The sequence below is a fragment of the Mesorhizobium sp. L103C131B0 genome (assembly GCF_000502275.1).
GTDB lineage: Bacteria > Pseudomonadota > Alphaproteobacteria > Rhizobiales > Rhizobiaceae > Mesorhizobium.
This window is the reverse complement of sequence record NZ_AYXC01000003.1, coordinates 460,777-576,119: the sequence shown is the minus strand read 5'-3', so window position 1 is coordinate 576,119 and position 115,343 is coordinate 460,777. Positions and strand designations below refer to the sequence as shown.

The following is a 115,343-nucleotide window of genomic DNA, read 5'->3' as shown; positions in this document are numbered from 1 at the left end:
CGCGATCGTATCGAGCCCGGCGGTGACCAGCGGATGGATGCCGTTGCCGGGTCGGAGCGGCAGCACCAGCGTCAGCGGCCCCGGCCAGAACGCCTCGGCCAGCCGCTTCGAAAGCGGGTCGAAGATCGCAATGCGCTCGGCCATCGCCAGATCGGCGACATGGGCGATCAGCGGGTTGAAGCGCGGCCGGCCCTTGGCTTCGAAAATGCGGGCGACGCCGACGCCATTGGTCGCGTCGCTGGCCAGTCCATAGACGGTCTCCGTCGGGATGGCGACGACGTCGCCGCCCTCAAGCAGCGCCAACGCCTGCTCCATCGCTTCGCCGACGGATAGTATCTCAGCCACTCGCTTCACCTCACAGGCACCGGACCTAAAGCGCGTCGCGCTGAACCGGATTCATGCGACGCGCTTTAGGTCTTTGTTTTGATGCATGTCGTTCTCTCAAAACCGGGGCCACTTTTGAGCGACATGCATTAGAGCGGTTCAGCGGTTCGCTGAAACGCTCTAAGTATTTGTTTTTGCGCAATTCCGGACGGAAAACCGCTACTCACTTTTCCTGGAATTGCTCTAATACGGCAGTGGTTTTCGGGCAAGCCGGCGTTGGCGAATTATCAATGCCTAAAATGCTACGTTTCCCTGCAAGCCGGCATCAATCCACTGGGGTTAAGGCTATTTGCGGTTAGGGCTGGCGGCTTGTCGGGCAAGGGGACGGTTTCGATGTCGATGCGTGTGCTTGGAGCGCTTGGTTTCACCCTGGCGGCGATGACCGGTGGGGCGCACGCCTCGTCGATCGTCTTTCTCGGCGTCTCGACCTCGACGCCATCGGTCATCAAGGTTGGCGGATCCGAACCGGTCAGGATCGCCTCGTCGCCATCGATCGTCGCACTCGGCGATGCCCAGCCCGATGTGACTTATGAAAAGGTCGCGGCGATCCCCGAAAAGCCTAGGCACGGCCAGGACCCGATGATCATTCGCGGCGGCATCGTCGGCGGCGCCTTCGCCGCGCCGGCTCCGGCCAGGGCGAGCGCCGCGGCGCCGGCGACTGAGCCGACGGCAGAGACCGCACCAGCCGGAACTGCAACGGCATCGAACGGCAAGCCCGAGTCGCAACCGGCAGCGCCGCAGCCGGCAGCAACACCGCAGCAGCCGATCGAGGGCGTCGGCAAAGCCGAGTAGGCCATTCAGCCAAAACAGTCGGCCAAGACAGTCGGCCGATCCATGCCGCTTGACGCCGATCGACGCCCCGGCGCAGGATCGGCTTGGCGGCGGCGGCCCCAATTTCGCCAATCGGGTTTGGCATGAGCGCGCCGGGTTCTAGGAGAGCGAGGGGTTATCATGAACATGACGAAATCTTTGACTATTACCGGCCTGTTGCTGGCGTCACCTATAGGTGTCGGCGGCGCGCAGGCCGGTGACGAGCTAGGGTCCTACGTCGCGCGCATTTCCGATCGCGACCACCATGCCAGCGACGGCTATGAGCTGAGCAGCGCAGCACAGATGGTGCGGCAGGACCGTGCCAACTGGCACAAGTTCCACCGGCGCGATGCCGACGACCAGGGCGATGACTGGTTCCGCAGCAACGATGATCGCGCGTATCTGGAACGCATGCTGAAGCGCGGTGGCGCGATGAGCTCCTCGACACGGAACGCCATCGTCAATGGCGAGCCGCTGATCCAGGTCGACGTCTATTCAGACAGCGTGCATGTCAGCATTTTGGAGGACTGACGGAGTCAGCCTCGGGAGGACTGAAAACAAGACGGGCGGCGTGTGAACGCCGCCCGTGTTCGGGCTTGTCCGTCCCTTAGCCAGCTATTCTGGAAAAATCCGCGACCTGATCGGTGGCCGTGCGGATGCGAGCCAGCAGCGCCAGGCGGTTGGCGCGCACGGCCTGGTCCTCATCATTCACGAGAACGCGTTCAAAGAATGAATCAACCGGTTCACGCAACAAGCTAAGCGCCAGCATGGCGGCGGAAAAGTCTTCGTTTTGAATCGCTTCGCCGGCTTCTCTCTCCGCCTGATTCACCGCCGCAAACAGCGATTTCTCGGCCTCCTCGCGAAACAGCGCCGGCTCAACAGTCGCGGCGACGCGCGTTTTCTTCTTCTCCTCGGCAGCCAGAATGTTGGCCGCGCGCTTGGCGCCGGCGAGCAGGTTCTTGCCGTCCTCGGTGTCGAGGAAGGACCCTAGCGCCTCGACGCGGCGCACGATCTGCAGGAGGTCATCCGAGTGCGATTGGCCGATCTCCCCCCTTGTGGGGGAGATGCCCGGCAGGGCAGAGGGGGGCGCGCCAGAATGAGAGGTCGGCGGGACAGCGCCCCCCTTTGTCGGCTTCGCCGCCCCCAAAAGGGGGGAGATTGGCGCGCTTCCACCACCTGCCAGCACGGCGTCAATGAGATCATGCCGAGCGCCCTGGTCGCGGAGATAGACTTTCAGGCGGTCGTGGAAGAAGGCGAGGAGGTCGGGCCCAAATGCCCGTCCAGCCTTGGACGCGAGATAACTCGCCGTTTGATAGGCACTATCGAAGAGCGATGTCAGCGGCAGTGAGATCCCATTCTCGATCAGGATTCTCACCACGCCAAGCGCGGCCCTTCTCAGCGCGTAAGGGTCCTTAGACCCCGTCGGCTTTTCATCAATGGCCCAGAAACCGACCAGCGTATCGATTTTGTCGGCCAGCGCGACGGCAATCGACACCGGATTGGTCGGCACGCTATCCGACGGACCTTGCGGTTTGTAGTGCTCCTCGATCGCCGCGGCCACGGACGGATGCTCGCCCTGCAGCAGCGCGTATTTGCGGCCCATTGCGCCTTGCAGTTCCGGAAACTCGCCCACTGCTTCTGTCGTGAGATCAGCCTTGGCCAGCACGGCGGCGCGAGCGGCGAGCGCGGTAATCTCCCCCCTTGAGGGGGAGATGTCGCCGAAGGCGACAGAGGGGGTCGTCTCGCGTGGAGTGCCAACTCCCTCTTTCTTCGAGAGACCGGACGGCGTCGCGGCAGCCGAAGCGACCCCCTCTGGCCTGCCGGCCATCTCCCCCTCAAGGGGGGAGATCGACTGCGCCACTGTTGGCGCCAGCTCCTGCGCCAGCCGCTTGATCCGCTCCACCCGATCGCCTTGCGTACCGAGCTCGGCGTGAAAGGTGACATTGAGATGGTCGAGGCGGGCCATGCGCTGGTCGAGCGGCTTTTTCAGATCGAGCCCGAATTTCTTCGCCGACGCCTCGAGCTGCTCCAGATCCGGCAGATCGCCCTGGTCGGTCTTCCAGAAATACAGCGCGTCCGACAGGCGGGCACGCACCACCTTGCCGTTGCCGTGCGCGATCTCCTTGCCGCCATCCTTCGCCTCGATGTTGGCAGTGAGGATGAAGCGGTTGGAAAGGTTTTCGCCGTCGCCTTGCGGACGGGTGACAAAGCATTTCTGATTGGCGCGAATGGTCAGCCGCACCACCTCGGGCGGAATGGCAAGAAAGGCCTGCTCGAATTCGCCCATCAGCACCACCGGCCATTCGACCAGGCCCGACACTTCCTCCAGCAGCCCTTCGTCCTCGACCAGATCGAGCCCGTTGGCGAAGGCGAGGTTGCGGGCGTCGGCAAGGATGATCTCCTTGCGCCGGTCGCCGTCGAGCACGACCTTGGCTGCTTCCAGCTTGGTCACGTAATCCTCGAAGCGACGCACGGTGATTTCACCCGGCGCCATGAAACGATGGCCGTAGGTGATATTGCCCGAGCGGATGCCATCGATCTCGAAATCGACCACCACCGGCTCCTCGGTCTCCGGCCCGAAGGTGCACAGAATCGTCTGCAGCGGCCGCACCCAGCGCAGCGAACCGGGCTTCGCCGAAGCCGGCCCCCATCGCATCGATGTCGGCCAGGGGAAGCCGCGAATGATGGCCGGCACCAGTTCGGCGATGATTTCTTCCGCCGCCCTGCCCGGCTTCGAAATATGGGCGACGTAGAAGTCGCCCTTCTTCGGATCGGAATGGACATGCGCCTCGGCAGCCGAGGCAAGACCTGCCTTGCGCAGAAAGCCCTGCACCGCCTGTTCCGGCGCCGTCGTCGACGGCCCCTTGATCTCCTCGTGGATATCCTTCGAGCGCGCGGTCAGGCCCCTGACATCGAGCGCCAGGCGCCGCGGCGTCCAGTATTCGCGCGCGGCGTCATAGGTCAGACCCGCCTCGACCAGACCGTCGGTCAGCATCTTCCTGAGATCGCCCGCCGCCTTGCGCTGCATACGGGCGGGGATTTCCTCGGAGCGAAGTTCCAGCAACAAATCCGGCATCAGAGTTTCTCCACCCGCATGCCTTCTCCCTGATTGCGCGTCCTCGCGCCTCCGGCGCTGCGGTTGCGCGGCCGGGCGGGGATTTCCTCGGAGCGAAGTTCTAGCAAAAGATCAGGCATCAGAGTTTCTCCACCCGCATGCCTTCTCCCTGATTGCGCGTCCTCGCGCCTCCGGCGCTGCGGTTGCGCGGTCGGGCGGGGATTTCCTCGGAGCGAAGTTCTAGCAAAAGATCAGGCATCAGAGTTTCTCCACCCGCATGCCTTCTCCCTGATTGCGCGTCCTCGCGCCTCCGGCGCTGCGGTTGCGCGNGGGATTTCCTCGGAGCGAAGTTCTAGCAAAAGATCAGGCATCAGAGTTTCTCCACCCGCATGCCTTCTTCCTGATTGCGCGTCCTCGCGCCTCCGGCGCTGCGGACGCGCGGCTGGGCGGGGATTTCCTCGGAGCGAAGTTCTAAGAGCAGGTCTGGCATGGTTAAGCTCCCACTCTCCCCTTGATGGGGAGGGTCGGCGCGTAGCGCCGGGGTGGGGTGGCGACCTCTCAGCCGCCGATACCTTCGGCACCATCGCGCAAACGCAGGTGTGATTTTCGTTCTTCCACCGCCGCATAGATCGTATCAAGCACGGAATCCAGTTCGTTTTTGATTTCATGGTTCCAGAAGCGAATGACGCGGTAGCCTTGGCTCTCGAACCATTTCGTTCGACGCTCGTCATGGCGCAGCTGGTCATCGAAGCTGTGATGGGCACCGTCCACCTCAATGATCAGCTTCAGCCGGTGGGAGATGAAATCAGGGAAGTAAACGCCTACCGACGCCTGCCTGCGAAAATGAGTGCCTTCTACTGGAATGCGCCACAGATGCCGCCACAGGATGCGTTCCTCGTCGGTCATCGCCGCGCGAAGCCTTTGCGCAGACTGCAGCTTGAATCGATCGAGTTTTGGCATGGAACGTCGCGCTGTCACCCCCACCCGCCGCTTCGCGGCGACCTCCCCCATCTAGGGGGAGGTAAGAGGGCATGGCAACTCGGCTGACCGCTGTTTCCAGGAATTTTGACCCCCCCTGTCGGGCCGCAACCAGCCCGCCCGTCCTTTGATCAAAGATTTCCATGAACCAAACGCAGCGCTGAAGCGACCAACGCTCAGGCAGGGACCTATTGGCTGAACGACCATGAAAACGGCATCGAGACTTCTCCAGATCATCGCGCTCAGCGCCTGTTTCGCCGCGCAGGTGCATGGCGCCTTCTCGATGCCGGGCGTACGGCAGGCTATGCGGACCATGGCGGGGTCGACTGGCCCGATGTTGGCCCCAATCAACATTTCCCTCGAAATGATGAAGTGAGCCTCAGGCGGCGAGCCCGCCGGCCTGGGTCTGCAAAAATGCCTCGCCGCAGGCCTTCGCCAGATTGCGCACCCGCAGGATGTAGCTCTGCCGCTCGGTCACCGAAATCACGCCGCGCGCGTCGAGCAGGTTGAAGACGTGGCTGGCCTTGATGCACTGATCATAGGCCGGGAAGACCATGCGGTGCATCGGCAGATTGTCGTTCGAAGCCGGGGCGCCGGCCGCGAGCAGCGCCTTGCATTCGGCTTCGGCGTCCTCGAAATGCCTGAGCAGCATGGCGGTGTTGGCATATTCGAAATTGTGCCTGGAATATTCCTGCTCGGCCTGCAGGAAGACATCGCCATAGGTGACTTTTTCGGCGCCTTCTCGGCCATTGAAGTTGAGGTCGTAGACATTGTCGACGCCCTGCACATACATGGCCAGCCGCTCCAGGCCGTAGGTCAGTTCTCCCGCCACCGGCGCGCATTCGATGCCGCAGACCTGCTGGAAATAAGTGAACTGCGACACTTCCATGCCGTCGCACCAGCACTCCCAGCCGAGCCCCCAGGCGCCAAGCGTCGGGCTTGCCCAGTCGTCCTCGACGAAGCGAATGTCGTGCAGCAACGGATCGACGCCGATCGCCTTGAGCGAGCCGAGATAGAGTTCCTGCAGGTTCGGCGGGTTGGGCTTCAGGATCACCTGGTACTGGTAATAATGCTGCAGCCGGTTGGGGTTTTCGCCGTAGCGGCCGTCCTTGGGCCGGCGCGAGGGCTGGACATAGGCGGCGTTCCAGCCCTTGGGCCCGAGCGCGCGCAGCGTGGTGGCCGGATGGAAGGTGCCGGCGCCGACTTCCATGTCGTAAGGCTGCAGGATGACGCAGCCATAGGCGGCCCAGTAATTGTGCAGGGTCAGGATCAGCCCCTGGAACGAGCGGCTGGGATGCATATGGGCTGGACTGTCTGACGTCACGGCGGCCTCGGAAAGCGCTGAAATGATGCCATTCCCTAGTTGCCGGGCCGGTAGGCGTCAAGGCAGCGCCTATCGCCGCCTTGATGAGAGGTTGAACGCTTTGCTTCGGACTGGCCCATTGCCGGACGGTGCCGGTGGCCGTTTGCTCGCCCAGCTTCAACGACAAAGGTTCAGCCATGCAAGGCCAGCTCACCGTACGCCCCGTCACCCGAGAGGATTACGAGCAATGGCTGCCGCTGTGGGACGGCTACAATGCGTTTTACGGCCGCTCGGGCGAGACCGCCTTGCCCGGTGACATCACTGCAATGACATGGTCGCGCTTCTTCGATGCCTATGAGCCGACGCATGCGCTGGTCGCCGAGAGCGAAGGCAAGCTTCTCGGCCTTGTCCACTATCTCTACCACCGCACCACGACGGCGATTTCGCCGAACTGCTATCTGCAGGATCTCTTCACCAATGAGGCGTCGCGCGGCAAGGGCGTCGGCCGGGCACTGATCGAAGACGTCTATACCAGGGCGCAAACCGCAGGCTCCAGCCGCGTCTACTGGCTGACACACGAAACCAACCACACGGCGATGAAGCTCTACGACAAGATCGGCGATCTCTCGGGGTTCGTCGTCTACCGAAAGCTGTTCTAGAATGAGCGCCAACGCTGGGTCTGCGCCGCGTCGCTTCGCTCCTTGCTCCGCCATAGAATGACGATCGCGATAGGGCGTCTCTATCTCTTTGTTTCTGTCGCAATTCCGAACGGAAAACCGCGCACACTTTCCTGGAATTGCTCTAAGACGCCAAGCCGAAAAAACGGGGCTCAGCGAGCCCCGTTTCATCAGAAGTATGGCCCGATCACCCCTTCGGCGCTGGCGGGGTGGCCGGCTTGACCTTCGGGGTTTCCTGCGCCGTGTTGGATTCGATCGGCGGCAGGCCCTTCATCAGCTTCTGCTGCAAAATGGCAAGCACATCGGGATCCGGCTTCAGGTCGCGCGCCTGATTCCACTGGAAAGTGGCTTCGAGCTTGCGGCCGACGCGCCAATAGGCATCGCCGAGATGGTCGTTGAGCACCGGATCTTCCGGCTTGAGCGACACGGCGCGCTCCATTTCGCGCACGGCGTCGTCGAACCGGCCCATGCGGAAATAGGCCCAGCCCAGCGAATCGACGATGTAGCCGTCGCTCGGCCTGAGGTCGACGGCCTTCTGGATCATCGCCAGGCCTTCCTTGAGGTTCATGTTCATGTCGACCCAGGAATAGCCGAGATAGTTCAGCACCTGCGGCTGGTCGGGGAACAGTTCCAGCGCCTTGAGGAAGTTCGGTTCGGCCTTGGGCCATTCCTTCAGCCGCTCATAGGCGATGCCGCGCTGATAGTAGATGTTCCAGTTGGCATTGGTCGGCGTCTTCAGCACCGCGACCGCCTTGTCGTAGAGAGTGGCGGCGGAGCGGAAATCCTCTTTCGAGGCATAGACCCCGCCCAGCGCCAGATAGGCGCGCATGTCATCGGGGTGAGCTTCGACGAATGCTTTGAGATGGGCGATCGCCTCGTCGTGACGGTTGAGATCGGCAAGGTTGAGGCCGAGCTGCAGGTCGGAAAGCTCCTTCAGCGGCGAGGAGGCTGGAATGCGGCTATAGAGCGCAATGGCGCCTTCGCCGTCCTTCAGCTGCTCCGCAACGGCCGCAAGCTGCACCAAAGCGGCGTCGCTGTCGGGCTTGAGCGCGAGCGCATATTGCAGATAAAGGCGCACGAACGGCTCGCCGCCGCCGCGATTGAGCGCGATGGCGAGGTCGAGCAGGATTTCAGCGGCGCCTTCGGAGGGACTGGCGACGAAGGGCTCGATCTTGTCGCCCTTGCTGATCCTGTCGCGAAGCGCCTGGATGTCGAGCTTGCCGGGCGCGAACGCCTCGGCCTTGTCGAGCACGTAGAGCGCCTTGTTCTTGTTTCCCTTGCGCGCCAGGAAAGACGCGTAGGCCTGGGCGTTGCGCATCCATGTCTCGGGCGCGGCACCGCCGGCCGTGACGTCGGTCAGGGTCGCGTCATAAAGCGCGTCGGCCTTGTCCGATAGGCCTGCGGCATCGGCGATCAGCGCGCGGTGGAAGGACTTGAACAGGCCGAACCAGTCAGGCCCCTGCAGTTTGTCGATCGAGGCCATCGCCCCGGTGGGGTCGCCGGCGCCCTCTTGTGCCCAGCCGGACATGACGCCGGAAATCAGCCGGTCGAGATCGGATTCGAGCGACAGCTTGAGCCAGTACTGCGCCTTGGTGAAATCCTTCTTGTGGAAGGAATCGACCGCCAGAGCCAGACGCGAGAAGCGCTCGACGTCGGGAACTGCCTTGAGCTTGTCGGCATAGACCAGCGATTCCTCGAAGCGGCCTTGCGCGATCAGCGACAGCATCAGGCTTTGCTGCAGCGAGGTGTCGCCGGGATTGAAGGCGAGCGCCTGCTTGTAATAAGCGATGGCATTGTCGAGGTCGTTGTCGCCTTCGGCGATGCGGGCGGCGAGATAGGCGCCCGAGAAGGAGGTGATCTTGACCGGGTCGGTCGATTCCTTGGCGTAGGCAGGCAGCGGAGAAATCGCCATCCCTGCCACAATTGCCAGCCCCGCGAGCCAGCGCGCACGTCCTTGCCGCATCGTATCCCTTTCAGCCAAGCGCCATCCCGCGTCGGCGCGGAGAAGCCATAGACTCGATGTTTCCTGACAAAGCATGGCCTTTTTGGGGTCAGGCTTCAATCCGGGCCGAATTCACAATCGGGTCACCCGATTAACAAACCATGGCGACGCAGACACTGTCGGTTCCGACAATAGCAGATCGGGGTTGGGAGCTACAGCCTGACATCGCGATATCCGCCTGCCGCTATCGTGCTGCACAGGCCGGCCCACTCGCAACCCTGGCAGGCCTCACGCGTCACGCCGGCTGAAAAGGCCGCGCGCAAGGCGGCAAGCGTTGCCGCGTCGAGGCTGAAGCGGACGCCGGCCCGGATCGGCCGGGTCAGCAGCTTGCCGACATCGCGTGCTGCCAGCTCGTCCCGGCCTGCGGCGCTTTCGCGCAAGCAGTGGGGCTCGGCCTCGCCGAGCAGCGGCCGACAGATGTCGTCGGGGCCGGAGACGATCAGAATATCCTCGCCCCGGCCCAGACGTTTCGCGATCACGTCATAGTTGGCGACGAAGGCTGCGCTGTACCCTTCGCCGATATAGGTCAGCAGGCAAAGCAGATGGTGGGAGCGCAGCCGGACGGTCATCGGTCAGGACGCGCCAGCGGAGCCTGTTCCATCCCGATGGTATCGGGATGGGGCTCCATTTTTTTGTTTGAGCATGATCTCTTCCGAAAACCGGACTCTACTTTCGGGATCATGCTCCTGCCGGGTCCGCCTTGTTGCTCCAAAACAGCTTGAGCGTCGCGGCGCCGAGCGCCGATTTCAGCAGGCCGCCGACGAGGAACGGCAGGAAACCGAAGGCGATGGCCTGTTCGAGGCCGATCATGACGGCGAGCCAGGCCGTTCCGAGAACCAGGCAGGCGAGGTTGCCGAGGACCATGCCGGCGAAGGCGAGCAGCACGCGGTTGCCGTTCCAGCCGCGTTCGGCCAGCCAGCCGACAAGCGCGCCGACGAGCGGGAAGGCGAAGAGATAACCGCCCGTTGCCCCGACGAAATACGACGCGCCCGCTGCCCCTCCGGACAGGACAGGAAAGCCCACGGCGCCCTCGGCGAGCCAGGCGATGATGGTCATGGCGCCAAGCCGCCAGCCATAAAGTGCGCCGACCAGCGTCACGGCGAAGGTCTGCATGGTGACCGGCACCGGCACCATCGGCACCTCGATCTGGGACAACAGCGCCAGAAACAGCGTACCGAGGACGACGGCCGCGGCCTGCCAGCTATGCGAGCGGGTTTGCAGGCGCAACGGGCTGAAGGACGGCTTGGACGGCGAAAAGGCGATGTCGGTCATGGCGGCTTCCCTGGCTGGTTTGAATTTATAGATAATTTTGTTGTTCGATCTATTATCGAATCCATATTTGCGCGGGAATGGCAACCCTCACCCCTAAAAAGGCTTGGGCTTGCGTGTCGAATAAAGGACATTTGGAAAGGCTGGCGGGACAGCACCCCCCTCTGGCCTGCCGGCCATCTCCCCCGCAAGTGGGGAGATCGGATGTCGCCTTTGCTTTCGCCAATGGCCGACGTTGCAGGACTAACGCAACGGCAAAGCTGTTGATCTCCCCCCTTGCGGGGGAGATGTCCGGCAGGACAGAGGGGGGTGTGAAGGATCGCTACGCGCGGAATCCGACGACTTGTCCCTTCGTCCCTACCCGACGATGGCAAACGCTTCGCGCATCTTGCCCGACGCGGTCTTGACCGGTTTCTGGCCGATCCACTGAACGTGCCGGCCAAGCGTGGCGGCGGCCGATTCGGTGTTGCCTTGCCGCAGCGCGCTCAGGATCGCGCGATGATCCTGGTCGGTGCGGATTTCCCATTCCGAGCGCCAGGCGGCGAACAGGAAGCGGGCGCTTGCGGCGTGCAAATCGTCGATGGTGGCGATGAGCCGCGGCATGCCGCAGGGCGCCAGGATCAGCCGGTGGAAGGTGCGGTTGGCCTCCTCCCAAGAGCGGACATCGCGGGATTTGTCGCCGGCCTTTGTGGCTTCTTCGGCAAGGTTGAGAATGGAAGCCGTCAGATGCGGCGCGGCATGGCGCAGCGCCAGCACTTCGAGGGCTGCCCGCATTTCGGCGACTTCCCTTACCTCGCCGAGATCGAAAGCGGCGACGCGCACGCCCCGCCTGGGCTCACTGACCGCCAGCCCTTGCGCCTCCAGGCGCCGGAAGGCTTCGCGCACCGGGACATGGCTGGTCTGGAATTCCTCGGCGATGTGATCCTGCCGCAGCCGGGCGCCGGGTTCGATCGCGCCCGATATGATGCGATCCGCCAGCACCTTGCTGATGCGCACGGCGATGGTGTCGTCTGCGGTCTTTGCCATGTTTTATAGATAATTTGCACTGCTGCCGATTGTCGAGCGGTGATTGCCCGATTTTGCGTGCAAACTTGCTTTGGCGCCAGGCGCGGGTCAGTTCACCCGGCTGATGCAGAAGTCGATGACGTCGATGAGCGCCGATTTCTGCGGCGTCGCCTCCAGCGGTGCCAGCGCATCGCGGGCGATCTCGCCGAAATGGCGGGCCCGTCCGATGGTGTCGGCAATGGCGCCATGGCGGGTCATCAGGCCGATCGCCTTTTCCAGGCCGGCATCGTCGGTGACATTGTCCTCGATGGCGCGCTTCCAGAAGGTGCGCTCGGCCTTGGTGCCGCGCCGGTAGGCGAGGATGACCGGCAGTGTAACCTTGCCTTCGCGGAAATCGTCGCCGACATTCTTGCCCAGCTCCTGGCTGGAGCCGCCATAATCCAGCGCATCGTCGATGAGCTGGAAGGCAAGGCCGAGATTCATGCCGTAGGAGCGCAAGGCGGCGCGATCGTTGCGCGTCGCCGATGCGATGACCGGGCCGACCTCGGCGGCAGCCGAGAACAGCGCCGCGGTCTTGGCCTTGATGACGGCGAAATGCTCGTCCTCGGTGGTATCCAGGTTCTTGGCTGCCGCCAGCTGCATCACCTCGCCCTCGGCGATGATCGAGGCGGCGCTGGACAGGATGTCGAGCGCTTCCAGCGAACCGACATCGACCATCATGCGAAAAGCCTGGCCGAGCAGGAAATCGCCGACCAGCACGCTCGCCTGGTTGCCCCAGATCATGCGGGCGGTCTTCTTGCCGCGCCGCATGCCGCTCTCGTCGACGACATCGTCATGGAGCAGCGTGGCGGTGTGCATGAACTCGACCGCGGTGGCGAGCTTGACGTGGCCCTCGCCGGAATAGCCGAACATCTGGGCCGCCGCGAGCGTCAGCATGGGACGCAGCCTTTTGCCGCCCGACGAGATCAGATGATTGGCGACCTCCGGGATCATCTCGACGTCGGAGCCGGCCTTGGACAGGATCAGTTTGTTGACGCGCCCCATATCGGCTGCTGTCAGGTCGATGAGATCCTTGATGGAGGCGGGTTCCCGCTTCCCGTTTTCGATGTTGAGAACGACACCCACCAACAAACACTCCCGTCTTTGATCACGCGTGCGACGGCACCCTGGTCCCGCCTGGGACTCTAGGGCGGCACATACGGGCACGGCAAGAGGCGAATTGGCGCGGCTGCGGTGACGGCGTGTCAACCTTAGCGACCGCATGCCGTTGCCCGAAAACCGCTCCACACTTTTCGGCGCCATGCTCCAGCGTTTACATCAACGCTGCAACCTGCGAACTTCGTCCGATGATAGAACTCGTGCGCACCAACGATGCCGTGATCATCTCCTTCGTCGAATCGCTGATGCGCGATGCCGGGATTGCCTGCTTCGTCGCCGACCAGAACATGAGCATTCTCGAAGGGTCGATCGGTCTTTTGCAGAAGCGCGTCATGGTCGATGCCGACCAGGCCGATCAGGCGCGGCGCATCTTGAAAGACGCCGGCATCGAGAACGAAATCCGCCAGACATAATGGCTGAAGCGAGCGCGCTTACCAGCGATACGCCGGCCCATACGGTCGATGCCTTCCATCGCGGCCGCTTCTGGCTGGTCCAGCCCAGGACAGGGCATCGCGCCGGGATGGATGCCATGATGCTGGCGGCAGCAGTTCCATCCGGCTTTGCTGGACGCCTCGCCGATTTCGGCGCCGGCGCCGGTGCGGCGGGTCTTGCCGTGCTGTCGCGCTGCCCAGAGGCGCAGGTCGTGCTCGTCGAACGGTCGACCGAGATGGCAGGCTTCGCCACAACCACGCTCGCCCATCCCGGCAATGCGCATCTCGGCAATCGCGCCTCGGTGCTGACCGCCGACGTCACGCTGTCGGGCCGGGCGCGGACGCAAGCCGGCCTTGCCGACAATTCCTTCGATTTCGTCATCATGAACCCGCCCTTCAACGCGGCGCAGGACCGCGCCACGCCAGATCCGCTGCGGCGGCAAGCGCATGTCATGGACGACGGGCTGTTCGAGAGCTGGATCCGAAGTGCGGCTGCCGTCGCCAAGCCGCGCGGGGGCCTGGCCGTCATTGCGCGGCCGGAACAGCTTGGCGACCTCCTCCATGCGCTGTCGGGCCGCTTCGGCGACGCCGAGATGCTGGCCGTGCATCCGCGCCCGGAAGCAGCCGCAATCCGCATTGTCGTCAGGGCAGCGCTCGGCGCGCGCGGCAAGCTGTCGATCCGCCAGCCTTTGATGCTGCATGGGCAAACGGGCGACGGCCCGTCGGAACGAACCGAGATGATCAACAACGGACTGGCGTCGCTGTTTGGCGATTGATTTAGGCCCGTCAGTGTCGTTGCCGCAAAACCGGCACACAGTTGGCTGAGATGGATTGCAGCATTGCCGTTGACCGGCAAATCCCTACATGCGTTGAAGCCATTTGGAGACAGCCACCTCGTGAAACGCCTTTTCAACCGCCTGCTGCCGAAATCCTGGCGATCCAGCGTCGTCACCATTCCCGTCATCAGGCTGCATGGCACCATCATGGCCGGCGGCGGCCCGTTCCGGCCGAGCCTGTCCTTGGCGTCCACCGCCGCCCTCATCGAAAAGGCGTTCCTGTTCGATGCGCCCGCCGTCGCCATTTCGATCAATTCGCCTGGCGGCTCGCCGGTGCAGTCGCGGCTGATCTTCAAGCGCATCCGTGACCTCGCGGTCGAGAAGAACAAGAAGGTGCTGGTCTTCGTCGAGGATGTGGCGGCCTCGGGCGGCTACATGATCGCGGTCGCCGGCGACGAGATCTTTGCCGATCCGTCCTCCATCGTCGGTTCGATCGGCGTCGTCTCGGCCTCGTTCGGCTTTCCCGAACTGATGAAGAAGATCGGTGTCGAGCGTCGCGTCCACACCGCCGGCCAGAACAAGGCGGTGCTCGACCCGTTCAAGCCGGAGAAGAGGGAAGACGTCGAGCGCCTGAAGGCGCTGCAGCTGGAAGTGCACGAGACCTTCATCGACCTGGTCAGGGAACGCCGTGGCACCAAGCTGAAGGACGATCCGGACCTGTTCACCGGCCTGTTCTGGACCGGCAAGAAAGGGCTGGAGCTTGGCCTCGTCGATGCGTTGAGCGACATGCGCACGGTACTGAAAACCCGCTTCGGCGCGAAAACCCAGCTCAGGCTGGTCACCGCGCCGCGTGGCCTGTTTGGCCGCATCGGCCTGTTCGGCTCGAACTTTTCAGCGCCCGATATTGCCGCCGCCGCCGCAAGCGGCGTGATCGATGCGGCGGAAGAGCGCGCATTGTGGGCGCGCTTCGGGCTTTGAAAAAGCAGGGAAAGCGTCTAGCATGAGGGCTTGACAGTCTGCCTTGCCGCCTTGCGAGGGAGGAGCTTTGAAATGCCACAGATCATTTTCTTCGCAGTTGTCGGCGCAGCCGCTTATTTCGGCTACCGCACCTTCGTCCGCGAGGCCGAACGTGTGACCGCCAAGGTGCGGCGCACCGAAAAGCAGGCAGCCAACGGCACCAACGGCACGCTGGTCCAGGATCCCAAGACCGGCGAATACCGCCTGGCCAAGGACTGAGCATCATCCCGTCAGCAGCCGCCAGTTTGGATGCCGCAGCCCGGACGTGGCTTGCGCCCGCCAAGATAAATCTGGCCCTGCACGTCACCGGCAGGCGCGCCGACGGTTATCATCTGCTTGAGAGCCTGGTCGTTTTCACCCGCTTCGGCGACAGGGTCGAGATCGAGCCTGCCGACGCCGACCGGTTCTCCGTATCGGGCCGTTACGCGACTTCCGTGCCGATCGACGACAGCAATCTGGTGGTGAAGGCGCGCGAGGCGCTGCGCAGGCAGGCCGGCCAGCAGCGCACGCCGCCGGTTGCCATCCGACTTGAAAAGAACCTGCCGGTCGCCTCCGGCGTCGGCGGCGGCTCGAGCGACGCGGCGGCGGTATTGCAGGGTCTTGTCCGGACCTGGGGGCTCGACATCGGTGAGGCCGAACTGAGCCGGATCGGTCTCACGCTCGGCGCCGACGTGCCGATGTGTCTTGCGGCAAAACCGCTGGTTGCGCGTGGCGTCGGCGACGAGCTGTCGCTGGTGCCGGATTTTCCGGCGCTCGCTTTGGTGCTGGTCAATCCCGGCGTCGCCGTCTCGACGCCTGATGTGTTCAACGCACTTGAGAAACGCGACAATGAGGGATTGCCGCCGCTGCCGCGTGCATTTGACTTCCACAGTGTCCGCAACTGGCTGGAGATCACCCGCAACGATCTCGAACCGGCGGCGCAGGCGATCCAGCCGCCCATCGGCCGAGCGCTTTCCCTGCTGAACAGGGCCGGATCTGGATTCTCGCGCATGTCGGGATCCGGCGCGACATGCTTCGGGCTGTTCGAGACCGGCAATGTCGCCAAGCGCGCCGCCGCCGAGATTCGCAGCCGCGAACCGGAGTGGTTTGTCGCCGCGACACGAAGCATCGCTTCGGAGGGGGCCGATGGCCAAAATTGACGAGAGCCGGCCGTTCATTCCGGTGCGCATCGCGGTGCTGACGGTGTCCGATACGCGCAGCCTTGCCGACGACAAATCCGGCCAGACGCTGGCTGATCGCATCGCCGAGGCCGGCCATGTCCTGGCCGCGCGCGACATCGTCACCGACGACCGGGAGAAAATCCGCGACAAGGTGCTGGGCTGGTCGCGCGACGAAGACATCGATGTCGTCATCACCACCGGCGGCACCGGTTTTACCGGCCGCGACGTGACGCCGGAGGCGCTGGAGCCGATCTTCGAGAAGCGCATGGATGGCTTTTCCGAAGTGTTCCACCGCATTTCCTACGACAAGATCGGCACCTCGACAGTGCAGAGTCGGGCGACGGGCGGCGTCGTCAACGCCACCTTCGTCTTCGTGCTGCCGGGCTCGCCCGGCGCCTGCAGGGACGCCTGGGACGGCATACTGAAACCGCAGCTCGACTACCGCCACATGCCCTGCAACTTCGTCGAGATCATGCCGCGCCTGGACGAGCATTTGCGGCGCGGCAAGGCCGCCTCGTAAACCAAGGCAAAGCCGGCCAAGTGCTGCCTTTGTCAGGCAGAATGGCGGCTGCGCCTTCGAGAGGTCATTTCCTCCGGGTCGTCGGGCGGATAGTCTGTCGCCAAGTCAAGACGGAAGAGATCCAATGAGCGCGCACCGCGGCGGCTGCCATTGCGGCAACATCCACCTGACGTTCGAAACGGGAATCGAGCCGGCCGAGGTGGAGATCCGCGCCTGCCAGTGCGCGTTCTGTGTCCGGCATGGTTCGCGCGCCGCCGCCGATCCGCAGGGCCGATTGATCGTCTCGGTCGAGGACGAGGCGCGGCTGCACCGATACCGGTTCGGATTGCGCACCGCCGATTATCTCATCTGCCGGGACTGCGGCGTCTATGTCGCTGCTGTGACCACCGACGGCGAACCGAGAGCGATCGTCATCGTCAATGCGCTGGATGACCGGCCGCGGTTCAACCGCGAGCCGGTCCCAATGGACTATGATGCCGAGAACAAAGAGGGTCGCATTGCCCGGCGGCAAGCGCGCTGGATGCCGGTCGAGATCCGCTCCGGCCTCAGCGGATGACCGGTTCGCCGTGGAAACGGCGGCGCGAGGGCGGCGAGACGCCGAAGCCGACCTCCATCATCAGCCGTGGCGTGGTGGACGGCACGGTGCCCATGTGGAAGCCGAACGGGTCCTCGACGAAGCCGAGGCCGGCCTCGCCGGTCAGCGTGACTGGGCTGTCGTCGCCATAGACCTTGAGCACGTCTTGCGCCGGATGGCCGACCAGCAGCGTCAACTGGTGCTTGAGGCTGCGCCTGTTGTGGCTGGCTTTGACATAGACATGCGGGCCGGTGCCGGCATCGCAGGGCTTGAGATAGAAGAAGAATTTCAGCATCCGCCAGTCGTCGAGATCGAAATGATATTTGCCGAGCGAGGCAAGGTTCTTGTCGGCGTCGGAAGCCTCGCCGGTCGGAAAGCTCCACCAGACACGCGTGGTGATCAGCTTTGCCTGCCCGCCCAGATAGTGCTGGGCGATGTCGAGCAGCAGCGGGTCGTTCTGGATGGCGAGTGCCGCCTTGCAGCCGAGGATGCGCTCGAAATAGTGTCCGCTGAGCAAAGAGCGGCCGAACCGCTTCTCGGCTTCTGCGTGTTCTCCGGGCATGAATTCGAGCCGGCGGTCGAAATTGCCGAAGCACGGCGTGCTCTGAGCAAAGCTGGCGATCTCTTCGTGGATTGCCTGCGGCAGGACCAGTCCGGAGAACAGGCCATCGGCGCGCAGCGCCGCGACGATCGACTTGAGGTCGACGCCCCTGAACATCGTCGCTCCGGCACTCTGCGCGGGGCGCGCGGCTTTGGCGCCAAGCCAGTGCAGCTTGCGCGCCGGCATGGTGCGGGCAAGCACGAACATCGGCAGCCATGCGGGATTTTCGCGCAGGTCGGACAGATAGGTCGGGATACGCACCGCAATGCGGCGGAGCAGGCTGCCGTTGCGGGCAATGGCTTCCAGACTGGGGGCGCCGGATTTGTCAGGGGACGAAAGGTTCATCGGGGTCCTCAGATATGAACGGCAGCAACGACGACGCGGCGCTTGCTTACCGCTCCGGCACTACCCAAACCCCGATATCCCGCATCAACGGAATGCTAATCCCGCGTCAGCTTTTGTGCAATGCACAATAGCTTTTTGCGGCGAAAAAGAGGGATGGTGCTGCGACCGTGCCAATGCGGATGAGACGCCGACGCTGCCCCTCATTCGCCCTTCGGGCACCCTTCTCCCTGGAACGGGAAAAGGGAGAAACATCACTTCTTCGGCGCCAGCCAGATTTCGGCGTCGAGCCGCCTGGTGGCGAGACCGCGCGCAAGGGCTTCGGCGCTGTGCGCGTTCTTCGACAGGGCAGCGGCCTGGCGCTTGCTGATGACCAGCCCTTCGGCCAGCGCCCGGTTGCCCGAAAACACCCGTGACAGGAACGGCGTGCGGCTGCCGCGCGCACGGGAAAAGCGCGCCGGCATGGTTTGCCGCGCCGTGTGAGCGACAACGTCGTCGATCCAGCCCTCCGCCAGCCTTGCGCCGGGTTCCAGAAACAGCAGCCAGTCACTCTTCGCCTGCCTGATTCCCGCGGCAATGCCGCCGGCGACGAAGTGGCAGCCGGCATGATCGGCAACCCGATGCGTCTGGTCGGTCGAGCCGGTGTCGCAGACGATGACATCGCGTACCACGCCCTCGACCGCGCCGCCGATCAACGAGGCGAGCGTGCGGGCAAGGCCTTCTTCGTCATCCCGGGTTTCGATGAGAACGCTGAGCATTTTTAGCCGAATAGCGGAAAGCCCGGCGCAGCGCCAGTTTTGCATGGCCCAACGAAAAAGTTCTTGCTTTGTTCTCATCAGCGAAATAGGATTATTTTCATGAACAGAGCGATTCGACAGCCAGCCGACAGTCCTTGGGAAAGGGCCAAAATGGAACATATCGTGCGTGCGGACATTGCTGCTTTCGGAGCAGGGCGAGCCGAGATGGCCAATGCGATGATCGAACAGAGCGGCATGCGCGTCCGTCCGGATCGCAACCGCGGCCGTTCCGCGGGCATCAACCCGTCCGGCCGGTTCGAGCCGGTCAGCCGGCATGTGTTCGACGACGGCTGGAATTCGCTGGAGGAATTGCCGCCGTTCAAGACCGAAGTGCAGGTCGAGAAGCCGCGCACCATCATCACCCGCAACGAATCGCCCGACATTTCCTTCGACCGCTCGATCAACCCCTATCGCGGCTGCGAGCATGGCTGCGTCTATTGTTTCGCCCGGCCGACGCATTCCTTCATGGGCCTGTCGCCGGGGCTGGATTTCGAAGCGAAGCTGTTTGCCAAGCCGGATGCGGCGCGGCTGCTCGACAAGGAACTGTCGAAGGATGGCTATCAGCCGCGCACCATCGCGATCGGCACCAACACCGATCCCTACCAGCCGATCGAGAAACAATACCGGATTATGCGCGAGATCCTCGAAGTGCTGGAGGCGCGCGGCCATCCGGTCGGCATCGTCACCAAATCCCATCTGGTGACGCGCGACATCGACATCTTGTCGCGCATGGCCGAACGGGGCTTGGCCAAGGTGGCGCTGTCGGTGACAACGATGGACCGCATGCTGGCGCGCACCATGGAGCCACGCGCGTCGACGCCGACCAAGCGGCTTGAGGCGATCCGGCAGCTTTCCGATGCCGGCATTCCGGCCTCTGTCATGGTGGCNGTCGACGCCGACCAAGCGGCTTGAGGCGATCCGGCAGCTTTCCGATGCCGGCATTCCGGCCTCTGTCATGGTGGCGCCGATCATTCCCGGCCTGACCGACCAGGAGATGGAGCGCATCCTCGATTCGGCACGCGCCGCAGGCGCCCGCGAGGCCGGCTATGTCATCCTGCGCCTGCCGCTCGAGGTGGCGCCGATCTTCAAGGACTGGCTGCTGCGCCATTATCCCGACCGCTACCGGCACGTGATGTCGCTGATCCGTTCGATGCGCGACGGCAAGGACTATGATTCGGAATGGGGCAAGCGGATGAAAGGCGCCGGCCCCTATGCCTGGCAGATCGGCCGGCGCTTCGAGATCACGGCCAAGCGGCTCGGCCTCAACGCCGAGCGGCGCACGCTCCGAACCGACCAGTTTGTCGCCGCCGCCAAGGCGACCGAGCAGCTGATGCTGCTCTGAGAGTAGCGCCTGCCCTGCCCTCGTGGCTGTCAGGCGACCCAAGAATCCCGTCCGGCCTGTCCCCCGGCCTGCAGACGGTGCCCTCCCGGTCTTGCCCCCCTCGACCCTGGAGGGACTTGCGGAGAATCGGAGCCGATGCGAACCTCGCCGCAACATGGCTCGCGCGCGTTCCGATTCTCCGCTTCTTTTCGAAATCGTCGAAAAGCCCGACTTCTCCTTCGAGACGAAGGCGATGGCCGAAGGCCTGTGGCCGGTGGCAGGCATGGACGAGGCCGGCCGCGGTCCGCTGGCCGGGCCGGTGGTGGCGGCGGCCGTGATCCTCGATCCCGCCAACATTCCCGACGGGCTCGACGATTCCAAACGGCTCAACCATTTGCAGCGCGAGGCGCTGTTCCTGAAAATCCTGGGGTCAGCGCTCGGCGTGTCGATGGCCTCGGTCAGTGCCGAAGGCATTGACGGCAGCAACATCCTCAAGGCCAGCCTGGAAGCCATGCGCCGCGCCCTTGCCGGCCTGCCGATCCTGGCGAAGCTGGCGCTGGCCGATGGCCGCGATGTGCCGCCGGGCCTCCTCTGCCAAGGCCGCGCGCTGATCAAGGGCGACCAGCGCTCGCAATCGATCGCCGCCGCCTCGATCGTCGCCAAGGTGATGCGCGACCGCATGATGTGCGGCTGCGGCAGCCACCACGAACGCTACGGGTTCGAAGTCCATATGGGCTACGCCACCGTGCGGCACCGCACCGCGATCGAAGAGCATGGGCCGGTGGCACGGCTGCACCGGGCGTCATTCGCGCCGTTCAGGCTGGGTGGGGTTGAGGTGGTTGAGGAAGAAGGGTTTGTCGGGTTGGACAGCTAATCTCCCCCCTTGAGGGGGAGATGGCCGGCAGGCCAGAGGGGGGCGCCGCGCGTCAAGCGCTAGCCCTTCTTGGTCGCAGAAAGAGCGTCGCGCCTGGTCGAACGGACCCCCTCTGTCGCCTTTGGCGACATCTCCCCCTCGAGGGGGCAGATCAGGCGCACCACCGCCTTCGCCAATCTCCGTCGCCGCTCAACAAAAAAGCCGCCAGGTTGCCCGGGCGGCTTGATGTCAGCGAGTTAACCCCGCTCAGTTCAGCCTGGCCTTCACGTCCTGCAGCGCGGACTTGAACAGGTCGGCGCCGGCCTTGGCGTCGATCTTGCCGGCAAGCAGCGTGCGGGCCGCCTCGACGGCGATGTCGACGGCGCTGGCGCGCACTTCGGCGACGGCTTCGCGCTCGGCCTGGCCGATCTTCTGCTCGGCAAGCGCGGTGCGGCGGGTGACATAGTCTTCGGTCTTCTTGTGCGCCTCGGCGGCAAGCATGTCGGCCTCGCGCTTGGCGGCAGCGACGATGGCTGCGGCCTCCTGCTCTGCTTCCTTGCGCTTCTTCTGGTATTGGCCGAGCAGTTGCTGGGCCTCTTCGCGCAACCGGCGGGCTTCCGCAAGCTCGTCGCTGATCTTGGTCGCGCGGGCGTCGAGCGACTTGGCGATCAGGCCCGGCACCTTGATGTAAACGGCAACGCCGAGGAAAATGACGAGGGCAACCGTTGCCCAGAGCGTTGCGAGAGATGTGGCGTCCATAATGTGCTCCTCACCGGGCCACGGATTTGACCGCAGCCGAGATCTCGGCCTTGCTGGTCTTGCCGCCGACAAGCGCATCGACGATGGCTGAAGCGGTGTCCTCGGCAATCGTGCCGACTTCCTTCATGGCGTTGGCCTTGATGGAAGCAATGCTGGCCTCCGCCTCGCCGAGCTTCTTGTCGAGGGCGGCCTCGACCTTCTTGCGGGCAGCCTCGGCTTCAGCCTTGGCAGCGTCGTTGGCCTGCTGGCCGATCGCGTTGGCCTTGGCCTTGGCTTCCGCCAGTTCCTGCTCGTAAGCGGCAACGGCGGCGTCGGCCTCGCCCTTCAGCTTGGCGGCCTGGTCGAGGTCCTGCGTGATGCGATCGCTGCGGACGTCGATGATGCCGCCAAGGCGCGGCATCACCACCTTCTTCAGGAACAAATAGAACAGCCCGAACGTGATCGCCAGCCACAGAAGCTGGGACGGAAACGTCGCCGGATCGAATGGCGGGAACGTGCCGTGCGCCTCGGCAGGCACGCCGGTGCCGGAATGCGTGTCGCCTTCCGTACCGGTGTGGGCGCCTTCAGCGGCGGGTGCGGACTCTTGCGCAAACGCAGATGTCACGAACATGGACTATCCCCTCATATCAGGCATGGCCGCAGGAATGCGGCCAGCCAATTCTTCCCAATGCTCGTCCGACCGATAATTGGCCGAACAGGGGCTCAGCCGAACAGGGCGAGAAGCGCGATGAGAAGCGAGAAAATGCCCAGAGCTTCGGTCACGGCGAAGCCGAAAATCAGGCGGCCGAACTGGCCATCGGCGGCCGACGGATTGCGCAGGGCGCCCGCCAGGTAGCTGCCGAAGATGTTGCCGAGGCCAATGCCCGCGCCGCCCATGCCCAGGCAAGCGATACCGGCGCCGATGTACTTTGCTGCTTCTGCGTCCATTTTAAACTCCTTTGGATCTGTAATTCGTTGCAATTCCATCCGGCGAAAGATGCCGGAAATTCTATCTAGTGCGAAGGATGCAGCGCATCATTCAGGTACATGCAGGTGAGCACGGCGAACACATATGCCTGCAAGAGCGCCACGAGCAACTCCAGCGCGGTCAGCGCCACAGCCATCGCCAGCGGCAGGATCGATCCCGCAACGCCGAGCGCGCCGAGCGCACTCAGGCTGACCACAAACCCGGAAAACACCTTCAGGGTAATGTGGCCGGCGAGCATATTGGCGAACAGACGAACCGATAGGCTGACCGGACGCGAGACAAAGGAAATCACCTCGATCGGAACGACAAGCACCATCATCAGGATGGGCACGCCCTTCGGCACGAAAAGCTTGAGGAAGCCCAGACCGTGCTTCATGAAGCCATAGACGATGACGGTTCCGATCACCAGCGCGGCCAGGCCGAAGGTGACAATGATGTGGCTGGTGATGGTGAAGAAATAAGGAAAAAGGCCAAGCAGATTGGCAACAAGCACGAACATGAACAGCGAGAACACTAAGGGAAAGAACTTCATACCTTGGGTTCCGGCTGCATCGCGCAACATGTTCGCGACGAACTCGTAGGCCATTTCCGAAACCGACTGCAGGCGGCCGGGAACAAGGCTGCGGCTTGCGGTCGAGAGGTAAAGAAACGCCGATGCAATGGCCACGGTCGCGACCATGAACAGAGCCGAATTGGTGAAGGACAGGTCATAGCCGCCGATATTGATCGGAATCAGCTTGACGATATGGAACTGGTGGATCGGATCGACCTTGTCAGCAGCCATTTACATCCCCGTCAAAACCGCGAGCGGCCTTAAGTGTCCTTGTGCGCCATTGGCGGCGCGCCATTTCATTCTTTCGGATCGTGCGACTTCTCGCTTTTTCCGAATTCCGCCACAACACCTGACGAACGCAGGACATTGAGCACGCCGGCGCCAAAGCCCAGCAACAAGCCGACGACCAGACCCCATGGCGAGGTTCCCGCCACGCGATCCAGAAACCAGCCAAGGCCCACACCCACCACTATCCCGGCGATGAACTCGCTGGACAGCTTGAGCGCCTGGCCATATCCGGCCGTCGCCTTCGCGCCGTCATTCCCCTCGAGCTGATCCGGCCGTCTTGTCGCAAGCGATGCTCCAAGCTCACGCCGGCGGCGTTCGAGATCTTCGTCGCGGATGTCGGCCTCGTGCTTGCTGCCGCGGCCGGTTTCTCCGGTTCCGTCTGGCCCATTCTTGTCGGCCATCGTAACCCCCCTGCCCGGTCAGACCGTCACCGTCCGTCCGCTTCTAAAGTCGCCGGCAACATAGTTAGAGGGTTTGCGCCCGTCAAGCCACGGGCGGGACTTCAAAGCCATGTATTTTTTCTATTGAAATCAATCACTTGGCGAGGTGCGACATCGTGCCCGGCACTATCGGGTCGGCACATGCCCCGAATCCGTCCGGCGACCGCTGTCCGATTTCGGCTTCCAGGGCCTTTGCGGTTCGTTTGCGACAGGCAAGCCGAAGGGCTCAGCTCCAGCCGCCGCCATAGGTGCGGTAGAAGATATGCAGGCCGATCTTGGTCATCTTCTGCATCGTGCGCGCCCAGCCCGGATGGACGTAGTTGGCGTAGTAGTGGGTCGATGAGCCGACTTCGGGAATGAATATCTTGCCGGCGGTGACCGCCATCGCGACGTCCTGGGCGGTCTTATAGTGGGCGGGGCTCTCGATGCGCTTCTTGCGGCCGTCGCAGGCGAAGGAGAACTGGCAGCGGTTCAGCCAGTTGTCGTTCTGGTAGACGACGCCGCAAATCGAGTTCGGATAGGCCGGATTGCGGACTCGGTTGAGAATGACCTGCGCGACGGCGGCCTGGCCGCGCACGGATTCGCCGCGCGCCTCGAAATAGATGCCGTTGGCGAGGCAGGCCTGCTCCTTCGTGGAGAAGACGCTGGCCGGCAGCGGGTTCTGAATCCACGAGTGGTCACCCTTGGCCATCGGCGGAATGAAGCGCCCGCTGCTCGGCTCCTCGTCCTGCAGCAGCGCCTCGAAGGGTGAGGCCTTGGCGTAATCGGGTTCGGCCTGGGCATAGGCGGTGGCCAGCACGTCCGGTCTGTCATTGTTGACCAACGCGGCAAGCGTGGCCGGCACGCCGGGATCGGGCTTCTTGTCCAGGTTGGTATGGAAGGCCTGGGCGATCTGGATTTCCTTGCCCTTGATGCCGGGCTTGGCGAAGGCGAGCTTCAGGCCGCTGTCCATGCTCGGCCGCAGCAGCGAGGACGTGCGCTGAAAGATTGAGCCGGCATTGAAGTTCTTCGGCGGCGCCACCGGCGAGACCTGGATGATGCGGCCCTTCTTGTCGGCGCGCATCACGCGGTCTTCGTCGGGCGTGACGCCGGCGACATTGCCCTTGCCGCGAAACGAGACCTTGCCGACGCCGGGCAGGCGTACGCCCGAGCCCGAGAGCGAACCGGTGGTGACGGAATCGATGAAAGGCATTTCGGCGGCATGAACCGAGCCGGCGACGGATCGCTCGACATAAGAGTTCCAGCGGGTGCCCGAAGCTTCGAGGCCGGAAATCAGGCTGCCCATGTCCTGATAGGCGACGACGGTCGGAAAGCCGATCCAGATGCCGAGCCCGATGACCAATGGCGATACGAAGGAACGTTTTTTCTCACCGGCGGCGGCGGCCAGCCGCTTCAGGACACGTCGATGCACGGGGAACTCTCCAGAAACGCAACTGAGCCACTGGAGAGCCAAAGTGAAGCATTAACCTTGATGCGGGGTTAACGCGGTCGATCGTGTTGTTCCGAAGCGGCCCGAAATGGGACGCCGTTTGCCGGCCGGCAGCCCGTCAGTTCGGCCGCAGGAAAATTGGCCATGCAATCATGGCGCAGAGCGCGCCCACCAGCCAGACGCCAGGCCACGACCAGATGAGCAGCAAAGCCGGAATGGCGGTCGGCACCACTAAGAAGGCGATGAAGACGAAGCTGTTGGCAAGACCGAGCGCGGTTCCGGCGCGGCTGGCACCGGCAAGCGTGGCGAGTTCGGTGTAGGCCACGCCATGCCAGGCGGAGACCGAAATGCCGGCGACGACCAGCAGCACGGCAATCGCCGGGATCAACGCGGCATGGGCGTCTGGCGTGGCTCCTGCCGCCAGGACCAGCAGGCCGACGGCCGCGAAGCCAAACGCGCTCGTCACGCTGCAGAGCCGCAGGAATGAGCGGCGGTTGCCGTGGCGGTCGGTGTAGCGGCCGCTCCAGACGCGCATCACCATCGCGCCGGTCTGCACCGCGGCAAGGCTGGCGCTGATCGTGAGCGTGGCCATGCCGGCGAAATCGTGCAGGAAGACGGAGGCGAAGGTGAGCACCGCCACTTGCGGAAAGCAGAGCAGGCCGATGGCGGTGGCGATGCGCCAGACCTCGACATTGCGCAGCGGCGCCGGACCGCCCGACTTTGCCATGGCCATGCTGCCGGCATTGTCCAGTTCCGGCGGCTGGTGCAGCCACCGCCAGGCAAACAGCGCAGAGACGGCGTTCATGGCGGCCAGCAGCCCGAAGACCGCCGCGAAACCGTGCACCGATGCCAGCGACGGCAGGACCAGCGCGCCGAGCCCGCCGCCGAGCGGCACCGCGGTCTGCCTGATGCTCATGGCAAAGCCACGTTCGCCTTCGTGGAACCAGGCCATGATGGCGCGGCCGCTGGAACCGTTGACGCTGCCGCCGAGCAGGCCGGTGACCAGAAGGCATGCGGCCAGCATTGCGACGCCAGGCACATAGGTCACTGAGGGCACGATGAACAACGCCATCAGGGCGAGCCACGCCGCGGTCGCACCAAGGCCGGTCAACAGCACGCCGCGATCGCCCCAGCGGTCGGTGAGCAGACCCCAGGGCAGTTCGCTCAAGGCAACGCCCAGTCCGAGAAGACCGAGGACCAGGCCGAGATTGCCATTGCTCAAGTGATAGCCCGACCGCAGAAACACCGCCGCCGCCGGTATGCCGGCGAAGGTGGCGGAGAAACTGGCATTGGCGGCAACGCCGATGCCAAGCACCTTCCAGCGATGATTGGCGCGAAATCGTTCAGCCTTCGACGTGACGGCGGCGGCTCGGCCAACCCGGCCTGGCTCACAATTTGCGTCGGCAATCGACATGGCGGGACTCCTGTTGATGCCCTCTCGGGACCTTGACGCCTCGTCTTTACCGCCATAACTTCATCCCGAATATCGGGAATTTTTTGACAATCGTTCCCGAAAAACAGGATCGTTGAGATGCGCCGCGTAACCTTCGACCTCGATGTCCTCCGAAGCTTCGTCACCGGCATGGAACTCGGCAGCTTCGCCAAGGCCGCCGACCGGCTTGGACGCTCGACCTCGGCGGTGAGCGCGCAACTGAAGAAGCTGGAGGACCAGGCGGCGACGCCGATCTTCCGCAAGTCGGGCCGCGGACTGGCGTTGACCGAAGCCGGCGAAACCATGCTCGGCTATGCCAGGCGGCTGCTCGAGTTGAACGACGAGGCGGCCTCGGCCATCCACGACGTGGAACTGGAAGGCTGGGTCAGGCTCGGCCTGCAGGAGGATTTCGGCGAGGCGGTGCTGCCGGAGGTGCTCGGACGCTTCGCCCGCGCGCACCCCAAGGTCAAGATCGAGGCGCGGATCGGGCGCAGCTATGAACTCGCCGAGCGGATCACATCAGGCAATCTCGACATTGCGCTGGCCTGGGACAGCGGCCAGGCGCTGCCTTACAGCCGACATGTCGGCGACGCGCAATTGCGCTGGATCGGGCCGGCAAAGCTGATCGAGACCAGGCTGCGCGAGGGCGAGGCACTGCCGCTGGTGGCGCTGGAAGCGCCATGCCTGCTGCGCACGGTGACGACGGAAACGCTCGACCGCGCCGGCCTGCCATGGCGGATGGCCTTCTCCAGCCCCAGCCTTGGCGGCATCTGGGCGGCGGTCGCCGCCGGCCTCGGCCTGACGATCCGCACCGATATCGGCCTGCCGGCCAATGTCAGGGCGATGGCGCCGCAAACGCTGGGCTTACCCGCGCTGCCGACCATGGCGCTGGTGCTGCACCAGAAAGACGCCGAACTGGACCCGGTGGCGGCGCGGCTGGCGGATATATTGTGGCACGCGGCGGTGGCGGCGCTGCCGCAGGACGAGCGGTTGAGAGAGGTCGCTTAGACGGAAGCGGCTGTCCAGCGTAGCGTTCCGTCACACCCCCCTCTGTCCTGCCGGACATCTCCCCCGCAAGGGGGGAGATTGGATCTCGCGAATGCTTTCGCCAATTTTCAACGTTGCAAGAGAGGCTCCAAAGACGAAACGACTGATCTTCCCCCTTGCGGGGGAGATGCCCGGCAGGGCAGAGGGGGTGCTGTCCCGCCAATCTTGCGGAGAATTCCGCAACCGTCATCGCTCACTTGCGCTTGTTCGCTCTCCCCGCGAACGGGTTGTCCGAAGTCCGCAGCGCTATCCGGATCGGCACGCCGGGCATGTCGAAGGCTTCGCGCAGGCTGTTGGAGAGGTAGCGCACGTAGGATTGCGGCATCGCGTCGGGCCGCGAGCACTGGACGACGAAACCCGGCGGCCGGGTCTTGGCCTGGGTGACATATTTGACCTTGAGCCGGCGGCCGGCGACGGCGGGTGGCGGGTGATGCGCCAGAATGCTTTCCAGCCAACGGTTGAGCTTGCCGGTGGAAACGCGGCTGTTCCACACCTTGTGCGTCTTGATGACGGCATCCATCAGCTTGTCGAGGCTGCGGCCGGTCTCGGCCGAAACCGTCACCGCCTGGATGCCGCGCACCTGCGGCAAAAGCCGTGTGGTCTTTTCGCGCAGTTCCGTCAGCAGTTCCTGCGGATTGTCGATCAGGTCCCATTTGTTGAAGGCGATGACCGGCGCCCTGCCTTCGCGGATGATCAGGTCGGCGATCTGCAGATCCTGCTTCTCGAACGGGATGGTGGCGTCGAGCACGATGATGACGATCTCGGCAAAGCGGATGGCGCGCAAGCCGTCCTGCACCGACATCACTTCCAGCTTCTCGTGGATCCTGGCCTTGCGGCGCATGCCGGCAGTGTCGAACAGTTTTAGCCGGCGGCCATGCCAGTCCCAGTCGACGGAGATGGAATCGCGGGTGATGCCGGCTTCCGGGCCGGTCAGCAGCCGCTCCTCGCCGATCAACGCGTTGATCAGCGTCGACTTGCCGGCATTGGGCCGGCCGACGACGGCGATGCGCATCGGCTTGGTGTCGTCATAGGCGGGTTCGGCGTCGGGATCGGTGATGTCCTCGCCGATCAGCACCTCGCTGGCGGCGACGTCCTCGGCCTCGTCTTCTTCCTCGCCGAAGGCGCGGTCTTTGCCCAGCGCCTCGATCACCGCGTCGCGCAGATCGGGCATGCCCTGGCCGTGCTCGGCCGAGACCGGGATCGGCTCGCCCAAGCCCAGTTCCCAGGCTTCCAGCATGCCGCCCTGGGCGCCCTTGGCCTCGGCCTTGTTGGCGACCAGCACGACCGGCTTGCCGGACTTGCGCACGATTTCGGCAAAGGTGCGGTCGTCGGGCAAAAGCCCGGACTTGGCGTCGATGGTGAAGAAGATCAGGTCGGCTTCGCGGATCGCGATCTCGGTCTGCGCGCGCATGCGGCCGGGCAACGTCGAGGCGGCGGCGTCTTCGAAACCGGCGGTGTCGATGACATCGAAATGCAGATCGTAGAGTTTGGCCGCGTGGACGCGACGGTCGCGGGTGACGCCCGGCGTGTCGTCGACAAGCGCCAGCTTCCGTCCCACCAATCGGTTGAAAAGCGTCGATTTGCCGACATTGGGCCGGCCGATAATGGCGACTTTGAAGCTCATCCGGCTATCCATATCATCGCCCAAACCGCAGCGCGCCCTTGGGTCAGGCCCGAGGGCAGGCTTTGGGCGATGCGTATCATGACGCGCCCGAGCCGCGGATCAATTCCGACATCAGCGTCGCCCGCTGGCGCGCGTTGCGCGGGGCGCCGTCATCGGCGGCGATCTGGTCGAACAGTTTCAGCGCATCCTGGGTCTTGCCTTCCTTCCAGGCGGCAAGGCCGAGCGCTTCGCGCGCTGTGTGGCGCAGCGTGTTGTTGTCGGCGGTCAGCGCCTCGACGCGGCTGGAGACGTCGGCGAAGGAGCCGTGATCGACGAGCAGCAGGGCGGCCCGCAGGCGCGCCATGTCGCGAATGCCCTGCGGAATGGCGGTGTCGGCGGCGACGCCATCGAAATCCGTAGCGGCGGCGGCAAAGTCGCCCTTGTCGGCCTTGACGGTTGCGGCGCGCATACGGGCGAGCAGTGGATAGGCGCCGTAGCCATCCTTTTCCAGCTGTTCGAGTGCTGTCAGCGACTCGTCGCTCTTGCCGTCATTGGCAAGCTTCAGCGCCTGCGAAAACGCATCGCCCGAGCGGTTGGCGCGGGTCTCGTCCCAATAGCGGTAGCCGACGAAGGCAGCGGTGCCGAGCACCACCAGGACGGCGAGGACAAGGATCGCCGGGCCGAAACGATCCCAAAGCACCTGCGCCTTTTCGCGACGGATCTCGTCGTTGACTTCGCGGATAAAACTGTCGTCGGACATCAATCAAAACCATTGCTGCCCCAACAGGGGCGCTTCTTGAGCCCGCGTTTTAGCGAAATTTCGCGGGCATGGAAGGGGCTCGGCAGGAAAATCGGCTAATCGCCGGGCGCATAGCTCCCGACATTGATCGCACCCACGCCACATTTTGCCGATAGCCGGCTTGGACTGCCTCCAGATCAAGCCCAGATTGCCGATGCCACGTTTGTCCCGCGTTGTTGCGTTTTCCTCAGCCGTGCTTGCCATGGCGGGCACTGCTTTCGCCGACCCGCCGGCGCCGCCTGCCCCGGCAAAGCCGAAGCAAATCGTCATCATCTCGTTCGACAGCGCCCGGGAGATCTCGCAATGGCAGCGCAGCCGGGCACTGGCCAAGCGCACCGGCGCGCATTTCACCTACTTTCTGTCCTGCGTGTTCCTGTTGTCGCAGCAGACGCGCGCCGAATACACCGCGCCGGGCAAGTCCGCGGGCAAATCCAACATCGGTTTTGCCGCCTCGAAACAGGAAGTAGCCGATCGGCTCGACCAGATCGGGCTTGCCGCGGCGGAGGGCCACGACATCGCCAGCCATGGCTGCGGCCACTTCGACGGCAAGGACTGGAGCAAGGCCGACTGGCTGAAGGAATTCGCCTCGTTCGGGCACATTCTGGAGAACGCCTATGCGATCAACGGCATTGCGCCCGAGCCGGCAGGCTGGCGCGCTATCGCCCATGCCGTTGTCGGCTTTCGCGCACCCTACCTCTCGACCGGCAAAGGTCTCTACGAGGCCCTGGCTGAAGCCGACTACCACTATGACGCCAGCGGCGTTTCGAATGGCCCGGTCGAGCCGCCGACCGGCGGCGGCCTGACCCGCTTTTCGCTGCCACAGATCCCGGAAGGCCCGAATTCAAGGCCGGTGATCGCCATGGACTACAATCTCTATGTCCGGCATTCCGGCGGCTTCGAGCGGCCGAGCCAGGCAGCCGAGTTCAGCGATCGGACCTACCAGGCGTTCCGCGCCGCCTTCGACAAGCAATATCAGGGCAAGCGCATCCCGCTGGTGCTGAGCTTCCATTTCACGCTGATGAATGACGGCGCCTACTGGAACGCGCTGGAGCGCTTTGCCGACGAGACGTGCGTGAAAGCCGACGTCGAATGCATCAGTTTTCGCGATTATGTGCAGCGGCAACGTGGTAGCGAGAGGCAGGCGGCGGTGGGCGGCTGAGCCGCCAACCGTCTGTGCAAATAGGATCAAGCCGGGTCGGGTTCCTTTGCCTGTTCCTGACGCTCCATGAAGTGGCGGTCAATGTCGGGCAGCGGCTCGCCGCGAATCGTCGCCTCGAAGGCGCGAAGGCGCTTGTGAACTGACAGAAGCTCGACAATCGTCGACCAAGAATTGACGAGATACTGGAATGAGTTGGTTACCTGACTGAAGGCTGAACTGACCTGGTTGATGAGACCCAGCGTCAGCGTTCCAGCGATCATGGAAGGCACCATCAGGAAGTAGGAGAAGACGTTGTTGGTCTGAAGATAAAGATAGCGGACCACGTTGAAATACACATAGTGGAAATACAGGCGAAAGTAGTTTTGCCGCACACTCGCAAACAGCTCCGCGACGGTCTGCGGCTGCGCCCGGGCCGGATCGTCCTCACCGTAGACGAGTTCCTTGCGATATGCTGCCTCGACGCGCTGGTTACGAAACTGCAAGCCAGGAAGCTTGATGCCTGCGGTCGCAATGATGACTGTACCGAAGACTGCCCAGAAGATCGCAGCCAAAACCAGCGGCTGAGGAACATGACCGATCAATGGCAACTCTGTGACATGCTTAGAATAACTGAGCAGGATCGGCATGAAAGCGATAAGCGTCATGATGGAATCGACGAAGCTAGTGCCAAGGTCTTCCATTATCTTGGAAAACCGCATCGTGTCTTCCTGCACACGCTGTGCAGCGCCCTCAATATGGCGCAGCTTCGGCCAATAGGACATGTAGTAATTGTTCATCGCAGTGCGCCAGCGAAACACCCAGTGGCTGACGAAGAAGTTTGTCAAAACGAACACGGTAACCGCGACAAGAGCGATACCGAGGAAAGTGATTATTTGAGCGTAAAGATCAGCCTCGGTTGCCTTGACCGTTTTGCTAACGATGCCCTGAATGAGGTCCCAGAATGGTCCATACCATGCGTTGATCGCCACGCTTACCTGCACCTGAAAGTAGGTCGTGAACAGGAGCAGCGAACTGCCGAGGATAGACCATTGGTCCCACGGGTGCGGAGAATACCAGTGCCAGAAGCCATAGAATATCAAAACGCCAAGCGCATAGTAGATGTAGAACCAGAGGAACGGAGGCGACCAGAACACCGAGACGCCTATGATGGGCGGCGCGTCGGCAAGAGCCGGAGGCAAGCCGAGAAACGCGCCAAGCTGGTCAGCACCGAGGAACCAGGCTGCCACGAGAACCGCAGTCCAGACGACGGCCGAGATGAAAAACAGCTTCGGCTGCGGGAAGAAGGATACGAACACTGTGGTGAAATCCTCGGTCGGTGCGCAAATCAGCGGGGTTCGGCGGGCATAAAGTCACACATTAGGTGGAAAGCAAATGCCCGTACCCGATGCCCGGCATCGAGCAAGACCACAATCATGGCGATTTTGGCGCGGCCGACCAGGTGATCCCAGCAGATACCAGCAATACGCCAGCAGCGACGATCGAGGCCAGGAAGAAGTTGCCCGAGGCTTGCGCCAGCAGTCCGGCGACGATCGGGCCGACGATCTGGCCGATGCCGAAGGAAGCGGTCATCAGCGCAAAAATCCGGCGCGGCGCCTCCGGCACGAGCTGCCTTGCCGTCTGCAGGCCGAGCGCGGTGATGGCGATGAAGGTGCCGCCGAGCAGGACGCCCGCCAGCAGCGGCCCGGCGGTGCCGCCGATGGCGACGCTGGCGGTGACGCCGACCACCTCGACCAGGCAGCCCACGGCATAGGCGGTATAAAGCCCGATCCGTGCCGCTACCTTCTGCCACAGCCAGACCGAGGGAAAGCCGGCAAGGCCGGTGACCATCCAGACGCTTGCCTCGAAGACGCGGCCGCCGCCGCCCTGGCGCACGATGGCGACCAGGAAGGTCGCCGTCACCACATAGCCGAAGCCGAACAGGCCGTAGGCAACGATGACTTTTGCCAACGACCGGTCCCTCGGCAGTGCCGGTTCGCGGTCGGCCACGCCGCGGCCAGGTGCGGTGCCGCCGGCGAGCAAGGCGACCATCGCAAGGCCGCCGGCGGAAATCGCTGCCGACCACAGCCAGCCCGAAGCCCAGCCGGCATGTTCGGTGACCAGAACCGCCATCAGCGCTGAGGATGCCGCGATGCCGAGGCCGACGCCGCCGAAATGCAGCGCCTGCAGGTCGCTTCTGTTGGCGGCTGCCAGGTGACCGAAGACGATCGAGGCCATGAACACCATGACGAAGGCGCTGGCGAGACCGGCAAGGAAGCGGAGGACGACAAAGGCGGTCATCGTCTCACTCAGCCCCATCAGGGCGGCGAGCGCAGCACTGGCGGCAAGGCCGCCAAACATCAGCAGGCGCTCGCGCCCATGCGCCCAGCCGCCTGCCGCCGCAAGCGCGCCGACGAGGTAGCCGAGATAATTGGCCGACGCGATCCAGCCGGCATCGGCCGGCGACAGATGCAGTTCTTCCATCATTCCGGGCAGGATCGGCGTGTAGACGAAACGGCCAATGCCCATGGCGACGGCCATGGCGATCATGCCAGCGAGAGCAAGGCGCAAGGGTGATGGAGCGGCGTTCATTGCAGCGCACCATAGAATTGGCGACCGATGAAACAATCCGCTTTGTGTTGGGCCAGCGGGCGCGACTAACGCCCCCGCATCTCAGCCGCAGCCGACCGCCCCGGTCTCGTAGGCGGTGCGGCGCGCCGTCAGCCGGAACGGGATATCTCCGAGTTCGCGTTCCGACATGGTGTCCAGCACCGGATGCGACAATGGGTCGGTAACCCAGTCGATGACATCGCCGCCGTGCATCCCATCATAGCGGTCCGGCCGGAGGCCGGCAGCGGCTAAGATCTTGAACAATGATACGATCGTCATCCTCGCCTCCTCGGTCTGACTGTCCCACTAAAATCTGCCTTGTCGGGCTGTCTTTCAATTGAGATTTCAGCCGCGCCGGTTTAGAAAAACTGGAATGGCTATGCTGAACCGCGTCCATCTCAACGGCCTGCGCGCCGTCGAAACCGTCGCCCGCCTCGGCTCGCTGGCGGCCGCTGCCGGCGAGCTCAACGTATCCGTCAGCGCCGTCAGCCAGCAGATCAACCGCACCGAAAAGCAGCTTGGACAGGCGCTGTTCGAACGAACGGCGAGCGGGCTGGTGCTGACCGAGTTCGGCACGGTTTTTTCCGCCCGGCTGGGCGCCGGTTTTCGCGAGCTGGCGCAAGCGGTGGCGCTGGCCGACGAGGCAAGCCAGTGCACGCTGGTGGTTTCGGTGGCGCCGGCCTTCGCTTCGAAATGGCTGCTGCCGCGATTGTCGCGGCATTTCGACCGCCATCCCAACGTGCTGCTGCGCATCGACGCCTCGGTGCGGCTGGCCGATCTCGAGCGCTCCGACATCGACATCGCCATCCGGCTTGGCGACGGCAAATGGCCGAGCGGGCGGGCGGAGCTGCTTCTGGCGCAGGAAGTCTTCCCGGTCTGCGCGCCGGTGATCGCCGAGAAACTGAAATCGATCGAAGACCTCGCGCAGACCTGCGCCATCACCGACGAGCGGGCGATGATCAACTGGGAGAGCTGGTTCAAGGCTGCCGGGGCCGAGCCGGTCAGCTTCCGCAAGGGCGCGCGCTTCACCGACCCGATGCTGTGCCTGGAATCGGCGATCGCCGGCCATGGCGTCATGCTCGGCTGGCAATTGCTGGCCGCCGATGCGCTGGCCGACGGCCGCCTCGTCGCGCCTTTCGGCGTGCGGGCGCAGAGCGGCCTCGGCTACTGGCTGGTGACCTCGGCGACCAAGACCGAAAGCCGCAAGGTGCGCGATTTCAAGATCTGGATCCGCGAGGAAATCGCGGCGACCGTGGCGCAGTTCAGCGCGCTGGAAAGCGCTGCCTAGGGCTGTCCGTCGCGACAGTGCTGGAAAGCACAGCCGCGCCGATCTATGTTGGAAGCTTCACCCCCTAGACCAAGACAGGCAGGATCATGACCACACATTCGCGCGGCGTTTCCGCAACGATCGACCCGGTGAAGCTCGACAGGCTGGCGGAAGTCGCCATCAAGGTCGGGCTGCAATTGCAGCCGGGGCAGGATCTGGTGCTGACCTCGTCGATCGCAGCCCTGCCGCTGACCAGGCGCATCGTCGAGCACGCTTACAAGGCGGGCGCCGGGCTGGTAACGCCGATCTTCAACGATGACGAGATCACGCTGGCGCGCTTCCGCTACGGGGCGGATACCGGCTTCGACCGCGCCGCCGGCTGGATGTATGAAGGCATGGCGAAGGCCTTTTCCAACAATGCGGCGCGGCTTGCCGTGCGCGGCGAGGACCCGTCGCTGTTGTCGGCGCAGGACCCGGCGAAAGTGGCGCGCGCCAACAAGGCGAACTCGATGGCCTACCAACCGGCGCTGGAAAAGATCACCGGCTTCGACATCAACTGGAACATCGTCGCCTACCCGGATCTCGCCTGGGCCAAGCAGGTCTTCCCCGGCGATGCCGACGATGTCGCCGTGGTCAAGCTTGCCGATGCGATCTTTTCGGCATCACGGGTCGATGTGGAAGACCCGATCGCAAACTGGACGGCGCACAATGCAGCGCTGCGCGGCCGCACAAAGTGGCTGAACGAGCACAATTTCCATGATCTGCATTTCAGCGGCCCGGGCACCGACCTCACCGTCGGGCTGGCCGATGGCCATGAATGGATGGGCGGCGCCTCGACTGCCAAGAACGGCGTCACCTGCAATCCGAACATCCCGACCGAGGAGGTCTTCACCACGCCGCATGCACGGCGCGTCTCCGGCCATGTCTCCTCGACCAAGCCGCTGTCCTACCAGGGCACGCTGATCGACGATATCTCGGTGCGCTTCGAGGACGGCAGGATCGTCGAGGCCAAGGCTTCGAAGGGCGAGGACGTGCTGAAGAAAGTGCTCGACACCGACGAGGGTTCGCGCCGGCTCGGCGAGGTGGCGCTGGTGCCGCATTCCTCGCCGATCTCGGCCAGCGGCCTGCTGTTCTTCAACACGCTGTTCGACGAGAACGCCGCCTGCCACATAGCGCTCGGGCAGTGCTATTCAAAATGCTTCGTCGACGGCGCCTCGCTCAGCCAGGACGAAATCGCCCAGCGCGGCGGCAACAAGAGTTTTATCCACATCGACTGGATGATCGGCTCGGACAAGATCGACATAGACGGCGTCCACGAGGATGGCCGCAAGGTGCCGGTGATGCGCAAGGGTGAGTGGGCGTAAAGTTCGCGGAGGGGCGGATGGCCTTCGACTTGACGGTCAAGCGAATTTACGAAGCACCCGCGCCCGATGACGGGCAGCGGGTGCTGGTCGATCGCATCTGGCCGCGCGGCGTCAGCAAGGAGGATGCCGCGCTGACGCTGTGGCTGAAGGACATCGCGCCGAGCGATGAATTGCGGAAGTGGTTCGGACATGAGCCGGCGCGGTGGGCGGAGTTTCAGGTGCGGTATTCGGTCGAACTGGATGGGAATAGCGAAGCGGTGGCGCAACTGCGTGGCTTGCTCGGCAAGGCCAAGGTGACGCTGCTTTATGGCGCACATGACGAGGCGCATAACAATGCGGTGGCGTTGGCGGGGTATTTGCGCGGGACGGGTTGAGAGACAGCGAACCGCTGCATACGCCGCAAGCGAAAGCCTTCACAGTTAGCGATCGCCCCACGCGTTCGTCATCCTCGGGTCTGCGCTGCGTCGCTTCGCTCCTTGCTACGCCATAGGCTGACGAGGCAAGGCTACGCTACTTCACCACCCCTTCATAAGCCTCCGGCTTGAACCCCACCAAAATCTCATCCCCGACCTCGAGCACCGGGCGCTTGATCATCGTCGGGTTGGCCAGCATCAGCTTCCTGGCCTTCTTCTCGTCGAGCCCTTGCTTGTGCTTGTCGGGCAGTTCGCGGAAGGTCGTGCTGCCCTTGTTGAGCAGCTTTTCCCAGCCAACCTTGCCGATCCATCCATCCAGTCTGCCCACCTCTATCCCCTCGGCCCGGTAGTCGTGAAAACGGTAAGGCACATCGTGGCCCTCCAGCCAGGTGCGCGCCTTCCTGATCGTGTCGCAGGTGGTGATGCCGTACATGGTGATCGTCAAAACGCACTTCCTTGGGCTGGTGGTCGAATCCGCCGGACAGCCTAAAACCGTCCTTCCCGCTTTGCCAGCACCCCGGTCACATCAGCCCATTTTTAGGGCTTGCCAATACTAAGGAATTTTCCGAAGTATCTTTCCATACCCGTCGACGGACCTCAGGATCGCCCATGCCAAGCCTCCACGCCCCAACTACAAGTCTCCCGCCGATCGACGGCATCTTCCGCGCGCTGGCTGACCCGACGCGGCGGCGCGTGGTCGAGCGGTTGAACCGCAGTCCCGCCTCGGTCAGCGAGTTGGCGCAGCCTTTCGAGATGGCGCTGCCTTCCTTCATCGAGCATCTGAAAGTGCTGGAAGGCTGCGGACTGGTGCGATCGGAAAAAATCGGCCGCACCAGGACCTATCAGCTGGCGCCCGAACCGCTGCAGCTCGCCGAAAACTGGCTGGCCGAACAGCGCACGCTGTGGGAGCGCCGACTCGATCAATTTGACGCCTATGTGATGAGCCTCAAGGAGCAAGAAAAGTGAGCTATCCCTTCAAGCCCGACCCCAGACTGGACCTTGTGCTGGAGCGCAAGCTCGACGCGCCGCGCGAACTCTTGTGGAGCGCGATGACGGTGCCGGAGCATGTCAAGCAATGGTTCACGCCCAAGCCCTGGCTGATCACCGATTGCGAGATCGACCTTCGTCCGGGCGGACTGTTCCGGACGCGCATGCAATCGCCCGACGGCAAGGAGGTCAACGACCGCCATTGCTGCTATCTCGAGATCGTGCCGAACGAGCGGCTGGTGTGGACCGATGCGCTGCTGCCGGGCTATCGGCCCTCGGGCGAGCCCTTCATCACCGCAGTCATTTCGCTTCAGTCGGATGACAAGGGCACGCGCTACACGGCAACGGCCATCCATCGCGACCAGGCTACCCGCAACAATCATGAAGAGATGGGGTTCTTCGACGGCTGGGGCACGGTGGCCGATCAGTTGGCGCAGTATGTGAAGACCATTTGAGCTTTTCCCACTGCGGCCAGGACTTTGTCCCGGCCGCCTGGTTTTTGGGTCGTGCAGCGAAGTGCGCCGGAACCCTACGGCACCCGGGCTCAGTAGTAGAAGCGCTCTTCGGTGATCTTGCCGTTCTTGACGGTGTACAGGCCAACCTCGTCCATGGTGACCCGTTCGCCGGTGGCCTTGGGCGTTATGTCGAACTTGAAGCGCACCGCGAACTGGTCGCCGTTGACATAGGGGCCTTCGACAGAGCCGCCATGGACTTCGTGGTTCTCTTGCCACCATTCGCCCTTTTGCCTGAGAGCCTCCTTGCCACGGGCGATGGCCATCGGCCCCTCCATGGCTTCGAGGCTGACGATATCATCGGCATTGTACTTTTCACCAGCACCCAGGTGATCCCCCTGCTGGAGCATTTCAGTGAAATCCTTGGCAACATCCGCGATGGTCATGTGTGTTCCTCCTGTTCAGACTGGTTTGAAGTAGGGAAGCGCTTGCCGGCCCGCCACCTTTACCCGCACGACAGCTGACAAGGTGTGTCAGGACGATGATATAGCGCGGCTGTGTGACGACGATTGCGGCGGCGTCGGACAGCGACTTCGGTTGCAGACAAAAGCCAATTCCGCAATGCTGGGTGCATGTGCAACCTCTACAACATCACGACGACGCAAGAGGCGGTCCGCCAATGGACCCGCACATTGCGCGATATCAGCGGCAACCTCGAACCTTCGCTTGATGTCTATCCCAATCAACCTGGGCTTGTCGTTCGCAACAGGACGGATGGGGAGCGTGAACTGGCGAAACTGCTTTGGGGTTTGCCAACGCCGCCCGAGCGCATGAAAGGTAAGGCCGACTACGGCACCACCAACGTTCGCAATCCGCAATATTCGCACTGGCAGCAATATGTGGGCGTCGAGCACAGATGTGTCGTGCCGGTGACCAGCTTTGCCGAGCCCAGCCCTGCGGCGAACGATAAAGACCCGGAAACAGGAATCCAGCGAAATTACTGGTTTGCCCGTGGCGAGAGCCGGCCGCTGTTCTTCTTCGCTGGTTTCTGGACGTCTTGGCAGGGCGTGCGAAAGGTCAAGGACGATCCCGGCGACTTCGAGCTATACGCCTTCATGACCACCAAACCTAATGCTCTCATTGCGCCGATACATGAGAAGGCTATGCCCGTGATCCTCACCACGCCGGAGGAAACCGAGGCTTGGCTGACGGCGCCATGGTCGAAAGCACGGCATTTGCAGCGGACGGCGCCCAACGACGCGTTGGTGATCGTTGAGAAGCCAGCCACACAGATCAAGTTCCCACCACAGGCCCCGGCCCAAGGGTCTCTGTTTTAGCCCGAAATCGGCTCTCCTCAATCGTCGTCTCGCCAGATTACCCGGCGAACCATGCGGATTTCGACAAGACGTCTGACGCGAATTTTAAGGCGTTCAGCAGCGCTTGGCAGAATGATGCCTGCATCGAGCTCACGACCTTTGCAGCGCTCGCACCGCATGTGCCGCTCCACATCCCAAAAGGGGATATCACCAACCAGCTTTGCGAGATCGCCAGGCAGATAGTGTCGAGTGATGTTGCAGTTCCGACATCGAACACGAATTAGCTGCCCGACTTCATGCGCCAAGCAGAGGGTTTGCACATTTCGGCGCGGTCGGGTGCTTAGTTCGGGCATCCCGCAAAGTAGGAATATGTTCCTTTGCGAGTCAATTCACACTTAATTCCACCTTGGCGATCTTCACAGCAGGTTAAATCCAACCGTCGATGAAGGGATTGGGTTGGATCAGCTTGGCAGCATAGGGCAGTTGGCACCACGGCGCAGGCTGATATGCGCCACGTCGCCGACGCTGAATTGAAAGCCCTCGGCCTGGCGCGGCGCATCGATCACCACCGGCAATCCCTGCCCCAGCTCAGCATGCAGCCGCAGCGTGCGGCCGTGGAAGACGATGGAGTTGACGCGCGCCGGCGCGGTGCCGGCGGCGGCATCGGTGGTGGCCAGCAAGTCCTCGGGGCGAACGCCGATGGTGCGCTCAGTGCCTTCGCCGGGTGTGTCGCCGGTTTCAGATGTTGCTTCCAGCGAAAGCCCGCCAGCGGCGAAGCGCAGGCGGTCGCCGTCGCGGCCGATGAAGCGCGATTGCAAGAGGTTCATGGTGCCGATGAAGCTTGCGACGAATTTCGTCGCCGGCCGGTCGTAAAGCGTAGCCGGCGGCGCGATCTGCTCGATGCGGCCCTTGTTCATGACGACGATGCGGTCGGAGATCGACAGCGCTTCGGTCTGGTCGTGGGTGACCATGACGAAGGTGGTGCCGAGCCGCGACTGCAGCCGCTTCAGTTCGACCTGCATCTGTTCGCGCAGATGCGCATCGAGCGCCGACAGCGGTTCATCGAGCAACAGAACGCGCGGCTCGCAGACTATGGCGCGGGCGAGCGCGACGCGCTGGCGCTGGCCACCCGACAGTTCGGAAACGCGGGCGCCGAGCTTGTCGGCGAGGCCGACCATGTCGAGGGCTTCGCGGACGCGCTTTGCCTGCTCGGCGCCGGACAGTTTGCGCAGCGACAGGCCGAAGCCGACATTCTCGGCGACCTTCATATGCGGGAACAGCGCATAATCCTGGAACACGGTGTTGACGGGACGGTCGAACGGCCTGAGCGCGGTGATGTCGCGACCATCGAGCAGCACCTTGCCGCTCGACGGGCTCTCGAAACCGGCAATGACGCGCAGGCTGGTGGTCTTGCCGCAGCCCGAGGGCCCGAGCAGGGTGATGAACTCGCCGCTGATAATGTCGAGATCGACGGCGTCGAGCCCGACAATGCCGCCGGGGAAAACCTTCGAGACCGTGTCCAGGCGTACCAGCGCATCAGGCGCCATCGCGAACCTCGGACGGCTTGGTGGTGTTGACCCAGAGGATCTGGCAAGGCTCGGTGCCGGGATTGCGGAAGGCGTGCAGAAGCGTGCTCTTGAAGGCAAAGGAGTCGCCGCTCTTCAGCACGTATTTTGTCGAGTCCACCACCAGTTCGACCTCGCCCGACAGGACATAGCCGAACTCGTGACCGATATGCGCATAGGCTTCCGCCGTGCCGCCATCGGCTTCCACGGTCACCAAGAGGCCGGTCAGCGCCGCGCCCGGCGGCGACAGCAGCGCCTTGGCGATGCCTTCCGACTTGACCGGGAGCTGCCGCCTTTTGTCGGCGCGCACGCAATAGAGATCGTTGGCGGCTTCGTTGCCGTCGGTGATCAGCGCCAAAGGCTCGATGTCGAGCGCGGCCGCAAGCGGCCAGATCACCTTGATGCGCAGCGAAGACAGGCCGCGCTCGATCTGGCTCAGCGCACCGATGGAGACGCCGGCTTTTGCTGCCAGCTCGGCCAACGACAAATTGCGCTCCAGCCGCAGCGCCCGCACGCGCCGGCCGACGCGAATGTCGGCGTCGGCCTTTGGTTTCGCTTCAAGCATGTCCATCAGTTGGTCCTTGTTGCAGTCTTTGGCGCGGCGGCAAGACCCGCGGGCTTCAGGAGATTAGTCACAATTACCTGCCGTCGGCGCTGCCCCTCATTGTCCTGCCGGACATTTCTCCCCGTATAGTGACGGGGAGAAAGCGGCTGGTCGCAAACTCGGCGCCATTTCTGCAACGTTTGCGATTTGCGAAATCGCTGGTGACAGCGCCCCTCTCCCCGTCACTATACGGGGAGAGGATGCCGGCAGGCAGGTGAGGGGCAGCGCAACCGTCGGCGATGGATCCCTCAGCCGCCCGCCTTCACTTTCTCGAACATCTTCGCCACATCGTCGTTCTGCTTCATCGGGCCGGTGAAGATGGTGGTCTTCAGCATCACCTCCGGGTCCGCCGGCAATTGCAGCTTGTCCAGTTCGTCCTTCGCCACGCCGGCGAAGGCGGTGCTCAGCGAGCTGCCATAGCCGTAGGCCTGGATCAGGTACTTACCCGAGTCGGCGTCGAGCCGGCTGTTGATGAAGTCATAGGCGAGGTCGACGTTTTTGGCGTCCTTGAGCATGACGAAGCCGCAGGCCCAGGTCAGCATGCCCTCCTTCGGCTTCATGAACTCGACCGGCACGCCCTGCTTCTTCAGCGAGGTTGCCGACGCGTTCCAGGTCATGGCGGCGACCAGCTGGCCGCTGGCCAGCGCCTGTTCGACCGAGGTCATGTCGGTGGTGTAGTTGGAGAGCAGCGGACGCTGCTCGCGCAATTTTTCCGCCACCTTGTCCATCTGCTCCGGCGTCATATCGAAGGGGTTTACGCCGGCCAGAAGTGCTGCAACGATCGGCGTGTCATGCACGGCATCGATGGTCGCCATGCGGCCGGCATATTGCTTGTCCCACAGAAGGTTCCAGCTCGCTTCCGGGTTCTTCACCAGATCGGTGCGGTAGAGGATCGAGGTGTTGCCCCAATCCCACGGCACCATCCAGACCTTGCCGTCGCCGGCCTGGATGTCGGGCAGGTTCTTGAACACCGGGAAGATCGAATCCCAGTTCTTGATGCGCTTGGTATCGATCGGCTGCAGCAGGCCTTCCTTGTTCCAGCGCGCCACCTTGTCGTAGCAGGGATGGGCGATATCGGGGCGGAAGCCGGCCTTGACCTTGGTGAAGGCATCGTCGTCGTCGCCGAAGATCGAGGCCTCGACGCCATCGGGATGGGCCGTCAGGAAGCTCTTGTTGAAGTCTGGCAGTTCATAGCCGGACCAGGTGAAATATTGCAGCTTGTCGGCGGCGAAGGCGACAGTCGACGACAGGACGATTGCAAGCGCGGCAAGCCCGGTGCGGGCTGTCTTTGCAGTGATCGATTTCGGGCCAGTGATCGATTTCAGCCCAGTAATTGATTTCGGGTCGAATGCCATTTCGGTTCTCCTCTTTTGTTATGGGTCAGGCTGGACTGGTGGGCGCCGTCCGACGGGCTGTNCGGGCTGTGCTCAGCCCGCGATGGCGCAGGATTTCGGCGATGCCGGCGATGATGACGGACACAGCAAGGATAGCTGTCCCCAGCGCCATCACGGTCGGCAGCGAGCGAGGAAAACGCAGTTGGCTCCAGATGTAGAGCGGCAGCGTCGGCTCGGTGCCGGCGAGGAAGAAGACGACGATGAACTCGTCGAAGGAAATCAGAAAGGCCAGCATGAAGGCCGAGACGATGGCCGGCAGCGAGAGCGGCAACATCACCCGCCGGAAGGTCGTCCAGTCGGAAGCGCCGAGATCGAGTGCGGCCTCGCGAATGGTTTTCGGAATTGCGGCAAACCGGCTGCGCATGATCACCACGGTGGTCGGCAGCGCCACCAGTATGTGGCCGAGAACGATGGCGATGCGCGACGGGCCGAGGCCGATGAGATTGACGAGGATCAGCAACGATATGCCGACGATGACGCCGGGGATCAGGATCGGCAGCCTGGAGATGGCGCTGATGGTGGCGGCGAGCGGCGAACGACCGTAGAGGTCCATATAGGAGACGGTGATGCCGCAGAGCGTGGCGCCGGCGGCGGCCACGACGCCAATGACGAGACTGTTCAAAAGCGCGCCGGACAGCGCCGGATTGCCATAGAGCGTGGCATACCATTCGAGCGTGAAGCCCTGCAGCGGAAACGCGGCCTGGATGGAGTTGTTGAAGGAAAACAGCGGGATCAACAGCACCGGCAGATAGAGGAAGACGAGATAGGCAAGCACATAGACGCCGAGCCAGCCGCGGCCATCATCTCTCCGCGCCGCGCTCATGTGCGGCTGCCGAATTTGCGGTCGGCGCCGCGTGCGACCAGCACCACGCAGAGGATGACCAGCATCACGCAGACTGAAAGTGCCGCCCCGAACGGCCAGTCATTGGCCTTGCCGAACTGCGACTGGATCAATGTGCCGATCATGGTGCTGGCGGGACCGCCGACCATGGCCGGGGTGACATAGTCGCCGACCGTCGGCACAAAGACGACGAGGGCGGCCGCCAGAACGCCCGGCATCGAATTGGGCAAGACGACGCGGCGAAACGCCGTGAACGGTCTGGCGCCGAGATCGGAGGCGGCTTCGAGCAGTGATTTCGGGATGGTGTCCAGCGCCACATAGATCGGCAGGATGGCGAAGGGCGCATAGGCATGCGCCAGCGTGACGACCACCGCCGCCGGCGTGTTGAGGAAGGCCAGCGTCGGCTCCGACCAGATGCCGCTTTCGATCAGCGCCGAGTTCAAGACGCCGTTGTAGGCGAGCACGATCTTCCAGGCGAAGACGCGCAGGAGATAGCTGGTCCAGAACGGCAGGGTCACCAGAAACAAAAGCAGGCTGCGGCGGCGGCCGGCATAGAAAGCGAGATAGTAGGCGACGGGATAGGCGGTGACGACGGTCGCCAGCGTCACCAGGCCGGCGATCACCAGCGAGCGCAGCGTCACCGTCCAGTAGAGCGGATCGGAGACCACGGTGATGAAGTTGCCTGCCGTGAAGCCGGCGCCGAGCAGCGAACCGTCATTGCCGCGAAGTGAGAGGAAGAGCACAAGGCCAAGGGCAAACAGGATCAGGAACAAGGTGACCAGCCCGCCCGGCAGCAACATGGCGAAGCGGAAGCCTCGGGACGACCCTGCCGGCGCTTCTGTTGCAACGATGCTCGACATCGGACTGCTCAACGGAAATATGAAATCGGCTTAGCTTTTTTCATATTTGTGAAACTGTCAAGCTGAATCCACGAGGCCTAGGCGACCGGCACCCAATCAGCGCTCGAAGGCGTCGAGCATCCGGTACCAGGCGATGGTCGCGGCGACGCCGACCTGGCGGAAGGCGTGGAACGGGATCGGCCGGACCGGCGACAGCGGGAACGGCAGTTGATTGACATCGCCGCCCGCGAGGTAGCCCGCCATGCGTTTTCCCAGCGCGGTCATCAGGCCGACGCCCCTGCCCTGGCAACCAACCACGGCGAGCAGGCCCTTTTCCGGCTCATGGATGTGCGGCAGGTGATCCGGTGTCATCGCCACGCGGCCGAACCAGCGCTTCTCGATCGAGATATGGGCCAAGGCCGGATAGAGCCGCACCAGCGCGCGCTGCAGATGCGCCCAGTCGGCCTCGCTCCTCGGCCGCGCCATGCGGCCGCGGCCGCCAAGCACCAGATGGCCGTCGGCTGTTTTGCGGTAGTAGACGAGAATGCGCCTGGAGTCGGACACCGCCTGCCCTTCCGGCAGGATCGTCGCCGCAAGGTTGGACGACAGCGGCGCGGTCGCGACCTGGAAGGAATGCAGCGGCACGATCGTTTCGGCGAGGCCCGGAAGCAGTCCATCGGTATAGGCGTTCGTCGCCAGGACAACCGCTTTCGCCCGCACCTCGGCGCCGTTTTCGGTTGAAACACGCCAAAGGCCGGCTTCCTTGCGGAGTTTCACCACCTTCTGCCGCTCGGCAATGCTGGCGCCGGCGGCGGCAGCGATGCGCGCCAGTTCCACTGTATAGGCGAGCGGATCGATGATGCCGGCGCGGCGGTCGAGCCAGCCGCCGAGATAGCCTTGCGCGCCGGTCATAGCGGCGATCTCGCTTTCATTCAGAAGCCGGACATCGGCGCCACGCGCCCGCCATTGACGATCCCTGTTCGCCGCCGCTTTCAATGCGGTTTCGGTATGCGCGGCCTGGATCCAGCCATTGCGCGTGAACGGCACCGCCAGCTTTTCGTCTTGGATGAGATCGAACACCGTATCCGCCGTCGAGGCGGCGAAATCGACCAGCGCTTGGCCACGCTCGGGGCCGAAATGCTCGAGCAGCCATTCGGGATCATATTTCAGGCCGGGAATGACCTGGCCGCCATTGAGGCCCGAGGCGCCCTGGCCGATCTCGCCAGCCTCCAGCACCTGTACACCGAGACCGAGCCGGGCTGCGTGCAAGGCGGTCGACAGGCCCATGAAGCCGCCGCCGACGATGGCAACGTCGACCGGCGCAGTGACGAACAACTGGAAGGCGGATGCGGTCTGCGGCTTCTGCCAGATCGGAACGGAAAACGGTGCGGGCAAGGCTTCACCTGGAGTATGCGGAAAATGAAAATTCTAGTGCCAGTTTCATTTTTTTGAAAGAGCGGGCCTCATGTCAGAACCGACAATTGCCTGCGCCACGGGATAGACCTTTGGCGTGAATCCGGTGAAAGTGCAGCGGCCCAGCTGCCATCTCGATCATCAAAGGACCGTAAGCCATGACGAACCCAACGCAGCTTCCCGCCGACGGGCTCTTCATCGGCCGAGCCAGGGCAAGCGATGCCTCGCATCCGCTGGTGGTCACCGTGCGCGACGGCATCGTTTTCGACGTCACCTCGACCACCGCACCCACAGTGCGCGACATCTGCGAGATGGCCGATCCGGCCGGACACGTGCGCTCTGCCAAGGGCGAACCGATCGGCTCGCTCGACGCGATCGCCGCCAACAGTTTTCAGGCCACCCGCGATCCGGCAAAACCCTATCTGCTCTCGCCTGTCGACCTGCAGGCGGTGAAGGCGTCGGGCGTGACCTTCGTGGTCAGCCTGCTCGAACGCGTCATCGAGGAGCAGGCGCGCGGCTCGGCGGAAAAGGCCGACGCCATCCGCGCCGACATTGCCGGGCTGATCGGCCACGATCTGTCGAAGCTGAAGCCCGGCTCGCCTGAGGCGATGGAGATCAAGGCCAAGCTCATCCAGCGCGGCGCCTGGTCGCAATATCTGGAAGTCGGCATCGGCCCCGACGCCGAGATCTTCACCAAATGCCAGCCGATGGCGTCCGTCGGCTTCGGCGCCGATGTCGGGCTGCATCCTGTCTCCACCTGGAACAACCCCGAGCCGGAGATCGCCATGATCGCCGCCAGCACCGGCAAGATCGTCGGCGCGACCATCGGCAACGACGTCAATCTGCGCGACGTCGAGGGACGCTCGGCGCTGCTGCTCGGCAAGGCCAAGGACAACAATGCCTCGGCCTCGCTTGGGCCCTTCATCCGGTTGTTCGACGCAAGCTTTTCCATCGACGATGTCAAGCGCGCCACGGTGGGGCTGAAGGTCGAGGGCGAGGACGGGTTTTCGCTGGAGGGCGCGAGCTCGATGGCCGAGATCAGCCGTTCGCCCGAAGAGCTGGTCGCGGCCGCCATGGGGCCGCACCACCAGTATCCCGACGGCTTGGCGCTTTATCTCGGCACCATGTTCGTGCCGTCGAAGGATCGCGGCGAGAAGGGCAAGGGATTCACCCACAAGATCGGCGACATCGTCACCATCTCGTCGGAGAAATTCGGCGCGCTGGTGAACCGCGTGCTTCTGTCGCCCGATTGCCCGCACTGGACCTACGGCGCCAGCCATCTCATGCGGGACCTCGCCAAGGCCGACCTGATCTGATTTCGGAGCAGCGGGACGAACGGATAGCCGATAAACGTTCGCATCCGGTCCCTGTAAGCCGTTTGTTAGCGGAATCCGGGTGACTGTATCGGAAATTCGCTCCAGGATCGGGGCGCGGTCTGTGGGGGCCGAATCGCATGCTCGGTTTGCCGATGATATCGGTGCGCAATCTCGCCAAGCGTTATGGCGGCGTTGTCGCGCTCAGGGATATGAACCTGTCTGTCGGACAGGGCACCATCCATGCTGTCGTCGGTGAAAGCGGCGCCGGAAAGTCGACGCTGGTGAAGGTGCTTGCCGGCGTGCTCCGGCCCAACAGCGGCACCATCCGCGTCGGCGACCAGATCGTCACCGTCGACAGCCCGATCGCTGCACGCAAGCACAGCTTCGGCGTCGTCCACCAGGGGCTCGGCCTGTTTGCCGACCGCTCGGTGCTGGCCAATCTGTTCGTCAATCGCGAGCCGTTGCGCAATGGCTTCGTCTCCAGGCGCGAAATGGAGGCACGCAGCCGCACCTTGCTTCGGCAACTCAAGCTCGACGTCGATGTCCACGCTCCTGTGGGACAACTCGGCATGGGCGAACGGCATTATGTCGAACTCGGCCGCGCAATTCTGGAAGGCCCGAGGCTGCTGATCCTCGATGAACCGAATTCTGCGCTCGACCGGCGCCAGACCGAGCACCTGTTCACCGTACTAAGTGACCTCAAGGCCAAGGGCACGAGCGTGCTCTATGTCTCGCACCGGCTGGAGGACGTGTTTGCGATCGCAGACCAGGTCACCGTGATGCGCAACGGCCGTGACGTGCTGACAAGTGAGCGCTCGGCGTTGAGCGAAGCCGATGTGATCGACGCCATGATCGGCCAGCAGCGCGGCAGCCTGTTCCCGCCTGCACTGCCGGCCAATGCCAGCACGATAAGGCCGCGGATCACGGTGGAGGGTCTGAGCGGCGGCCGGATTTCCGGCGTCAGCTTCACCGCCCGCTCCGGCGAGATCCTCGGCTTGGCCGGGCTTGAGGGGTCGGGCGTTGAAGACCTGTTCGAGATGCTGTTTGGCCTGCGCGAGGCGCAAAGCGGCAGGGTGCGGCTCCCCGACGGCTACGGCTTGCCTGGAAATCCGACCGAAGCGGCGCGGCGCGGCATCGGCCTGGTGCCGGCCAACCGCCTGTGCAACGGCCTGATGCCCGACCGGTCGCTGGCCTTCAACATAGGCAACATCGCTACAGGCGCCCGCAACTGGGGGTCTCGCCGCTACTCGCCCAAGGCCGCGATCGCCGCCGCCGCAAGGCAGATCGATGCGCTGCGCATCAAGGGCCTGCCGGACGCGCCGGTGAATTCGCTGCTGGCCGGCGATCAGCAGAAGATCGTAATCGCCAAATGGCTGGAGACGGCGCCGCAAGTGCTGCTCCTAGACAATCCGGCTGGCGGTATCGAGGCGGCTGCCAAGCGCAAGATCTATGCGCTGATCCGGCAGATGGCGGCCAATGGCTGTATCGTTTTGCTGCGTTCGGTCGAGCCGTCCGAACTGACCAACCTCAGCAACCGCGTCCTTGTCTTCCACCGCGGCCAGGTCGCCGGCGAGCTGTCCGGCGTCGAGATGAAGCGAAGGACAGTGCTGCAACTGACCACCACCGGCGAGATGCCGGAGGCGGAGCGGCCGAAAAAGAAACTCGTGGGAGCCATGGCATGACACGATTGGATCCCATGCTACAGCTTGCCGGTTCGGCTGCCCACCCGAAGCGCAGCCTTCGCCTGCCCCTCGAACTCAGGCCGCTCATCGGGCTCGTTGTCCTGGTGGCGATTACAGGCTTTGCCCGGCCGGATTTCCTCGATGAGGCCAATGTGCTGTCGTTGCTGGAAACCGCTGCGTATCCCGGCATGCTGGCGATCGGCATGGTGTTCGTGCTCGCACTCCGCGAGATCGACCTTTCCGTCGGCTGGATATTCCATCTCGCGGCCCTTCTCACCGCATTCCTTCTGGCCGCCGGCATCGACCCGTGGCTTGCCGCCCTTGCCGGCGTGCTGCTCGGCGCCGGGCTCGGCCTCGTCAACGGCCTGCTGGTGGTGGCGCTGCGACTGCCGGCCATCGTCGTTACGCTGGGCACCTTTGCAATGTTCCGGGGCGTGGCGGCGGTGGCCGTCAAGATGCAAGCGACAGCTCCGGCCAGCCCAGGCGGCGACTTCTTTGAGATCGTTCACGGCAAGCTGTTCGGCCTTGTGCCGACGGCTGTCTTTGTCTTCGTCGCAATGGCGGTGGTGATGCACCTCGTGCTTCACCGCAGCCGCTTCGGCTACCGGATCCAGGCCGTCGGCAGCAATCCGCAGGCGGCGCTCTATGCCGGCATCCCGACAGGTGCTGTGCGGCTGCAGACGCTGGTGCTGATGGGCGTCATCTCGGGGCTGGCGGGCGCGCTGTGGCTTGGCTCTCCCGTTACCGACGTCGACCAAGGCGGCGGTTTCGTGCTGATGGCGATTGCCGCGGCGATCATCGGCGGCACCTCGCTTTCCGGCGGGCGCGGCACCGTCTTCGGTGCGGTGATCGGCATGCTGATCGTCCAGGTCATCTTGAGCGGCGTGACCCTGTTCGGCATCGACGCCGCATGGAGCCCTTTCGTGATCGGCGCGGTGATGGTGCTGGCGCTCGCGCTCGACCGGCTGGCCAAGGTGCTGCGCAACCGCCAGGCCGAGCGCTTTCAGGAAAATCCGCGCGCCTGAGTTTAAGCCCCGCCTGCTTGCCGGGGAATATCTCTATCTCTTGGTTTGACGCAATTCCGGGCGGAAAACCGTTTCACACTTTTCCTGGAATTGCCCTCTAACTGATGCGATCTGATGGGATCGCTGATGGCGCGTTGCATCGCGCCACCATCCATTGGGCGGATAGAGGCTTGCCATCGGCCGCAAAAGAAGATGCTCTGCGCATCCGGGTCGGCGCTGGCAGGAGAGAGGATCAAGGGCATCGCCCGGATCATCGCCGGACGTGGAGGTCGTTTTTCAACATGGGAGGAAAGCAAATGCTGACGAGGCTACGATTACTCGTGCTTGGCTTGATTGTGGCGCTGGCCGTTCCGGCGGCGGCACAGGCCAAGACGTTCTACTGGATTTCGCATGGCGGCCCGGCCGACCCGGTCTGGACCTACTTCCTGGCCGGCGCCAAGCAATGGGCGAAGGACACCGGCAACACCGTCAACACCTCGTTCCACAATGGCGACGTTGCCTCGCAGCAGGAGGCCGTGCGCGCCGCGATCTCGGCAAAGGCCGACGGCATCGTCACCACCAGCCCCGATCCGGGCAGCCTGATCGAAATCGCCAAGGAAGCCAACACGGCCAAGATCCCGATCATCAACTTCAACACGCCCGATCCCAAGGCAAGTTTCGACGCCTATGTCGGCGGCGACAACGTCACCTTCGGCAAGCACTGGGCGCAATATCTGGTCGACAAGGGCCTGGTGAAGAAGGGCGACTTCGTCTGGATGCCGGTCGAAATCCCCGGCGCCACCTACGGCGTCCAGGAAGAGGAAGGCATCAAGAGCGTCTTCGAACCGCTGGGGATCACCTATGAGATCACCGAAGCGACCCTCGACCAGGCCGAAGCCATCAACCGCATGGTCGACTATCTCACCGCCAACAAGGCCAAGGTCAAGGCAATCATCGGCCTCGGCGATCTGGTCACCGGCTCGATCAAGCGGGTGTTCGACCAGGCCGGCATCACGCCGGGCGAAATCCCGGTCGTCGGCTGGGGCAACTCGCTCGACACCACCCAGGAAGTGCTGACCGGCTACGTCAATGCCGGCCAGTGGCAGGACCCGCAGGCGACCAGCTATGTCGCTCTGTCGCTGGCCAACATGGCGGCGTCAGGCATTCCCCCGGGCTTCAACGTCATCACCGGCGCGCTCTATGAAAAGGACACCGCGCAGGTCTACGACGACATCCTGTCCGGTAAATAACCCAGACCTTCAACAGTCGCGGCCGCAGCCGCGGTCGCGACTGTCTTTTCGCCGAGCCCTTCGCGTTGCGCGCTGGGCTCAGCCTTCCCCTTCCTGTCGCAGGTTATCAGTGGAAAACCGTTCGCTCATCCAACGCCTGATCGCGAGGCCGGAATTCGGGCCCTTCGTTCTGCTCATCGTCGAAATCGCGGTGTTCTGGAGCATCAACCACGATTTCCTGTCGCCGCAGAACATCTCCAACACGCTGGCCTTCACCGTCGAGCTCGGGCTGATCGCGCTGGCGATGACGCTGTTGATGACGTCGGGTGAATTCGATCTGTCGGTCGGCTCGCTGTTCGGCTTTTCGCCGGTGCTGATGTGGACGCTGTTCAACAGCGGCCTGACCTCGCTGGAGGTCGGCTTCCTCGCCGCGCTGCTGATCGCGGCCTTCATCGGCCTGGTCAATGGCTGGTTCGTCACGCAGCTGAAAATCCCATCCTTCCTGGTGACGCTCGGCATGCTGCTGGTGGTGCGCGGCACCGCGCTGTTCGTCACCGACGGCTTTCCGCAGCGGACGTGGAGCGCCGAGGGCAGCTGGCTGGCCGAAGCGCTGGTCGGTGATTTCTTCATCGGCCCGTTCCGCATCTACATGTCGCTCTTCTGGTTCATCGCGGCGGCCATCGCACTGGGCTACGTGCTGACGCAAAGCCGGACCGGCAACTGGATCCAGGCAGCCGGCGGCAATCCAGGCGCCGCAAGGGCGCGCGGCGTCAACGTCAGCGGCGTCAAGATCGGCCTGTTCGTGCTGTCGTCGGTGATGGCTTCGCTTGCCGGCGTCATCTCGTCGCTGCGCACGTCGGCCGCCAACCCCAACAGCGGCACCGGCTACGAGCTCGAAGTCATCGCCATGGTGGTGATCGGCGGCACGGCGCTGACCGGTGGGCGCGGCACCATCATCGGCACCGTGCTCGGCATCCTCATCCTGCGCGTCATGCGCAACGGCATCGTGCTGATCGGCGTGCCCGGGCTGGCCTACAACATCTTCATCGGCGCCATCATCCTCGGCATGATGGCGCTGCACTCATGGCTGGAACGCCGGCATCAGGCAGGGACCTAGAACCATGGCTGAACCGCTCATCCGCATGTCCAACATCAAAAAGTCCTACGGGCGCGTGCAGGCGCTCGAAGACGCCAATTTTCATGTCAACGAAAGGGAGATCGTCGGCCTGCTCGGCGACAATGGCGCCGGCAAATCGACGCTGATCAAGGTGTTGTCGGGGGCGGTGCCGCTGACCAGCGGCGACATTTTCATCCGCGGCAAGAAGGTCAATCTGCGCAGCACCAGCGACGCCATCGCGCACGGCATCGAGACGATCTACCAGATTCGGCACTGGTGACGCAGCTGTCGATCGCACGCAACCTGTTCCTCGGCCGCGAGCCGATCAAACCGCCGCGCTTTTTGAACCGCATGGACCAGGAGGCGATGAACAATGTCGCGCGCGACCTGCTGAAACAGGTCGGCATCTCTAAGAACATCCCGCCGACGACGCCGATCGGCTCCCTGTCCGGCGGCGAGCGGCAGGCCGTCGCCATCGCGCGCGCCATGCACTTCGACAGCGACCTGATCATCCTCGACGAGCCGACCAACAATCTCGGCGTCGCCGAGACGCAAGGCGTGCTGAGCTTCGTGCGCAACGCGCGCGATTCCGGGCATTCCTGCATCTTCATCGCCCACAACATCCACCATGTCTTCCAGGTGGTTGACCGCATCGTCGTCATGCGCCGGGGCAAGGTGGTGGCCGACGACATCGACCCGAAGAAGACCAGCGTGGCCGAGGTCGAACGCATCATCACCGGGATGTCGGACAAGGAGATCCGCGACGCCATCATCGAAGGCGGGCCATCGCACGGCTGAACCGTCTTCGCGCCGTCTGGCACGGAAACGCATCCGCTCTAACTCGTTGTAGAGCATGACCTTTTGACAAAACGGTTCCCGTTTGTCCGAGAAAACCGGTTCCCACTTTTCGGGATCATGCTCTATGACTACAGCCATGAAAGCCACCGTTGCCGACATAGCCAGGAGCTGCGGCCTGTCGACCGCGACCGTCGACCGGGTTCTGAACAACCGGGCCGGCGCGAGCGCCGCCAACCGCCAACGGGTGATGGAGGCGGCCAAGCAGCTCGGCTATTTGCCGGTGGTCGATCAGGTGACGCTGCCGTCGCGGCCGGCGCATCTTGAATTCTTCCTGCCGATCGGCGCCAACGGTTTCATGATCGACCTCGCCGGGCACATCGAGGACTATGCGGGGCGCCTGCCGCTGGTCGCCTCGTGCCGGATCCACAATCTCGGCGGCATCTCGCCGGCAGCGCTGCAGGCGGCGGTTGAAAATCTGTCGCTGAAGGCCAATGGCGTCGGCGTCATTGCCGTCGATCATCCGCGAACGCGCAACATATTGCGCGATGTGGTCGAGGCAGGCATCCGCCTTGTCACGCTGGTCTCCGACGTTCCAGCCGCCCCGCGTTCGGCCTATGTCGGCATCGACAACCGGGTTGCCGGACGCACGGCGGCGCTGTTGATGGGGCGCTTCCTCAATGGCCGCCAGGGTCATCTGGCGATGGTCGTCGGCTCGCGTTCCTATCGCGGGCACGAGGAGCGCGAGATGGGCTTTCGGTCGGTGCTGACAGAGGAATTCCCCAATCTCACGGTCTCGAGTGCGGTCGAGATCAATGACGAACCGGAGGGCAGCTACACCGCAACGATGCAGGCGCTGCACAACGAGCCGGAACTGCTCGGCATCTATTGCGTCGGCGCCGGGCGCTCAGGTGTGGCGAGAGCGCTGCTCGAGGCCAAGCCAAAGAAGAAGCCGGTCTTCATCTGCCACGACCTGACCAAGGAAACGCGCGGCTATCTCGTCGACGACCTCGCCGATGTCGTCATCGACCAGAATGCGCGGCTGATCGCGGAGCAATCTGTGATCCGCCTGCTTGGCTCGATCGCATCCGCCGCGCCATACCTGACGAAGAAGTTCATCGAGCCACGGCTGATCTTCAAGGAAAACGTGCCGGTGCAGTGAAGTCGCGCCGTGGCGGTTTGTCCGATTTGTACGACAAGTCGGGGTAGATGCCGCAAATCTGCACAGCAGCCATGCAACTTTCATTGTTGCCGAATCATTGGGCAACTCGTACTCATCTGGGTGTCGGCCATCTACTCCTCCCAGATGCGATGCCGACGCTGAGCGCGGTGCACCTCCTCCCGCATCTCGTTCGAAATCGGCCCGCTGCCACCTCCTCCCGGCAGCGGGCTTTTTTCATTCTCAAATGAATCTAAATTAGAGTTGACGGGCAAGTTCGGAGAATAGCCAAAAGCCCCGCCGGATGATGGGGACTCCTCAACTCCGAAAGCTGGAATTCAGCGCGCCCTGAAAGAGCTGATCAGGCCTTCAGCCATGCGCACGAACTGCGTGCTGGGGCCCTGGCAGCCCATGGTCTGCACGCTGACGCGCGCCCCTTCGAACAGCAGCGACAGCGTATCGGCCAGAAGCTCGGCCTGACCGATGCCCGCATCCCGGCACAGCGCAACGAGGCGATCGCGCTGAGCGCTCTTGAGCTCCTTGATCACGCTCCTGGCGGGATGGTCCGGCTCGGTCAATTCGGCGGCGGCATTGGCCATGTCGCAGCCGCGACCGTCAGCCGCCAGGCAAGCAGCGGCCATGCGAATCCAGGCATGCAACTGGGCGAGCTTGTCGCCGGGATGCTCAGCCTCGAATTGGTCCCACATCGCGGCGCCTTTAGCCGCCGACGCGCGCAGGCACTGGACGATCAGTTCGTCCTTCGACTCAAAATGACGGTAGAGCGTCATCTTGTTGGTGCCGGCGGCTTCCGTGATGGCGTCTACGCCGACGCCCTTGATGCCATGTTTGTGAAACATGTCCTGCGCCGTCTCCAGGATTCGATCCCGGGGACGCACGCGATCCGTAATGCCGTCTGCCATCGCAGTCTCCTTGTCTCCCTAAAAATTCGGTTCACCTCTTGACTAGGGTGTTACCGGTCTGTAACTATCCGAATGTTACTTACTGGTAACACCTATGTAGCCTTCCGTCAATAACAAGGCCGTGAACTGGTCCTGCCAGATCACAAAGGGTGAAAATTGCAGGTCATGCGGCTCCGGCCGGTGAAGAGATGAAAACCGGTTCGCGATCGTCCGATGCGGGCCGCTGGAATGGAGACGCTCCAATGTCGCAGCGCAAGGATTTGACCATCGATGAAGCCATCCGGGATCCGATGATCCGGCTGGTGATGAAAGCGGACCGCGTCAACCCGCGCGCCTTCGAAGCGATGCTGAGGACCGTGGCCGATGAGCAGGGCCTCAGCGGCGCGGCGCCGTCTTCGTATTTTTTGCAGGACCCGGGTTCGGTGCGCGGCAGGCGGCTGTCCCGGTCTGTCCGTTCTTTTAAAGAGGCCGGTTCTTCTAAAGAGGTTTGCGTGTCGTGGTAAATTTTTTCATTCATCGTCCGATCTTCGCCTCGGCGATCGCCATCATCATGGTGCTCGCCGGGACGATTTGTTATTTCCTTTTGCCGGTTTCGCAGTTTCCCGACATCACGCCGCCGCAGGTCGTGGTCAGCGCGCATTATCCGGGCGCCAGCGCGCAAGTGGTCGCCGATACGGTGACGACGCCGCTGGAGCAGCAGATCAACGGCGTCGAAGGCATGACCTACATGTCGTCGTCGAGCTCCAATGACGGCTCCTCGACCATCACCATCACCTTCGATGTCGGCTATTCCTTGAGCACCGCGGCCGTCGACGTCCAGAACCGCGTCTCGCAAGCGGCCTCCTCGCTGCCGGCGATCGTCAACCAGGGCGGCGTGACGATCAAGAAGCAGAACCCGAATTTCGTCCTCATCGTCAACCTGACCTCGCCCGACAGTTCGGTCGATCCGGTGGCGCTGAGCAACCTCGCCTATCTGCAGGTCGTCGATCCGCTGAAGCGGCTGCCTGGCGTCGGCGACGTCCAGATATTCGGCGAGCGCCGCTATTCGATGCGCGTCTGGCTCGACCCGGACAAGCTCGCCAATCTTGGCATCACCGCTGTCGATGTCCAGAACGCCATCTCGGAACAGAACGTCCAGGTGGCGGCCGGCAAGATCGGCCAGTCGCCGGCGCCCGCCGGCACCGCCTTCGAGATGCAGGTCAACGCCGTCGGCCGCCTGAGCGACCCCAAGGAGTTCGGCGACATCGTCGTGCGCGCCAACACCGGCACCGGCTCGCTGGTGCGACTGCGCGACGTCGCCCGCATCGAGCTCGGCGCGCTGCAATATTCGTCGTCGGCCTTCTTCGGCAAGGACCCGACGGTGGTGCTGGCCGTCTACCAGATGCCCGGTTCCAACGCGCTCGATCTGCAGCAGCACGTCAAGGACAAGATGCAGGAACTGTCGGCCCGTTTCCCCAAGGGCGTCAGCTACGCCATGCACTACGACACCACGCGCTTCGTGTCGGCATCGATGCATGACGTCCTGATCACGCTTGGCGAAGCGCTGGTGCTGGTCGTGGCCGTGGTGTTCATCTTCCTGCAGAGCTGGCGCACGACGATCATCCCGACCATCGCCATTCCGGTGTCGCTGGTGGCGACGATGGTGGTCATGGAAATGATGGGCTTCTCGCTCAACATGCTCTCCCTACTCGGCATGGTGCTGGCCATCGGCCTCGTCGTCGACGACGCCATCGTGGTGGTCGAAAATGTCGAGCGACAATTGGAGGCGGGCCTCAAACCGCTGGCGGCGACCAAGGCCGCGATGGCCGAGGTCACCGGACCGATCATCGCCACCACCGCAGTGCTGATGGCCGTCTTCGTGCCCGTTGCCTTCATTCCCGGCGTCTCCGGCAAGCTCTACAATCAGTTCGCGCTGACGGTGGCGATTTCGGTCGGCATATCCGCCTTCAACTCGCTGACGCTCAGCCCGGCGCTGAGCGCCGCCTTCCTGCGCCATCGCGGCGAGACGCAGTTCGCCCCGTTCCGCTGGTTCAACACGGGCTTCGACAGACTGTCGCATGCCTATGCGCACGGCGTGCGTATCCTCATCCGGCTGCGCTGGATCATGCTCGGTCTGTTCGCGGCCGGCCTGGTGGCCACCTACTTCGTCTGGCAGAAGTTGCCCTCGACCTTCCTTCCGGTCGAGGACCAGGGTTACTTCTTCGTCGTCATCCAGCTGCCTGACGGCGCCTCGCTGGAACGCACCGACGCGGTGGCGCAGAAAGCGCGCGACATATTGCAGGCAACACCCGGCGTCGAGATTGTCGGCTCGATCAGCGGCCTGAACTTCCTGACCAGTGCGGCGCAGTCGAACTCGGCTGTCGAGTTCGCCATCCTGAAGCCGTGGGAAGAGCGCGGCCCCGACCAGAGCGCGTCCAAGCTCGTCTCCGATGTGCGCGGCAAGCTGATGCAGATTCCGGAAGCCTTCGCGCTGTCCTTCGATCCGCCTTCGATCCCGGGTATCGGCACCACGGGCGGCTTCGAATTCGTCGTCGAGGACCTCACCGGGCGAGGCAGTTCAGCCCTCAACGACGCGACGCAAGCCGTGATCGCCGAGGCGCGCAAGCAGCCGGAAATCAACCCGCAGCAGCTGTTCTCGCCGTTCTCGACCTCGACGCCGCAGTTCAACTACGACCTCGACCGCAGCAAGGCCAAACTGCTCGGCCTCAACCTGCCCGACGTCTTCAACACGCTGCAGATCTATCTCGGCTCGCTCTACGTCAACGACTTCAACCTGTTCGGCCGCACCTTCCGGGTGACCATCCAGGCCGACAAGGATGCACGTGCCGACGCAGGCGACCTTTCGCGGCTCTATGTGCGCAACGCCTCCGGCGGAATGGTGCCGCTGAGCACACTTGGCAAACTGGTGCCGTTCGTCGGCCCGGAAACCGTGCCGCACTACAACAACAACGCCTCGGCCACGATCAATGGCGGCGCAGCCCCCGGCTTCTCGTCGGGCCAGGCGGTTGCCGCGATGGAACGGGCCGCCGCCACCGCTTTGCCCAGGGATTTCGGTTTCGAATGGACCGGCATCACCTTCCAGGAGCTCAAGGCAGGATCGATAGCGTCGGTCGTCTTCGGCCTCGCCATCGTCTTCGTCTTCCTGATCCTGGCGATGCAGTATGAGAGCTGGGCGATGCCGTTCATGGTGCTGCTGGCGGTGCCACTGGCCCTGTTCGGCGCCTTCGCAGCCCTGTTCCTGCGCGGCATGCAGATCGACGTCTACTCGCAGATCGGCTTCGTCATGCTGATCGGCCTCGCCGCCAAGAACGCGATCCTGATCGTCGAGTTTGCAAGGCGGCGGCGCGAGGAGGGACTGAGCATTGTCGACGCGGCAATGGAAGCCGCGCGGCTGAGGCTGCGGCCGATCCTGATGACGGCCTTCGCCTTCATCCTCGGCGTGCTGCCGCTGATGTTTGCGACGGGTGCGGGTGCGGCAAGCCGGCAGTCGATCGGCACCACCGTGTTTGGCGGCATGGTCGCGGCGACCATCCTGTCGCTGGTGTTCGTGCCAGTCTTCTACGCGGTCATCGAACAGCTGCGCGAAGGCCGCGTGCGCAGCGAACCGAACGCTGCTCATGACCAGGACAATAATGAACCGACTGCCGAACCAGCGCCGATGCGCCTGGCCGAAGCAGCCGAATAGAATTGGAGACCAAAATGCGTAAATGGAAAATAGCTTTGGGAACGGCCGTCGCCCTGGGAGCGATCTCGGTGGCAAGCGTCCACTTCCTCGACATGGGCAATCTCAGCCTCAATGCCGGCACGGCGGCAGCGACGGCAGCACCTGCGGCATTCGTCATGCCGGTGCCGGTGACGAGCGTGGTCAAGAAGACGATCCCGATCTATCTCGACTACGCCGCCCGCATCGAGGCGATCCGCAGCGTCACCTTGCAGGCCCGCGTGCCCGGCTATCTGCAGGAGCAGACGGCTGAGGACGGCGCGGATGTGCGCCAGGGTGATCTGCTCTACAAAATCTCGCCCGACGACTTCAAGACGGCTCTCGACCAGGCCAAGGCCGAAGTGCAGCGCGACCAAGCGAGCCTCGACTATGCACGCTCCAATCTCGGCCGCGGCTCCGAACTCGCCAAGAGCGGTTATCTGGCCAAGGATGGGTTCGACCAGCGCACGAGCACCTTGCGTCAGGCCGAAGCGTCGCTTGCCGTCAACCAGGCGGCGGTGCGGACGGCCGAGCTTAATTTGAGCTACGCCGAAATCCACGCTCCGTTTGCCGGCCGCGTCGGCCGCAACCAGGCTTCGGTCGGCACGCTGGTCAGCGTCGCCGGCACGGTGCTGAACACGCTGGTGCAGCTCGACCCGATCTACGTCACCTTCAATCCGAGCGAGACGGACCTGGCCGAAATCGAACAGGCCCGGGCCGCCGGCCCGATCGAGGTCGAGGTGCTGCTGCCCGGCGAGACCGAAGCCAGCCAGAAGGGCGAACTCACCTTCATCGACAACACGGTCGACCACTCGACCGGCACGATTACGGCGCGCGCCACCATCGGCAATGCGAAGTTCTCGCTGCTGCCGGGCCAGTATGTCCGGGTGCGGCTGCACATCAAGCAGCTGCCCGACGCGCTGATGGTGCCGCAGGTGGCGCTGGGTTCGAGCCAGCTCGGCAAATATGTCTATGTAGTCGGCAAGGGCAACACGGTCGACCAGCGCATCGTCTCGCTCGGCGCGACCAGCGGCGACCTTGTGGCGGTCCTCAGCGGCGTTGCCGAAGGCGACCAGGTGATAACGGGCAATCTGCAGAAAATCGGACCAGGAATGCCGATCTCGCCGTTGCCCCAGGAGAAACCGGCCAGCTGATAACCCCCATCAGCCCCGGTCCTGCGGCGCCTTCGGCTTCCACGCCGAGGGCGCCGTTTTTTTATGGAGCGCCGCACGCCGTTTTTGGAGTAACCGCAAGGCACAAGAATCCGGAACAATCATCTTGTAGGATTGTCGACAATCTGCTTGTCTCGTTTCCGGCTCTCACTGGAATGACGGAATGGCCAAGCTGGACTTCAGTCCGATCGCGGATACGACACGCCGGGCCGAGATCGTCGCGCTGTTGCGGCGCGCGATCCTGACCGGCCAGCTGGAACCCGGCCAAAAGCTCAACGAGCTGAGGATCGCCGAGCAGATGCGGGTCAGCCGTGCGCCGTTGCGCGAGGCGATGCGCGAGCTGGTGCAGGAAGGCATCCTGACCAGCATTCCCTATGCCGGCACCTTCGTCATCGATGTCACCGCCAAAGATATCGACGACGCCTATTCGCTGAACAAGGTGCTCGATGAATTCGCCATCGAGCGGACATGGAAGCTGCGCGACCAGCGCTTCTTCGGCGAACTCGACCGCCGGCACGAGGCAGTGAAGCAGGCGACGCGCGCGCGAGACACCACCCGCCAGATCGAAGCCGCGCTGCAATTGCACGGGCTGATCTATGAATGGGCCGACAATTCGGTGCTGCTGGAAACCTGGCAGCGGCTGACCAGCCGGCTGCAGATGTATTTTGCCCTGCACCAGCGGGCCCGCAACGAGCCGGTGCCGGCCGAAGATCTCCACGAGACCTATGTGCGGCTCTTGAAGGGCGCCGACATGCGCGCCGCCCAGCGCCATGCGCGCGAGCATATCGACCTCGATTTCGAAGAGCTGCTTGCCTATGCGCGTGGCCTCGAACAGCGGACATCGAAGGGCTGACCCTCCTCAACGCCTAGAGACAACGGACAGACAAGTGCAGATCAAAACCATCAAGGCCTATCGCGTCGTGCAGCCCTTCGTGGACGGGCCCTACCGCATGTCAAAGGGGCGGGTTGCAGACTGCTTCGATGCGGTGATCGTCGCCATCACCTCCGACAGCGGCGTGACCGGCTGGGGCGAGATGGCGCCGCTCGGCAATTTCTATTCGGCCGCCTTTCCGGCGGGAACGCGCGCGGGCGTGGTCGAGATTGCGCCGCACCTGATCGGCCAGGACCCGCGTGGCCTCGCCGGCATCGGCCGGCTGATGGATACGGTGTTCAAGGGCCATCCCTACACCAAGTCGGCGCTCGACATGGCCTGCTGGGATCTGGCGGCCCGGGCCGCCGACGTGCCGCTGGTGACCATGCTTGGCGGCCGCGAGAGCGACATGGCGGAGACCTACCGCGTCGTCACCCACGGCACGCTCGACCAGATGGCGGCACTGGCCAAAAGGATCATCGCCCAGGGCTGCCGCCGGCTGCAGGTCAAGGTCGGCGGCAATGTGCATGAAGACATCGACAGGGTGAGCGCAGTCGCTTCGGCCGTGCCGAAAGGCACGGTGATTTTCTGCGACGCCAATGCCGGCTGGACACCCTACCAGGCGCGGCAGTTCGCCGATGCAACGTGCGGCATCGACTACACGTTCGAGCAGCCCTGCACGACGATCGAGGAGAACATGTCGGTGCGCCGCATGCTCGACAAGCCGATGGTGCTGGACGAGAGCGTCATCTCGCTCGAGGCGATGCTGGAAATCCATCGCCTGGGCGCCGCCGACGGGCTGACGCTGAAGATCTCGCGGCTTGGCGGCGTAACCAGGACAAGGCAAATCCGCGACGTCGCCGTCGATCTCGGTTTCATGATCACCGTCGAGGATACGGGCGGCGCCGAGATCGACACGGCGGCGATGGCGCATCTGTCGCTGTCGACGCCGGAAGAACGCCGGCTGCACGCCATCGCCTTCCATGAGTGGGTGACGGTGCGCACGGCCTCCAACGCCCCACCGGTCACCGGCAGCCACATGGGCATTCCCGACGGGCCCGGCCTCGGCATCGATGTCGTGCCCGACCTGCTCGGCAAGCCTTTCCTAGAGATCGGCTGAGATCAAGCGCAGCATGAAGCTGTCACCCCACGAATCCTCCGTGGGAGATTTGGTCCTGCAGCCATTCTCCGATTTGCGGGTTGAAATATTTTTCAAATGGAAATAGGAATGTTCAAAATGATGATTTGACGCTGCGGCGCGTCGTGACTGGAGGAAGCGATATGGCCCATCCGCAATTTGCAGCGGAACTTCTGCAGCGCGCTGAAGCCCAAGGGCCTATCACCATCGGTCTCGCCGGCGCCGGGCAGATGGGCACCGACATCGTCGTCCAGGTGGCGCTGATGCCGGGCATGCGGATCGGTGCCATTTCCGAGGTGCGCCCGCAAGCGGCGATCGATGCCGCACTGCTCGCCGGCCATGACCGCTCCGACATCGTCCAGGCTGCGACCGCCTCTGCCATCGACCGCGCCATCGAGGCCGGCAAGATCGCTGTCACCGAAGATCTGCATGCGCTGGCCGCGGCCGGCCGCATTGATGTCATCATCGACGCGACAGGCAATCCCAACATCGGCACGCTGTTTGCGCTCGAAGTGATGAAGAACGGCAAGCACATCGTTATGCTCAATGTCGAGGCGGACATTACGATCGGCCGCTTCCTCAAGGAGGAAGCGCGCAAGGCCGGCGTGGTCTACACCGGTGCGGCCGGCGACGAACCCGCCTGCACGCTGGAGATCATCGGCTTCGCCAAGAGCCTCGGCTTCAACATCATCGCCGCCGGCAAGGGCAAAAACAACCCGCTCAAGATCGACGCCATGCCCGCCGACTACGAGAAGGAAGCGGCCGAGCGCAACATGAATGCGCGCATGCTGGTCGAGTTCGTCGACGGTTCCAAGACGGCGATCGAGATGGTGGCTATCGCCAACGCCACCGGGCTGGTGCCCGACGTGCCGGGCATGCACGGCCCGACGGCGACGCTGGAGGAACTGGCCAGCGTGCTTTGCCCGCGCGAGGATGGCGGCGTGCTGCACCGCAAGGGCGTGGTGGACTATTCTATCGGCAAGGGCGTGGCGCCCGGCGTGTTCTGCATCATCGAAACGAGGCATCCGCGCGTGCTGGAGCGCATGGTCGACCTCAAGGTCGGCAAGGGCCCCTATTTCACGATCTACCGTCCCTATCACCTGACAAGCCTTGAAGTGCCACTGTCGGCGGCGCGCGCCGTTGTCTACAAACGCGCCGACATGGAGCCCCTCGACCATCCGGTCGCCGAAGCGGTGGCGGTGGCCAAGAGCGATCTCGGCGCGGGCCAATCGCTCGGCATGATCGGCGAGAACGACTATCGCGGCTTCGCCATGACCTGGGAGGACGCCCGCGCCAAGGGCGCGCTGCCGCTCGGGATTGCCGAACGCGCCAAGGTGGTCAAGCCGGTCAAGACCGGCGACTTCCTTACCTATGAAAATTGTGTACCCGACGATTCGATGGTGATAACGCAGATCCGCCGCCGTCTAGACCAGTCGGATGGACAGTTTGTGACCAACGCCGCCTGAACCTTCGGGATCTCCCTGTGATGGACGATGTCGTTATCGGGATCGATGCCTCGACGACGGCGGTGAAGGCGATCGCCTTCACCGGCGACGGCGCGGAGCTGTTCCAGGCGCGCGAGGCCTATCCGCTGGCCAATCCTAAGCCCGGCCATTTCGAGCAGGATGCCGAACATTGGTGGGCAGCCCTTATCAGTGCGCTGAAGCAGGTTGCCGACAAGGTCGGCGCCGCGCGCGTGGCGGCAATTGCCATAGCCCATCAGCGCGAGACCTTCACCCTGATCGATCAGGCCGGCACGCCGCTCATCCCGGCGATCCTGTGGCTTGACGAGCGCGCCCGGCCTCAAGTCGCCAGGCTGTCGGCCGAGCTTGGCCGCGAGACGATCCGCGACTGGAGCGGCAAGCCGCCGGATCCGACGCCGGCGCTCTATGCCATCGCCTGGCTGGCGGAACACCAGCCGCAGGTGCTGGCCAACGCCGCCGCCCTGGTCGATGTTCATGGCTTCTTCGTTCACCGGCTGACCGCACGGCTGGTAACCAGCACGGCAAGTGCCGACCCGCTCGGCTTGCTCGATGTCGCGACAGGCGAATGGCACCCTGAGCTTGTCGCGGCTGCAGGGCTGCAGCCACGGCAGTTGCCGGCGCTGATCGGCCCAGGCGAAATCTGCGGCGGCCTTGCCGAAAGCATTGCCCAGCTGACTGGCCTCAAAGCGGGCACGCCAATTGTCGCCGGCGCCGGCGATGGCCAGGCCATGGGTCTCGGCATGGGCGTCTATGGTGCCGGCAGGAGCTATCTCTCGCTCGGCTCCGGCGTCGTCAGCGGCTGCTATTCCGGCACGGTCACCACTTCGGATGCGTTTCGCACGCTGGTCTCGCCGACCGGCTCCGGCTTCATGCTGGAAACCGTGCTGCGCTCGGGCATGCAACTGGTCGACTGGATCGTGCGCACCACCGGCGCGTCTTCCGCGGCAGAACTGGAGAAGGGTGCGGTCGATGTTGCGGCCGGCGGCGACGGTCTTTTGGTCATGCCCTATTGGGCCGGCGTCATGAGCCCCTATTGGGATGGCGCGGCGCGCGGCGCCGTTGTTGGCCTGTCGCTCGACCATGAGCCCAGGCATCTCTTCCGCGCCACGCTGGAAGGCATCGCTTTGGAGCAGGCCATCGCCAGCGAGGCGATGGAGGCCAAAGCGGCGGCAAGTCGGGAGAGATGATTTCCGCCGGCGGCGGCACCAATTCGGCGCTGCTGATGAAGATCATGGCCAGCGTGCTGGAGCGGCCGCTGTTCGTGTCGCCGGTCAACGAGGCGGCGGCCCTTGGCGCGGCCATGCTGGCTGCTTCGGCGATCGGCTGGTTCGCCTCGGCGGAAGACGCCGCCAAGGCAATGGCGGCGGCGCCGGCCAGGCGTGTCGATCCGGATATGACGCTGGTGCCGGCTTACCGGGCGCGCAAGGCGATCTACCGCGACCTCTATCACGCGACACGCGACATCCACGCGCGGCTCGGTGCGATCTGAGTTCAAGCGCAGCTTGCCTGCGTGAGGCTCCCATGCCCAACCTGCCCAGCTTGCCGATTTTGCGTCCTGCCCGGCCAATGCTAGACTCATCGGGCTCATGAAAGCAGTATTTCACCTTGCCGCCCTGCCCTGGATTGTCGCGCTTGCGGCAGCTCCGATGACGGCGCGTGCGCAGGACGAGCCGCCCTTCGAGGTCACGCTCGACATGGACAATGACGGCAGGATGGATCGGGCCGCGATCGCGGCGGATTCCGACACCGGGCTGGCGGATCTCTCGATCTATCTGGCTGCCGGCGAAGGAAAGCTCGATCCTTCGCGCAAGCCTGACTTTGTCAAAAAGGCGCTGACGCAGGACCGTATTCTCGGGCTCGAAAGCAAGGGCAAGGGATCGCTTGTCGTCACCTCGTGCTTCGGCTGCGGCGCCAACAAATCATGGGATACAACGCTGACCATCGTCTGGCGCGGCGGTAAATTCCTTGTCGCCGGCTACAGTCGCGACTGGGACTGGAATGTTCAGAAAGCCGACGGCTCGGTCGAGACGACGCTGGGCGGTTGCGACATCAATTTTCTCACCGGCAGAGGCGTTGCCTCAAAGGACCTGGACGACGGCAAACCGGTCGCGGGAAAATTCGTGCCGATCGCACTGACCGACTGGTCGGACGACAGTCGTCCGGAGCCCTGCGAATTCTGACCGACGCCGGACAGCGCTCAACGATTGAGCAGGCCTTTGGCCGCATCCTCATCGGTGATCAGCACCGAAATCCTGGTGTTGGCCAGCGCCGCGCGCATCACAGCGACCTTCTCCTGACCACCTGAAACCAGTATGATGCTCGGAATATCGGACAAATCCTGCAGCGGATAGGCGCAGACGCGGCGGTTGACCTCATGGTCGACCGGGTGGCCCTCGGCGTCGATGAAATGGCACAAGAGGTCTCCGACCGCGCCGGCGGCCTGCAGTTCCTCAAGTTCGCTCGGCTTGATGAAGCCGTAATTGGCGATCGGGCTGTCCTTGGAAAACGAGCCGACGCTGAGCACGGCGATGTTGGCGCGGCGCGCGCGGAAGACGACATCCTGGACGCTGCGCTGGCTCATGAAGGCATCGCGCTGTTCCGGCTTGTCGGCATAGACCGGCACCGGCAGCAGGAAACATTCAGCGCCGATCTTTTCGGCGAACTCCCAGGCGCTTTCGGTCGGGTTGAGCGGCTGCGCGTGGGTGAGGCCGCCGAGCATCGAGACGACCGTCGTCCTGGCGATCGGCCGCCTCGGCAATTCGTTGATGGCGAATTTCAGCGTGCGGCCCCAGCCCAGCGCAATGACGTCGCCGGCATTCACATTGTCGGCGAGATAGGCGGCAGCCGCGTGGCCGATCATCAGCGGCGCGTTGCTGCGATCAGCGGCTGATGGCACCACGACCGCCTGGCTGAGCCCGAAACGCTGCTTCAGGCTCTCCTCGAGCTGCACGCATTCGACGACACTGTCGCGAATGCGGAACTGCACGATGCCCTCCTCTCGCGCAGCGGAGAGAATGCGGTGCACCTTGATGCGGCCGACGCCGAGGATCTCGGAAATGCGCTCTTGCGTCAGACCTTCGACATAGTAATGCCAGGCGGCCCGGGCCTTGAGCTCGGCATCGGGGAAGCGCGAGGCCTTCTCGTTTTCGACGGTCGCCATCTTTTGCCCTCCCGCGGCAGATTTCGGAAATCTTTCCGCAAGCGCCGCCCCCTGGCCTTCCCTAGGACAAACCGCCCGGTGGCGCAAACCACCGCCGAATGGCGCAACGGCTCTTGACAATTTTCTAATGAACAGTTTAGCTGAACAAAATTGCATATCAAAGATAAATTGTTCACAGGGAGGTGCCTGGTGAACAAGAGCGGACGGCAGGCCATCGCCGTTTCGCTGACGGAGGAGACGAAGTGGCCGTGAGTAATGATGCAAGCGAGTCGAAGGCTGGCGAGTTGAAAGCCGCGCCCGGCACTCAAGGTGCGACGGCCGCGAAGCTTTCGGCACTGTTTGCCGGAACCATGGGGCCGCTGATCGGGCTGCTGCTGCTTTGCCTGGCGCTGACGTTGACCACCGACACGTTCCTCACCGTGCGCAACATCCTCAACGTGCTCGACCAGATCACGGTGCTCGGCATCATGGCAATCGGCATGACGCTGGTGATCCTGATCGGCGGCATCGATCTCTCGGTCGGCTCGGTGCTGGCGCTGGCCGCCATGGTGATGGGCTTTGTCTCCCATCCCGACTATCTCAATCTCGGCCTTGCGGCCGGCGTCGTTGCAGCACTGGTCGTCGCCGGCCTTTGCGGACTGGTGTCCGGCCTGCTGGTGACCGTCACCCGGCTGCCGCCGTTCATCGCGACGCTGGCGATGATGTCGGTGGCGCGCGGCCTTGCCAACATGATCACCGACGGCTCGCAGATCGTCGGCTTTCCCGACTGGTTCACCAGCCTGTCGATCATCCGCCATTTCGGCTTCCTGTCGGTCACAGTCGGGGTGATGATGGTGCTGGCGATCGTCTTCGCCATCTTCCTCAACTACCGCGCCACCGGCCGCAGCCTTTACGCCATCGGCGGCAGCGCCGAGGTGGCGCGGCTCTCCGGCATTCCGGTGAAGTCGCTGACCAACTGGGTCTATGCCATCTGCGGCGTGCTTGCGGGTCTTGCAGGCATTGTGCTTGCCGCGCGGCTGGATTCGGTGCAGCCGAGTTCCGGCCTCGGCTATGAGCTCGACACCATCGCGGCGGTGGTGATCGGCGGCGCCAGCCTCTCGGGCGGCGTCGGCTCGATCGGCGGCACAGCGGTCGGCGTGCTCATCATCGGCGTGCTGCGCAACGGCCTCAATCTGCTCGGCGTCTCGCCCTTCATCCAGCAGGTGGTGATCGGCGTGGTGATCGCGCTGGCCGTCGCCAGCGACACCTGGCGGCGCAGGGCGCGATAGAGAGCGGGGCACAATTGAGAATTCGCCCGGAACGTCCGGGCGATAGACGGATCGGTCGATCCGAAACTGGGATGTTCCAAGGGGCGCGATGCGCTGGCGGGACAGTTTGACTATCAACGGAGGAAACATATGCTCACCAAACGTTCACTGCTGCTCGCCGCTGCCGCAATCATTCCCCTGCTCGGCCTGACCGACATGGCCTCGGCCAAGGAGGCCAAGAAACTCGGCCTCGCGGTGGCCAATTTGCAGGCCGACTTCTTCAACCAGATCAAGCAGTCGGTCGAAGCCTACGGCAAGGAGAAGGGCATCGAGATCGTCACCGTCGACGCCAAGGGCGATTCGGCAACGCAGGTCAGCCAGGTACAGGATTTGATCACGCAGAACATCGACGCGCTGATCTACATTCCGGCCGGCGCCACAGCCGCCACCGTGCCGACCAAGACCGCCAAGGCCGCCGGCATTCCGGTGGTCAATGTCGACCGCAACGCAGACGGCGCGCCCGGCGACACCTTCATCGCCACCAACAGCGTCGCCTCGGCGCAGGCGGTGTGCGACTACATCGCCAAGCAGGCCGGCGGCAAAGGCGAACTGATCATCATCCACGGCCAGAAGGGCACCACGCCGGAAGTGGATCGCTCGAAGGGCTGCGGCGAAGCGCTCAAGGCCTATCCCGATATCAAGGTGGTCGGCGAATTGTGGAGCGAAGGCTGGCACCAGGACGAAGGCTTCAAGCTGACGCAGGACCTGCTGCAGTCGCATCCCGATGTCTCCATCGTCATCGGCCAGGCCGATGCGCTGGCGCTGGGTGCGGCACAGGCGGTCAAGGTCGCCAATCCCGGCCACAAGGTCTGGGTTGCCGGCTTCGATGGCGACGTGGCCGCACTCAAGGCGCTGAAGGACGGCGTGTTCGACGTCACCGCGACGCAGCAGACGCAAGGCATGGGCCGTCTCGCCGTCGATGCGGCGATCAAGCTGGTGGCCGGCGAAAGCGTTCCGGCCGAGCAGCTGCAGGATGCGACGCTGACCACCAAGGACAATGTCGAGCAGTTCATCGCCAAGCATCCGTAACGAACGGCACCGCTTAAGAGAGCACCACGATGTCTCCTGATCCTCGCCACAGCGAAAGCCCGCACAACGGGCTCTTCGTCAACGGCCTTTGCAAGAGCTACGGACCGGTCCAGGTCCTGGCCGATGCAAGCTTTGAGGTGCGGCCGGGCGAGGTCGTGGCGCTGCTCGGCGAAAACGGCGCCGGCAAGTCGACGGTGTCCAACATCATCGCCGGCTCGACCCGGCCCGACGCGGGCACCATCATCTGGCGGGGGAAGCCCTATTCCCCCGCCTCGCCTGCCGCGGCAATCGATGCCGGCGTCGGCATGATCCACCAGGAACTGAAGCTGCTGCCGGATCTGTCGGTGGCGGAGAACGTCTATGTCGGGCGCCTGCCGATGCGCGGCGGCCGCATCGACCGCGCCGAGATGAACGCCAGGGCCTCGGCGCAGTTGAAGCGGCTTGGCCTCGACGTCTCGCCCGAGCGCAATGTGGGCACGCTGCGCATCGCCGCCCAGCAGCAGGTCGAGATCGCCAAGGCCCTGACGCTGAATGCCGAATTGCTGATCTTCGACGAACCGACCGCAGCGCTCGGCGGCGAGGAAACGGAGCTTTTGTTCCAGCAGATCCGCAAGCTCAAGGCGGAAGGCATGTCCTTCATCTATATCAGCCATCGTCTCGACGAGATCGCGCAGATTGCCGACCGCGTGGTGGTGATGCGCGACGGACGCATCGTCGCCCGCCACGAGCGCGCCGATATTCCCGTGCGCACCGTGGTGGAGCAGATGGTCGGCCGCTCGGTCGAGCGGATGTTCCCGCACTTGACGCCGCCGCGCGAGGAAACACTGCTCGAGGTCGACAACCTGTCTTCGCCGGAGAAGAGTTTCAACAACGTCTCCTTCTCGGTCAAAGCAGGCGAGATCCTCGGCATTGCCGGGCTGATCGGCGCCGGCCGCACCGAACTGGTGCGGGCGATCGCCGGCGCCGATCCGATCTCGTCGGGCTCGGTGCGCGTTGCCGGCAAACCGGTGCATCTCAGCGGGCCGGCGGCAGCCATCAAGGCCGGCGTCGTGCTGGTGCCGGAAGACCGCAAGGCGCAAGGCGTCGTGCTCGACCAGACCATCGGCGAGAATTTGGCGTTCGGCAATTTCGACCATGTCGCGCCGAAAGGCTGGGTGTTTCCGAAAGCGGTGCAGAAATTCGCCGAAGCCGGCATCGCAAGGCTCGGGGTCAAGGGCAAACCTGGCCAGGCGGTCAGCAAGCTTTCCGGCGGCAACCAGCAGAAGGTGATCATCGCCAAATGGGTGTCGCGACCGCCGAAGGTGTTCATCCTCGATGAGCCGACGCGCGGCATCGATGTCGGTGCGCGCGCAGCGATCTACGACGTCATCGCCGACCTCGCCCGCTCCGGTATGGCGGTGGTGGTGGTCAGCTCCGACCTCGAGGAGGTGCTGGGGCTGTCGCACCGGGTGCTGGTGCTGAGCCGCGGCCGCCAGCGCGGCATTCTCGACCGCAGCGAGGCGAGCAATGTCGCGGTGATGGAACTCGCCACGAGCTGAGGACAGGAGTCGGAACAAAGCGCAGCAGGTGGTATCCTCCCAAGGACCGGACCGCGCGGGGCGCCAGCAAAAACTGGCGCCCCTTCATTTCAGGAGGGGGAACAACATGAAACTATTCGATCTCAGCGGCGACGTAGCGCTGGTAACAGGCGCCGGCAGCGGCATTGGCCAGGCCATTGCCATCGGGCTCGCCGAAGCCGGCGCCGACATAGCCTGTTTCGGCCACACCTCCAAGGGCGGGCTGGACGAGACGGCGCACAAGATTTCGGCACTTGGCCGCAAGGCGCTGGTGCTGACCGGAACGGTGACGTCGGAGGCCGATCTCGCGTCAGCGATCGAGCGCACCGAGAACGAACTCGGCGCGTTGACCATCGCCGTCAACAATGCCGGCATCGCCGGGGCCGAGCCGGCCGAGACGCTGCCGCTGGAAAAATGGCAGAATATCTACGACGTGAATGTCAGCGGCGTGTTCCTGTCCTGCCAGGCCGAGGCGCGCGCCATGCTGACGCGGCGCAAGGGCTCGATCATCAACATCGCCTCGATGTCGGGCTCGATCGTCAATCGCGGCCTGACCCAGGCGCATTACAATTCGTCGAAGGCGGCGGTCATCCACATGTCGAAAAGCCTCGCAATGGAATGGGCCGATCGCGGCCTGCGCGTCAATGTGGTGAGCCCAGGCTACACGCTGACGCCGATGAACAAGCGGCCGGAGGTCGCCGAACAGATCAAGATCTTCGAACGCGACACGCCCATGGGGCGCATGGCGACGCCGGAAGAAATGGTCGGCCCGACCGTGTTCCTGGCCAGCCGCGCCGCGAGTTACGTCACCGGCATCGACCTGATCGTCGATGGCGGCTTTGTCTGCTGGTAGGAGAAGAAAAGTGCAGAAGCGTTTTGAAGGCAAGACTGCGGTCATCACCGGCGCGAGCGGCGGCATCGGTGCGGCGATGGCGAAGCGCTTTGCCGAAGAAGGTGCCGCGGTCGTGGTCAGCGCCATCGATACCCGCGTCGAGGACGTCGCCGCCAGCCTGAAAGCCGCGGGCGCCAAGGTCGCGTCGATGCGCATGGACGTTACCAGGAAGGATGAGGTCACCGCGCTGTACGACCTCGCCGAGAAGGAATTCGGCCGCGTCGACATTTCGGTGCAGAATGCCGGCGTCATCACCATCGCCCGCATCGAGGCGATGACCGAGGCCGAGTGGGACAAGGTGATGGCGGTCAACACCAAGGGCGTGTTCCTGTGCTGTCAGGAAGCGATCGCCCGCATCCGCAAGCATGGCGATGGCGGCCGGCTGATCAACACGGCGTCGGGCCAGGCGCGGCAGGGTTTCATCTACACGCCGCACTATGCGGCGTCGAAGTTCGGCGTCGTCGGCATCACCCAGAGCCTGGCCAAGGAAGTAGCCAAGGAAAAGATCACCGTCAACGCGATTTGCCCCGGCATTATCGACACCGACATGTGGGCCTATAATGACGCAGCGTGGGGCAAGCTGATGGGTGACTACAAGCCCGGCGAGCTGATGGCCGAATGGGTGAAGAACATCCCGATGGGACGCGCCGGCAGCGGCGAGGACGTGTCCGGCCTGGTCAGCTTTCTCGCCAGCGACGACGCCACCTACATCACCGGCCAAACCATCAATGTGGATGGCGGCCTGATCATGTCGTGAACGTCAGCTCTGGCGGTTGGCAATCGACCAGTCTGAAATTCCGCAGTGCACAGGGCATCAGCCGTTGCGCCGCATGAACGTTGGTATATATAATTTCATCTCATGAAACGGCCTTGGCGGGGATGGGGCTCGCCGGCCGAGACCATGGGACCTTGATGGCTCGCACGTCTGAGAGCGCCGCTGGAGCGGCGATCGATCTGTTGACGATTGCTCACGCAGCAATCCATCCGATGCCATGACGCGGGCCCGCCCGGCATCACATAAACACCAAGTCGAGCAACCATTTCGCCTGCGCAAGTTGCGGCCGCGGCACTGGCTTGGTGCGAACGAGCTTGCGTAACGACCCGCCTTTCCAACACAATCAAGAAAAGACGCAAGAAGGGAACGATCAAGAAATTTCCACATGGTTTGACAGGAGAACAAGCATGTCATTTCGCAGTGTGATTTCGAACCTATCAATGGGAGCCTTGGCGCTTGCCGCCGCAAGTGCGCTTACATCACCGGTCCACGCAGCAGCACCTGAATCCAACGACCCGATCAAGATCGCGCTGTTCGACTGGACCAGCGTCAACCTCAACGCCAAGATCCTTGGCGGTATCCTCGAAAAGCTCGGCTATACCGTCGAATATCCGACCGCCGACTACCTCTCCAGCCTGACCACCGGTCTCACCAATGGCGACCTCGATGTCGGCCTGGAGTTCTGGGACACGACGGCCGGCGAGGCGATGAAGGCTTCAGACGCCACCGGCCAGACCGAGCGGCTGGGCAAGCTCGGGCCGAAGGCCAAGGAGGAATGGTGGTTTCCCGAATATATGAAGGAGAAATGCCCCGGCCTGCCCAATTGGGAAGCGCTGAAGGACCCGAAATGCGCCGAGGCGTTCTCGACGGCGGAGACGGCGCCGAAGGGCCGCTATCTCGGCGGCCCGGTAACCTGGGAGGGTTTTGACGACGAGCGCGTCGAGGCGCTGAAGCTGCCCTTCACCGTCATCCATGCCGGCACCGACGCGGCGATGTTCGCCGAACTGGACTCGGCCTATCAGCGCAAGGCGCCGATCATGCTGTGGATCTATTCGCCGCACTGGGCGCCGGCCAAGTACAAGGGCGAGTGGGTTGAATTCCCGGAGTATACGCCCGAATGCTACACCGATCCGAAATGGGGCACCAACCCGGGTGCCAAATACGATTGCGGCAAGCCGCATGGCGAGATCTGGAAATACTCCTGGTCCGGCATGAAGGACAAATGGCCGGTCGCCTACAAGGTGGCCAAGGCCTACACGATCGACACCGATGAGCTCAACAAGATGAGCGGCGAGATCGACCTCGGCGGCAAGACGCCGGAAGACGTCGCGGCCGCCTGGATCGCCGCTCATGAAGCCGACTGGAAAGCCTGGGCGCAGTGATCGCCTGACTGGAAGCCAGACCCGGCCCTGGCGGCCGGGTCTTATCTCCATTTTCCAGAAGGACCATTGGATGACGGAAGCGACTGAACCGCAGGCGGCTGGCACGCCGGAGGATGCGCGGCCGATAAAGCTTGCCTGCCGTAATGTCTGGAAACTGTTCGGATCGAACGCGGCCAGCTTCATCCGCGAGCGTAACGGCAAGGCCAGCATCGACGATGTCGCTGCCGCCGGACTGGTGGGTGCGGTGCGCGCCGTCGATCTCGAAATACGCCAGGGCGAGATCTTCATCATCATGGGGCTGTCCGGCTCCGGCAAGTCGACGCTGGTGCGCTGCATGTCGCGGCTGGTCGAGCCGACCCACGGCAAGGTCGAATTCGAAGGCAACGACCTGCTCAAGATTTCCGATGCGGCGCTGATCGAACTGCGGCGTCATCGCATGGGTATGGTGTTCCAGAATTTTGCGCTGCTGCCGCATCTTAACGTGCTCGACAACATTGCCTTTCCCCTGAGCATCCAGGGCCAGGACCGACCGACGCGCGAAACGAGAGCGCGGGAGGTGATCGATCTCGTGGGCTTACGCGGCCGCGAGCATTTCTATCCGCGCGAACTCTCCGGCGGCCAGCAGCAGCGCGTCGGCATTGCCCGCAGCCTCGCGACCAAGCCGGAGATCTGGTTCCTCGACGAGCCGTTCTCGGCGCTCGACCCGCTGATCCGCCGCGAGATGCAGGACGAACTGATGCGGCTGCAGACCATGCTGCACAAGACCATCGTCTTCATCACCCATGATTTCGACGAGGCGATAAGGCTTGCCGACCGCATCGCCATCATGAAGGATGGAGAGGTCATCCAGACCGGCACGCCGGAACAGCTGGTTGTCAACCCGGCGACCGACTATGTCGCCGAATTCACCCGCGATGTCGACCGCGCCAAGGTGATTTCGGCGCGCAGCCTGATGCGTGCCTGCGATGGCGCCGAGCACGGCGGCACGGTTTTGCCCGACGCCAAGATCGCCAGCTTCTCGGCCAGCATTGTCGCGTCGGGTAAGCCCTTCGCCGTGGTCAACGGCAGCGGCAGGCCGATCGGCGAGGTGACGCCGCAATCGGTGATCGAGTTGCTGGCCGGTATCGAGCATACGAGAGCCGGCGCATGACGGTGACGGCAAGCGCCAGCCAAACGAGGCCACCGGTTCAGCGCTGGCTGCTGGTCTGGGCGCTGGCGCTGGCCGCCGTGCTGGTGGTGTTTCTGCTGCAGGACAGACTGCCCTGGGCCGTCAACTATCCGGCCGATGCGGTCGTTCCCGTCGCCGACTGGGTCAGTGCGCTGATGCGCTGGATCAAGCCGAACTTGTCCTGGCTGACCCGCTCGATCACCGCGGTGCTCGGCGTTCCCCTCGATTTCGCGCTCGACCTGCTGGCCAAGAATTTCAAGATTGGTCACGGCGCCGATTCCTATTTCCTGCCGCGCCTGTCCTGGATCGGCGTCTGCGTAGCCGCCTTCATCGCCGGGCACGCCGTGGGCGGTAGAAAACTCGGCATGCTGGTCGGCGGCTGCTTCCTCTACACCGCGCTGTTCGGCCAATGGACCAGCGCCATGCTGACACTGGCACTGATTTCCATCGCGGTGCCGTTCTGCATCGTCACCGGCCTGTTCGCCGGCATCTGGGCGTGGCGCAAGCCATGGGCCGAGCGGCTGATCATCTCACCTGCCCTCGATTTGATGCAGACCATCCCGACCTTCGCCTATCTCATCCCGATGCTGCTCCTGTTCGGCAACAGCCCGGTCTCGGCGATGATCGCCACCGCCATCTTCGCCACGCCGCCGATGGTGCGGGCGACGATGCTCGGCCTGTCGCGGGTGCCGTCAGAGATCGACGATTTCTCAGAGATGGCCGGCTGCACGGCGCGGCAGAAATTGTGGCGCGTGCTGCTGCCGTCGGCGCGGCCGACACTGATGATCGGCGTCAACCAGGTGATCATGCTGGCGCTGAACATGGTGATCATCGCCTCGATGATCGGCGCCGGCGGCCTCGGCTACGACGTGCTGCTGGCGCTGCGTGCGCTGAAGGTCGGCGAAGCGATGGAAGCCGGGCTCGCCATTGTGGCGCTCGCCATCGCGCTCGACCGGCTCAGCCAGGCGATCGCGCATAAGCAGGCAAAAGGCCACGTTCAACGGCAGGCGAACCAGAGCGTTTGGCGGCGCTATCCCAATCTGTCGCAGGCCATCGCCATCCTGGTCGTGACGACGCTGCTCGGCCTGTTCGTACCGGCCTTCGCGGCGGTGCCGAAGGCGATCACCTTCACCACTGCGCCACTGTGGAAGGCGGCGGTGAGCTGGGTGACGATCAACTTCTTCGACGTGATCGAAGCGTTTCGCGTGGCGCTCATCCTCAATGTACTGAACCCGCTGCGCGCCTTCTGCGAAGGCTTTCCGTGGCTCGGCGCGGTGGCCCTGCTCGGCCTCGCCGGCTACCAGTTCGGTGGCCTGCGTCTCGCCGCCTTCGTCGCCGCGCTGACCGCCTTCTGCGCCGTCACCGGCCTGTGGGAAAAGACCATGGCGACGGTTTATCTCTGCGGCATCTCGGCCTTCATCGCTTGCCTGATCGGCATCCCGATTGGCCTGATGGCCGCGCGCAGCGACCGCTTCGAAAAGATCGTCACGCCCATCATCGACACGCTGCAGGTGCTGCCGTCCTTCTGCTTCATCATTCCTGTGGTGATGCTGTTCCGGGTCGGCGACGTCACCGCCATGATCGCCACGGTCGCCTTCGCCGTGGTGCCGGCGATCCGCTACACCAATCACGGCATCCGGCAAGTGCCACCGGCGCTGATCGAGGCGGCGAAGGTTTCCGGCTGCACGCCGCGCCAGACCTTCTTTCGGGTACAATTGCCACTGGCGCTTCCCGAAATCATGCTGGGCGTCAACCAGACGATCCTGATGGCGCTGGCGATGATCATCATCTGCGCCATGGTCGGCACACGCGACCTCGGCCAGGAAGTCTTCATCGCGCTGTCCAAGGCCGATTCCGGACGCGGCATTGTCGCGGGTCTCGCCATCGCTTTCATCGGCATCGTCGCAGACCGGCTGTTCAATGCCTGGACGGCGAAGGCGCGGGCAAGACTAGGATAATTGTTGAATGTCCAATCCCGGCGAACCGCCTTTTGCCGTACTCGTCTTCGACATGGCCAAGACCGGCGAGCCGGACGGGGAGCACGTAGTTTCGGGGTTTGAGACGCTGGAGGCGGCGACGTCCTACGCCATTGCGCGGGTTCGCGCCTCGGTGGAGGAGTTGCGCAAGCCCGGCATCGCCACTGCTGAGCTTCGCCAGCTCTGGCAGCTCTATGGCGAAGACTGTTCGGTGCTGAACGCCGGAGTGCGCGGCAGCGATCTACTCGACGATTTCATTGCGACGCCGGCGACGCCAGCCGAGTGCAACTGGCAGGCGCTGGCGCCCAGGCTGCGCCGCTTCCGCGCCTCGCTGCTGATCTCCAACGGCAACAACGAATCCGTCTGGGCGGGCGGCTTCTTTCGCTCGATCTACAGGCTGACGCGAGACGGCCTCCTCGAGCGCTTTGGCGACGACGCCATTGCCGCCTTCAAAGCCAAGGGGATCGAGCCGGCGGAGCCGACGAAGCTCATGGTCGCCAATTACTTCGAGCTTCCCGACCCGCCCTACCCGCCGCCAGGCTTGACGCTGCGATCCTGGAAGGTCGAGGTCGGTTTTGTCTGCCACGACGTGAAGTTCGGTGGCGACGCCGCCGGAATCTTCGCCTGGCCGCAAGAGCCGACCGACTGGGCGCTCAGAACCATGCAGTTCCTGCTGATGGCCGACATGATGGCCATGCGCGGCGATGGCCCCGACTGGGCCAATGACTGCGAGATACTAACCGCCAAAGTGACCGAGACGGAGGCGCCTCCCGACTATCCGCTGGATTGAAGTGATGATCATCACCTGCCCCGTGGCCGGCACACGCGATCTCGGCCAGGAAGTGTTCATCGCACGGTCCAGGGTCGCGGCATTTTCGGGGGCTGGTAATAGCATGCCATCGACATCATCGCGGTCGGTCTTCGACCCCTGAGCCGCGAAAGCTCAAGCACGGCTCGGATAGAACGGTTTCGCCTCTTCTGGAGTTCGCCTCTTCTGGAAATGGCAGGCCGCGCTCCAGCTCTTGACTTTGACGCATTTTCGCGCGGAAAGCTGCTTCATCCTCGACCAGCCTGAGCTTGCTGCCGAATGCCCGATCAGCGCGAACCGCCTTTTACTGTCGTCGTCTTCGACATGGCCATGACCGGCGAGCATGTGGTTTCGGGGTTTGAGACGTTGGATGCGGCTACGTCCTACGCGATTGCTCGGGTTCGCGCCTCGGTGGAAGAGCTGCGCAAGCCCGGCATCGCAGCAGCCGAGCTCCGGCGGCACTGGCATATCCATGGTGAGGATTGCACGGTGCTGAACGCCAATGTGCGCGGCAGCGATCTGCTTGACGATTTCATCGCGACGCCGGGGACACCGGCCGAATGCGACTGGCGGGCGCTGGCGCCACGACTGCGCCGTTTCTACGCCGCTGTGAACGTCTTCAACAACGATGGCAAATCTATCCGGGTCAGCGGCTTTTTCCGCGCGACCTACCGGTTATGGCACGCTGGCCTGCTCGCACGATTTGGCGACGACGCCATCGCCTCCTTCAAAGCCAAAGGCATCACGCCGGCAGTGCCGACGAGAGTCTCGGTCGACCATCACTTCGAGCAGCCCGATCCGCCGCGCCCGCCGCTCAGCGATATCAGGCCGTTGCTGTCGTGGAAGGTCGAGATCGATTTCGGATGCACCGATGTGAGGTTCGGCGCCAAAACCGACGGCGTCTTCGCCTGGCCCGAGGAGCCGACCGGCCGGGCACTCAACGACATGACACATCTGCTGATGGCTGACAGGCTGTCTATGTACGGCACCGGCCCGGAGGGTGCCTATTATAGCGAATTGGTGTGGGTCAAGGTGACGGAGACCGATGCGGCTCCCGACTACCCTCTGAATTGAAACTGGGCCGGTGCCGGCGCATTGTTTTGCATCACGCCGACCTATTCCGCCGCCACGCCCTTCACCTGGAGATAGCTTTCCATCGAGTCGTCCAGCGCCTGCAGCCAGGGCGTATGGTGCAATGGCGCCATGGTGCCGGTCATCAGCGAGCGGTAGGCGTGGTCGCGAAAGCTCATAATGTCTTCCGCCTTGTGGTGCTCCCATTCCATGAAGGTCTGGTTGACCGCCTCGACGTCGAAGCCGGGATAGTCGGTCTGGTCCATCAGTTCCTTGGTGTAGTCGCCCTGGAACCAGATCATCTGCTCGGCGTCTTCCAGCGTCTCTTCGCGTGCCCGCCACTTGGCGCCGTGCTCGGCCATCGCCTGTCCCGACGGCAGCTTGATGCGGCCCATGATGACGTCACGGGCGAACCAGGCCTGGGCGTCGAACATGTTGAAAGTGTAGAACTGGTCCTGCATGCCGATATAGGACAGTTTCGGGTTCTTCTCCCACACGACGCCCTCATAGAGCCCGTCCGGCCACATGCGGTTGGCGGTCTTCAGCTTCAGCTCTTCCGTGAGGAACGGGAAGGAATGCAGATAGCCGGTGCACAGGATGATGGCGTCGACATCTTTTGTGGTGCCGTCCTTGAAGTGCGCCGTCTTGCCGACGACCTTCTGCAGCAGCGGCACTTCCTTCCAGTTCTCCGGCCATTTGAACCCCATCGGCTTGGAGCGGTAGCTGGAGGTGATCGATCTGGCGCCGTATTTGTAGCATTGCGAGCCGATGTCCTCGGCAGAATAGGAGCGGCCGATGATCAGTATGTCCTTGCCCTTGAACTCCATGGCGTCGCGAAAATCATGGCTGTGCAGGATACGGCCGTTGAAGGTCGAAAAGCCTTCGAAATAGGGAACGTTGGGAACCGAGAAATGCCCGGAAGCGACGACGACATTGTCGAACTCTTCGGAGTAGGTGACGTCGTTGGTGCGGTCATGCGCGGTGACAGTGAATTTCCTGCTCTCGTCCGAGAAGGTGACCATGCGCACCGGGCTGTTGAAGCGCACCCATTTGCGCAGGCCTGATTTCTCGACGCGACCCTTGATGTAATCCCACAAAACGGCGCGCGGCGGGTAGGATCCGATCGGGCGGCCGAAATGCTCCTCGAACGTATAGTCGGCGAATTCCAGGCATTCCTTCGGTCCGTTCGACCAGAGGTAGCGGTACATCGAGCCGTGGACGGGGTCGCCATGCTCGTCGAGGCCGGTGCGCCAGGTGTAGTTCCACAGGCCGCCCCAGTCCGACTGCTTTTCGAAGCAGACGATTTCGGGGATCTCGGCGCCCTTGTCGGCAGCCGACTTGAAGGCCCTGAGCTGGGCCAGACCGGATGGCCCCGCTCCAATGACGGCAACGCGCGTTTTCATGGCAGGCCTCCCGGTGTCATTCGATTTTTGGAATTGCTCTTACGAAACAAATTTCACTCACAGGACAGTAATTGCCTCTTGGATGCTGTCAACAGGCCTTGTGGAGAAACCGCGTTTCGCCCCAGCGGATTTCCGGAAAAACGGATGACGGCGTAAATCCTGTTCGGACACCATTCGACTTAAGGGGCTTGCTGCGCGGTTGCGTTTCTGTATCGGCACCGAATATGTTCACCTGGAGTGAAATAATCATGGGGATTCGGAGGCGAGATGGCGAAGACAAGTTCCGATTCCAAGACTGCTTCGACAAGGGCAAAGCCACCGGCAAAGGCCTCCGTGGACGGAAAAACCATCCGCGCGCCGCTGACGCAGAATCCGCACGCCATTCGCGACACGCGCGAAAAAGTGCTGGAGGTGGCGATCGGGCGCGAGGTGCGCGCCTTCCGCAAGAAGCTCGGCATCACCGTCGCCGATCTCGCCGTCGCCACCGATATTTCGCTGGGCATGCTGTCGAAGATCGAGAACGGCATCACCTCGCCGTCGCTGACCACACTGCAGGCGCTGTCGAGGGCGCTCGGCGTTCCCGTCACCGCCTTCTTCCGCCGATTCGAGGAAGAGCGCAGCGCCGTCTTCGTCAAGGCCGGCGAAGGGCTAGATGTCGAACGCCGCGGCACCCGCGCCGGCCATCAATACAATCTGCTCGGCCATATCGGCTCCAACACCAGCGGCGTCGTCGTCGAGCCCTATCTGATTACGCTGACCGAGGATTCGGATGTGTTCCCGACCTTCCAGCATGAGGGCATGGAATTCCTCTATATGCTGGAGGGCGAGGTGGTGTACCGGCACGGCAGCAACCTCTATCCGATGAAGCCGGGCGACAGCCTGTTCTTCGACGCCGACGCGCCGCACGGGCCGGAGCAACTGACGAAACTTCCGATGCGGTATCTGTCGATTATTTGCTATCCGCAGAGCGCGGGGTAGTCGGACCGCCGCAGCCCGCTCACCCGGATTGCCCCGAGGGGAGAGGAGTCTGGCGTCAGCGCTGGCGATCTCTTCTCCGCTCGGGGAGAAGGTGGCCGCGCAGCGGCCGGATGAGGGGGCCTTTAGTCCGGCCCGAACCCCGGTGACGTCGCACTGCCATCATCCAGCTTCGACAGCCATTCCACCAATGTCGGCCGATACCGCGTCAGGCCCTTGTAGGTGGCCAGCTCTTCCGGCAAATCCCGGATCACCCGGTGCAGTCGCCTTGCCCATTTCGGCTGTGTCACCAGTTCGTCCATCTTGATCAGATAGCAGCGGATCGGGAAGACGATGCCGTTCGAGCGCGGCAGGCGCCAGAAGCTTTGCAGTTCGACGCGCAGATGCACCTTGTCGCCGACATTTTCGGGCGTCACCGTCGCGCGGTCCGGGCCCCATTTGTGGTAATTCTCCGGACTGGTGTCGAGGCGCGGGTTGATGGTCATCGTCCAGTTGAGACGCCGCGCCGGCTTGCCCTGCTGGATGTTGGTGAGGAACTTCAGCGCCCTGACGAAAATCCCCTTCTCATGCGCCAGCGGCACCGGCGCGTGCCATTCGAAGAAATTCATGCCGATGTCGAAATCGAGCGACCAGTCGGCCTGAGTGGTGACCATGCCGGCGTCCATCCAAAGATTGCCGTCGCGCTGATCGAGAATGCAGAAATCACCCTGGCTCTGGCGGGTGATGTACTCCATCGGCCCGTAAGGCAGTGTCGAGGTGTCGCCGAAGGTGAAGGTGTCGTCGATGCCGAGCGGCCGGTTGATCCAGCGCCAGCGGTCGCCGTCGCGGGTCAGGGTGAAATGCTCGGGATAGCCAAGTGCCTGTTGCTCCATCAAAAGTTCGAGCAGGTCCCAGCCGGCCAGCGTCATATGCGGCAGCGACTGGCAGCGCAGCGGATCGTCGGCCAGCACCAGTGCACGGTCCTGCATCTCGGCGACATAGTGCTCGTCGACGTCGATCAGGTTTTCCAGAACGCTGCCCTTGGGGCCAACCACATGCGGCTCGATGTTGACCGCATACATGTAGGCGTCTTCGTGGAACGGGAACGGAAACCGCCTGATGTGTTCCGGGCTGTTCCTGAAGGTGAAATCGTCGCGAAACGTTTCCTTGCGAAAGGTGATGCCCAAGCTGGCCTCCTATCTTTCCAGGACCAGCGACTTGCCTTCGAAGCGCGACACGCACGGCATGATCTTGCAGCCGGAACGATGGTCTTCCTCGCTGAGCCAGTGGTCGTTGTGGATGAACTTGCCGTCATACGAGACGACGTTGGTCTCGCACTGGCCGCAGACACCGCCGCGGCAGAGATAGGGCGGATCGACGCCGGCGGCCTCGATCGCTTCGAGCAGACTCTGCTGCTCGCCGACGCGGATGGTCTTGCCGCTAACGGCAAGTGTGACGTCGAACGGCAGGCCGGGCTGGGGTGCCGCGAAATGCTCGTAGTGCACGGTCTCCGCCGGCCAGCCGAGAGCCGCAGCGCGCTCGCGCACCCAGTTGATCATGCCGGCCGGGCCGCAGACATAGAGATGGGTGCCGAGCGGCTGCGAGGACAAGAGACGGTCGAGTTCGATGCGCTCGTCGCGGTCGTCGTGATAGAGCCGGACGCGACGGCCATAGCGCTCCTGCAGCACATCGGCATAGGTGCCGAGCGAGGCGGTGCGGCAGGTGTAGTGCAGCTCGAAATTGCCGCCGGACCCGGCGAGCTGCGCGGTCTGCGCCATGAACGGCGTGATACCGATGCCGCCGGCAAGCATCAGATGCTTCTTTGCCCTGAGGTCGAGCGAGAACAGATTGACGGGGTAGCTGACCACCATCTCCAGGCCGGGCTTGACGCTCCGGTGCATGAACAACGAGCCGCCGCGGCCGACATCGTCGCGGCGCACCGAGATGGTGTATTCGCGGGTGTGGAGCGGCGATCCCATCAGCGAATAGGGATTGAGCCTTGTGCGGTCGCCATCGCGCATCTCGACCACGACATGGGCGCCGCCGGAAAAGGTCGGCAAAAGCTCACCGTCACGGCGGCGGAAATGGAAGCGCGTCACCAGTTCGTTGACCGGGACGACGTCGCTGACGACGACATCGAGCTTGGTGGTGCCGGTGCTCATGGGAAGACCTCCTCGATGGGAGGAATCTCCGAGCGATCCTCGGCATTTATGCAGACGCCCTGGAATGCTGCCAGCCGTCGCGAATAATGATCGCGCACCAGAAGCAGCAGGCCGCAATGCGCGCAGGTGGCCGGCTGCGTCGTCACATTTTCGGTGATGCCTTTGCAATGCACGCACTGCATGCGCCGCGCCAATGAGCCGCGATGCTCGGTCTGCATGGAGGTATGATCGATGCCGGCTTCGAGCGCCACCTGCATGGCCTGGCCGATCAGCCCTTCGGTGCCGGCGAGATAGAGGCGCAGGCCCATATGCGCGTTGGCAAGCGTCTGCTTCAGCCGGGGCAGCAGGCTGGCGAAGGTTGGCGCGACATGAAATTGCGCGGACTTCAGTGCCTCAAGAGCGGCAACGTGCTTGCCGTCGGCCCCGGGAATGAAGACGATTTCGGCGCCGTCGAAGAAGCCGGGGGGCGCCGTCCTTGCCATATCGACGATCGCCAGCGCGCCTTCCGCATCCGCCACGAAAAGATGATGCTTGCCGGGCTGCGGGGACAGGGTTCCGTAAATGGGCCGGCTGATGATCGTTTTGGCTGCCATTCTCTACTTCGTACCTCGAAACCCCTCGCTGTCGATTGTGCCTCAGCCTTTCGCCGTGCGCTTGGTCTTTTTGGGATCGTCGAAGGGCAGAGGCTGCGCCGTCGCCCTGATCGAACCGCTCTTGTTGCGGATCTCGAGCCTGGTGTCCTTGACCGCGCAGTCGACGTCGAGGCGGGCGATGCCCATCGATTTCTCGACCAGCGGCGAATACATAGCGCAGGTCACCACGCCGACCTGTTTGCCGTCGTGATAGACCGGTGCGCCTTCGTCGGCCGGTTCCTTGCCGTCGAGCAGAACGCCGTAGATCTTGAAGCGCTCCTTGCCCTTGAGGCGGTAATGCTCTTCGGCGCCACGAAAGCCGGTCTTGCCGGGGCTGACGGTGAAGTCGAGGCCGAGCTCCCACAGCGTGTCGCCGGGGCCTTCGTTCTCGAACGGATATTTCTGCGAGTTGTCATAGGGATAGAACAGCAAATAACTCTCGACGCGCAGCATATCGAGCGTGGTGAAGCGGCAGGGAATGATGCCGGCGCTCTTGCCCTCGTCGAGAATCCTGTCCCAGATCGTGCCGGCGTCCTGACCGCGGCAGAATATCTCGTAGCCGCGCTCGCCGGTATAGCCGGTGCGCGAGATCATGACGGGAAAGCCGAACAGCTGCGTCTGCATATGATGGAAATAGTTGAGGTCGCGAATGCCAGGCACATGCTTTGAGAGATAGTCGACCGCGGTCGGCCCCTGCAGCGACAGATCGTGCAGATTGTCGTCGAAGCGCAGCGATACGTCGCGGCCGACGGAAGCGCGCTGCAATTCCTCATGGCCGGTGCCGGAGCCGTGCACCACCATCCAGGCGTTCGGCCCGGTGCGGTAGAGGATGCAGTCGTCGGTGAATTTGCCGGCCTCGTTCAGCATGCAGGCATAGGCCGACTTGCCGGGATAGATCTTCTCCACGTCGCGCGTCGTTGCCAGGTCGATGAGGTGTGAGGCGTGCGGCCCGGTGATGTGAACCTTCTTCAGGCCCGACACATCCATCAGCCCGGCCCTGGTGCGGATGGCGGTGTATTCCTCGTCGGCGTCCTTGTCGTAGGTCCAGGCGGTGCCCATGCCGCTCCAGTCTTCGAGCTTCGAGCCTAACGCGCGATGGCGATCCGCCAGGGTCGAAAATCTCCAGGATGCCGTCATCCGCAAATCCTCCGTTCGAAAATTCTATTGTGTTCCCGGCTCCCTGCGCGAGGCGGGAGCATTTGGTCGAATATTGATCGCAAACGTCCTGATGTCGCAATACCCGGAAGCAAATAATTTCATTGTCAGGCAAAATTCGCGACTGGGGACAAACGGTTAACCCAACGTAAAATCGGCTTGACAATTGCTGGATTCGGCCCGAATTTATGAAAAAAATTTCACTCTGTTGAAAGAGGGCAGCGGGCGGCCAATTCGGGGTCGGGCGCTGGAAAAGGGGAAACCGATGTCAGACCTGCAGCAGCGCATCGAAGCGCTGTACCGTTCCGACCTGCGCGGATCCGCGCTCCTGATCATCTGCCTTTGGGCGACGATCCTCTTCGTGCTTGTCATGACATGGCCCTACATCCCGGACACCGGGATCAAGATCGTCGTCGCTATCGCTGCCGCCGCCGTGCTGATCTTCAATACGGCCGCCATCCTGGCGATGGTCAATCACTACAAGGAAGACAAGGACTTCATCTACGGTCTCGACATCAAGAACGCCGACGCGGCCCGCAACCGCAAGTCCTGAAAACAGAACGTCCTGAGGGGTAGAAGTCATGTCGCGCTACACGCCGCCGGAACAAGGCAAGGCCGGGCAGATTTTCGATATCGTGGTCGTCGTGGTCGCCATTTTCGTGGCGCTGTGGCTGCCATTGAAACTCGGCCTGGCGGGTGCGGCGAAATCCATCGACGCGCTCGATGCCAAAACCTGGGAAGCGTTGGGACAGAACCCGACCATGGCCTCGATCTGGGAAAAGCTCGGCTATACGCCGGAGACCGCGCACGACATCATCCAGAACCGCTTCCACTACATCATCGACTGGCCGACGCTGATCATCATGGCGGCGGTGCTGATCGGCTATTTCGTCTTCCTGTTCCGCGCCTCCGACCGCGAATATCGCGACGTCATCAACGAAAAGTTCGACGACAAGTAACGCCAGAGATTTTGGGGAAGCACGCTCATGTGGGTCGCACTCTCTTACGCATCGTGGGGCATCTCGGTCGTGCTTGCGCTGTGGATGCTCTACGACTGGTTCAAGATCGACACGACCTATTCCGAGGAGGTGCTGACTTCCTCGCGCGAAGGCGAGCTTGAAGCCGCTTCCGAAAAACACCGGATCTGAGTGGGGATTGAACAATGACGATCACGCTTGAACCGGCAATACACGGCGACAGGGTTTCACTGCTACGCGTGCTCGGCCCGGCCCATGTCTGGGCGCTTGGCGTCGGCATCGTGCTGGTCGGCGAATTCACCGGCTGGAATTTCTCGGCCGACAAGGGCGGCGCACTGGCGGCGCTGATCGTCTGCTGGGTGGTCGGGCTCTTGTATACTTCGGTCGCCATGATCGACTCCGAGGTGACATCGACGGTTGCCGCCGCCGGCGGCCAATACGCGCAGGCCAAGCACATTGTCGGGCCGCTGATGGCCTTCAACGTCGCGCTGTTCCTGGTCTTTGCCTACACCATGCTGGAGGTTTCGGACGCCATCCTGCTCGGCGACACCATCGTCGCCAAGGCCGGCGTCGAAGGGCTCACCCACAACTCCTTCATTGCCGCCACCATCGTCGTGCTGGCATGGCTGAACTATCGCGGCGTGCTGATGACGCTCAACGTCAACTTCGTCATCACGGCGATAGCCTATGTCTCGATCGTTATCCTGTTCTTCTCGGTCAGCCCCTGGACGCAGGGTGCTGTGCTGAAGCTCAACGAACTGGTCACCCCCGGCAATGCGCTGCCCTATGGCTGGATCGGCGTCATCGCGGCCTTCCAGTTCGGCATCTGGTACTATCTCGGCATCGAAGGCACCACGCAGGCCGCCGAGGAAGTGCGCTCGCCGGCGCGTTCGCTGCCTTACGGCACCATGGCCGGCATGATCACGCTTTTGATCGCCGCCGCCATGACCTGGTATGTCTGCGCCTCGCTGATGCCCTGGGAGTACCTCGGTATCACCTATTATCCCTTGTGGGACGCCGGCAAGCTGACCGGCAGCCCGCTGCTGGAAAACCTGTTGTTCGTCGCCACGCTGCTCGCGGCACTGGCGTCGGCCAATGGCTGTATCAACGATGCGGCCCGCGCGTGGTTCTCGCTTGGACGCGACCGCTATCTGCCGACATGGTTCTCGGCCGTGCACCCGAAATACCGCACGCCCTATCGCTCGATCCTGTTCCTGTTGCCGATCGCGCTCGCCTTCGCCTTCATCGCCGACCTCAACCAGGCGATCACCTTCTCAATCCTGTCGGGCGTGCTGCAATACACCTTCATGAGCATAAACATCATGATGTTCCGCAAAAAGTGGCCGCTGGGCACGATCCGCCGCGGCTATACGCACCCGTTCCACCCGATCCCGGCGATCGTGCTGTTTTGCCTCTGCGTGGTGACCTTCTTTGCGATCTTCCTCGGCTACGGCACGCAGCTGATCGCCATGGTCGCCTTCTACTTCCTGATCTCGCTGTGGTTCCACTTCTACCGTTACCGCTATGTGCGCCGCGGCGACCAGTTCACCATGCCGTGGCCGAAGCCGCAGGGCTATTGACAGGAGAGGGCCTGCCGGTCTGGGCGGGCATGGCGTGACGAGGTGTCTGACGTGACGACAGCATTGCTGGCCGGGGCGGTCGCCGTGGCTCTCGTCCTGCACCTCGCCTGGCATACGCGCGCCAGCCGCAAAAAGGCCAAGGCTGATCTTGCAGCCGAGGCAGCCAGCATCCAGGCCGTCATCACAGATGCCGTTGATGTCTCCGATGGCACAGCCGGCGTTGTCACCTGGGCCGGCACATGGAACGGACAGCGCGTGCAGCTGCGCACCATCGTCGACACGCTGGCAACGCGAAAGCTGCCGGCGCGATGGTTGAGTGTCACGATCACAGAGCCGGTTGCGGTGCCGGCGACCTTCGACATGATGATGCGGCCGGGCTCGCCGACGACCTTCTCCAATTTCGATCATCTTCAGCATACGCTGCCGAAGGCTCCGGGATTTCCGGCTGAAGCCGTGCTGCGAACCGACCTCAGGGCGGCGCGCTTTCCGCAGAACCTGATCGCCAGCCATCTCGACATCTTTGCCGAAGGCCGCGCCAAGGAACTCTTGATCACCCCGAACGGCGTGCGCATCGTCTGGCTGCTGGCCGAGGCCGAGCGGGCGCGCTACGGCGTGTTCCGGCAGGCCGCATTCGGCGGCGCAAGGCTGGATCCAACGCTGGTCGAGAGACTGCTGACCTCGGCCTCAGTGCTGCGCGATGCCATCAACCGACAGGAAAGGCAGGTCGCATGAGCGCACCCGCACCGACAAACCCGTATCTGGTGCTCGGCGCTGCCATCGTCTTACCGGCCAGCGGCCACGTCATTCTGGGCGTGCCCGTGCGCGGCCTGCAGTTCCTGTTCTTCATGGTGATCCTCGCCTGGGTGACGGCCAAGATCGCGCCGGCCGATGCCAGCTTCGTCGGCCGCCACGCCGGCGGCTTCCTGATCTATGCGCTGTCGATCCTCGATGCCTACAGAATAGCCCGCATCCGCACCGCCACATGGATTCACAGCGCCCGCGACGGCGGCGATAGTTCACAAGGCCGCATCGAGCCGGATACGTAACTACAGGAATATTTTTTTCATACGATTGAATTCGCACGACGCATTCGATACATCATCGTCTAGTGGTAACGTCGGGAGGCTGACATGTGTGGAATCGTCGGACTTTTTCTGAAAGACAAGTCGCTTGAGCCGCAGCTCGGCTCGATGCTGTCGCAGATGCTGATATCGCTCAGCGATCGCGGCCCCGACAGCGCCGGCATCGCCATCTATGGCGCGCCTTCCAGGAATGAAGCCAAGATCACCATCCAGTCCGCGAAACCCGAGCGCGATTTCCGCGGCCTCGACGCCGAACTCGCGAAGGCCATCGGCGCGCCGGTGAGCATAGCGGTGAAGTCCACCCATGCAGTGTTGAGAACCGCGCCCGACAAGGTCGATGCCGCGCGCGAAGCGCTGCAGTCAATCCGCCCCGACGTGCGCATCATGGGCGCCGGCGAAGCGGTGGAAATCTACAAGGAAGTCGGTCTGCCGGAAGCGGTCGTCGACCGCTTCGACGTCCGCTCGATGACCGGCACGCATGGCATCGGCCATACCCGCATGGCGACGGAATCGGCCGTCACAACGATGGGCGCGCATCCGTTCTCGACCGGCGCCGACCAGTGCCTGGTGCACAATGGCTCACTGTCCAACCACAATAATATGCGGCGTGAGCTGGTGCGGGAGGGCATGAAATTCGAGACCGAGAACGACACCGAGGTCGCCGCCGCCTATCTCTCGTCGCAGATGGCGCATGGCAAGAACCTCGGCGAGGCGCTGGAAGGCACGCTGTCCGACCTCGACGGCTTCTTCACCTTCGTCGTCGGCACCAAGAACGGTTTCGGCGTGGTGCGCGATCCGATCGCCTGCAAGCCCGCCGTCATGGCCGAGACCGATCAGTATGTCGCCTTCGGCTCGGAATATCGGGCGCTGACCAAACTGCCCGGCATAGACAATGCGAGGGTCTGGGAACCGGAACCCGCAACCGTCTATTTCTGGGAGCATTGAGCTCATGCCGGCAACCAAACTTTCGAAGGCGGCGCAAGACCAGGCGTCCCGGGTCTTCGATCTCGACGTGTCGTCGCTGCGTGAACTGAACCAGGCGCTGCACAATCTGACGCCCGGCTCCAACGAAACGGCGTGGGAAGTGCTGCACCCGAAGGGCAGCCATTCGGTTGCCGTCGGCGTCGACCAGCCTGTCAGCATCGATGTGCGCGGCAGCGTCGGCTACTACTGCGCCGGGATGAATGACGGCGCTGCCATCACCGTGCACGGCTCGGCCGGGCCTGGCGTCGGCGAAAACATGATGTCGGGCTCGATCGTCATCAAGGGCGACGCCAGCCAGTATGCCGGCGCCACCGGCAAGGGCGGGCTGCTCGTCATCGAGGGCAACGCCTCGTCGCGCTGCGGCATCTCGATGAAGGGCATCGACATCGTCGTGCACGGCAATATCGGCCACATGTCGGCCTTCATGGCGCAGTCCGGCAATCTGGTGGTGCTGGGCGATGCCGGCGACGCACTTGGCGATTCCATCTACGAAGCGCGGCTGTTCGTGCGCGGCAAGGTCGAAAGCCTGGGCGCCGACTGCATCGCCAAGGAGATGCGGCCCGAGCATATCGAACTGCTGCAGGGACTGCTCGACCGCGCCGGCGTCACCGGCGTCAAGCCGTCGGAATTCAAGCGCTACGGCTCGGCGCGCACGCTCTACAATTTCAATATCGACAACGCCGACGCGTATTGAGGCAGCATGACCTACAAGAACCCGCCGACGACGCCGCGCAAATCCGCGACCTTCGACGACTACACGCTTTCCGAAATCCGCCGCGCCGCGGCGACCGGCATCTATGACATCAGGGGCGCCGGGGCCAAGCGCAAGCTGCCGCATTTCGATGACCTGCTGTTCCTCGGCGCGTCGATTTCGCGCTACCCGCTGGAAGGCTATCGCGAACGTTGCGACACCAGCGTCGTGCTCGGCTCGCGTTACGCCAGGAAGCCGATCGAGCTGAAGATCCCGATCACCATTGCAGGCATGAGCTTCGGTTCGCTGTCCGGCCCGGCCAAGGAAGCGCTCGGCCGTGGCGCGACCCTGTCCGGGACGTCGACCACCACGGGCGACGGCGGCATGACCGAGGAAGAGCGCGGCCATTCCAAGCAACTGGTCTATCAATATCTGCCGTCGCGCTACGGCATGAACCCCAGGGATTTGCGCCGCGCCGACGCCATCGAAGTGGTCGTCGGCCAAGGCGCCAAGCCCGGCGGTGGCGGCATGCTGCTGGGACAAAAGATTTCCGACCGCGTCGCTGAGATGCGTACGCTGCCGAAGGGCATCGACCAGCGCTCGGCCTCGCGCCATCCCGACTGGACCGGGCCGGACGATCTCGAGATCAAGATCCTCGAACTGCGCGAGATCACCGACTGGGAAAAGCCGATCTACGTCAAGGTCGGCGGCGCCCGCCCCTATTATGACACAGCACTTGCGGTGAAGGCCGGCGCCGATGTCGTCGTGGTCGACGGCATGCAGGGCGGCACGGCGGCCACCCAGGAAGTATTCATCGAAAATGTCGGCCAGCCGACGCTTGCCTGCATCAGGCCGGCGGTGCAGGCGCTGCAGGATCTCGGCATGCACCGTAAGGTGCAGCTGATCGTCTCCGGAGGCATTCGCAACGGCGCCGACGTCGCCAAGGCGCTGGCGCTCGGCGTGGACGCGGTGTCGATCGGCACGGCAGCGCTGGTCGCACTCGGCGACAATGATCCGCGCTGGGAAGCGGAGTACAATGCACTCGGCACCACCGCCGGCGCCTATGACGACTGGCACGAGGGCCGCGACCCCGCGGGCATCACCACGCAGGACCCCGAACTGATGAAGCGGGTTGATCCGGTCGCCGCGGGACGGCGGCTGGCGAACTACCTCAAGGTGATGACGCTGGAGGCGCAGACCATTGCGCGTGCCTGCGGCAAGAACAGCCTGCACAATCTCGAGCCCGAGGATCTCGTAGCCCTCACCATCGAAGCCGCCGCCATGGCAGGCGTGCCGCTGGCCGGCACCAACTGGATACCGGGGAAAAACGGCTTCTAACAAAATCACATCAAAATAAGCGAGGAGCTATAATGGGGAACGATCTCGCCGCATTCGCCAAAGAGAACGGCGTCAAATATTTCATGATTTCCTACACCGACCTGTTCGGCGGCCAGCGCGCCAAGCTGGTGCCGGCGCAGGCGATCGCCGACATGCAGAAGGACGGCGCCGGCTTCGCCGGTTTCGCCACTTGGCTCGACCTGACGCCGGCGCATCCTGATATGCTGGCGGTGCCGGATCCGGATTCGGTGATCCAGCTGCCGTGGAAGCGCGATGTCGCGTGGGTCGCCGCCAACTGCATCATGGACGACAAGGAAGTCGAGCAGGCGCCACGCAACACGCTGCGCCGGCTGATTGCGGAAGCCGCCACTGACGGTATGCATGTCAAGACCGGCGTCGAGGCTGAGTTCTTCCTGATCTCGCCGGACGGCAGCGTCATCTCCGACAAATACGACACGGCTTCAAAACCCTGCTACGACCAGCAAGCAGTGATGCGCCGCTACGATGTCATCGCCGAGATCTGCGACCACATGCTGGCGCTGGGCTGGAGCCCCTACCAGAATGACCATGAAGACGCCAACGGCCAGTTCGAGATGAACTGGGCCTTCGACGATGTGCTCGCCACCGCCGACAAGCACTCGTTCTTCAAGTTTATGGTCAAGTCGGTGGCGGAAAAGCACGGCCTGCGCGCGACCTTCATGCCTAAGCCCTTCCAGGGCCTGACCGGCAATGGCTGCCACGCCCATATTTCGGTGTGGGACAAGGCCGGCAAGGTCAACGTCTTTGCCGACAATGCGATGGAGCTCGGCCTGTCGGCCAAGGGCAAGAATTTCCTCGGCGGCATCATGAAACATGCCTCGGCGCTGGCCGCGATCACCAACCCGACGGTGAACTCCTACAAACGCATCAACGCGCCGCGCACCATTTCGGGCGCCACCTGGGCGCCGAACACGGTGACCTGGACCGGAAACAACCGCACCCACATGGTGCGCGTGCCCGGCCCCGGCCGCTTCGAGCTGCGGCTGCCGGACGGCGCCGCAAACCCTTATCTGCTGCAGGCCGTCATCATTGCCGCCGGTCTCGACGGTATCCGCTCCAAGGCCGATCCCGGCAAGCGCTACGACATCGACATGTACCAGAACGGCCACACGGTGAAAGGCGCGCCGAAGCTGCCGCTCAATCTGCTCGACGCGCTTCGCGAATACGACAAGGACAAATCGCTCAAGGCGGCGCTGGGTGAGGAATTCTCGTCGGCTTATCTAAAGCTGAAGCACCAGGAATGGAATTCCTATGCTTCGCACTTCACGCAATGGGAGCGCGACCACACGCTGGACATATAATCGTTCTAGCGGTGCGAGCGACCTCGGAATGACCTGATGAAATATTCGCTCTTCTCGCTCGCCCGTGCTGCCCTGTCCGGCCACAAGAACTGGCAGCGCACCTGGCGCGATGCGGCGCCCAAGGACCACTACGATGTGGTGATCATCGGCGGCGGCGGCCATGGGCTCGCCACCGCCTGGTTCCTCGCCAGCGAGTTCGGCATCAGAAACGTCGCCGTGCTGGAAAAGGGCTGGATCGGCTCCGGCAATGCCGGCCGCAACACCACCATCATCCGTTCCAATTACGGCCTGCCCGGCAATACCGGCTTCTACGAGCTTTCGATGAAGCTTTGGGAGCGGATGGAGCAGGACCTCAACTATAACGCGATGGTCAGCCAGCGCGGCGTCCTCAACCTCTATCATTCCGATGCGCAGCGCGACGCTTATGCGCGGCGCGGCAACACCATGCGCATCAATGGCATCGATGCCGAACTGCTCGACCAGGCGGCGCTGAAGAAGATGCTGCCGTTCCTGAATTTCGACCATGCGCGCTTTCCCGTGCAGGGCGGCCTCCTGCAGCGCCGCGGCGGCACCGCGCGGCATGACGCGGTGGTCTGGGGCTATGCCCATGCGGCGAGCGAACTCGGCGTCGACATCATCCAGAACTGCGAGGTCACCGGCTTTGTCCGGGACGGCAACGGCAAGGTGACTGGCGTCGAGACGTCGCGCGGCAAGATCGGCGCCGGCAAGGTCGGCATGGCAGTCGCCGGGTCATCGTCGCGTGTCGCAGCGATGGCGGGCATGCGCCTGCCGATCGAAAGCCATGTGCTGCAAGCTTTCGTCTCGGAGGCGATCAAGCCGCTCATCCCCGGCGTCATGACCTTCGGCGCCGGGCATTTCTATGTCAGCCAGTCGGACAAGGGCGGGCTGGTCTTCGGCGGCGACATCGACGGCTACAATTCCTACGCCCAGCGCGGCAATCTGCCTGTCATGGAGGATGTCTGCGAAGGCGGCATGGCGCTGATCCCGATGATCGGCCGGGTACGGCTTCTGCGCCAATGGGGCGGCATCATGGACATGTCGATGGATGGCTCGCCGATCATCGACAAGACGCCGGTCGATGGGCTCTACCTCAACGCCGGCTGGTGTTATGGCGGCTTCAAGGCGACGCCCGGTTCCGGCTTGGTCTTTGCCCATCTTCTGGCGCGTGACGAAACGCACAAGGAGGCGGCGCTGTTTCGGCTCGACCGCTTCCAGCGCGGCGCCATGATCGACGAAAAGGGCCAAGGCGCCCAACCGAACCTGCATTGAGGCGGCCGGAACAAGATGCGTATCACCTGTCCTTTCTGCGGCGAACGCGAACTCGGCGAGTTCAGCTATCTCGGCGATGCCAAGCCTGTACGGCCGGCGGCGGATGCCGGCGAAGATGCCGTCTACGACTATGTCTATCTGCGCGACAACATCGCCGGCGTGATGGCAGAGAACTGGTATCACGCCGGTGGCTGCCGGGCCTGGCTGAAGGTCACCCGCAACACGCTGACGCACGAGATCTCGGCGGTGGAACCGGCGGCGGGGGCTGGTGCGAGCCAGGTGGAGACATGAGCTATTCTGTCGAGACCACAGCCGTCGCGAAAAGCGCCAGCCCCCTACCTCCCCCTTGTGGGGAGGTCGGACCGCAGGTCCGGGTGGGGGTNGGGGGTCGGTGCCGCACCCCCACCCCGCTGCTGCGCAGCGACCCTCCCCACAAGGGGGAGGGTGAAGAGCGCGACGGTCCCGCCTGGCATTGGATCGATGAGAGGCCGGCCATCGTGAGTTCCAGCCAATCCCATCGTCTCACATCCGGCGGTCTCATCGACCGCTCGGCGCCGCTCAACTTCCGCTTCGATGGCAAGAGCCTCTCCGGCTTCCAGGGCGACACGCTGGCGTCGGCGCTGGTCGCCAATGGCGTCAAGCTGGTCGGCCGCTCGTTCAAATACCATCGTCCGCGCGGCATTCTGACTGCGGGCTCGGAAGAACCCAACGCGCTGGTCGAACTGCGCACCGGCGCACGGCGCGAGGCCAACACCAAGGCCACGACGGCCGAACTCTATGAAGGCCTCGAAGCGGCCAGCCAGAACCGCTGGCCGTCGCTGCGCCACGATGTGATGTCGGTGAACCAGCTGTTCGCACCGATCTTCGTCGCCGGCTTCTACTACAAAACCTTCATGTGGCCGGCAAAATTCTGGGAAATGGTCTACGAGCCGGCGATCCGACGCGCCGCGGGTCTGGGTCGCGCGGCGGTCACCCCCGATCCGGATCACTACGACAAGGCCTGGGCGCATTGCGATGTGGTGATCGCCGGCTCTGGTCCGGCCGGTCTCGCCGCCGCACTCGCTGCAGGCCGCAGCGGTGCGCGCGTCATCCTGTGCGAAGAAGATTTTGCGCCCGGCGGCCGTCTGTTGTCGGATGGCGGCACGATCGACGGTCTGCCGGCCGCGGAGTGGCTGTCGCGCACACTGGCCGAGCTCAGCTCGATGCCGGATGTCCGCATCATGACCCGCACGACCCTGTTCGGCGTCTATGACGGCGGTACCTATGGCGCGATCGAGCGGGTCAACGATCATCTGCCGGTGCCGCCCGAGCATCAGGTGCGCCAGCGCCTGTGGCGCATCGTGGCCAAGCGCTGCGTCGTCGCCGCCGGCGCGATTGAGCGTCCCATCGTCTTTGCCGGCAATGACACGCCCGGCGTGATGATGGCGTCCGCCATCCGCACCTACGTCACACGTTATGCGGCGACGCCGGCAAAGCGGATCGCGCTGTTCACCAACAATGAGGATGGCTGGCGCACGGTCGAGACGGCACTCGGCGCCGGGCTGCAGATCGCGGCGGTGATCGACGCGCGGCCTGACGTCTCGCCTGCCCATCGTTCTCTCGCTTCCATGAACGGCTTCACCGTGCTGCATGGTTCGGTCAGCGGCGTCGACGGCGGCAAGGACGGCGTAAGAAAAATAGCGGTGTCGCTGACCGGCGGCGCGCGCGCCGAGGTCGAGGCCGACGGGCTTGCCGTTTCCGGCGGCTGGAATCCGGCGGTCGGGCTCACCTCTTACCATCGCGGCCGGCCGAAATGGCGAGACGACATCGCCGCCTTCGTGCCGGACGGCGCGCCGCCCGGTATGGTCGCCGCAGGTGCGGCTAACGGCGACTTCGGGCTAGGCGCCTGCCTGCGCGCAGGTTTCGAGGCCGGCGCCGCAGCGGCGCGGGACGCGGGACGCAATGGCAATCCGGGCTCTGCAGCTGTTGCCGGCGACGAGTCCTTCTCACTGACCCCGCTCTGGCACGTCGCCGGCAAAGGCAAGGCCTTTGTAGACCAGCAGCATGACGTCACCGCGTCCGACATCGAGCTGGCGCAGCGCGAGGGTTTTGAATCGGTCGAGCATCTGAAGCGCTACACCACGCTCGGCATGGCGACCGACCAGGGCAAGACGTCCAATGTCGCCGGCCTCGCCATCATGGCGGCGGTGTCGGGCAAATCCATTCCCGAGACCGGCACGACCATCTATCGCCCGCCGTACGTGCCGGTCGCCATCGGCGCCTTTGCCGGCCACCATCGCGACGAAAATTTCCATGCGACGCGGCTGACGCCGTCGCATCACTGGGCGGCCGAACAAGGCGCGATCTTTGTCGACACCGGCCTGTGGAAGCGCGCGCAATGGTATCCGCGCGCGGGCGAGAAGGACTGGCTGGAATCGGTCACCCGCGAGGTCAAGGCGGTGCGCTCGGGCGTCGGCTTCTGCGATGTCTCGACGCTGGGCAAGATCGATGTGCACGGCCCCGATGCCGGCGCCTTCCTCGACCGCGTCTACATCAACACCTTCTCAAACCTTGCCGTGGGAAAAGCCCGCTACGGGCTGATGCTGCGCGAGGACGGCCTCGTCTATGATGACGGCACGACCTCGCGGCTGGCCGAGGACCATTATTTCCTCACCACGACCACGGCGAAGGCCGGGCTGGTGATGCAGCATCTCGAATTCTGCCGGCAGGTGCTATTCCCCGAACTCGACGTGCAACTGACCTCGGTCTCCGACCAGTGGGCGCAGTTCTCGATTGCCGGGCCAAGGACGCGAGACCTGTTGAAGGAAATCGTCGACCCTGCCGAGGACCTTTCGAACGAAGGTTTTCCCTTCATGGGCGTGCGCGAAGTCGCTTTGCGCGGCGGCATCAAGGCGCGGCTGTTCCGCATCTCCTTCTCCGGCGAGATGGCGTTCGAGATTTCGGTGCCGGCGCGTTACGGTGAAGCGATGGCACGCAATTTGATGCTGGCGGGAAAACCGTTCGGCGTGACGCCGTATGGCACAGAAGCCCTCGGCGTCATGCGCGTTGAAAAGGGCCATGTCGCCGGACCGGAACTGAGCGGCACGACGACCGCCGCCGATCTCGGCCTCGGCAAGATGATGTCGACCAAGAAGGATTTCATCGGTCGCGTCATGGCCGGCCGCGAGGCGCTGGTGGCGCCGGACCGGCAGGTCGTGGTCGGCATCAAGCCCGTCGACAAGGCGCGCCGCCTGCGCTCCGGCGCGCACATCATCCCGGAGGGCCAGACGCCCGGGCCTGATAACGATCAGGGCTACGTCACCTCGGTCTGCTTCTCGCCGACGCTCGACCAGTGGATCGGTCTCGGCCTTGTCGAGCGCGGCCGCGAACGCATCGGCGAGATCGTCCACGCGCATGATCCGCTGCGCGGTGAAGACTATGATGTCGAACTCTGCAATCCCGTCTTCTACGATCCCGATGGAGGGCGCCAGCGTGGCTGATTTTTCCTGGGATGTTCGCAGCCCGCTCAAGCGCGCGCTCGCTCCTGGCGCTTACGGCGTGCAAGGCGATGCCGGTGTGTCGTTGACCGAGATCCGCAATTTCGACCTCGTCCAGGTGATGGCACGGCGCGGCAAGGCGGGTGATTTGGCCGAGGCCGCGAACGCTCGTTTCGGCGTCGCGGCTCCGGAAACGCCGAAGGCGGTTGGCACCGCGGATGCGACGCTGATCTGGTCGGGACCGGATCAGTTTTTTGTCCTGTCGAAGGGTGGCAGGACTGAGGTGCTCGCTCAGACCTTTGCATCTTCCGCTTCGCTATCCGACCAATCGCATGCACGCGTGCTGATCAGCATCTGCGGCCTCAAGGCGCGCGCCATGCTGGCGAAACTGTCGTCGATTGATTTGCATCCCGATGCGTTTCCGGTTGGCGCTGCTGCCACGACCTCGATGGATCACACCAGCGTCACCCTCTGGCGTGGTGGTGACAAGGCGGATGGGCAGGCGGTGTTCAACCTCCTGGTGTTTGCGACGTTTGCCGAAAGTCTGTGGCACACGATGTTGGATTCGGCTGCGGAGTATGGTGTGGCTATCGAGCATTCCGAGGAGCTTTAGCTCGATAGTTTCAGATGTTGGCGCCGCCCCTCATTGCCCTGCCGGGCATTTCTCCCGGTATAGTGACGGGGAGAAAGAAGCTGGCCGCAGCCTCGGCGCTCATCCTGCAACGTTGGCGATTGGCGAAGCCGGCGACGACAGCGTCCTTCGCCCCGTTTACGAGGAGAAGATGGCGGCAGCCAGATGAGGGGCAGCGCTGACGTTCGGAAGATAGGGCTGATCGGCAAGGTTCGGCCTTAGCGACCGCGGCGAGAACGCCACCCTCCACCTTGCCAAACCCAACCGCGCTGCTATTCTTGCTGCTAAAATAATTTTACACACAGGCAAACTTGTTTCTCGAACCGCAAGGCTGAGATGAGCCAGTCGCCCTACCCCTCTGTCGCAGCCGGACCGCCGCGGCCGAGCCTCATCCTGAGGCCCGGCCAGATCGCGCTGCCGCCGGGCATGGAGCGCCATACTATCTTGGGGAATGGCGCGGTGCTGATCGAGGTCGAGGCCGGCGATACGTTCACCGTGCGCAATGTCGAGGGCGGGCAGGCTTGCGAGTTGCTGGCCTGGGACAGGACCGGCGCCACCGATCCTTCCATCCTCGGCGAAAAGTCCAACAGCAATGCCGCCGGGATCAAGGCGCTTCTGGCCGAGGGCGATGACAGCCTGGCTTCCGTCCGTCGTGGCCTTGAGCGCCGCCAGGTGCAGCTCGACGAGCCCAAGGCGGTGCGTGTGTTCGGCGGCGCAACGCCTGCCGGCACCGAGCAGGCATTCACGGTCAGGCGCGACGGCGCGATGCTGATTGCCGCACCCGGCGGGCCGATGCTGGTCGACGGCCACGACACGGCAACGCCGCTCACCGTCATCGTCCGCCGTGCCACGGTGCGCCTGAAATCGAAATCGCAGCTCGCCGATCCGCTCGCCGATCCGGTGCTCGATTTGCGCGTCCATTCGGCAACCGCCGAATCCTATTTCGTCAAGGCCGGCGACTATCTGCAGATCATCGACGTCGATGGTCGCCAGTGCACCGACTTCCAGTGCTTTTCTGCGCGCAAGCTGGACAAGGGTCTCGACCATCCGCTCGACGTAACGACCACGCGCACGCTGATGGGGTCGAGCTACCCGATGCCGGGCCTGCATTCGAAATATTACGACCAGGACATGGAGCCGCTGGTCGAGGTTATCCAGGACACATGCGGGCGACACGACGCATTCGCGCTGGCGTGTGCCGCCAAATATTACGATGACATCGGCTATCCCGGCCACACCAACTGCTCGGAGAACTTCAATCGCGCGCTGGCCGACAAGGGCGTGACGCCCCGCGCCGGCTGGATGGCGATCAACTTCTTCTTCAACACGGCGATCGACGCCCATGGCGTGATGGTGTCGGACGAGCCGTGGTCGCGGGCGGGTGACTATGTTCTGCTCAGGGCGCTCACCGACATCGTCTGCGTCTCCTCCGCCTGTCCCGACGACACGACACCGGCCAATGGCTGGAACCCGACCGACATCCATGTGCGAACCTATTCCGGCCAACACAAATTCTCGCGAGCGATCGCCAGACGCATGACGCCCGATTCGGAACCGAAAATGACCCGCGAGACAGCCTTTCATTCATCCTTCGCCAAGCACACCCGCAACTTCGTGGAATACCGGGGTTATTGGCTGGCCAATTCTTTCGCCAAAGAGGGGCCGATCGCCGAGTACTGGGCCTGCCGGCAGGACGCGGTGATCATGGACCTGTCGCCGCTGCGCAAGTTCGAGGTCACCGGTCCCGATTCCGAAGCGCTGCTGCAATACACGCTGACCCGCGACGTCAAGAAGCTCGGCGTCGGCCAGGTCGTCTATTCCGCCATGTGCTACGAGCATGGCGGCATGATCGACGACGGCACGCTGCTGCGGCTCGGCAAGGACAATTTCCGCTGGGTCGGCGGCGATGACCTGTCCGGCGAATGGCTGCGCGAGACGGCAAAGAAGCTTGGCCTCAACGTGCTGGTGCGCTCGTCCACCGACCAGATGCACAATGTCGCCGTGCAGGGACCGAAGAGCCGCGATATTTTGAGAGAGGTGGTCTGGACCTCGCCGCTGCAACCGTCGATCGACGAACTCGAATGGTTCCGCTTCGCTGTCGCGCGCATCGGCGGCGGCAATGGCATTCCGGTCGTGGTGTCGCGCACCGGTTATACCGGCGAGCTCGGCTACGAGATCTGGTGCCATCCGCGCGACGCCGAAAAAGTGTTCGATGCCATCTGGGAGGCCGGCCAGCCGCATGGGTTGAAGCCGATGGGCCTGCAGGCACTCGACATGGTGCGCATCGAAGCCGGGCTGATCTTCGCCGGTTACGAATTCTCCGACCAGACCGACCCGTTCGAGGCGGGCATTGGTTTCACCGTGCCGTTGAAGACCAAGACCGACGATTTCATCGGCCGCGAGGCGCTGATAAGGCGCAAGGAACATCCGCAGCACAAGCTCGTCGGCCTCGACATCGACAGCAATGTCGCGGTCGGCCATGGCGACTGTGTCCATATCGGCCGCGCCCAGACCGGCGTCGTCACCTCGGGCATGCGCTCGCCGGTGCTGAACAAGAACATCGCTCTGGCGAGGCTTGACGTCACCCATGCGGCCACCGGCACAGAGGTCGAGATCGGCAAACTCGACGGGCAGGCCAAGCGGCTGCCGGCGCGCGTCGTGGCCTTCGCCCACTACGATCCGCAAAAGACCAGGCCGCGATCCTGAGGGTTGCACCCCCGGCCCTTCGCAGGCTCAGGGCGTTCGAAGCTCGAAAGCAATTGGCTTTCCGTCCGCTACCGCGGACCGCTTCTCACCCCACAAGGGGAGAAGGACAAAGCGAGCGTTTCGCAACCGTGATGTGCACGACCCCACAAATCACTTGACGTGAAAGCGCGCCGGATCAATCTTCACTGTTAAGAAAAAAATACGACTGAGTGGAAACACTGGAGTCGTGCGGTCATGTACCGGGGAACAAGCTTCGCGAAGCCGAGGCATCACCGGCCGGGAACACAAAATGGGGAATTCAGACAGATGAGCACGATTACCACTGCCCTGGAGCAGCCCGCTGAAGGCAAGCTGCTCCGCAACATCGACTGGCGCGGCGCCTTCTGGGTGGCGAGCGGCGTTCCTGCCCTTGTCCTGTTTTCGATCGGCGGCATTGCCGGAACGACGGGAACGCTGGCCTTCGGGATCTGGATCGCTTCCATGATCATGGGCTTCCTGCAATCCTTCACCTATGCCGAGATCGCCGGCCTGTTCCCGAACAAGTCGGGCGGCGCCTCGATCTACGGCGCCACCGCCTGGCTGCGTTATTCCAAGTTCATCGCGCCGCTGTCGGTGTGGTGCAACTGGTTCGCCTGGTCGCCGGTGCTGTCGCTCGGCTGCTCGATCGCCGCCGCCTATATTCTCAACGCGCTGGCGCCGGTGCCGCTGTTCACCGAGGCGTCGCCGGACGTCGTCGCCTATATCGCGGCGCATGCCGGAACGGTGCCTGCCGACGCCATCGCCGCGGTGACCGCGGCGGCCACGCCGGCGATCCGCAACTGGACGCTGTTCAGCCACACGCTAGGTCCTGTCTCCTTCACCCTCAATGCCACTTTCTTCATCGGCGCGGTGCTGATGCTGATCATCTTCTCGATCCAGCATCGCGGCATTCTCGGCACCGCCAATGTGCAGAAGTATATCGGCCTCCTGGTCATCATCCCGATGCTGATCGTCGGTGTCGTGCCGATCGTCACCGGCCAGATCAACTGGGCGAACTTTTCGCCGCTGGTGCCGCTGGCGGCGGCTTACGCGCCGGAGCCCGGCTCGTGGAACATTGCCGGCTGGACGCTGGTTCTGGGCGGCATGTTCATCGCGGCGTGGTCGACCTACGGCTTCGAGACCGCCGTCTGCTACACATCGGAGTTCAAGAACCCCGGCACCGACACGTTCAAGGCGATCTTCTATTCCGGCCTGCTCTGCATGCTTCTGTTCATCCTGGTGCCCTTCACCTTCCAGGGCGTGTTGGGCCTCAACGGCATGCTGGCGACGCCGATCGTCGACGGCTCCGGTGTTGCCGATGCACTGGCCGGCATGGTCGGGGGTGGCGCATTGATCCACAGCCTCTTGGTGATGCTGATGATCCTGGCGCTGGTGCTGTGCATCATGACGGCAATGGCCGGCTCGTCGCGCACGCTCTACCAGGGCTCGGTCGATGGCTGGCTGCCGCGCTATCTCAGCCACGTCAACGAGCATGGCGCGCCGACGCGCGCCATGTGGACCGATCTCGTCTTCAACCTGATCGTGCTGGCCATCGCCTCGGCCGACGCGACGAGCTTCTTCTTCATCCTCGCCGTGTCGAACTGCGGCTACATCATCTTCAACTTCCTCAACCTCAATGCCGGCTGGATCCACCGCATCGACAACGGCCACATCAACCGGCCTTGGAAGGCGCCGAGCTGGCTGCTCGGCCTCGGCGCCATCTTCGCCTATGTAAACGCCATCTTCATGGGCGCCGGCGCCAAGGTGTGGAACCCGATGGCGCTCTGGGCCGGCCTGATCACAGCCGCCTTGATCATCCCGGTGTTCTGCTACCGGCACTACGTCCAAGACAAGGGCAGGTTCCCCGACCACATGCTGGCCGACCTCGGCATGGCGGGCGCAGACCTCTCGGTCAAAAAGGCAGGCATGCTGCCCTACCTGACGCTGGTCGCCGGCCTGGTGGTGATGCTGCTCGCCAACTGGTACTTCGTCATCTGAAAGTGATGGCTGAAAAGAATGGGCGCGCTTCGGCGCGCCCGTTTCTTTTTGTGGCAGGACGTCAGCCGGCCTTGCGAGTGGCCGCTTCGGAGCCTTCGAAGAACCGGTTCGGCGGACGCTTCAGGCCGAGGTTCTCGCGCAAGGTGGTGCCCTCATACTCGCGCCGGAAGAGCTTTCGCCGCTGCAGCTCGGGCACCACCTTCTCGGCGAAGTCATCGAGCCCGGCAGGCAGATAGGGGAACATGACGTTGAAGCCGTCTGACCCCTCGGCAACCAACCATTCCTCCATCGCGTCGGCGATGGTTTTCGGCGTGCCGACGAAGGCAAGGCCGGAATAGCCGCCGAGCCGCTGCGCCAGCTGGCGGACGGTCAAATTCTCCCGGCGCGCCAGCTCGATGACGCGCTCGCGGCCGCTCTTCGAGGCATTGGTCTCGGGGATTTCGGGCAAGGGCGCGTCGGGGTCGAAGGCCGACGCGTCATGGCCGAGCGCGATCGACAGCGAGGCAATGCCGCTCTCGTAATAGACCAGGCTGTCGAGCTTGGCGCGTTTGGCCTGTGCTTCCTCGACACTGTCGCCGACCATGACGAAGGCGCCGGGCAGGATCTTGATGTCGTCGCGCGAACGGCCGAGCTTCTCGGCCCGGCTTTTGACATCGGCAAAGAAGCGCTGCCCGGACGCCAGATCGGAATGGGCGGCGAAGATCACCTCCGCCGTTTCGGCTGCCAGCTGCCGCCCGGCCTCAGACGCGCCGGCCTGGACGATGACCGGCCAGCCCTGCACCGGCCGCGCAATGTTGAGCGGGCCGCGCACCGAGAGATGCTCACCCTTATGGTCGAGCACATGCAGCTTCGCGGGATCGAAATAGAGCCCGCTCTCGGCGTCGCGGATGAAGGCGTCGTCGGCAAAGCTGTCCCAGAGGCCGGTCACCACATCGTAGAATTCCCGCGCATTGTGATAGCGCTCGTCGTGCTCGACATGCTCGTCGAGGCCGAAGTTCAGCGCGGCGTCGGGATTGGATGTGGTGACGATGTTCCAGCCGGCGCGGCCGCCGCTGATATGGTCGAGCGAGGCGAAGCGACGGGCAATGTGATAGGGCGCGTCGAAGGTCGTCGATGCGGTGGCGACAAGGCCGATATGATCAGTGACGGCGGCGAGCGCCGACAGCAGCGTGAACGGCTCGAACGAGGTCACCGTGTGGCTGCGCCGTAGCGCCTCGATCGGCATGTTGAGAACGGCCAGATGGTCGGCCATGAAGAAGGCGTCGAACTTCGCCGCCTCAAGCGTCTGCGCGAAGCGCTTCAGATGGGCGAAGTTGAAGTTGGCATCGGGATATGAGCCGGGATAGCGCCAGGCCCCGGTGTGAAGACTGACCGGACGCATGAAGGCGCCGAGCCGCAATTGCTTATTGTCTACCATGGGATGATCACCTGATGCGAATGAGCGTTGCCGCTCCGATATGTAAGCAGGATCGGACGGCTTTGTTGTCCTGGAAAGGAATTCTGTTTTGCAAAACCGGCGCCGCGAAGCATTTTCATACAGGTGGCCGTTCAACCTATTTTGATGAACCCGCCTGGTGTTGAGATACTTGCCTGGGTGCTCGGTGCCACCGGGAAGGAGAAAGCCAGAACGCCGCACGTCAAGCGTACGGCGTTCCAGCATTTTCCAAGGAAGATCCTGTGCCCCAGCAGCGCCTACTCGGCGGCCAGCGCCAGTGGCGGCCTGTCATTGTCCTGCACCGCCTCATCAGCCGGCTTCCTGCCTTTCTTCGGCTCGCGGCCGAAGAACAGCGCGTAGCCTGCCGGCAGCACCAGGATGGTGAGTACGGTGGCGACGAGGATGCCGCCCATCATGGCGTAGGCGAGCGGTCCCCAGAACACCGCACGCGAGATCGGGATCAGCGCCAGCACCGCCGTCATCGCCGTCAGCACGATTGGCCGGAAACGGCGCACGGCCGAGCCGATGATGGCCTCCGATCGGTCCATCCCCCTGGCGATGTCCTGATCGATCTGGTCGACCAGGATGATCGAGTTGCGCATGATGATGCCGAGCAGCGCGATGACACCGAGGATGGCGACGAAGCCGAACGGCGCGCCGCTGATCAACAGAGCCGCCGCCGCACCGATGATGCCGAGCGGACCGGTGGCGAGCACGAGCATCGCCTTGCCGAAATGCTGCAGCTGGATCATCAGGAGCACGACGATGACGGCCAGCATGATCGGCGCCTTGGCGGCAATCGAGGCCTGGCTTTCGGCGGAATCTTCCGCACCGCCCTGGATCTCGATCTTGTAGCCGGGCGCCAGGCCGGCGCGCATGCCCTGCATGTCATTGTAGAGCTTGGTGACGAGGTCGTTCGACTGCACGCCATCCGGCAGCGTGGCGCGCACCGAGATGGTCGGCAGGCGGTCGCGCCGCCATTCGACGCCCTGCTCGAGCACCGGCACCACCTTGGCCACCTGCGACAGCGGCACGAAGCCGCCGAAATCGGTCGGGATATAGACCGAGTCGACCGAGGACAGCAGGCTGCGGCTGGCGTCCGGTTCGCGGGCGACGATGGAAACCGTCTCCTCGCCATCACGGAAGTCATCGAGCGGCGCGCCGGACATCGCTGCCTGCAGCATCTGGCGGATGCGCTGCGAGGTGACGCCAAGCGCACGGGCGCGGTCCTGGTCGATGACCAGCTTCATCGCCGGTACCGGCTCCAGCCAGTCGTCATGGACGGCGCCGAGCAGCGGATTTCCGGCGAATTTCGCCTTCACCTGGTCGGCGATGCGGCGCACCTCCTGGCGGTCCGGACCCATGATGCGCATCTGCACCGGCCAGCCGGTCGGCGGGCCGAGGAACAGACGGTCGACCTTGGAACGGATCGAGGGGAAATCCTGCGCCAGGATTGAGCGCAGCTTGAGGATCAGCCGCTCGCGCGCCGGTTCGTCATTGGCCATCACCAGAAGCTGCGCATAGTTCGGATTGCGCAATTGCTGGTCGAGCGGCAGGAAGAAGCGCGGCGCGCCTTCGCCGATATAGGTGGCGATGAAGCGCTTGTCCTTGTCGTCCATCATCCGGGCTTCCAGCGCCTTGGCCTGCGTCTCGACTTCCTTGATCGAGGTTCCCTCAGGCAACCAGAGATCGACGAGGATTTCCGGCCGCGAGGATTGCGGGAAGAAGTTTTGTGGGATGAACTGGAACGCCCACAGGCTGGTGGCGAAGGTGACCAGCGTCATCACCAGAACGATGATGCGGTGGCGCACCGCCCAGCCGACCGTGGCGCGCAGCCGCCGGTAGAAGCCGGTGTCGAAGGCGTCATGATGGTTGCCGGCATGCTTGCGCTGCTTGAGGATCATGTAGCCCAGCCACGGCGTGAAATAGACGGCGACGAACCACGACACGACGAGCGCGATGCCGACGACATAGAACAGCGTGCGCACATATTCGCCGGCGGTCGAGGCGGCGAAGCCGACCGGGATGAAGCCGGCGATGGTGATCAGCGTGCCGCTCAGCATCGGGAAGGCGGTCGAGGAATAGGCGAAGCTCGCCGCCTCGATCTTGACCAGCCCCTCCTCCAGCTTGCGCTCCATCATCTCGACGACGATCATGGCGTCGTCGACCAACAGCCCGAGCGCGATGATCAGGGCGCCGAGCGAAATGCGCTGCAGATCGATGCCGAGCTCGTACATGATGGCGAAGGTGGCGGCCAGCACCAGCGGAATGGCAATGGCGATGACCAGGCCGGAACGCCAGCCGATCGACAGCAGCGAGACAGCAAGCACGATCAGCAGCGCCTCGCCGAGCGCCTCCATGAACTCGTTGACGGCGTCCTTGACAACCTCGGGCTGGTTGGAAATCTGGTCGACCGCAACGCCGTAGGGCAGCGCTTCCTCAAAGCGCTTGTAGGTCGCCTCGACATCCGTGCCGACGTCCCTGACGTTAAAACCCTTGGCCATGACGACGCCGACCTGGACGCTTTCGTGGCCGTTGAAGCGGTACTTGCGCTGATAGGGATCTTCGAGACCGGAACTCACGGTGGCAATATCGCCAAGACGTGTCACCTGACCACCGGCGCGCAGGCGCAATTCCCTGATGTCGGCAGCCCTGGTGACATCGCCCTCGACCGAGATGCGCACCGAGCGCAGGCCGGTGTCGACGGAGCCCGCCGGATCGACATTGTTCTGGCCCTTGATGGCGTTCTGCAGGTCGGTCAGCGTCAGGCCGCGTTCGGCCAGGGCCTTGGACGAGACGTCGATATAAAGCTTCTCCGGCTGGTCGCCGATGATGACGGCCTTCTCGACGCCCGGCGTCGTCAGCAGCATGTCGCGAGCCTGGGTGGCGAATTTCTTCAGCTCCGGATAGCTGTAGCCGTCGCCGCCGATCGAGTGCAGGGTGATGAAGGTGTCGCCGAACTCGTCGTTGAAATAGGGCCCGAGCAGGCCTTGCGGCAGGTCGCCGGAGATGTCGCCAACCTTCTTGCGCACCTGGTAGAAGGCGTCCTTCACCTCCTCTGCATTGGTGTCGCCCTTGATCTGGACGGTGATGATGGCGCTGCCGGCGCGGGTGTAGGAACGGACGAAGTCGAGGTGCGGCGTTTCCTGCAGCTTGCGCTCGATCTTGTTGACGACCTGGTCTTCCATCTCCTGGATCGAGGAGCCCGGCCAGATCGCCTGGACGACCATGACGCGGAAAGTGAAATCGGGGTCTTCCTTCTGGCCCATGCGCATCAGGCCGAGCGCGCCGGCAATGATGATCAGACCGAACAGGAAGCGCGCGATCGAGGGATGGCCGATGGCCCAGCGCGAAAGATTGAAAGGCTGCTTTTCAGTGCTGTCGGTGGTGGTCATCGGCGTCAGTCCAATTCGTTGATCGTGCGCGCATGGCTTTGCATGCAGCTAGGATATTCCGATGCTGGCTTCCGGGCGGCGAGGCTTTCCGAGCAGAGAGACACTCATCGCGGTGGGACGCGCGGATCGATGCGGGGGAACTCGATCTTGGCGTCTCGACCATCGGGCGCTCGCCGCCCGGAAACCCTGAATTCGCTTGCCCAGCCTTTTCGCCGAAGCGACGATCAAGCCGGCTTCATGCCTGCGGTCAGCGCAGGGCCTTTGCGGCATCGCCTTCCGCAGAGGCGGCCTGGACCGCATCGCCGGTCAGCTTGACCTTGAGATTCTCGGTCATGAACTGGGTGCCGGCGGCAACGACGACATCCCCCGGCTTGAGCCCGTCGGCGACGCTGACGCCCTCGGCGGTGAACTCCGCAACCTTGACCAGGCGCTCGTGCACCGTCTCGCCGGCGCGGTCGACGGTCCAGACAATCTTGCGACCATCCTTTTCCGCAAGCGCGCTGAGCGGGATCGACACCATCTCCTGCTTCTTGGCCACCGAGGCCTCGATGTTGGCGGTCATGCCGAGCAGCACGCGCGGGTCGTCGGGCAGCGAGACGCGGACGGCAAAGGTGCGCGACTGCTGGTCGGCGCTGCCGGCGACTTCACGCACTTTGCCGGAGAGCGCCAGCGCGTCATCGGACCAGAAGCTGGCCTTGACGTCCTTTCCCGGCTTGAAGGCGGCGATGTCCATTTCGGGAACCGCGATCAGCACTTCCTTTTCGCCGTCGACGGCGACGGTCATCACAGGCGTTCCGGCGCCGACCACCTGGCCGACATCGGCCGAGACCGCCGTGACGATGCCGTTCTCGCTCGCCTTGAGATCGGTGTAGACGACCTGGTTCTGCGCCTGGGCAAGGGTAGAGCGGGCGGCATCGCGCGTCGCTACCGCCTGGTTGTAGCTCAGCGTCGCCTGTTCGAGCTGCGACTTGGAGGTGAAGTTCTTGGCAAAAAGCTGTTCGGCGCGCTTGCGGGACAGATCGACCGTCTCGACCTGCCGCTCGGCGGCGTCGAGGCTGGCCTTGGCGCTCTTGACCGACAACTCATAGTCCGTGGGATCGATACGGGCTAGCACATCGCCTGTCGTCACATGCTGGCCGATGTCGACCAGACGCTCAGTGACCTTGCCCGAGATGCGAAAGCCGAGGTTCATTTCGGTACGGGCTCGCACCGAGCCGGAATAGGTGAGTTCGCGACTCTTTTCGGCCTGGCCGATCTCGACCACCTTGACCGGACGGATGATGTCCTGGACCTCGGTCTTCTCCTGGCTGCAGGCGGCGAGCCCGAGCGTGGCGACGATCAGGCCGGCGACCGGCAGCTTGCGGATGATGGAACTGGACAAAGACACTTTCGTACTCCCGACTGGAGATGAACGGTCGACACCGGCGCCCGGCGGGCGGCGGCTATTACTTCAGAGCCTTGATCGCGTAATCGATGAGATCGTCGGGCATCGCCCGATTGGTCTTGGCAAGGCACTGCGCCACCATTTGCGGGTGGCACAGAATGACGGTGGCGGCGCCGAAGCAGCGCGATGCGATGACCGGATCCTGGTCGGCAAACTCGCCGGCCTCGATGCCCTCGCGGATGACCTCGGCAAACAGGTCGTGAATGCTGTCGATATGCTTGTCGATGACGCCCCAGTCGCGCTCGAGCGCGACGATGACCATTTCGTGGACCTTCTGGTCGTCGAGCATGACTTCCAGCGTCATCTTGTACTGCGCATGCACGTAGCGGCGCAGCCGCTCCTCGGCGCTGATCGGCAACCGGGAAATCTCGTAGGCCATGTTGTAGCTGGCGAGGAGCATGCGGCCGCAGACGGCCTGGTGGATTTCGACCTTGGAGGCGAAGAAACGGTAGATATTGGCCGGCGACATGCCGAGTTCGCGGGCGATGTCGGCGACATTGGTCTTGCCGTAACCATAGTGCCGGAACAGGCGTTCGGCACAGTCGAGAATGCGGGTGACATTCTCCTGGCGGGTGGAGTCGGCCATTATGCTGGCGGCTTCGGACATGGCTCTCTGTCGATTTATGAGTGACGAATTTCAACTTTCGTCAGTCGTAAATCGAAAAGAGGGAAGTGTCAATGCGAATTCGACGTACGCGTATAATTTGGTGACAGAGGGTGTGCGCGAACTCGACCTTGCGCGTGCCGTTGCGCTCTGGAACTAAGATCCCTTCGCCATTTCCCGCAGCTGAAACTTCTGGATCTTCCCCGTCGATGTCTTCGGGATCTCGGCAAAAATCACCGCCTTCGGCACCTTGAAGCGGGCGAGCAGCGCGCGGCAGTGTTCGATGATCTCGGCCTCGCTTGCCACCTTGCCGGGCTTCAGCTCGACATAGGCGACCGGCACCTCGCCCCATTTGTCGTCTGCCTTGGCGACGACGCCGCAGGACGCCACGGACGGGTGTTTGTAGAGGGCTTCCTCGACCTCGATCGATGAAATGTTCTCGCCGCCGGAGATGATGATGTCCTTGGAGCGGTCCTTGAGCTGGATGTAGCCGTCGGGATGCATGACGCCGAGGTCGCCGGAGTGGAACCAGCCGCCGGCGAAAGCCTCGTCGGTCGCCTTCCTGTTCTTCAGATAGCCCTTCATGACGATGTTGCCGCGGAACATGACCTCGCCGATGGTCTCGCCGTCGGCCGGCGTCTTCTGCATCGTCTCCGCGTCCATCACCGTCAGGCCTTCGAGTGCGGCATAGCGCACGCCCTGCCTGGCCTTTCTGGCGCTGCGTTCGCCCTTGTCGAGACCGTCCCAGGCGGTGTGCCATTCGTTGACGACCGCCGGGCCATAGGTCTCGGTCAGGCCGTAGAGATGGGTGACGGCAAAGCCGGCATCGGCCATGCCTGACAGCACGGCTTCCGGCGGCGGCGCAAATCATCGCAGATCGCGCCGCTGCTTGAATCCNTCGTAGATCGGCTTCGGCCGCACCCAGCGCAGGCAGACATGGGTGCCGGCCTGGACGGCCATTGTCCATGGGAAGCACCAACCATTGCAGTGGAACATCGGCAGCGTCCACAGATAGACGGCGTGCTTGGCCATGCCGGCATGGATGGTGTTGGTGTAAGCCATCAGGGCAGCGCCGCGATGGTGGTAGACGACGCCCTTCGGATTGCCTGTCGTGCCGGAGGTGTAGTTGAGCGAGATGGCGTCCCATTCGTCGTCGGGCATCGACCAGGCGTAGCCCTGGTCACCGCCGGCGACGAACGCCTCATAGTCGATCGCGCCGATGCGCTCGCCCTTGGGATAGGGTGCATCGGCGGCATAGTCGGGATCGTCATAGTCGATGACCAGCGGCTTCACCTTGGCCAGTGCCAGTGCCTGTTTGACGACAGCAGCGAATTCGCGGTCGACGATGAGCACCTTGGTCTCGGCATGGTCGAGCTGGAACGCGATGACGGCGGCATCGAGCCTTGTGTTGAGCGAATGCAGCACCGCTTTGGCCATCGGCACGCCGAAATGCGCCTCCAGCATGGGGGGCGTGTTGGACAGCATGACGGTCACCGTATCACCCTTGCCGATGCCGCGCTTCGACAGAGCCGAGGCGAGCTTCAGCGAGCGCTGCCAGAAGGTGCGATAGGTGATGCGCTGGCTGCCATGGATGATGGCGACATGATCGGGATAGGTGCTTGCCGCCCGCTCCAGATAGGTGAGCGGCGTCAGCGGCTGATGGTTGGCGGCGTTCTTGCCGAGATCCTGCTCGTAGGGACTGCCCATCCCGTGCTCCCCGAATTTTCATTGTTGAGAACTTCTAACCACAGCTTCCCGCCACGTCACCATCGGCGATTCCCGACCGGGCACATTTGGCGCAATGATCGTCCAGATTCGATGGGCAAAGAGGTATCGTGTACCCACGCCAGTTTGACTTTTGTCGAGAGCCGTGAATAATGTCAGCCGAGGAGACGGCATGGCGATCCGACCGGCAGAACAGCTTATCCACAAGGCCGCATGGCTCTATTATGCCCATGGCCTGCGCCAGGACCAGGTCGCCAGCCAGCTTAACATCTCCCGCGCCTCGGTCGCCATGTATTTGCGCAAGGCGCGCGAGACCGGCATCGTCAACATCTCGACCTCGACGCAGCTGTTCACCGACGACGTGCTTGCGCGCCAGCTCGAGGACGCGCTCAAGCTTGATGCGGTGTGGATCGCGCCGGAGAATGCCTATGTCGTCGACCCTTCGACGGACGTTGCGGTGCTGGCGGCGGGCGTCTTTCTCGAACTGGTCAAGAAGGGCGACCGGATCGGCGTCGCCTGGGGCCGCACCGTCTACACCATCGCCGACGTCATGTCCTATGCCGACCTGCAGGACGTCACCGTTGTGCAGCTCTGCGGCAATCTCGGCGCGCCCTACTCCTACCGTCCCGACCAGTGCACGATGGAGATCGCCCGGCGGCTCAACGCCAAGGGCCTCAATTTCTACGCGCCGCTGGTGCTGACGACGGAATTGCTGGCGCATGGGCTGCGCGCCGAACCGGTGATCCGCGAACAACTGGCCGATATTGCCAACTGCGATCTGGCGCTCTATTCGGTCGGCACCGTCGATGGCGACAGCCATGTCGTCAAATGCGGCGCGCTCAGCCCCGGCGAGATGGGGCTGTTGCGCGAAGCGGGCGCCGCCGGCGTCGTTGCCGGCCAGATCATCGATGCCACCGGCAAGGCGCTCGACTGCAGCTACAACCGCCGCGTCATCTCGGCCTCGCTGTCGTCACTGCGCCAGATCGAAAAGCGGCTGATGGTGGTGCAGGAAGACAGCAAGTTCGAACCGCTGCTCGCCGCGCTCGCCGGCGGACTCTGCACGCATCTCGTCGTCGGCGCCAGCATGGCGCGGCGGCTGCTCGACCATGCCGGAGCCAGTGCGGGGGCAAAAAAGGCTTCCTGACCAACGAAATCCCAGCAGCAGGCGCATTGTCATCAAGGCGTCGCGGCACTCCTGTTCACAGCAACATCAAAGACAGCAAAGCGGACATAGCGACATGAAGAACCTTTGGAATGACGGCGACGCGGAAAGACTGGTTGCCGACTATGCGAAAAAGGGCGTTGCCCGCGACCTCGCGCTGCGCGTCTACACGACCCGGCTGCTCGGCGGCGAGCCGCGGCTGGTGCTGCATGGCGGCGGCAACACCTCCTGCAAGACCAAGGCCACCGATCTCGTCGGCGACGAATGGGATGTGCTGTGCGTCAAGGGCAGCGGCTGGGACATGGGTGTGATCGAGCCGCAAGGCCTGCCGGCGGTCAAGCTCGGCGCGCTGCTGAAGGCGCGTGCGCTGGCCAGCCTCGCCGACGAGGACATGGTGGCGCTGCAGCGGGCGAACCTCATCGACCCCGCCTCCCCCAATCCATCGGTCGAGACGCTGCTGCACGCCTTCCTGCCGCACAAATTCGTCGACCACACGCATTCGACCGCGATCCTCGCCATCGTCGACCAGGCGGACAGCAAGCCGCTGATCAAGACCGTGTTCGGCGACAAGATGGGGTACGTGCCCTACATCAAGCCGGGCTTCGACCTCGCCAAGGTGGCCGCCGATGTCTACGACGCCGACCCCAGCGTCGAAGGCCTGATCCTCGACAAGCATGGCATCTTCACCTTCGGCGACGCTGCGAAGCAGGCCTATGACCGCATGATCCATTATGTGAACGTGGCCGAAGACTATGTGGCGAAGAACGGCAAGCCGAAGGCAGCGAAAGCCGCACTGCCGGCCAAGCTCGCAACGCCGGCAGCGATCGCGCCGATGCTGCGTGGCGCGGTGGCGGTGGCGCGTGGCGAAGGCCGCTTCGACCGCATGATCAGCGATTTCCGCACTTCGGACGCCATCGTCGATTTCATCAACTCAGCCGGCATTGCAGACTATGCCGGACGCGGCGTGTCGACGCCCGACCTGTCGATCCGCATCAAGACCGGACCGATGGCGGTTCCGGCGCCAGACGCCGACAAGATTGGCGACTACAAGGCCGTCATCAAGAGCCATGTCGACGCCTTCGCCAACGACTATCGCGCCTATTTCGAAACCAACGATGCGCTGGACGACGTCCAGCGCACCATGCTCGACCCGATGCCGCGGCTGACGCTGGTGCCGGGCCTCGGCATGTTCGGCCATGGCCGCACGCTGAAGGATGCGAAGATCGCATCTGATGTCGGCGAGATGTGGATCGAGGCGGTGCGCGGCGCCGAGGCCGTCGGCAGCTTCCATCCTCTATCGAAGGCCGACCTCTTCCCGCTGGAGTACTGGTCGCTTGAGCAGGCCAAGCTCGCCTCCAACAAGCCGAAGCCGCTGACCGGCCAGGTGGTGCTGATCACTGGCGGCGCCGGCGCGATCGGTGCTGCGACGGCAAAACTGTTCGCCGCCAATGGCGCGCATGCCGTCGTCGTCGATCTCGATGCGGCCAGGGCGGCCGAGGCGGCAAAGGCANAAAGGCAGCCGGCAACAATTCGATCGGCGTCGGCGCCGACATCACCAACCCGGCCGAGCTGCGCGCCGCCTTCGACAAAGCTGTCGCTGTCTATGGCGGCGTCGACATTCTGGTCTCCAACGCCGGTGCCGCCTGGGAAGGCCGCATCGGCGAGCTCGACGATGCCCTGCTGCGCAAGAGTTTCGAGCTCAACTTCTTCGCCCACCAGTCGGCGGCGCAGAACGCGGTGCGCATCATGCTGGAACAGGGCACCGGCGGTGTGTTGTTGTTCAACACCTCCAAGCAGGCGGTCAACCCGGGTCCGAAATTCGGCGCCTATGGTGTGCCGAAGGCGGCGACGCTGTTCCTGTCCCGGCAATATGCGCTCGACTACGGCGCGCACGGCATCC

General features: G+C 63.5%; 104 protein-coding genes and 4 pseudogenes (2 of these 108 only partly in view). 65 read left to right on the top strand and 43 right to left on the bottom strand.

What is annotated here, in order from left to right:
- A protein-coding gene (locus tag X730_RS154955) for an L-threonylcarbamoyladenylate synthase (RefSeq protein WP_023709889.1) crosses the window boundary here: on the bottom strand, window positions 1-345 show its beginning. The gene continues 621 nt to the left of window position 1, outside the view; 345 of the gene's 966 nt are visible here — the first part of the coding sequence; its start codon is at window positions 343-345; its stop codon lies off the left edge, out of view.
- 372 nt (window positions 346-717) lie between these two features.
- Here X730_RS154955 and X730_RS154960 point away from each other — a divergent pair, with 372 nt between their 5' ends.
- Window positions 718-1,176 (top strand): hypothetical protein, encoded by a 459-nt coding sequence (locus tag X730_RS154960; RefSeq protein ID WP_023706636.1) that lies wholly within the window; start codon window positions 718-720, stop codon window positions 1,174-1,176.
- Between the two features lie 159 nt (window positions 1,177-1,335).
- Complete coding sequence (locus X730_RS154965) at window positions 1,336-1,725, top strand: hypothetical protein (RefSeq protein WP_023826015.1); 390 nt, start codon at window positions 1,336-1,338, stop codon at window positions 1,723-1,725.
- 76 nt (window positions 1,726-1,801) lie between these two features.
- On the opposite strand, the gene glyS is transcribed toward X730_RS154965, so the two are convergent.
- From glyS to X730_RS154975, 3 genes are all read right to left on the bottom strand, one after another.
- Window positions 1,802-4,270, bottom strand: a complete 2,469-nt coding sequence (gene glyS, locus X730_RS1000000165240; protein ID WP_023826014.1) for a glycine--tRNA ligase subunit beta — start codon at window positions 4,268-4,270, stop codon at window positions 1,802-1,804.
- A 537-nt stretch (window positions 4,271-4,807) separates the two neighbouring features.
- A complete protein-coding gene (locus X730_RS154970; protein ID WP_023692101.1) occupies window positions 4,808-5,209 on the bottom strand; it encodes a DUF559 domain-containing protein in 402 nt (133 codons plus the stop codon).
- Between the two features lie 397 nt (window positions 5,210-5,606).
- Entirely contained in the window at window positions 5,607-6,551 is a 945-nt protein-coding gene (locus tag X730_RS154975) for a glycine--tRNA ligase subunit alpha (RefSeq protein ID WP_023687115.1), read from the bottom strand.
- Window positions 6,552-6,727: 176 nt separating this feature from the next.
- Between X730_RS154975 and X730_RS154980 the strand changes: the two genes are divergently transcribed.
- Complete coding sequence (locus X730_RS154980) at window positions 6,728-7,189, top strand: GNAT family N-acetyltransferase (RefSeq protein WP_023826013.1); 462 nt, start codon at window positions 6,728-6,730, stop codon at window positions 7,187-7,189.
- A 205-nt stretch (window positions 7,190-7,394) separates the two neighbouring features.
- On the opposite strand, the gene X730_RS154985 is transcribed toward X730_RS154980, so the two are convergent.
- The 5 genes from X730_RS154985 to X730_RS155005 all read right to left on the bottom strand — a co-directional run bounded on the left by X730_RS154985 (window position 7,395) and on the right by X730_RS155005 (window position 12,608).
- Entirely contained in the window at window positions 7,395-9,170 is a 1,776-nt protein-coding gene (locus tag X730_RS154985) for a tetratricopeptide repeat protein (RefSeq protein ID WP_023709651.1), read from the bottom strand.
- 191 nt (window positions 9,171-9,361) lie between these two features.
- Window positions 9,362-9,778 (bottom strand): DUF1284 domain-containing protein, encoded by a 417-nt coding sequence (locus X730_RS154990; RefSeq protein WP_023740684.1) that lies wholly within the window; start codon window positions 9,776-9,778, stop codon window positions 9,362-9,364.
- Window positions 9,779-9,887: 109 nt separating this feature from the next.
- Window positions 9,888-10,481, bottom strand: a complete 594-nt coding sequence (locus X730_RS154995; RefSeq protein WP_023826012.1) for a biotin transporter BioY — start codon at window positions 10,479-10,481, stop codon at window positions 9,888-9,890.
- Window positions 10,482-10,835: 354 nt separating this feature from the next.
- Window positions 10,836-11,504 carry a GntR family transcriptional regulator gene (locus X730_RS155000; protein ID WP_023687112.1) on the bottom strand — a complete coding sequence of 223 codons (669 nt, stop codon included), beginning with the start codon at window positions 11,502-11,504 and terminating at the stop codon, window positions 10,836-10,838.
- A gap of 87 nt (window positions 11,505-11,591) precedes the next feature.
- Entirely contained in the window at window positions 11,592-12,608 is a 1,017-nt protein-coding gene (locus X730_RS155005; RefSeq protein ID WP_023668471.1) for a polyprenyl synthetase family protein, read from the bottom strand.
- A gap of 221 nt (window positions 12,609-12,829) precedes the next feature.
- Between X730_RS155005 and X730_RS155010 the strand changes: the two genes are divergently transcribed.
- From X730_RS155010 to X730_RS155040, 7 genes are all read left to right on the top strand, one after another.
- Entirely contained in the window at window positions 12,830-13,054 is a 225-nt protein-coding gene (locus X730_RS155010; RefSeq protein ID WP_023692106.1) for a DUF2007 domain-containing protein, read from the top strand.
- Window positions 13,054-13,848 (top strand): methyltransferase, encoded by a 795-nt coding sequence (locus tag X730_RS155015; protein ID WP_023668473.1) that lies wholly within the window; start codon window positions 13,054-13,056, stop codon window positions 13,846-13,848. Before X730_RS155010 ends, X730_RS155015 begins: the two co-directional genes overlap by 1 nt.
- Before the next feature lie 120 nt (window positions 13,849-13,968).
- Window positions 13,969-14,826, top strand: coding sequence for a S49 family peptidase (locus tag X730_RS155020; protein ID WP_023668474.1), 858 nt, complete (start codon window positions 13,969-13,971; stop codon window positions 14,824-14,826).
- Between the two features lie 72 nt (window positions 14,827-14,898).
- Entirely contained in the window at window positions 14,899-15,084 is a 186-nt protein-coding gene (locus X730_RS155025; protein ID WP_023668475.1) for a membrane protein, read from the top strand.
- Between the two features lie 26 nt (window positions 15,085-15,110).
- A complete protein-coding gene (locus X730_RS155030) occupies window positions 15,111-16,004 on the top strand; it encodes a 4-(cytidine 5'-diphospho)-2-C-methyl-D-erythritol kinase (protein ID WP_023826011.1) in 894 nt (297 codons plus the stop codon).
- Window positions 15,991-16,545, top strand: coding sequence for a molybdenum cofactor biosynthesis protein B (gene moaB / locus X730_RS155035; RefSeq protein ID WP_023692108.1), 555 nt, complete (start codon window positions 15,991-15,993; stop codon window positions 16,543-16,545). Before X730_RS155030 ends, moaB begins: the two co-directional genes overlap by 14 nt.
- A gap of 124 nt (window positions 16,546-16,669) precedes the next feature.
- Window positions 16,670-17,101, top strand: coding sequence for a hypothetical protein (locus tag X730_RS155040; RefSeq protein WP_023668478.1), 432 nt, complete (start codon window positions 16,670-16,672; stop codon window positions 17,099-17,101).
- On the opposite strand, the gene X730_RS155045 is transcribed toward X730_RS155040, so the two are convergent.
- Window positions 17,091-18,065 carry a hypothetical protein gene (locus X730_RS155045; protein WP_023709899.1) on the bottom strand — a complete coding sequence of 325 codons (975 nt, stop codon included), beginning with the start codon at window positions 18,063-18,065 and terminating at the stop codon, window positions 17,091-17,093. The genes X730_RS155040 and X730_RS155045 overlap by 11 nt on opposite strands.
- 251 nt (window positions 18,066-18,316) lie before the next feature.
- Complete coding sequence (locus tag X730_RS155050) at window positions 18,317-18,820, bottom strand: glycosyltransferase (RefSeq protein WP_023826010.1); 504 nt, start codon at window positions 18,818-18,820, stop codon at window positions 18,317-18,319.
- 150 nt (window positions 18,821-18,970) lie between these two features.
- Here X730_RS155050 and X730_RS1000000166000 point away from each other — a divergent pair.
- Window positions 18,971-20,201, top strand: a pseudogene (locus X730_RS1000000166000) (PA0069 family radical SAM protein).
- Window positions 20,202-20,355: 154 nt separating this feature from the next.
- The gene (locus X730_RS155055) at window positions 20,356-21,054 is read left to right on the top strand and encodes a ribonuclease HII (protein WP_023696585.1); all 699 of its coding nucleotides are present in this window, start codon (window positions 20,356-20,358) and stop codon (window positions 21,052-21,054) included.
- Between the two features lie 246 nt (window positions 21,055-21,300).
- On the opposite strand, the gene X730_RS155060 is transcribed toward X730_RS155055, so the two are convergent.
- The 7 genes from X730_RS155060 to X730_RS155090 all read right to left on the bottom strand — a co-directional run bounded on the left by X730_RS155060 (window position 21,301) and on the right by X730_RS155090 (window position 26,883).
- On the bottom strand, window positions 21,301-21,792 hold the full coding sequence (locus X730_RS155060) for a F0F1 ATP synthase subunit B (RefSeq protein WP_023668483.1): 492 nt from the start codon (window positions 21,790-21,792) through the stop codon (window positions 21,301-21,303).
- A gap of 10 nt (window positions 21,793-21,802) precedes the next feature.
- Entirely contained in the window at window positions 21,803-22,402 is a 600-nt protein-coding gene (locus tag X730_RS155065) for a F0F1 ATP synthase subunit B (protein WP_023684380.1), read from the bottom strand.
- Window positions 22,403-22,494: 92 nt separating this feature from the next.
- Complete coding sequence (locus X730_RS155070; RefSeq protein ID WP_006206606.1) at window positions 22,495-22,719, bottom strand: F0F1 ATP synthase subunit C; 225 nt, start codon at window positions 22,717-22,719, stop codon at window positions 22,495-22,497.
- 65 nt (window positions 22,720-22,784) lie between these two features.
- Complete coding sequence (locus X730_RS155075) at window positions 22,785-23,543, bottom strand: F0F1 ATP synthase subunit A (RefSeq protein WP_023696586.1); 759 nt, start codon at window positions 23,541-23,543, stop codon at window positions 22,785-22,787.
- Between the two features lie 65 nt (window positions 23,544-23,608).
- Window positions 23,609-24,001 carry an AtpZ/AtpI family protein gene (locus X730_RS155080; protein WP_023668486.1) on the bottom strand — a complete coding sequence of 131 codons (393 nt, stop codon included), beginning with the start codon at window positions 23,999-24,001 and terminating at the stop codon, window positions 23,609-23,611.
- 265 nt (window positions 24,002-24,266) lie between these two features.
- Window positions 24,267-25,451: a cell wall hydrolase gene (locus X730_RS155085; protein ID WP_023696587.1), complete on the bottom strand. Its 1,185-nt coding sequence runs from the start codon at window positions 25,449-25,451 to the stop codon at window positions 24,267-24,269.
- Window positions 25,452-25,587: 136 nt separating this feature from the next.
- Window positions 25,588-26,883, bottom strand: coding sequence for an MFS transporter (locus X730_RS155090; RefSeq protein WP_023826009.1), 1,296 nt, complete (start codon window positions 26,881-26,883; stop codon window positions 25,588-25,590).
- Between the two features lie 117 nt (window positions 26,884-27,000).
- Between X730_RS155090 and X730_RS155095 the strand changes: the two genes are divergently transcribed.
- The gene (locus tag X730_RS155095; RefSeq protein WP_023668489.1) at window positions 27,001-27,909 is read left to right on the top strand and encodes a LysR substrate-binding domain-containing protein; all 909 of its coding nucleotides are present in this window, start codon (window positions 27,001-27,003) and stop codon (window positions 27,907-27,909) included.
- Between the two features lie 232 nt (window positions 27,910-28,141).
- Here X730_RS155095 and der read toward each other — a convergent pair whose 3' ends face one another.
- Window positions 28,142-29,572: a ribosome biogenesis GTPase Der gene (gene der, locus X730_RS155100; protein WP_023668490.1), complete on the bottom strand. Its 1,431-nt coding sequence runs from the start codon at window positions 29,570-29,572 to the stop codon at window positions 28,142-28,144.
- A gap of 76 nt (window positions 29,573-29,648) precedes the next feature.
- Window positions 29,649-30,311, bottom strand: a complete 663-nt coding sequence (locus tag X730_RS155105) for a tetratricopeptide repeat protein (protein ID WP_023754074.1) — start codon at window positions 30,309-30,311, stop codon at window positions 29,649-29,651.
- 193 nt (window positions 30,312-30,504) lie between these two features.
- On the opposite strand from X730_RS155105, the gene X730_RS155110 reads away from it, so the two are divergent.
- A complete protein-coding gene (locus tag X730_RS155110) occupies window positions 30,505-31,509 on the top strand; it encodes a polysaccharide deacetylase (protein ID WP_023826008.1) in 1,005 nt (334 codons plus the stop codon).
- 26 nt (window positions 31,510-31,535) lie between these two features.
- On the opposite strand, the gene sbmA is transcribed toward X730_RS155110, so the two are convergent.
- The 3 genes from sbmA to X730_RS155125 all read right to left on the bottom strand — a co-directional run bounded on the left by sbmA (window position 31,536) and on the right by X730_RS155125 (window position 34,374).
- Window positions 31,536-32,804: a peptide antibiotic transporter SbmA gene (sbmA, locus tag X730_RS155115; RefSeq protein WP_023687099.1), complete on the bottom strand. Its 1,269-nt coding sequence runs from the start codon at window positions 32,802-32,804 to the stop codon at window positions 31,536-31,538.
- 115 nt (window positions 32,805-32,919) lie between these two features.
- Entirely contained in the window at window positions 32,920-34,077 is a 1,158-nt protein-coding gene (locus X730_RS155120; protein ID WP_023754073.1) for a YbfB/YjiJ family MFS transporter, read from the bottom strand.
- Between the two features lie 81 nt (window positions 34,078-34,158).
- Window positions 34,159-34,374, bottom strand: coding sequence for a hypothetical protein (locus X730_RS155125; protein WP_023668495.1), 216 nt, complete (start codon window positions 34,372-34,374; stop codon window positions 34,159-34,161).
- Between the two features lie 94 nt (window positions 34,375-34,468).
- Here X730_RS155125 and X730_RS155130 point away from each other — a divergent pair, with 94 nt between their 5' ends.
- The 3 genes from X730_RS155130 to X730_RS155140 all read left to right on the top strand — a co-directional run bounded on the left by X730_RS155130 (window position 34,469) and on the right by X730_RS155140 (window position 37,100).
- Complete coding sequence (locus X730_RS155130) at window positions 34,469-35,383, top strand: LysR substrate-binding domain-containing protein (protein ID WP_023754072.1); 915 nt, start codon at window positions 34,469-34,471, stop codon at window positions 35,381-35,383.
- A gap of 86 nt (window positions 35,384-35,469) precedes the next feature.
- Entirely contained in the window at window positions 35,470-36,726 is a 1,257-nt protein-coding gene (locus tag X730_RS155135; protein WP_023754071.1) for an aminopeptidase, read from the top strand.
- A gap of 17 nt (window positions 36,727-36,743) precedes the next feature.
- Window positions 36,744-37,100, top strand: a complete 357-nt coding sequence (locus X730_RS155140; protein WP_023716129.1) for a DUF488 domain-containing protein — start codon at window positions 36,744-36,746, stop codon at window positions 37,098-37,100.
- A 136-nt stretch (window positions 37,101-37,236) separates the two neighbouring features.
- On the opposite strand, the gene X730_RS155145 is transcribed toward X730_RS155140, so the two are convergent.
- Window positions 37,237-37,584 carry an ArsC family reductase gene (locus X730_RS155145; protein WP_023687095.1) on the bottom strand — a complete coding sequence of 116 codons (348 nt, stop codon included), beginning with the start codon at window positions 37,582-37,584 and terminating at the stop codon, window positions 37,237-37,239.
- A 164-nt stretch (window positions 37,585-37,748) separates the two neighbouring features.
- Between X730_RS155145 and X730_RS155150 the strand changes: the two genes are divergently transcribed.
- Together X730_RS155150 and X730_RS155155 are read left to right on the top strand one after the other, a co-directional pair.
- Complete coding sequence (locus tag X730_RS155150; protein WP_023687094.1) at window positions 37,749-38,105, top strand: metalloregulator ArsR/SmtB family transcription factor; 357 nt, start codon at window positions 37,749-37,751, stop codon at window positions 38,103-38,105.
- The gene (locus X730_RS155155) at window positions 38,102-38,581 is read left to right on the top strand and encodes an SRPBCC family protein (protein WP_023726386.1); all 480 of its coding nucleotides are present in this window, start codon (window positions 38,102-38,104) and stop codon (window positions 38,579-38,581) included. Before X730_RS155150 ends, X730_RS155155 begins: the two co-directional genes overlap by 4 nt.
- Window positions 38,582-38,670: 89 nt before the next feature.
- Here X730_RS155155 and X730_RS155160 read toward each other — a convergent pair whose 3' ends face one another.
- A complete protein-coding gene (locus X730_RS155160; RefSeq protein WP_023684393.1) occupies window positions 38,671-39,024 on the bottom strand; it encodes a nuclear transport factor 2 family protein in 354 nt (117 codons plus the stop codon).
- A gap of 186 nt (window positions 39,025-39,210) precedes the next feature.
- On the opposite strand from X730_RS155160, the gene X730_RS155165 reads away from it, so the two are divergent.
- A complete protein-coding gene (locus tag X730_RS155165; RefSeq protein WP_023826007.1) occupies window positions 39,211-39,915 on the top strand; it encodes an SOS response-associated peptidase in 705 nt (234 codons plus the stop codon).
- A 440-nt stretch (window positions 39,916-40,355) separates the two neighbouring features.
- Here X730_RS155165 and X730_RS155170 read toward each other — a convergent pair whose 3' ends face one another.
- From X730_RS155170 to X730_RS155195, 6 genes are all read right to left on the bottom strand, one after another.
- Window positions 40,356-41,441, bottom strand: a complete 1,086-nt coding sequence (locus X730_RS155170) for an ABC transporter ATP-binding protein (protein ID WP_023668504.1) — start codon at window positions 41,439-41,441, stop codon at window positions 40,356-40,358.
- A complete protein-coding gene (locus tag X730_RS155175; RefSeq protein WP_023826006.1) occupies window positions 41,431-42,030 on the bottom strand; it encodes a cupin domain-containing protein in 600 nt (199 codons plus the stop codon). Before X730_RS155175 ends, X730_RS155170 begins: the two co-directional genes overlap by 11 nt.
- 281 nt (window positions 42,031-42,311) lie before the next feature.
- Window positions 42,312-43,418, bottom strand: coding sequence for an ABC transporter substrate-binding protein (locus X730_RS155180; RefSeq protein ID WP_023668506.1), 1,107 nt, complete (start codon window positions 43,416-43,418; stop codon window positions 42,312-42,314).
- Window positions 43,419-43,443: 25 nt separating this feature from the next.
- Entirely contained in the window at window positions 43,444-44,280 is an 837-nt protein-coding gene (locus tag X730_RS155185; RefSeq protein WP_023826005.1) for an ABC transporter permease, read from the bottom strand.
- Entirely contained in the window at window positions 44,277-45,158 is an 882-nt protein-coding gene (locus X730_RS155190) for an ABC transporter permease (protein WP_023747934.1), read from the bottom strand. The genes X730_RS155185 and X730_RS155190 overlap by 4 nt, the downstream gene beginning before the upstream one ends.
- Window positions 45,159-45,254: 96 nt before the next feature.
- Window positions 45,255-46,532: an FAD-binding oxidoreductase gene (locus tag X730_RS155195; protein ID WP_023826004.1), complete on the bottom strand. Its 1,278-nt coding sequence runs from the start codon at window positions 46,530-46,532 to the stop codon at window positions 45,255-45,257.
- Window positions 46,533-46,708: 176 nt separating this feature from the next.
- On the opposite strand from X730_RS155195, the gene X730_RS155200 reads away from it, so the two are divergent.
- The 7 genes and pseudogenes from X730_RS155200 (at window position 46,709) to X730_RS155225 (ending at window position 54,855) form a co-directional block, all read left to right on the top strand.
- Window positions 46,709-47,866 carry a fumarylacetoacetate hydrolase family protein gene (locus X730_RS155200; protein WP_023747936.1) on the top strand — a complete coding sequence of 386 codons (1,158 nt, stop codon included), beginning with the start codon at window positions 46,709-46,711 and terminating at the stop codon, window positions 47,864-47,866.
- Between the two features lie 137 nt (window positions 47,867-48,003).
- Window positions 48,004-49,548 (top strand): sugar ABC transporter ATP-binding protein, encoded by a 1,545-nt coding sequence (locus tag X730_RS155205; RefSeq protein ID WP_050588082.1) that lies wholly within the window; start codon window positions 48,004-48,006, stop codon window positions 49,546-49,548.
- Window positions 49,545-50,573, top strand: coding sequence for an ABC transporter permease (locus X730_RS155210; RefSeq protein ID WP_196814808.1), 1,029 nt, complete (start codon window positions 49,545-49,547; stop codon window positions 50,571-50,573). The genes X730_RS155205 and X730_RS155210 overlap by 4 nt, the downstream gene beginning before the upstream one ends.
- Window positions 50,574-50,869: 296 nt before the next feature.
- A complete protein-coding gene (locus X730_RS155215; protein WP_023826001.1) occupies window positions 50,870-51,802 on the top strand; it encodes a substrate-binding domain-containing protein in 933 nt (310 codons plus the stop codon).
- Between the two features lie 109 nt (window positions 51,803-51,911).
- Window positions 51,912-52,898 (top strand): ABC transporter permease, encoded by a 987-nt coding sequence (locus X730_RS155220; RefSeq protein ID WP_023668514.1) that lies wholly within the window; start codon window positions 51,912-51,914, stop codon window positions 52,896-52,898.
- Between the two features lie 4 nt (window positions 52,899-52,902).
- Window positions 52,903-53,696, top strand: a pseudogene (locus X730_RS01000000164295) (ATP-binding cassette domain-containing protein).
- 136 nt (window positions 53,697-53,832) lie between these two features.
- A complete protein-coding gene (locus tag X730_RS155225) occupies window positions 53,833-54,855 on the top strand; it encodes a LacI family DNA-binding transcriptional regulator (protein WP_023668516.1) in 1,023 nt (340 codons plus the stop codon).
- Between the two features lie 335 nt (window positions 54,856-55,190).
- Here the strand turns inward: X730_RS155225 and X730_RS155230 are convergent, their stop codons facing one another.
- Entirely contained in the window at window positions 55,191-55,772 is a 582-nt protein-coding gene (locus X730_RS155230; protein ID WP_023668517.1) for a TetR/AcrR family transcriptional regulator, read from the bottom strand.
- 242 nt (window positions 55,773-56,014) lie between these two features.
- Here X730_RS155230 and X730_RS155235 point away from each other — a divergent pair, with 242 nt between their 5' ends.
- The 9 genes from X730_RS155235 to X730_RS155265 all read left to right on the top strand — a co-directional run bounded on the left by X730_RS155235 (window position 56,015) and on the right by X730_RS155265 (window position 66,317).
- Window positions 56,015-56,275, top strand: coding sequence for a hypothetical protein (locus tag X730_RS155235; protein WP_023687081.1), 261 nt, complete (start codon window positions 56,015-56,017; stop codon window positions 56,273-56,275).
- A complete protein-coding gene (locus X730_RS155240) occupies window positions 56,269-59,457 on the top strand; it encodes a multidrug efflux RND transporter permease subunit (protein WP_023735605.1) in 3,189 nt (1,062 codons plus the stop codon). The genes X730_RS155235 and X730_RS155240 overlap by 7 nt, the downstream gene beginning before the upstream one ends.
- Window positions 59,458-59,471: 14 nt before the next feature.
- Complete coding sequence (locus X730_RS155245) at window positions 59,472-60,626, top strand: efflux RND transporter periplasmic adaptor subunit (RefSeq protein WP_023735606.1); 1,155 nt, start codon at window positions 59,472-59,474, stop codon at window positions 60,624-60,626.
- Between the two features lie 181 nt (window positions 60,627-60,807).
- A complete protein-coding gene (locus tag X730_RS155250; protein WP_023735607.1) occupies window positions 60,808-61,497 on the top strand; it encodes a GntR family transcriptional regulator in 690 nt (229 codons plus the stop codon).
- A gap of 34 nt (window positions 61,498-61,531) precedes the next feature.
- Window positions 61,532-62,635, top strand: a complete 1,104-nt coding sequence (locus X730_RS155255) for a mandelate racemase/muconate lactonizing enzyme family protein (protein ID WP_023826000.1) — start codon at window positions 61,532-61,534, stop codon at window positions 62,633-62,635.
- A 161-nt stretch (window positions 62,636-62,796) separates the two neighbouring features.
- Window positions 62,797-64,119 carry a homoserine dehydrogenase gene (locus X730_RS155260; protein WP_023729286.1) on the top strand — a complete coding sequence of 441 codons (1,323 nt, stop codon included), beginning with the start codon at window positions 62,797-62,799 and terminating at the stop codon, window positions 64,117-64,119.
- A 20-nt stretch (window positions 64,120-64,139) separates the two neighbouring features.
- A complete protein-coding gene (locus X730_RS01000000164290; RefSeq protein WP_023825999.1) occupies window positions 64,140-65,324 on the top strand; it encodes an FGGY family carbohydrate kinase in 1,185 nt (394 codons plus the stop codon).
- Complete coding sequence (locus X730_RS1000000169080) at window positions 65,321-65,626, top strand: FGGY-family carbohydrate kinase (RefSeq protein ID WP_023825998.1); 306 nt, start codon at window positions 65,321-65,323, stop codon at window positions 65,624-65,626. The genes X730_RS01000000164290 and X730_RS1000000169080 overlap by 4 nt, the downstream gene beginning before the upstream one ends.
- A 97-nt stretch (window positions 65,627-65,723) precedes the next feature.
- Window positions 65,724-66,317: a hypothetical protein gene (locus X730_RS155265; RefSeq protein WP_023825997.1), complete on the top strand. Its 594-nt coding sequence runs from the start codon at window positions 65,724-65,726 to the stop codon at window positions 66,315-66,317.
- A gap of 17 nt (window positions 66,318-66,334) precedes the next feature.
- Here the strand turns inward: X730_RS155265 and X730_RS155270 are convergent, their stop codons facing one another.
- Window positions 66,335-67,297 (bottom strand): sugar-binding transcriptional regulator, encoded by a 963-nt coding sequence (locus X730_RS155270; RefSeq protein ID WP_023668527.1) that lies wholly within the window; start codon window positions 67,295-67,297, stop codon window positions 66,335-66,337.
- Between the two features lie 335 nt (window positions 67,298-67,632).
- Here X730_RS155270 and X730_RS155275 point away from each other — a divergent pair, with 335 nt between their 5' ends.
- From X730_RS155275 to X730_RS1000000165230, 10 genes are all read left to right on the top strand, one after another.
- On the top strand, window positions 67,633-68,565 hold the full coding sequence (locus X730_RS155275; RefSeq protein WP_245260056.1) for an ABC transporter permease: 933 nt from the start codon (window positions 67,633-67,635) through the stop codon (window positions 68,563-68,565).
- A gap of 129 nt (window positions 68,566-68,694) precedes the next feature.
- The gene (locus X730_RS155280) at window positions 68,695-69,633 is read left to right on the top strand and encodes a sugar ABC transporter substrate-binding protein (protein WP_023684414.1); all 939 of its coding nucleotides are present in this window, start codon (window positions 68,695-68,697) and stop codon (window positions 69,631-69,633) included.
- Between the two features lie 29 nt (window positions 69,634-69,662).
- Window positions 69,663-71,171: a sugar ABC transporter ATP-binding protein gene (locus tag X730_RS155285; protein ID WP_023752582.1), complete on the top strand. Its 1,509-nt coding sequence runs from the start codon at window positions 69,663-69,665 to the stop codon at window positions 71,169-71,171.
- 106 nt (window positions 71,172-71,277) lie between these two features.
- Entirely contained in the window at window positions 71,278-72,042 is a 765-nt protein-coding gene (locus X730_RS155290; protein WP_023752581.1) for an SDR family oxidoreductase, read from the top strand.
- Between the two features lie 10 nt (window positions 72,043-72,052).
- A complete protein-coding gene (locus X730_RS155295) occupies window positions 72,053-72,838 on the top strand; it encodes a glucose 1-dehydrogenase (RefSeq protein WP_023752580.1) in 786 nt (261 codons plus the stop codon).
- 425 nt (window positions 72,839-73,263) lie between these two features.
- Window positions 73,264-74,238 carry an ABC transporter substrate-binding protein gene (locus X730_RS155300; RefSeq protein WP_023825996.1) on the top strand — a complete coding sequence of 325 codons (975 nt, stop codon included), beginning with the start codon at window positions 73,264-73,266 and terminating at the stop codon, window positions 74,236-74,238.
- 70 nt (window positions 74,239-74,308) lie between these two features.
- On the top strand, window positions 74,309-75,388 hold the full coding sequence (locus tag X730_RS155305) for a glycine betaine/L-proline ABC transporter ATP-binding protein (protein ID WP_023825995.1): 1,080 nt from the start codon (window positions 74,309-74,311) through the stop codon (window positions 75,386-75,388).
- A complete protein-coding gene (locus X730_RS155310; RefSeq protein WP_023825994.1) occupies window positions 75,385-77,364 on the top strand; it encodes an ABC transporter permease subunit in 1,980 nt (659 codons plus the stop codon). Before X730_RS155305 ends, X730_RS155310 begins: the two co-directional genes overlap by 4 nt.
- A gap of 7 nt (window positions 77,365-77,371) precedes the next feature.
- Window positions 77,372-78,172 carry a hypothetical protein gene (locus X730_RS1000000165235; protein WP_023825993.1) on the top strand — a complete coding sequence of 267 codons (801 nt, stop codon included), beginning with the start codon at window positions 77,372-77,374 and terminating at the stop codon, window positions 78,170-78,172.
- A 297-nt stretch (window positions 78,173-78,469) separates the two neighbouring features.
- Complete coding sequence (locus X730_RS1000000165230) at window positions 78,470-79,264, top strand: hypothetical protein (protein WP_023825992.1); 795 nt, start codon at window positions 78,470-78,472, stop codon at window positions 79,262-79,264.
- 41 nt (window positions 79,265-79,305) lie between these two features.
- Here the strand turns inward: X730_RS1000000165230 and X730_RS155315 are convergent, their stop codons facing one another.
- Window positions 79,306-80,664: an NAD(P)/FAD-dependent oxidoreductase gene (locus tag X730_RS155315; protein ID WP_023709929.1), complete on the bottom strand. Its 1,359-nt coding sequence runs from the start codon at window positions 80,662-80,664 to the stop codon at window positions 79,306-79,308.
- Window positions 80,665-80,931: 267 nt separating this feature from the next.
- On the opposite strand from X730_RS155315, the gene X730_RS155320 reads away from it, so the two are divergent.
- On the top strand, window positions 80,932-81,642 hold the full coding sequence (locus X730_RS155320; protein WP_023687066.1) for an XRE family transcriptional regulator: 711 nt from the start codon (window positions 80,932-80,934) through the stop codon (window positions 81,640-81,642).
- 122 nt (window positions 81,643-81,764) lie between these two features.
- Here the strand turns inward: X730_RS155320 and X730_RS155325 are convergent, their stop codons facing one another.
- Genes X730_RS155325 through X730_RS155340 form a run of 4 tightly spaced genes read right to left on the bottom strand, consistent with a single transcriptional unit; the run spans window position 81,765 to window position 85,549 of the window.
- Window positions 81,765-82,805 carry a DUF3445 domain-containing protein gene (locus tag X730_RS155325; protein ID WP_023687065.1) on the bottom strand — a complete coding sequence of 347 codons (1,041 nt, stop codon included), beginning with the start codon at window positions 82,803-82,805 and terminating at the stop codon, window positions 81,765-81,767.
- Window positions 82,806-82,814: 9 nt separating this feature from the next.
- Window positions 82,815-83,780: a PDR/VanB family oxidoreductase gene (locus X730_RS155330; RefSeq protein ID WP_023825991.1), complete on the bottom strand. Its 966-nt coding sequence runs from the start codon at window positions 83,778-83,780 to the stop codon at window positions 82,815-82,817.
- Window positions 83,777-84,373, bottom strand: coding sequence for a dimethylamine monooxygenase subunit DmmA family protein (locus X730_RS155335; RefSeq protein WP_023668542.1), 597 nt, complete (start codon window positions 84,371-84,373; stop codon window positions 83,777-83,779). The genes X730_RS155330 and X730_RS155335 overlap by 4 nt, the downstream gene beginning before the upstream one ends.
- 42 nt (window positions 84,374-84,415) lie before the next feature.
- Window positions 84,416-85,549, bottom strand: coding sequence for an aminomethyltransferase family protein (locus X730_RS155340; RefSeq protein WP_023825990.1), 1,134 nt, complete (start codon window positions 85,547-85,549; stop codon window positions 84,416-84,418).
- Window positions 85,550-85,832: 283 nt separating this feature from the next.
- On the opposite strand from X730_RS155340, the gene X730_RS155345 reads away from it, so the two are divergent.
- The 16 genes from X730_RS155345 (at window position 85,833) to X730_RS155420 (ending at window position 103,678) form a co-directional block, all read left to right on the top strand.
- Entirely contained in the window at window positions 85,833-86,120 is a 288-nt protein-coding gene (locus tag X730_RS155345; protein ID WP_023668544.1) for a hypothetical protein, read from the top strand.
- Window positions 86,121-86,148: 28 nt separating this feature from the next.
- Entirely contained in the window at window positions 86,149-86,526 is a 378-nt protein-coding gene (locus tag X730_RS155350) for a hypothetical protein (RefSeq protein WP_023668545.1), read from the top strand.
- 27 nt (window positions 86,527-86,553) lie between these two features.
- Window positions 86,554-86,715 carry a hypothetical protein gene (locus X730_RS1000000165980; RefSeq protein ID WP_023668546.1) on the top strand — a complete coding sequence of 54 codons (162 nt, stop codon included), beginning with the start codon at window positions 86,554-86,556 and terminating at the stop codon, window positions 86,713-86,715.
- Between the two features lie 14 nt (window positions 86,716-86,729).
- A complete protein-coding gene (locus X730_RS155360; RefSeq protein ID WP_023668547.1) occupies window positions 86,730-88,124 on the top strand; it encodes an APC family permease in 1,395 nt (464 codons plus the stop codon).
- Window positions 88,125-88,166: 42 nt separating this feature from the next.
- Window positions 88,167-88,856, top strand: coding sequence for a hypothetical protein (locus tag X730_RS155365; protein ID WP_023825989.1), 690 nt, complete (start codon window positions 88,167-88,169; stop codon window positions 88,854-88,856).
- Entirely contained in the window at window positions 88,853-89,170 is a 318-nt protein-coding gene (locus tag X730_RS155370) for a hypothetical protein (protein WP_023668549.1), read from the top strand. Before X730_RS155365 ends, X730_RS155370 begins: the two co-directional genes overlap by 4 nt.
- A gap of 84 nt (window positions 89,171-89,254) precedes the next feature.
- Entirely contained in the window at window positions 89,255-90,151 is an 897-nt protein-coding gene (locus X730_RS155375) for a glutamine amidotransferase family protein (RefSeq protein ID WP_023687062.1), read from the top strand.
- Between the two features lie 4 nt (window positions 90,152-90,155).
- Window positions 90,156-90,884: a GXGXG domain-containing protein gene (locus X730_RS155380; protein ID WP_023668551.1), complete on the top strand. Its 729-nt coding sequence runs from the start codon at window positions 90,156-90,158 to the stop codon at window positions 90,882-90,884.
- Window positions 90,885-90,890: 6 nt separating this feature from the next.
- Window positions 90,891-92,219 carry an FMN-binding glutamate synthase family protein gene (locus X730_RS155385; protein ID WP_023696630.1) on the top strand — a complete coding sequence of 443 codons (1,329 nt, stop codon included), beginning with the start codon at window positions 90,891-90,893 and terminating at the stop codon, window positions 92,217-92,219.
- 32 nt (window positions 92,220-92,251) lie between these two features.
- Window positions 92,252-93,559: a type III glutamate--ammonia ligase gene (gene glnT / locus X730_RS155390; RefSeq protein WP_023696631.1), complete on the top strand. Its 1,308-nt coding sequence runs from the start codon at window positions 92,252-92,254 to the stop codon at window positions 93,557-93,559.
- Between the two features lie 36 nt (window positions 93,560-93,595).
- Window positions 93,596-94,849, top strand: coding sequence for a sarcosine oxidase subunit beta family protein (locus X730_RS155395; protein WP_023740642.1), 1,254 nt, complete (start codon window positions 93,596-93,598; stop codon window positions 94,847-94,849).
- Window positions 94,850-94,864: 15 nt separating this feature from the next.
- Window positions 94,865-95,140: a sarcosine oxidase subunit delta gene (locus X730_RS155400; protein WP_023716143.1), complete on the top strand. Its 276-nt coding sequence runs from the start codon at window positions 94,865-94,867 to the stop codon at window positions 95,138-95,140.
- 206 nt (window positions 95,141-95,346) lie between these two features.
- Window positions 95,347-98,328, top strand: coding sequence for a sarcosine oxidase subunit alpha (locus X730_RS155405; protein ID WP_023825988.1), 2,982 nt, complete (start codon window positions 95,347-95,349; stop codon window positions 98,326-98,328).
- Complete coding sequence (locus tag X730_RS155410; protein WP_245261327.1) at window positions 98,306-98,938, top strand: sarcosine oxidase subunit gamma; 633 nt, start codon at window positions 98,306-98,308, stop codon at window positions 98,936-98,938. The genes X730_RS155405 and X730_RS155410 overlap by 23 nt, the downstream gene beginning before the upstream one ends.
- Before the next feature lie 354 nt (window positions 98,939-99,292).
- On the top strand, window positions 99,293-101,662 hold the full coding sequence (locus X730_RS155415; protein ID WP_023825986.1) for an aminomethyltransferase family protein: 2,370 nt from the start codon (window positions 99,293-99,295) through the stop codon (window positions 101,660-101,662).
- Between the two features lie 306 nt (window positions 101,663-101,968).
- Window positions 101,969-103,678 (top strand): APC family permease, encoded by a 1,710-nt coding sequence (locus X730_RS155420; protein ID WP_023825985.1) that lies wholly within the window; start codon window positions 101,969-101,971, stop codon window positions 103,676-103,678.
- 61 nt (window positions 103,679-103,739) lie between these two features.
- On the opposite strand, the gene X730_RS155425 is transcribed toward X730_RS155420, so the two are convergent.
- The 5 genes and pseudogenes from X730_RS155425 to X730_RS01000000164285 form a co-directional block, all read right to left on the bottom strand.
- Window positions 103,740-105,095, bottom strand: a complete 1,356-nt coding sequence (locus X730_RS155425; protein WP_023825984.1) for an LLM class flavin-dependent oxidoreductase — start codon at window positions 105,093-105,095, stop codon at window positions 103,740-103,742.
- Between the two features lie 275 nt (window positions 105,096-105,370).
- Window positions 105,371-108,508 carry an efflux RND transporter permease subunit gene (locus X730_RS155430; RefSeq protein ID WP_023825983.1) on the bottom strand — a complete coding sequence of 1,046 codons (3,138 nt, stop codon included), beginning with the start codon at window positions 108,506-108,508 and terminating at the stop codon, window positions 105,371-105,373.
- 247 nt (window positions 108,509-108,755) lie between these two features.
- On the bottom strand, window positions 108,756-109,895 hold the full coding sequence (locus X730_RS155435; protein ID WP_023738427.1) for an efflux RND transporter periplasmic adaptor subunit: 1,140 nt from the start codon (window positions 109,893-109,895) through the stop codon (window positions 108,756-108,758).
- A gap of 58 nt (window positions 109,896-109,953) precedes the next feature.
- The gene (locus X730_RS155440; protein WP_023668564.1) at window positions 109,954-110,559 is read right to left on the bottom strand and encodes a TetR family transcriptional regulator; all 606 of its coding nucleotides are present in this window, start codon (window positions 110,557-110,559) and stop codon (window positions 109,954-109,956) included.
- Between the two features lie 153 nt (window positions 110,560-110,712).
- Window positions 110,713-112,263, bottom strand: a pseudogene (locus X730_RS01000000164285) (acyl-CoA synthetase).
- 190 nt (window positions 112,264-112,453) lie between these two features.
- Between X730_RS01000000164285 and X730_RS155445 the strand changes: the two are divergent.
- On the top strand, window positions 112,454-113,425 hold the full coding sequence (locus X730_RS155445) for a sugar-binding transcriptional regulator (protein WP_023684445.1): 972 nt from the start codon (window positions 112,454-112,456) through the stop codon (window positions 113,423-113,425).
- Between the two features lie 94 nt (window positions 113,426-113,519).
- Window positions 113,520-115,343: pseudogene (locus tag X730_RS01000000164280) on the top strand (bifunctional aldolase/short-chain dehydrogenase); it runs 239 nt beyond the window's last position.

Excerpts from the sequence above, each read along its gene's own strand:
- X730_RS155300 (WP_023825996.1), top strand. The coding sequence starts at position 73,264 with ATGTCATTTCGCAGTGTGATTTCGAACCTATCAATGGGAGCCTTGGCG.
- X730_RS154995 (WP_023826012.1), bottom strand. The coding sequence starts at position 10,481 with ATGACCGACATCGCCTTTTCGCCGTCCAAGCCGTCCTTCAGCCCGTTG.
- X730_RS155400 (WP_023716143.1), top strand. The coding sequence starts at position 94,865 with ATGCGTATCACCTGTCCTTTCTGCGGCGAACGCGAACTCGGCGAGTTC.
- X730_RS155125 (WP_023668495.1), bottom strand. The coding sequence starts at position 34,374 with ATGACGATCGTATCATTGTTCAAGATCTTAGCCGCTGCCGGCCTCCGG.
- X730_RS155230 (WP_023668517.1), bottom strand. The coding sequence starts at position 55,772 with ATGGCAGACGGCATTACGGATCGCGTGCGTCCCCGGGATCGAATCCTG.
- X730_RS155375 (WP_023687062.1), top strand. The coding sequence starts at position 89,255 with ATGTGTGGAATCGTCGGACTTTTTCTGAAAGACAAGTCGCTTGAGCCG.
- X730_RS155175 (WP_023826006.1), bottom strand. The coding sequence starts at position 42,030 with ATGGACATGCTTGAAGCGAAACCAAAGGCCGACGCCGACATTCGCGTC.
- X730_RS154960 (WP_023706636.1), top strand. The coding sequence starts at position 718 with ATGTCGATGCGTGTGCTTGGAGCGCTTGGTTTCACCCTGGCGGCGATG.
- glyS (WP_023826014.1), bottom strand. The coding sequence starts at position 4,270 with ATGCCGGATTTGTTGCTGGAACTTCGCTCCGAGGAAATCCCCGCCCGT.
- X730_RS154985 (WP_023709651.1), bottom strand. The coding sequence starts at position 9,170 with ATGCGGCAAGGACGTGCGCGCTGGCTCGCGGGGCTGGCAATTGTGGCA.
- X730_RS155420 (WP_023825985.1), top strand. The coding sequence starts at position 101,969 with ATGAGCACGATTACCACTGCCCTGGAGCAGCCCGCTGAAGGCAAGCTG.
- X730_RS155335 (WP_023668542.1), bottom strand. The coding sequence starts at position 84,373 with ATGGCAGCCAAAACGATCATCAGCCGGCCCATTTACGGAACCCTGTCC.
- X730_RS155315 (WP_023709929.1), bottom strand. The coding sequence starts at position 80,664 with ATGAAAACGCGCGTTGCCGTCATTGGAGCGGGGCCATCCGGTCTGGCC.
- X730_RS155235 (WP_023687081.1), top strand. The coding sequence starts at position 56,015 with ATGTCGCAGCGCAAGGATTTGACCATCGATGAAGCCATCCGGGATCCG.
- X730_RS155140 (WP_023716129.1), top strand. The coding sequence starts at position 36,744 with ATGGCCTTCGACTTGACGGTCAAGCGAATTTACGAAGCACCCGCGCCC.
- der (WP_023668490.1), bottom strand. The coding sequence starts at position 29,572 with ATGAGCTTCAAAGTCGCCATTATCGGCCGGCCCAATGTCGGCAAATCG.
- X730_RS155150 (WP_023687094.1), top strand. The coding sequence starts at position 37,749 with ATGCCAAGCCTCCACGCCCCAACTACAAGTCTCCCGCCGATCGACGGC.
- X730_RS155165 (WP_023826007.1), top strand. The coding sequence starts at position 39,211 with ATGTGCAACCTCTACAACATCACGACGACGCAAGAGGCGGTCCGCCAA.
- X730_RS154970 (WP_023692101.1), bottom strand. The coding sequence starts at position 5,209 with ATGCCAAAACTCGATCGATTCAAGCTGCAGTCTGCGCAAAGGCTTCGC.
- X730_RS155065 (WP_023684380.1), bottom strand. The coding sequence starts at position 22,402 with ATGTTCGTGACATCTGCGTTTGCGCAAGAGTCCGCACCCGCCGCTGAA.
- X730_RS155430 (WP_023825983.1), bottom strand. The coding sequence starts at position 108,508 with ATGACCACCACCGACAGCACTGAAAAGCAGCCTTTCAATCTTTCGCGC.
- X730_RS155265 (WP_023825997.1), top strand. The coding sequence starts at position 65,724 with ATGAAAGCAGTATTTCACCTTGCCGCCCTGCCCTGGATTGTCGCGCTT.
- X730_RS155305 (WP_023825995.1), top strand. The coding sequence starts at position 74,309 with ATGACGGAAGCGACTGAACCGCAGGCGGCTGGCACGCCGGAGGATGCG.
- X730_RS155200 (WP_023747936.1), top strand. The coding sequence starts at position 46,709 with ATGACGAACCCAACGCAGCTTCCCGCCGACGGGCTCTTCATCGGCCGA.
- X730_RS155385 (WP_023696630.1), top strand. The coding sequence starts at position 90,891 with ATGACCTACAAGAACCCGCCGACGACGCCGCGCAAATCCGCGACCTTC.
- X730_RS155000 (WP_023687112.1), bottom strand. The coding sequence starts at position 11,504 with ATGGCAAAGACCGCAGACGACACCATCGCCGTGCGCATCAGCAAGGTG.
- X730_RS155015 (WP_023668473.1), top strand. The coding sequence starts at position 13,054 with ATGGCTGAAGCGAGCGCGCTTACCAGCGATACGCCGGCCCATACGGTC.
- X730_RS155055 (WP_023696585.1), top strand. The coding sequence starts at position 20,356 with ATGGCTCGCGCGCGTTCCGATTCTCCGCTTCTTTTCGAAATCGTCGAA.
- X730_RS155105 (WP_023754074.1), bottom strand. The coding sequence starts at position 30,311 with ATGTCCGACGACAGTTTTATCCGCGAAGTCAACGACGAGATCCGTCGC.
- X730_RS155045 (WP_023709899.1), bottom strand. The coding sequence starts at position 18,065 with ATGAACCTTTCGTCCCCTGACAAATCCGGCGCCCCCAGTCTGGAAGCC.
- X730_RS155060 (WP_023668483.1), bottom strand. The coding sequence starts at position 21,792 with ATGGACGCCACATCTCTCGCAACGCTCTGGGCAACGGTTGCCCTCGTC.
- X730_RS155260 (WP_023729286.1), top strand. The coding sequence starts at position 62,797 with ATGGCCCATCCGCAATTTGCAGCGGAACTTCTGCAGCGCGCTGAAGCC.
- X730_RS155445 (WP_023684445.1), top strand. The coding sequence starts at position 112,454 with ATGGCGATCCGACCGGCAGAACAGCTTATCCACAAGGCCGCATGGCTC.
- X730_RS154980 (WP_023826013.1), top strand. The coding sequence starts at position 6,728 with ATGCAAGGCCAGCTCACCGTACGCCCCGTCACCCGAGAGGATTACGAG.
- X730_RS155290 (WP_023752581.1), top strand. The coding sequence starts at position 71,278 with ATGAAACTATTCGATCTCAGCGGCGACGTAGCGCTGGTAACAGGCGCC.
- X730_RS155320 (WP_023687066.1), top strand. The coding sequence starts at position 80,932 with ATGGCGAAGACAAGTTCCGATTCCAAGACTGCTTCGACAAGGGCAAAG.
- X730_RS155025 (WP_023668475.1), top strand. The coding sequence starts at position 14,899 with ATGCCACAGATCATTTTCTTCGCAGTTGTCGGCGCAGCCGCTTATTTC.
- X730_RS155075 (WP_023696586.1), bottom strand. The coding sequence starts at position 23,543 with ATGGCTGCTGACAAGGTCGATCCGATCCACCAGTTCCATATCGTCAAG.
- X730_RS155110 (WP_023826008.1), top strand. The coding sequence starts at position 30,505 with ATGCCACGTTTGTCCCGCGTTGTTGCGTTTTCCTCAGCCGTGCTTGCC.
- X730_RS155410 (WP_245261327.1), top strand. The coding sequence starts at position 98,306 with ATGGAGGGCGCCAGCGTGGCTGATTTTTCCTGGGATGTTCGCAGCCCG.
- X730_RS155130 (WP_023754072.1), top strand. The coding sequence starts at position 34,469 with ATGGCTATGCTGAACCGCGTCCATCTCAACGGCCTGCGCGCCGTCGAA.
- X730_RS155170 (WP_023668504.1), bottom strand. The coding sequence starts at position 41,441 with ATGGCGCCTGATGCGCTGGTACGCCTGGACACGGTCTCGAAGGTTTTC.
- X730_RS155280 (WP_023684414.1), top strand. The coding sequence starts at position 68,695 with ATGCTCACCAAACGTTCACTGCTGCTCGCCGCTGCCGCAATCATTCCC.
- X730_RS155245 (WP_023735606.1), top strand. The coding sequence starts at position 59,472 with ATGCGTAAATGGAAAATAGCTTTGGGAACGGCCGTCGCCCTGGGAGCG.
- X730_RS155370 (WP_023668549.1), top strand. The coding sequence starts at position 88,853 with ATGAGCGCACCCGCACCGACAAACCCGTATCTGGTGCTCGGCGCTGCC.
- X730_RS155250 (WP_023735607.1), top strand. The coding sequence starts at position 60,808 with ATGGCCAAGCTGGACTTCAGTCCGATCGCGGATACGACACGCCGGGCC.
- X730_RS155050 (WP_023826010.1), bottom strand. The coding sequence starts at position 18,820 with ATGCTCAGCGTTCTCATCGAAACCCGGGATGACGAAGAAGGCCTTGCC.
- X730_RS155205 (WP_050588082.1), top strand. The coding sequence starts at position 48,004 with ATGCTCGGTTTGCCGATGATATCGGTGCGCAATCTCGCCAAGCGTTAT.
- X730_RS1000000169080 (WP_023825998.1), top strand. The coding sequence starts at position 65,321 with ATGATTTCCGCCGGCGGCGGCACCAATTCGGCGCTGCTGATGAAGATC.
- X730_RS155180 (WP_023668506.1), bottom strand. The coding sequence starts at position 43,418 with ATGGCATTCGACCCGAAATCAATTACTGGGCTGAAATCGATCACTGGC.
- X730_RS1000000165235 (WP_023825993.1), top strand. The coding sequence starts at position 77,372 with ATGTCCAATCCCGGCGAACCGCCTTTTGCCGTACTCGTCTTCGACATG.
- X730_RS155225 (WP_023668516.1), top strand. The coding sequence starts at position 53,833 with ATGAAAGCCACCGTTGCCGACATAGCCAGGAGCTGCGGCCTGTCGACC.
- X730_RS1000000165230 (WP_023825992.1), top strand. The coding sequence starts at position 78,470 with ATGCCCGATCAGCGCGAACCGCCTTTTACTGTCGTCGTCTTCGACATG.
- X730_RS155040 (WP_023668478.1), top strand. The coding sequence starts at position 16,670 with ATGAGCGCGCACCGCGGCGGCTGCCATTGCGGCAACATCCACCTGACG.
- X730_RS155120 (WP_023754073.1), bottom strand. The coding sequence starts at position 34,077 with ATGAACGCCGCTCCATCACCCTTGCGCCTTGCTCTCGCTGGCATGATC.
- X730_RS155360 (WP_023668547.1), top strand. The coding sequence starts at position 86,730 with ATGACGATCACGCTTGAACCGGCAATACACGGCGACAGGGTTTCACTG.
- X730_RS155190 (WP_023747934.1), bottom strand. The coding sequence starts at position 45,158 with ATGTCGAGCATCGTTGCAACAGAAGCGCCGGCAGGGTCGTCCCGAGGC.
- moaB (WP_023692108.1), top strand. The coding sequence starts at position 15,991 with ATGGCCAAAATTGACGAGAGCCGGCCGTTCATTCCGGTGCGCATCGCG.
- X730_RS155330 (WP_023825991.1), bottom strand. The coding sequence starts at position 83,780 with ATGAGCACCGGCACCACCAAGCTCGATGTCGTCGTCAGCGACGTCGTC.
- X730_RS154990 (WP_023740684.1), bottom strand. The coding sequence starts at position 9,778 with ATGACCGTCCGGCTGCGCTCCCACCATCTGCTTTGCCTGCTGACCTAT.
- X730_RS155395 (WP_023740642.1), top strand. The coding sequence starts at position 93,596 with ATGAAATATTCGCTCTTCTCGCTCGCCCGTGCTGCCCTGTCCGGCCAC.
- X730_RS155285 (WP_023752582.1), top strand. The coding sequence starts at position 69,663 with ATGTCTCCTGATCCTCGCCACAGCGAAAGCCCGCACAACGGGCTCTTC.
- X730_RS154965 (WP_023826015.1), top strand. The coding sequence starts at position 1,336 with ATGAACATGACGAAATCTTTGACTATTACCGGCCTGTTGCTGGCGTCA.
- X730_RS155095 (WP_023668489.1), top strand. The coding sequence starts at position 27,001 with ATGCGCCGCGTAACCTTCGACCTCGATGTCCTCCGAAGCTTCGTCACC.
- X730_RS155210 (WP_196814808.1), top strand. The coding sequence starts at position 49,545 with ATGACACGATTGGATCCCATGCTACAGCTTGCCGGTTCGGCTGCCCAC.
- X730_RS155135 (WP_023754071.1), top strand. The coding sequence starts at position 35,470 with ATGACCACACATTCGCGCGGCGTTTCCGCAACGATCGACCCGGTGAAG.
- X730_RS155440 (WP_023668564.1), bottom strand. The coding sequence starts at position 110,559 with ATGTCCGAAGCCGCCAGCATAATGGCCGACTCCACCCGCCAGGAGAAT.
- X730_RS155070 (WP_006206606.1), bottom strand. The coding sequence starts at position 22,719 with ATGGACGCAGAAGCAGCAAAGTACATCGGCGCCGGTATCGCTTGCCTG.
- glnT (WP_023696631.1), top strand. The coding sequence starts at position 92,252 with ATGGGGAACGATCTCGCCGCATTCGCCAAAGAGAACGGCGTCAAATAT.
- X730_RS1000000165980 (WP_023668546.1), top strand. The coding sequence starts at position 86,554 with ATGTGGGTCGCACTCTCTTACGCATCGTGGGGCATCTCGGTCGTGCTT.
- X730_RS155090 (WP_023826009.1), bottom strand. The coding sequence starts at position 26,883 with ATGTCGATTGCCGACGCAAATTGTGAGCCAGGCCGGGTTGGCCGAGCC.
- X730_RS155160 (WP_023684393.1), bottom strand. The coding sequence starts at position 39,024 with ATGACCATCGCGGATGTTGCCAAGGATTTCACTGAAATGCTCCAGCAG.
- X730_RS155270 (WP_023668527.1), bottom strand. The coding sequence starts at position 67,297 with ATGGCGACCGTCGAAAACGAGAAGGCCTCGCGCTTCCCCGATGCCGAG.
- X730_RS155350 (WP_023668545.1), top strand. The coding sequence starts at position 86,149 with ATGTCGCGCTACACGCCGCCGGAACAAGGCAAGGCCGGGCAGATTTTC.
- X730_RS155010 (WP_023692106.1), top strand. The coding sequence starts at position 12,830 with ATGATAGAACTCGTGCGCACCAACGATGCCGTGATCATCTCCTTCGTC.
- X730_RS155340 (WP_023825990.1), bottom strand. The coding sequence starts at position 85,549 with ATGACGGCATCCTGGAGATTTTCGACCCTGGCGGATCGCCATCGCGCG.
- X730_RS01000000164290 (WP_023825999.1), top strand. The coding sequence starts at position 64,140 with ATGGACGATGTCGTTATCGGGATCGATGCCTCGACGACGGCGGTGAAG.
- X730_RS155080 (WP_023668486.1), bottom strand. The coding sequence starts at position 24,001 with ATGGCCGACAAGAATGGGCCAGACGGAACCGGAGAAACCGGCCGCGGC.
- X730_RS155215 (WP_023826001.1), top strand. The coding sequence starts at position 50,870 with ATGCTGACGAGGCTACGATTACTCGTGCTTGGCTTGATTGTGGCGCTG.
- X730_RS155425 (WP_023825984.1), bottom strand. The coding sequence starts at position 105,095 with ATGGTAGACAATAAGCAATTGCGGCTCGGCGCCTTCATGCGTCCGGTC.
- X730_RS155345 (WP_023668544.1), top strand. The coding sequence starts at position 85,833 with ATGTCAGACCTGCAGCAGCGCATCGAAGCGCTGTACCGTTCCGACCTG.
- X730_RS155380 (WP_023668551.1), top strand. The coding sequence starts at position 90,156 with ATGCCGGCAACCAAACTTTCGAAGGCGGCGCAAGACCAGGCGTCCCGG.
- X730_RS155415 (WP_023825986.1), top strand. The coding sequence starts at position 99,293 with ATGAGCCAGTCGCCCTACCCCTCTGTCGCAGCCGGACCGCCGCGGCCG.
- X730_RS155310 (WP_023825994.1), top strand. The coding sequence starts at position 75,385 with ATGACGGTGACGGCAAGCGCCAGCCAAACGAGGCCACCGGTTCAGCGC.